Annotated in this window: 108 protein-coding genes and 1 pseudogene (2 of these 109 cut by a window edge); 82 read left to right on the top strand and 27 right to left on the bottom strand. The window is 55.0% G+C overall.

Annotated elements, in window-relative coordinates; all coding sequences use genetic code 11:
- From K2F33_RS29825 to K2F33_RS29810, 4 genes are all read left to right on the top strand, one after another.
- Positions 1 to 1,408, top strand: the 3' portion of a protein-coding gene (locus K2F33_RS29825) for a spore germination protein (protein ID WP_306433646.1). Its footprint begins 197 nt before the window's first position; only the last 1,408 of its 1,605 coding nucleotides appear in the window; the start codon falls outside the window, past its left edge; its stop codon occupies positions 1,406 to 1,408.
- Positions 1,409 to 1,423: 15 nt separating this feature from the next.
- Positions 1,424 to 2,641 (top strand): Ger(x)C family spore germination protein, encoded by a 1,218-nt coding sequence (locus K2F33_RS29820; protein ID WP_076168598.1) that lies wholly within the window; start codon positions 1,424 to 1,426, stop codon positions 2,639 to 2,641.
- Between the two features lie 51 nt (positions 2,642 to 2,692).
- Complete coding sequence (locus K2F33_RS29815; protein ID WP_263880328.1) at positions 2,693 to 3,784, top strand: GerAB/ArcD/ProY family transporter; 1,092 nt, start codon at positions 2,693 to 2,695, stop codon at positions 3,782 to 3,784.
- Positions 3,785 to 3,867: 83 nt separating this feature from the next.
- Positions 3,868 to 5,145 carry an erythromycin esterase family protein gene (locus K2F33_RS29810; RefSeq protein WP_263880327.1) on the top strand — a complete coding sequence of 426 codons (1,278 nt, stop codon included), beginning with the start codon at positions 3,868 to 3,870 and terminating at the stop codon, positions 5,143 to 5,145.
- A gap of 62 nt (positions 5,146 to 5,207) precedes the next feature.
- Here K2F33_RS29810 and K2F33_RS29805 read toward each other — a convergent pair whose 3' ends face one another.
- Positions 5,208 to 5,621, bottom strand: a complete 414-nt coding sequence (locus K2F33_RS29805; RefSeq protein ID WP_076168596.1) for a nuclear transport factor 2-like protein — start codon at positions 5,619 to 5,621, stop codon at positions 5,208 to 5,210.
- 394 nt (positions 5,622 to 6,015) lie between these two features.
- Here K2F33_RS29805 and K2F33_RS29800 point away from each other — a divergent pair, with 394 nt between their 5' ends.
- From K2F33_RS29800 to K2F33_RS29775, 6 genes are all read left to right on the top strand, one after another.
- Entirely contained in the window at positions 6,016 to 6,843 is an 828-nt protein-coding gene (locus tag K2F33_RS29800; protein ID WP_076168594.1) for an alpha/beta fold hydrolase, read from the top strand.
- A 151-nt stretch (positions 6,844 to 6,994) separates the two neighbouring features.
- The gene (locus K2F33_RS29795; RefSeq protein WP_076168592.1) at positions 6,995 to 7,429 is read left to right on the top strand and encodes a YciI family protein; all 435 of its coding nucleotides are present in this window, start codon (positions 6,995 to 6,997) and stop codon (positions 7,427 to 7,429) included.
- Positions 7,426 to 8,688 (top strand): RNA polymerase sigma factor, encoded by a 1,263-nt coding sequence (locus tag K2F33_RS29790; protein ID WP_076168590.1) that lies wholly within the window; start codon positions 7,426 to 7,428, stop codon positions 8,686 to 8,688. Before K2F33_RS29795 ends, K2F33_RS29790 begins: the two co-directional genes overlap by 4 nt.
- Before the next feature lie 119 nt (positions 8,689 to 8,807).
- Positions 8,808 to 9,254: a YciI family protein gene (locus K2F33_RS29785; RefSeq protein ID WP_076168588.1), complete on the top strand. Its 447-nt coding sequence runs from the start codon at positions 8,808 to 8,810 to the stop codon at positions 9,252 to 9,254.
- Between the two features lie 37 nt (positions 9,255 to 9,291).
- Complete coding sequence (locus tag K2F33_RS29780) at positions 9,292 to 9,633, top strand: DUF1801 domain-containing protein (RefSeq protein WP_076168586.1); 342 nt, start codon at positions 9,292 to 9,294, stop codon at positions 9,631 to 9,633.
- 139 nt (positions 9,634 to 9,772) lie between these two features.
- Complete coding sequence (locus tag K2F33_RS29775) at positions 9,773 to 11,428, top strand: LTA synthase family protein (protein ID WP_263880326.1); 1,656 nt, start codon at positions 9,773 to 9,775, stop codon at positions 11,426 to 11,428.
- A 112-nt stretch (positions 11,429 to 11,540) separates the two neighbouring features.
- Here the strand turns inward: K2F33_RS29775 and K2F33_RS29770 are convergent, their stop codons facing one another.
- From K2F33_RS29770 to K2F33_RS29760, 3 genes are all read right to left on the bottom strand, one after another.
- Positions 11,541 to 12,095 (bottom strand): DUF2231 domain-containing protein, encoded by a 555-nt coding sequence (locus tag K2F33_RS29770; protein WP_263880325.1) that lies wholly within the window; start codon positions 12,093 to 12,095, stop codon positions 11,541 to 11,543.
- Between the two features lie 103 nt (positions 12,096 to 12,198).
- Positions 12,199 to 13,035: a M56 family metallopeptidase gene (locus K2F33_RS29765; protein ID WP_212983137.1), complete on the bottom strand. Its 837-nt coding sequence runs from the start codon at positions 13,033 to 13,035 to the stop codon at positions 12,199 to 12,201.
- Positions 13,036 to 13,038: 3 nt separating this feature from the next.
- Positions 13,039 to 13,455 carry a BlaI/MecI/CopY family transcriptional regulator gene (locus tag K2F33_RS29760; protein ID WP_089546433.1) on the bottom strand — a complete coding sequence of 139 codons (417 nt, stop codon included), beginning with the start codon at positions 13,453 to 13,455 and terminating at the stop codon, positions 13,039 to 13,041.
- Between the two features lie 217 nt (positions 13,456 to 13,672).
- On the opposite strand from K2F33_RS29760, the gene K2F33_RS29755 reads away from it, so the two are divergent.
- Together K2F33_RS29755 and K2F33_RS29750 are read left to right on the top strand one after the other, a co-directional pair.
- Complete coding sequence (locus tag K2F33_RS29755) at positions 13,673 to 14,311, top strand: deoxynucleoside kinase (protein WP_212983138.1); 639 nt, start codon at positions 13,673 to 13,675, stop codon at positions 14,309 to 14,311.
- Positions 14,298 to 14,951 (top strand): deoxynucleoside kinase, encoded by a 654-nt coding sequence (locus K2F33_RS29750; RefSeq protein WP_076168573.1) that lies wholly within the window; start codon positions 14,298 to 14,300, stop codon positions 14,949 to 14,951. The genes K2F33_RS29755 and K2F33_RS29750 overlap by 14 nt, the downstream gene beginning before the upstream one ends.
- A gap of 87 nt (positions 14,952 to 15,038) precedes the next feature.
- Here K2F33_RS29750 and K2F33_RS29745 read toward each other — a convergent pair whose 3' ends face one another.
- Positions 15,039 to 15,536 (bottom strand): RDD family protein, encoded by a 498-nt coding sequence (locus K2F33_RS29745; RefSeq protein ID WP_212983139.1) that lies wholly within the window; start codon positions 15,534 to 15,536, stop codon positions 15,039 to 15,041.
- Positions 15,537 to 15,779: 243 nt separating this feature from the next.
- On the opposite strand from K2F33_RS29745, the gene K2F33_RS29740 reads away from it, so the two are divergent.
- The 14 genes from K2F33_RS29740 (at position 15,780) to K2F33_RS29675 (ending at position 32,952) form a co-directional block, all read left to right on the top strand.
- Positions 15,780 to 16,880, top strand: coding sequence for an amidohydrolase/deacetylase family metallohydrolase (locus K2F33_RS29740; RefSeq protein WP_212983140.1), 1,101 nt, complete (start codon positions 15,780 to 15,782; stop codon positions 16,878 to 16,880).
- Positions 16,858 to 17,961, top strand: a complete 1,104-nt coding sequence (locus K2F33_RS29735) for a DgaE family pyridoxal phosphate-dependent ammonia lyase (protein WP_076168566.1) — start codon at positions 16,858 to 16,860, stop codon at positions 17,959 to 17,961. Before K2F33_RS29740 ends, K2F33_RS29735 begins: the two co-directional genes overlap by 23 nt.
- 1 nt (position 17,962) lies before the next feature.
- Entirely contained in the window at positions 17,963 to 18,718 is a 756-nt protein-coding gene (gene dagF / locus K2F33_RS29730; RefSeq protein ID WP_212983141.1) for a 2-dehydro-3-deoxy-phosphogluconate aldolase, read from the top strand.
- The gene (locus K2F33_RS29725) at positions 18,711 to 19,727 is read left to right on the top strand and encodes a sugar kinase (protein WP_212983142.1); all 1,017 of its coding nucleotides are present in this window, start codon (positions 18,711 to 18,713) and stop codon (positions 19,725 to 19,727) included. The genes dagF and K2F33_RS29725 overlap by 8 nt, the downstream gene beginning before the upstream one ends.
- A gap of 10 nt (positions 19,728 to 19,737) precedes the next feature.
- On the top strand, positions 19,738 to 20,451 hold the full coding sequence (locus tag K2F33_RS29720; RefSeq protein ID WP_076168559.1) for a GntR family transcriptional regulator: 714 nt from the start codon (positions 19,738 to 19,740) through the stop codon (positions 20,449 to 20,451).
- 184 nt (positions 20,452 to 20,635) lie between these two features.
- Positions 20,636 to 21,673, top strand: a complete 1,038-nt coding sequence (locus tag K2F33_RS29715) for a LacI family DNA-binding transcriptional regulator (RefSeq protein ID WP_089546440.1) — start codon at positions 20,636 to 20,638, stop codon at positions 21,671 to 21,673.
- Between the two features lie 569 nt (positions 21,674 to 22,242).
- Positions 22,243 to 23,202, top strand: a complete 960-nt coding sequence (locus K2F33_RS29710; RefSeq protein ID WP_076168555.1) for an ABC transporter permease — start codon at positions 22,243 to 22,245, stop codon at positions 23,200 to 23,202.
- A 14-nt stretch (positions 23,203 to 23,216) separates the two neighbouring features.
- Entirely contained in the window at positions 23,217 to 24,101 is an 885-nt protein-coding gene (locus K2F33_RS29705) for a carbohydrate ABC transporter permease (protein ID WP_076168553.1), read from the top strand.
- A 61-nt stretch (positions 24,102 to 24,162) separates the two neighbouring features.
- Complete coding sequence (locus K2F33_RS29700) at positions 24,163 to 25,791, top strand: extracellular solute-binding protein (RefSeq protein ID WP_263880324.1); 1,629 nt, start codon at positions 24,163 to 24,165, stop codon at positions 25,789 to 25,791.
- 70 nt (positions 25,792 to 25,861) lie between these two features.
- Positions 25,862 to 27,142 carry a Gfo/Idh/MocA family protein gene (locus tag K2F33_RS29695; protein WP_076168548.1) on the top strand — a complete coding sequence of 427 codons (1,281 nt, stop codon included), beginning with the start codon at positions 25,862 to 25,864 and terminating at the stop codon, positions 27,140 to 27,142.
- Positions 27,143 to 27,443: 301 nt separating this feature from the next.
- Complete coding sequence (locus K2F33_RS29690; protein ID WP_105443752.1) at positions 27,444 to 28,637, top strand: glycine C-acetyltransferase; 1,194 nt, start codon at positions 27,444 to 27,446, stop codon at positions 28,635 to 28,637.
- A gap of 33 nt (positions 28,638 to 28,670) precedes the next feature.
- Entirely contained in the window at positions 28,671 to 29,630 is a 960-nt protein-coding gene (locus K2F33_RS29685; RefSeq protein ID WP_089546446.1) for an L-threonine 3-dehydrogenase, read from the top strand.
- A gap of 268 nt (positions 29,631 to 29,898) precedes the next feature.
- Positions 29,899 to 31,698 carry a S9 family peptidase gene (locus tag K2F33_RS29680; protein WP_263880323.1) on the top strand — a complete coding sequence of 600 codons (1,800 nt, stop codon included), beginning with the start codon at positions 29,899 to 29,901 and terminating at the stop codon, positions 31,696 to 31,698.
- 90 nt (positions 31,699 to 31,788) lie between these two features.
- Entirely contained in the window at positions 31,789 to 32,952 is a 1,164-nt protein-coding gene (locus K2F33_RS29675; RefSeq protein WP_263880322.1) for a DUF2264 domain-containing protein, read from the top strand.
- Positions 32,953 to 33,004: 52 nt separating this feature from the next.
- On the opposite strand, the gene K2F33_RS29670 is transcribed toward K2F33_RS29675, so the two are convergent.
- The 3 genes and pseudogenes from K2F33_RS29670 to K2F33_RS29660 form a co-directional block, all read right to left on the bottom strand.
- Positions 33,005 to 33,925, bottom strand: coding sequence for a cation diffusion facilitator family transporter (locus tag K2F33_RS29670; protein WP_076169574.1), 921 nt, complete (start codon positions 33,923 to 33,925; stop codon positions 33,005 to 33,007).
- A gap of 365 nt (positions 33,926 to 34,290) precedes the next feature.
- Positions 34,291 to 34,938: a metal-dependent hydrolase gene (locus tag K2F33_RS29665; RefSeq protein WP_076168532.1), complete on the bottom strand. Its 648-nt coding sequence runs from the start codon at positions 34,936 to 34,938 to the stop codon at positions 34,291 to 34,293.
- Positions 34,939 to 35,114: 176 nt separating this feature from the next.
- Positions 35,115 to 35,318, bottom strand: a pseudogene (locus K2F33_RS29660) (helix-turn-helix domain-containing protein); the annotation flags it as partial.
- Between the two features lie 331 nt (positions 35,319 to 35,649).
- Between K2F33_RS29660 and K2F33_RS29655 the strand changes: the two are divergent.
- From K2F33_RS29655 to rfbA, 17 genes are all read left to right on the top strand, one after another.
- Entirely contained in the window at positions 35,650 to 36,390 is a 741-nt protein-coding gene (locus tag K2F33_RS29655) for a tyrosine-protein phosphatase (RefSeq protein WP_076168530.1), read from the top strand.
- A 39-nt stretch (positions 36,391 to 36,429) separates the two neighbouring features.
- Positions 36,430 to 37,179 (top strand): YveK family protein, encoded by a 750-nt coding sequence (locus tag K2F33_RS29650; protein WP_186320112.1) that lies wholly within the window; start codon positions 36,430 to 36,432, stop codon positions 37,177 to 37,179.
- Positions 37,160 to 37,846 carry a CpsD/CapB family tyrosine-protein kinase gene (locus K2F33_RS29645; protein WP_263880321.1) on the top strand — a complete coding sequence of 229 codons (687 nt, stop codon included), beginning with the start codon at positions 37,160 to 37,162 and terminating at the stop codon, positions 37,844 to 37,846. Before K2F33_RS29650 ends, K2F33_RS29645 begins: the two co-directional genes overlap by 20 nt.
- A gap of 295 nt (positions 37,847 to 38,141) precedes the next feature.
- A complete protein-coding gene (gene galU / locus K2F33_RS29640; RefSeq protein WP_263880320.1) occupies positions 38,142 to 39,038 on the top strand; it encodes a UTP--glucose-1-phosphate uridylyltransferase GalU in 897 nt (298 codons plus the stop codon).
- A gap of 81 nt (positions 39,039 to 39,119) precedes the next feature.
- Positions 39,120 to 40,391, top strand: a complete 1,272-nt coding sequence (gene wecC, locus K2F33_RS29635) for a UDP-N-acetyl-D-mannosamine dehydrogenase (RefSeq protein WP_145022160.1) — start codon at positions 39,120 to 39,122, stop codon at positions 40,389 to 40,391.
- Complete coding sequence (locus tag K2F33_RS29630; protein WP_263880319.1) at positions 40,391 to 42,394, top strand: heparinase II/III family protein; 2,004 nt, start codon at positions 40,391 to 40,393, stop codon at positions 42,392 to 42,394. The genes wecC and K2F33_RS29630 overlap by 1 nt, the downstream gene beginning before the upstream one ends.
- 70 nt (positions 42,395 to 42,464) lie before the next feature.
- Entirely contained in the window at positions 42,465 to 43,583 is a 1,119-nt protein-coding gene (locus K2F33_RS29625; protein WP_263880318.1) for a glycosyltransferase, read from the top strand.
- A complete protein-coding gene (locus K2F33_RS29620) occupies positions 43,573 to 45,057 on the top strand; it encodes a lipopolysaccharide biosynthesis protein (RefSeq protein ID WP_076168511.1) in 1,485 nt (494 codons plus the stop codon). The genes K2F33_RS29625 and K2F33_RS29620 overlap by 11 nt, the downstream gene beginning before the upstream one ends.
- Positions 45,054 to 46,184, top strand: coding sequence for a GNAT family N-acetyltransferase (locus tag K2F33_RS29615; RefSeq protein ID WP_263880317.1), 1,131 nt, complete (start codon positions 45,054 to 45,056; stop codon positions 46,182 to 46,184). Before K2F33_RS29620 ends, K2F33_RS29615 begins: the two co-directional genes overlap by 4 nt.
- 51 nt (positions 46,185 to 46,235) lie before the next feature.
- Positions 46,236 to 47,357, top strand: a complete 1,122-nt coding sequence (locus tag K2F33_RS29610) for a GNAT family N-acetyltransferase (protein ID WP_076168505.1) — start codon at positions 46,236 to 46,238, stop codon at positions 47,355 to 47,357.
- A 39-nt stretch (positions 47,358 to 47,396) separates the two neighbouring features.
- Positions 47,397 to 48,617 (top strand): hypothetical protein, encoded by a 1,221-nt coding sequence (locus K2F33_RS29605; protein WP_263880316.1) that lies wholly within the window; start codon positions 47,397 to 47,399, stop codon positions 48,615 to 48,617.
- Entirely contained in the window at positions 48,614 to 49,876 is a 1,263-nt protein-coding gene (locus K2F33_RS29600) for a glycosyltransferase family protein (protein ID WP_263880315.1), read from the top strand. Before K2F33_RS29605 ends, K2F33_RS29600 begins: the two co-directional genes overlap by 4 nt.
- A gap of 1 nt (position 49,877) precedes the next feature.
- Complete coding sequence (locus K2F33_RS29595; RefSeq protein ID WP_263880314.1) at positions 49,878 to 51,098, top strand: hypothetical protein; 1,221 nt, start codon at positions 49,878 to 49,880, stop codon at positions 51,096 to 51,098.
- Complete coding sequence (locus tag K2F33_RS29590; protein WP_263880313.1) at positions 51,095 to 52,504, top strand: glycosyltransferase; 1,410 nt, start codon at positions 51,095 to 51,097, stop codon at positions 52,502 to 52,504. The genes K2F33_RS29595 and K2F33_RS29590 overlap by 4 nt, the downstream gene beginning before the upstream one ends.
- Positions 52,501 to 53,730 (top strand): beta 1-4 rhamnosyltransferase Cps2T, encoded by a 1,230-nt coding sequence (gene cps2T, locus K2F33_RS29585; RefSeq protein WP_263880312.1) that lies wholly within the window; start codon positions 52,501 to 52,503, stop codon positions 53,728 to 53,730. The genes K2F33_RS29590 and cps2T overlap by 4 nt, the downstream gene beginning before the upstream one ends.
- A 160-nt stretch (positions 53,731 to 53,890) precedes the next feature.
- The gene (locus tag K2F33_RS29580; RefSeq protein WP_263880311.1) at positions 53,891 to 56,074 is read left to right on the top strand and encodes a right-handed parallel beta-helix repeat-containing protein; all 2,184 of its coding nucleotides are present in this window, start codon (positions 53,891 to 53,893) and stop codon (positions 56,072 to 56,074) included.
- 59 nt (positions 56,075 to 56,133) lie between these two features.
- The gene (gene rfbA / locus K2F33_RS29575) at positions 56,134 to 57,021 is read left to right on the top strand and encodes a glucose-1-phosphate thymidylyltransferase RfbA (protein ID WP_263880310.1); all 888 of its coding nucleotides are present in this window, start codon (positions 56,134 to 56,136) and stop codon (positions 57,019 to 57,021) included.
- Between the two features lie 104 nt (positions 57,022 to 57,125).
- On the opposite strand, the gene K2F33_RS29570 is transcribed toward rfbA, so the two are convergent.
- From K2F33_RS29570 to K2F33_RS29560, 3 genes are all read right to left on the bottom strand, one after another.
- Positions 57,126 to 58,136 (bottom strand): ABC transporter ATP-binding protein, encoded by a 1,011-nt coding sequence (locus K2F33_RS29570; RefSeq protein WP_263882479.1) that lies wholly within the window; start codon positions 58,134 to 58,136, stop codon positions 57,126 to 57,128.
- Between the two features lie 88 nt (positions 58,137 to 58,224).
- Positions 58,225 to 59,025, bottom strand: a complete 801-nt coding sequence (locus K2F33_RS29565; protein WP_263880309.1) for an ABC transporter permease — start codon at positions 59,023 to 59,025, stop codon at positions 58,225 to 58,227.
- Positions 59,022 to 59,798 (bottom strand): ABC transporter permease, encoded by a 777-nt coding sequence (locus K2F33_RS29560; RefSeq protein ID WP_263880308.1) that lies wholly within the window; start codon positions 59,796 to 59,798, stop codon positions 59,022 to 59,024. The genes K2F33_RS29565 and K2F33_RS29560 overlap by 4 nt, the downstream gene beginning before the upstream one ends.
- Before the next feature lie 344 nt (positions 59,799 to 60,142).
- Between K2F33_RS29560 and K2F33_RS29555 the strand changes: the two genes are divergently transcribed.
- Positions 60,143 to 61,402 (top strand): MFS transporter, encoded by a 1,260-nt coding sequence (locus K2F33_RS29555; RefSeq protein WP_263880307.1) that lies wholly within the window; start codon positions 60,143 to 60,145, stop codon positions 61,400 to 61,402.
- Between the two features lie 415 nt (positions 61,403 to 61,817).
- Complete coding sequence (locus K2F33_RS29550; protein WP_263880306.1) at positions 61,818 to 63,242, top strand: NAD-dependent succinate-semialdehyde dehydrogenase; 1,425 nt, start codon at positions 61,818 to 61,820, stop codon at positions 63,240 to 63,242.
- Between the two features lie 152 nt (positions 63,243 to 63,394).
- Here the strand turns inward: K2F33_RS29550 and K2F33_RS29545 are convergent, their stop codons facing one another.
- The 4 genes from K2F33_RS29545 to K2F33_RS29530 form a co-directional block, all read right to left on the bottom strand.
- Positions 63,395 to 64,579 carry a foldase protein PrsA gene (locus K2F33_RS29545; protein ID WP_251674419.1) on the bottom strand — a complete coding sequence of 395 codons (1,185 nt, stop codon included), beginning with the start codon at positions 64,577 to 64,579 and terminating at the stop codon, positions 63,395 to 63,397.
- 221 nt (positions 64,580 to 64,800) lie between these two features.
- On the bottom strand, positions 64,801 to 65,811 hold the full coding sequence (gene spoVAD / locus K2F33_RS29540) for a stage V sporulation protein AD (RefSeq protein ID WP_076168471.1): 1,011 nt from the start codon (positions 65,809 to 65,811) through the stop codon (positions 64,801 to 64,803).
- Positions 65,812 to 65,819: 8 nt separating this feature from the next.
- Positions 65,820 to 66,302, bottom strand: coding sequence for a stage V sporulation protein AC (gene spoVAC, locus K2F33_RS29535; protein ID WP_076168467.1), 483 nt, complete (start codon positions 66,300 to 66,302; stop codon positions 65,820 to 65,822).
- Positions 66,303 to 66,314: 12 nt separating this feature from the next.
- Entirely contained in the window at positions 66,315 to 67,175 is an 861-nt protein-coding gene (locus K2F33_RS29530) for a DUF421 domain-containing protein (protein ID WP_076168465.1), read from the bottom strand.
- A gap of 145 nt (positions 67,176 to 67,320) precedes the next feature.
- Here K2F33_RS29530 and K2F33_RS29525 point away from each other — a divergent pair, with 145 nt between their 5' ends.
- The 3 genes from K2F33_RS29525 to K2F33_RS29515 all read left to right on the top strand — a co-directional run bounded on the left by K2F33_RS29525 (position 67,321) and on the right by K2F33_RS29515 (position 69,580).
- On the top strand, positions 67,321 to 67,527 hold the full coding sequence (locus K2F33_RS29525) for a DUF1657 domain-containing protein (protein ID WP_076168463.1): 207 nt from the start codon (positions 67,321 to 67,323) through the stop codon (positions 67,525 to 67,527).
- Positions 67,528 to 67,739: 212 nt separating this feature from the next.
- Positions 67,740 to 68,381 carry a phosphatase PAP2 family protein gene (locus tag K2F33_RS29520; protein ID WP_076168460.1) on the top strand — a complete coding sequence of 214 codons (642 nt, stop codon included), beginning with the start codon at positions 67,740 to 67,742 and terminating at the stop codon, positions 68,379 to 68,381.
- A gap of 116 nt (positions 68,382 to 68,497) precedes the next feature.
- Entirely contained in the window at positions 68,498 to 69,580 is a 1,083-nt protein-coding gene (locus K2F33_RS29515; protein WP_076169571.1) for an AI-2E family transporter, read from the top strand.
- A 39-nt stretch (positions 69,581 to 69,619) separates the two neighbouring features.
- Here the strand turns inward: K2F33_RS29515 and K2F33_RS29510 are convergent, their stop codons facing one another.
- A complete protein-coding gene (locus tag K2F33_RS29510) occupies positions 69,620 to 70,132 on the bottom strand; it encodes a hypothetical protein (RefSeq protein ID WP_263880305.1) in 513 nt (170 codons plus the stop codon).
- Positions 70,133 to 70,377: 245 nt separating this feature from the next.
- On the opposite strand from K2F33_RS29510, the gene K2F33_RS29505 reads away from it, so the two are divergent.
- Positions 70,378 to 71,433 carry an aromatic acid exporter family protein gene (locus K2F33_RS29505; protein ID WP_076168456.1) on the top strand — a complete coding sequence of 352 codons (1,056 nt, stop codon included), beginning with the start codon at positions 70,378 to 70,380 and terminating at the stop codon, positions 71,431 to 71,433.
- A 60-nt stretch (positions 71,434 to 71,493) separates the two neighbouring features.
- On the opposite strand, the gene K2F33_RS29500 is transcribed toward K2F33_RS29505, so the two are convergent.
- From K2F33_RS29500 to K2F33_RS29490, 3 genes are read right to left on the bottom strand one after another with little or no spacing between them, the layout of a single operon-like run.
- Complete coding sequence (locus K2F33_RS29500; RefSeq protein ID WP_263880304.1) at positions 71,494 to 72,603, bottom strand: sensor histidine kinase; 1,110 nt, start codon at positions 72,601 to 72,603, stop codon at positions 71,494 to 71,496.
- Entirely contained in the window at positions 72,596 to 73,285 is a 690-nt protein-coding gene (locus K2F33_RS29495; RefSeq protein ID WP_263880303.1) for a response regulator transcription factor, read from the bottom strand. Before K2F33_RS29495 ends, K2F33_RS29500 begins: the two co-directional genes overlap by 8 nt.
- Before the next feature lie 24 nt (positions 73,286 to 73,309).
- Positions 73,310 to 74,254 carry a D-alanyl-D-alanine carboxypeptidase family protein gene (locus K2F33_RS29490; RefSeq protein WP_076168448.1) on the bottom strand — a complete coding sequence of 315 codons (945 nt, stop codon included), beginning with the start codon at positions 74,252 to 74,254 and terminating at the stop codon, positions 73,310 to 73,312.
- 208 nt (positions 74,255 to 74,462) lie between these two features.
- On the opposite strand from K2F33_RS29490, the gene K2F33_RS29485 reads away from it, so the two are divergent.
- Positions 74,463 to 76,283 (top strand): adenine deaminase, encoded by a 1,821-nt coding sequence (locus tag K2F33_RS29485; RefSeq protein ID WP_212983159.1) that lies wholly within the window; start codon positions 74,463 to 74,465, stop codon positions 76,281 to 76,283.
- 365 nt (positions 76,284 to 76,648) lie between these two features.
- Positions 76,649 to 79,000: an RNA polymerase recycling motor HelD gene (gene helD, locus K2F33_RS29480; protein WP_263880302.1), complete on the top strand. Its 2,352-nt coding sequence runs from the start codon at positions 76,649 to 76,651 to the stop codon at positions 78,998 to 79,000.
- 40 nt (positions 79,001 to 79,040) lie between these two features.
- Here helD and K2F33_RS29475 read toward each other — a convergent pair whose 3' ends face one another.
- The gene (locus tag K2F33_RS29475) at positions 79,041 to 79,955 is read right to left on the bottom strand and encodes an AraC family transcriptional regulator (protein WP_263880301.1); all 915 of its coding nucleotides are present in this window, start codon (positions 79,953 to 79,955) and stop codon (positions 79,041 to 79,043) included.
- Positions 79,956 to 80,075: 120 nt separating this feature from the next.
- Here K2F33_RS29475 and yicI point away from each other — a divergent pair, with 120 nt between their 5' ends.
- From yicI to K2F33_RS29440, 7 genes are all read left to right on the top strand, one after another.
- Positions 80,076 to 82,397 carry an alpha-xylosidase gene (yicI, locus tag K2F33_RS29470; protein WP_263880300.1) on the top strand — a complete coding sequence of 774 codons (2,322 nt, stop codon included), beginning with the start codon at positions 80,076 to 80,078 and terminating at the stop codon, positions 82,395 to 82,397.
- A gap of 203 nt (positions 82,398 to 82,600) precedes the next feature.
- Positions 82,601 to 83,884 (top strand): bacillibactin exporter BcbE, encoded by a 1,284-nt coding sequence (locus tag K2F33_RS29465; protein ID WP_263880299.1) that lies wholly within the window; start codon positions 82,601 to 82,603, stop codon positions 83,882 to 83,884.
- A gap of 212 nt (positions 83,885 to 84,096) precedes the next feature.
- Complete coding sequence (locus K2F33_RS29460) at positions 84,097 to 86,166, top strand: bifunctional aldolase/short-chain dehydrogenase (RefSeq protein WP_263880298.1); 2,070 nt, start codon at positions 84,097 to 84,099, stop codon at positions 86,164 to 86,166.
- A 183-nt stretch (positions 86,167 to 86,349) separates the two neighbouring features.
- Positions 86,350 to 87,099 (top strand): (Fe-S)-binding protein, encoded by a 750-nt coding sequence (locus K2F33_RS29455; protein WP_076168430.1) that lies wholly within the window; start codon positions 86,350 to 86,352, stop codon positions 87,097 to 87,099.
- Complete coding sequence (locus K2F33_RS29450; RefSeq protein ID WP_152402108.1) at positions 87,077 to 88,582, top strand: LutB/LldF family L-lactate oxidation iron-sulfur protein; 1,506 nt, start codon at positions 87,077 to 87,079, stop codon at positions 88,580 to 88,582. Before K2F33_RS29455 ends, K2F33_RS29450 begins: the two co-directional genes overlap by 23 nt.
- Positions 88,579 to 89,310, top strand: coding sequence for a LutC/YkgG family protein (locus K2F33_RS29445; protein WP_263880297.1), 732 nt, complete (start codon positions 88,579 to 88,581; stop codon positions 89,308 to 89,310). The genes K2F33_RS29450 and K2F33_RS29445 overlap by 4 nt, the downstream gene beginning before the upstream one ends.
- Before the next feature lie 105 nt (positions 89,311 to 89,415).
- A complete protein-coding gene (locus K2F33_RS29440; protein WP_251674443.1) occupies positions 89,416 to 90,198 on the top strand; it encodes a DeoR/GlpR family DNA-binding transcription regulator in 783 nt (260 codons plus the stop codon).
- A gap of 207 nt (positions 90,199 to 90,405) precedes the next feature.
- Here the strand turns inward: K2F33_RS29440 and fsa are convergent, their stop codons facing one another.
- Positions 90,406 to 91,080: a fructose-6-phosphate aldolase gene (gene fsa, locus K2F33_RS29435; RefSeq protein WP_076168422.1), complete on the bottom strand. Its 675-nt coding sequence runs from the start codon at positions 91,078 to 91,080 to the stop codon at positions 90,406 to 90,408.
- Between the two features lie 166 nt (positions 91,081 to 91,246).
- Here fsa and K2F33_RS29430 point away from each other — a divergent pair, with 166 nt between their 5' ends.
- Positions 91,247 to 91,894 carry a CBS domain-containing protein gene (locus tag K2F33_RS29430; RefSeq protein WP_263882478.1) on the top strand — a complete coding sequence of 216 codons (648 nt, stop codon included), beginning with the start codon at positions 91,247 to 91,249 and terminating at the stop codon, positions 91,892 to 91,894.
- A gap of 99 nt (positions 91,895 to 91,993) precedes the next feature.
- Here the strand turns inward: K2F33_RS29430 and K2F33_RS29425 are convergent, their stop codons facing one another.
- Entirely contained in the window at positions 91,994 to 93,871 is a 1,878-nt protein-coding gene (locus tag K2F33_RS29425; RefSeq protein ID WP_263880296.1) for an LTA synthase family protein, read from the bottom strand.
- A 115-nt stretch (positions 93,872 to 93,986) separates the two neighbouring features.
- Positions 93,987 to 94,589: a TetR/AcrR family transcriptional regulator gene (locus K2F33_RS29420; RefSeq protein WP_263880295.1), complete on the bottom strand. Its 603-nt coding sequence runs from the start codon at positions 94,587 to 94,589 to the stop codon at positions 93,987 to 93,989.
- Between the two features lie 219 nt (positions 94,590 to 94,808).
- Between K2F33_RS29420 and K2F33_RS29415 the strand changes: the two genes are divergently transcribed.
- The 11 genes from K2F33_RS29415 (at position 94,809) to K2F33_RS29365 (ending at position 103,962) form a co-directional block, all read left to right on the top strand.
- Positions 94,809 to 95,696, top strand: coding sequence for an ABC transporter ATP-binding protein (locus K2F33_RS29415; protein WP_263880294.1), 888 nt, complete (start codon positions 94,809 to 94,811; stop codon positions 95,694 to 95,696).
- Entirely contained in the window at positions 95,693 to 96,505 is an 813-nt protein-coding gene (locus tag K2F33_RS29410; RefSeq protein WP_076168412.1) for an ABC transporter permease subunit, read from the top strand. Before K2F33_RS29415 ends, K2F33_RS29410 begins: the two co-directional genes overlap by 4 nt.
- A gap of 60 nt (positions 96,506 to 96,565) precedes the next feature.
- Positions 96,566 to 97,312 carry a nucleotidyltransferase family protein gene (locus K2F33_RS29405; RefSeq protein WP_263880293.1) on the top strand — a complete coding sequence of 249 codons (747 nt, stop codon included), beginning with the start codon at positions 96,566 to 96,568 and terminating at the stop codon, positions 97,310 to 97,312.
- A gap of 55 nt (positions 97,313 to 97,367) precedes the next feature.
- Complete coding sequence (locus K2F33_RS29400) at positions 97,368 to 98,114, top strand: GNAT family N-acetyltransferase (RefSeq protein ID WP_263880292.1); 747 nt, start codon at positions 97,368 to 97,370, stop codon at positions 98,112 to 98,114.
- Between the two features lie 105 nt (positions 98,115 to 98,219).
- Positions 98,220 to 98,693, top strand: coding sequence for a DinB family protein (locus tag K2F33_RS29395; protein WP_263880291.1), 474 nt, complete (start codon positions 98,220 to 98,222; stop codon positions 98,691 to 98,693).
- A 248-nt stretch (positions 98,694 to 98,941) separates the two neighbouring features.
- Positions 98,942 to 99,892, top strand: coding sequence for a GNAT family N-acetyltransferase (locus K2F33_RS29390; protein ID WP_263880290.1), 951 nt, complete (start codon positions 98,942 to 98,944; stop codon positions 99,890 to 99,892).
- Between the two features lie 334 nt (positions 99,893 to 100,226).
- A complete protein-coding gene (locus tag K2F33_RS29385; RefSeq protein ID WP_076169570.1) occupies positions 100,227 to 101,144 on the top strand; it encodes an EamA family transporter in 918 nt (305 codons plus the stop codon).
- 225 nt (positions 101,145 to 101,369) lie between these two features.
- Positions 101,370 to 101,894 (top strand): GNAT family N-acetyltransferase, encoded by a 525-nt coding sequence (locus K2F33_RS29380; protein WP_089546495.1) that lies wholly within the window; start codon positions 101,370 to 101,372, stop codon positions 101,892 to 101,894.
- Positions 101,895 to 101,921: 27 nt separating this feature from the next.
- A complete protein-coding gene (locus tag K2F33_RS29375) occupies positions 101,922 to 102,359 on the top strand; it encodes a hypothetical protein (RefSeq protein WP_263880289.1) in 438 nt (145 codons plus the stop codon).
- On the top strand, positions 102,352 to 103,032 hold the full coding sequence (locus K2F33_RS29370) for an HAD family hydrolase (RefSeq protein WP_263880288.1): 681 nt from the start codon (positions 102,352 to 102,354) through the stop codon (positions 103,030 to 103,032). Before K2F33_RS29375 ends, K2F33_RS29370 begins: the two co-directional genes overlap by 8 nt.
- Positions 103,033 to 103,059: 27 nt before the next feature.
- Positions 103,060 to 103,962: a GNAT family N-acetyltransferase gene (locus K2F33_RS29365; protein WP_263880287.1), complete on the top strand. Its 903-nt coding sequence runs from the start codon at positions 103,060 to 103,062 to the stop codon at positions 103,960 to 103,962.
- Here the strand turns inward: K2F33_RS29365 and K2F33_RS29360 are convergent, their stop codons facing one another.
- Positions 103,963 to 104,160 (bottom strand): hypothetical protein, encoded by a 198-nt coding sequence (locus K2F33_RS29360; protein ID WP_076168395.1) that lies wholly within the window; start codon positions 104,158 to 104,160, stop codon positions 103,963 to 103,965.
- A 112-nt stretch (positions 104,161 to 104,272) separates the two neighbouring features.
- Here K2F33_RS29360 and rpiA point away from each other — a divergent pair, with 112 nt between their 5' ends.
- Genes rpiA through K2F33_RS29340 form a run of 4 tightly spaced genes read left to right on the top strand, consistent with a single transcriptional unit; the run spans position 104,273 to position 106,151 of the window.
- Positions 104,273 to 104,953, top strand: a complete 681-nt coding sequence (gene rpiA, locus K2F33_RS29355) for a ribose-5-phosphate isomerase RpiA (RefSeq protein WP_263880286.1) — start codon at positions 104,273 to 104,275, stop codon at positions 104,951 to 104,953.
- A 14-nt stretch (positions 104,954 to 104,967) separates the two neighbouring features.
- A complete protein-coding gene (locus K2F33_RS29350; RefSeq protein ID WP_263880285.1) occupies positions 104,968 to 105,432 on the top strand; it encodes a VanZ family protein in 465 nt (154 codons plus the stop codon).
- Positions 105,433 to 105,489: 57 nt separating this feature from the next.
- Positions 105,490 to 105,957: a MarR family winged helix-turn-helix transcriptional regulator gene (locus tag K2F33_RS29345; RefSeq protein ID WP_263880284.1), complete on the top strand. Its 468-nt coding sequence runs from the start codon at positions 105,490 to 105,492 to the stop codon at positions 105,955 to 105,957.
- Complete coding sequence (locus K2F33_RS29340) at positions 105,954 to 106,151, top strand: YwbE family protein (protein ID WP_076168389.1); 198 nt, start codon at positions 105,954 to 105,956, stop codon at positions 106,149 to 106,151. Before K2F33_RS29345 ends, K2F33_RS29340 begins: the two co-directional genes overlap by 4 nt.
- Before the next feature lie 121 nt (positions 106,152 to 106,272).
- Here the strand turns inward: K2F33_RS29340 and K2F33_RS29335 are convergent, their stop codons facing one another.
- Together K2F33_RS29335 and K2F33_RS29330 are read right to left on the bottom strand one after the other, a co-directional pair.
- Positions 106,273 to 106,572, bottom strand: a complete 300-nt coding sequence (locus tag K2F33_RS29335) for a hypothetical protein (RefSeq protein WP_105443693.1) — start codon at positions 106,570 to 106,572, stop codon at positions 106,273 to 106,275.
- 101 nt (positions 106,573 to 106,673) lie between these two features.
- Positions 106,674 to 107,522, bottom strand: coding sequence for a helix-turn-helix transcriptional regulator (locus K2F33_RS29330; RefSeq protein WP_076168387.1), 849 nt, complete (start codon positions 107,520 to 107,522; stop codon positions 106,674 to 106,676).
- 223 nt (positions 107,523 to 107,745) lie between these two features.
- On the opposite strand from K2F33_RS29330, the gene fabF reads away from it, so the two are divergent.
- The 8 genes from fabF (at position 107,746) to K2F33_RS29290 (ending at position 115,126) form a co-directional block, all read left to right on the top strand.
- The gene (gene fabF / locus K2F33_RS29325; RefSeq protein ID WP_263880283.1) at positions 107,746 to 108,984 is read left to right on the top strand and encodes a beta-ketoacyl-ACP synthase II; all 1,239 of its coding nucleotides are present in this window, start codon (positions 107,746 to 107,748) and stop codon (positions 108,982 to 108,984) included.
- Between the two features lie 130 nt (positions 108,985 to 109,114).
- Positions 109,115 to 109,561 carry a zinc ribbon domain-containing protein gene (locus K2F33_RS29320; RefSeq protein ID WP_263880282.1) on the top strand — a complete coding sequence of 149 codons (447 nt, stop codon included), beginning with the start codon at positions 109,115 to 109,117 and terminating at the stop codon, positions 109,559 to 109,561.
- 105 nt (positions 109,562 to 109,666) lie between these two features.
- On the top strand, positions 109,667 to 110,383 hold the full coding sequence (locus K2F33_RS29315; RefSeq protein WP_212969103.1) for a class I SAM-dependent methyltransferase: 717 nt from the start codon (positions 109,667 to 109,669) through the stop codon (positions 110,381 to 110,383).
- A gap of 304 nt (positions 110,384 to 110,687) precedes the next feature.
- Entirely contained in the window at positions 110,688 to 111,116 is a 429-nt protein-coding gene (locus K2F33_RS29310; RefSeq protein ID WP_089546505.1) for a GNAT family N-acetyltransferase, read from the top strand.
- A gap of 180 nt (positions 111,117 to 111,296) precedes the next feature.
- Positions 111,297 to 111,806, top strand: coding sequence for a sigma-70 family RNA polymerase sigma factor (locus K2F33_RS29305; RefSeq protein WP_089550125.1), 510 nt, complete (start codon positions 111,297 to 111,299; stop codon positions 111,804 to 111,806).
- Positions 111,778 to 112,128, top strand: coding sequence for a hypothetical protein (locus tag K2F33_RS29300; RefSeq protein WP_263880281.1), 351 nt, complete (start codon positions 111,778 to 111,780; stop codon positions 112,126 to 112,128). The genes K2F33_RS29305 and K2F33_RS29300 overlap by 29 nt, the downstream gene beginning before the upstream one ends.
- A gap of 112 nt (positions 112,129 to 112,240) precedes the next feature.
- Positions 112,241 to 114,370: a carboxypeptidase-like regulatory domain-containing protein gene (locus K2F33_RS29295; RefSeq protein ID WP_263880280.1), complete on the top strand. Its 2,130-nt coding sequence runs from the start codon at positions 112,241 to 112,243 to the stop codon at positions 114,368 to 114,370.
- Positions 114,371 to 114,490: 120 nt separating this feature from the next.
- A complete protein-coding gene (locus K2F33_RS29290; RefSeq protein ID WP_263880279.1) occupies positions 114,491 to 115,126 on the top strand; it encodes a GDSL-type esterase/lipase family protein in 636 nt (211 codons plus the stop codon).
- Between the two features lie 65 nt (positions 115,127 to 115,191).
- On the opposite strand, the gene K2F33_RS29285 is transcribed toward K2F33_RS29290, so the two are convergent.
- Positions 115,192 to 115,343, bottom strand: partial view of a tetratricopeptide repeat protein gene (locus K2F33_RS29285; protein WP_116231291.1) — the end only. Its footprint extends 517 nt past the window's final position; the window shows 152 of its 669 coding nt (coding positions 518-669); its start codon lies off the right edge, out of view; it ends in the stop codon at positions 115,192 to 115,194.

Genomic DNA, 115,343 nt, shown 5'->3' with positions numbered 1-115,343 from the left:
AGTCATCGTCAGCTTTATCGACGGCCTGGTAGATCCGCTGCTCCTTTCCAAATTGCTGGAAAACCTGAATCGCTTGAAGTTGGATAATTTGCTTCGGGCGGACAAGGCATCTGCCGATTGGCTCAAAAACCAGCTGGCCATAGGGAATGTTCGGGTCATCTGCACGCAGGAAGATTTAATCCATTCGGTCCTGGACGGTAGGGCCGTTATTGTCGTTCAAGGCATGCGGGAAGCCTTCGCCGTATATATCGATGGAGGTTCCCGGCGATCAGTAGAGGAGCCTTCTTCCCAGACGGTGATCCGGGGCCCGAAAGAAGGGTTTACGGAAAATATCACGACCAATATCGCCCTGCTCCGGCGAAAAATCAAATCCCCGCATTTGACCATTGAATCGCATGTCATCGGAACCTATACGCGCACCAACGTATCCATCGCCTATATCGAAGGGATCGCAAACCCGGAGGTCGTCAAGGAAATGACATCGCGGATCCAAAGTATTGAAATCGACGGGATTCTGGAGAGCGGGTACATTGAGGAAATGATACAGGACGGCGTTCAGTCGCCATTCCCAACCATATATAATACCGAGCGGCCCGACACGGTCGCAGGCGGGCTGCTGGAGGGACTGGTCGCCGTCTTTGTGGACGGCACGCCTTTTGTTTTAGTGGCTCCCGTCACTTTTTACCGTTTCCTGACCTCCAGCGAAGATTATTATCAACGATTCGATATTTCTTCCTTTCTTCGCATTGTCCGGATGATCTCGTTTTTCACCGCCCTGCTTCTCCCATCGATTTTTATTTCCTTAACCACCTTCCATCAGGAACTGCTTCCCATGCCGCTTTTGATTTCATTGGCCGCACAGCGGGAAATTACGCCGCTGCCGACGCTGGTCGAAGCGCTGCTGATGGAGCTGACCTTTGAAGTCATTCGTGAAGCAGGCGTCCGGATGCCGAGAGCGATCGGCCCGGCCATTTCTATCGTCGGCGCATTAGTGCTCGGTCAGGCCGCGGTCCAGGCGGGACTGGTATCGGCAGCCGTCGTGATTGTCGTCTCCTTTACAGCGATTTCCAATTTTGCACTTCCGGCGATTAACTTTGCTTCGTCCGTCCGCCTTCTCCGATTTGTCCTGATGATATTTTCCGGAAGCTTCGGGCTGGTCGGTGTGCTTGGGGTATTGATTCCGCTGATGGCGCATCTGGCCTCACTCGAATCGTTTGGCGTACCTTATCTCATGCCGTCATCGCCTTTTAACAAAACGAACCAAAAGGACCAGATGATTCGGGCGCCCTGGTGGAAGCTGCGCACGCGTCCAATAGGCATCGGGGACCAGAACCGGATGCGCCAGCCGAAAGACAAGAAGTCGTTCGCAGAACGTGAGGTCGGGCGCCCGAGGGATCCATTGGCCTAGGAAGGGGGGATGGGGATGAGAAGACGGATTGCCTGCTTGGTGCTGATGGCTTGCCTGTTGCTTACAACAGGCTGCTGGAATCGGGCTGAGCTGAACGACCTGAGAATTACGGTAGCCGGCGGCATCGACCGAGTAGGGGACAAATGGGAAATCAGCTATCAGACGATCATCCCGTCCTCCATGGCCTCCGGGACGGGCGGCTCGGCCGGGATGAGCTCACAGCCGGCCATTTATGTGTTTTCCATGGTTTCCGATACTATTTTCGGGGCCCGAATGAAGAGTAATTTGGAAGCCTCCCGGAAGCTGTATGTCGCACACGCCAAAGTGATTGTGGTCGGCAGGGAAGCGGCAGAGCGGGGGCTCGGCGAGCTGGTTGATTTGTTTCTGCGCAATTCGGAATCCCGTGAAACCGTAGAGCTGCTGCTCACCGACGGAACGGCGAAGGATCTGTTGAAGAAAATGGTTCCTCCTGAAAAGCTGCCGGGTGCAAGCTACAGCGATATTATGGGGAAAGAGTCAAGATTCATATCGATTTTTCCGAAAAAAACGATCTTTGATCTGGCGCTCAGCCTGCATTCGGATGCCAAAAGTATCGGTATACCGGTAGCTACATTTGTGGGTGAGGACACGGAGGAGAATAAGGAGAAGCTGCATTCGCTCGATGTCCTAAAAGAAACCTCACCTCCGCTTTCCTTGAGGCTGACCCGCCTTGGCGTATTCAGCGGGGACCGATTGACCGGATATCTGAGCGGCAGAGAAAGCATGGGGCTGTCGTGGCTGACCGATCAAGTGAAGGGGACCGAGTTATCTTTTCCTTGTCCCCAAGCGAAAAACAAGCATAATTCGATCATCATCACCTCTGCGAAAACGAAGCTCAGGCCCGTCCATGCCGGCACGCACTATACGATGCTGGTTAACGTCAAACTGAATGGGAATTTAATGGAATCCACGTGCAGCAAGGACTTGTCCAAACCGGAGGTCATCCGTGAAATGGAGAAGAGTATCGAAGCGGAAGTCCGTGATCAGATGTCTACCGGTTGGGATGCCGTGCGTCAGATGGGAATTGACGTGACCGGTTACGCCGACATCATTCACCGCAGTTTTCCCAAAGAGTGGAGGAAGATGCAGGCCACATGGCCGGAACAATTTAAACGCATGGATATTCAGGTCCAGGTCAAGGCAACGATCCGCCGGCCGGGACTTATCCAGAAGACGATACAACTGATGAAGTAATAGTTGTCTCCGGGCAGCCCAAGAGAACTGAGTACGATGAAGGAGTATCCTATGATCCGAACGACCCGTGCTTCTGAAATTGCCATATCGTTATCACTGTTTGAAGTAGGAAGCACTACCCTGTTCCTGTTAGGGGGAGAGGCGAAGCAGGACGCCTGGATCGCCATGCTTCTTGGCGCCGGAGCAGGGCTGATGCTGCTTCTGGTTTATTTGCTGATGTACCGCCTGGATGCGGAAAGGGATCTGTTCGAGATGTGCCGGCATTACTTGGGCAGCATATTCGGCTGGATTGCTGCGTTTGCGCTTACCGCTTATTTTGCTTATGAAGCCTCCCGGAATTTTCGCGATATCGGCGAATTGGCCGTTCAAACGATGCTGAACCGGACACCGATGTCGATCATTATTTTCATTTCGGTGCTTATCGGGTCGTACATCACCTATCTTGGGCCACGGGCGGCTTTCAGACTGAGCGTGATTTATGCCTATGTCATGGCGTTCGGATATGTATTGATCTTAGTCATGGTCCCTTTGACGGGGCTGCTGCACACTAAATTCATGTTTCCTGTCCTGGAGAACGGATTCGCTCCAGTGTGGCGGGCGGCCATGCCTAACATCGTATCGTTTCCTTTCGGGCAAACCGTCCTGTTTCTGGTTTATTTTAAATATGCTCAGAGGGGCAAACATCTCGGCAGGCTCACCATCGTATCCTTTCTGGCTACAGCTGTTTTTTTGACCGTTCTAAACCAGCTGGTTATTCTCGTTCTCGGGCCCGAGATTGCCACCATCGGCACGTATCCGCTGTTTATGGTCGTACAGATGATGGAGGTGGCCAACGTGATTGAGAGAGCCGACGCGCTGTTTGTCCTGCTCTTGTTCATGGGCATCGGCATGAAGGCTAATTTCTTACTGATTGGGGCAGGCATCGGCCTTCAGCGCCTCACCGGAATCCGCTACAAGCTGTGGATCATCCCGCTGGGATTGACCGTATTTGGCCTCACGTATTTATCACCCACGTTTACGGAATATTTCAGGGCAGGTCTCAAGCTGACCGTAGAGCAGCTGATGCCGATTACGCAGCTGGTGATTCCCGGGATCCTGGTCATTGCGATGCTGATTGGCAAAAAGAAGCGAAAGCCGGCCTAGGCGAAGATTTCATTGGGATATGCACATAATCCCGCTGCGGAGGTGGAGACCCTATCCGTATCTGTCCTAAAGGGGGATGAAATATGGAACAACTGCTGCAATCGGAATCTTCAGCCCGGCGAATCCGCCGCGAGGCCATGCCTTACCACAGCCCGGAAGATTTAAACCGGGTGGTCGAAGCCGCCAAGGATGCGAGGTTAGTATTGCTCGGCGAGGCTTCGCATGGGACGTCCGAATTTTATACGACCCGCGCCGAAATAACGAAAAGGCTGATCGCAAGCAAGGCGATCCGGTTTATAGCTGTGGAAGGGGACTGGCCTTCCTGCTACGAAGTCAACAAGTACGTCAAGGATTTGGAGGATAACGAAGCCAAATCGGCGGCAGAGGCGCTGCGGGCATTTCACAGATGGCCGTCCTGGATGTGGGCCAACCGGGAAATGGAAGCGTTCATCGAATGGCTCAGAAGCTATAACTTGGGGCGGCCCGCCGGGGAACGGATCGGCTTTTACGGCCTCGACGTATACAGCCTGTGGGAATCCATGCAGCATATCGTCGATTATTTGAAGCAAACGGAGTCGCCTCTCCTGGATACGGCGCTGCAGGCGTTCGGCTGCTTTGAGCCTTATGGGGACGACTCACAGTCCTATGGCATTTCCGCCGGACTGATCGGGGAAAGCTGTGAGGAGGAGATCGTGGCGCTGCTGCATGAAATGCAGCGCACCAGGCTCGGCCATCCGCAGAGCGAAGCGGAGCTGAACGCCATGATGAACACGATGGCAGCCGCCGACGCGGAGCACTATTACCGGACCATGGTCCGCGGAGGACCCGATTCCTGGAACGTCCGGGACCGTCATATGGTTCGGGCGCTCCGGCAGCTGCTCGATTATCACGGGCCGGATGCCCAGGCTGTGCTGTGGGAGCATAATACCCATATCGGGGACGCCCGCGCAACGGACATGGCGGCTGACGGCATGGTCAACGTCGGTCAGCTCGTCCGCGAATATTACCGACCGGCCCAGACGTTCAGCGTCGGCTTCGGCACCCATCACGGGCATGTGCTGGCAGGCTCGGCCTGGGGTGCCCCCGTGGAGGTCATGGAAGTTCCGGCCGCCATCCGGGGCAGTTGGGAAGACCTGCTGGCCCGTGCAGGCGGAGGCGAGAACATGCTATTGCTGTTCGACGCCGATGCCCAGCCGGAGCTGCGGGAAGTATTCGGTCACCGGGCGATCGGCGTCGTCTATGACCCCGGGTATGAGCTTGGGAATTACGTTCCCTCGCGTATGCCGATGCGTTACGATGCGTTCGTCTTTATCCATGAAACCCATGCGTTAGAACCGCTGGCACTGCCGCAGATGGTTTGAAGGTTCATAGTTAAATGAATAAAAGCCGCCTGAGAGGATAAAGGCGGCTTATTTATCGTTTGTTATTTTGAAATATCGATGATATAAGAAGTAATTTCCTTAATTTTTGTTTTGTTTAAACTGCTGTTGAAACGATAAATATTACAGAAAGCGTAGCTCATATTATTTTCGAGGTTGAGTATGCCATTTAAAGAACCGGAATATCCGTGCGTGATGATATTGCTAATGATTAACTCCGTTGGCGTTTTGTCCATCAGCTTTCTGAGCATTTCGAAAACCTGATCCTTACCTTGCAATGTATTATGGCCGACAATATTCCATTGGATATCTTCTATCGTCTTCTCATTAATAAAGTCAATATCGTTGCAAACAAAGGCAGCATTAAACGCTCTGAGGAACTCTTTTTTGGGTGCGTTTCCGCAATCTTCTGCACAAATCATTTTCACCTGTTCGTACCGGGTATTGTCCTCTGCCATGTTCACTTCCCCCCTCATTCAGTTTCTATGATTTTGTTATTCGACATCGAATTTTCATCCTCCTTGTTGTTTAAGGAACCAAACCACACCAGATCGTTTTGCAAATATGGATCAAAAAAGCGGCTCAAGGGATTTTCCCGGCGGCCGCTTTAGCGTGCACAAAAAAAGATTCCCCAAGGTTCTAGGAATCGGCAGCACTCCGAAAACAGGGAGGAAATCGGGCATACGCTGCCGAAAACAATTAGGCGTCCAAGAACCAACAGATGTATGATTACATCCGGAAAGGGAAGGAAGCACTGAACAGCTTGTTGAAAACTTTTTTTTGAAGATATGTCGATCCGGGTTTCGTCCATTCGTCGTCTATATAGAAACCATGAAAAAGGAGATTATTCTCATGCACACTGTCCTTTCAAAAGACGGAACCAAGATCGCTTACGACCGGAGCGGGAGGGGGCCTGCGCTCATCCTGGTGGCGGGGGCGTTCAGTTACCGCAAATTTCCGGCGCAGGTCCAGCTGGCCCAGCTGCTGTCCAGCCAGTTTACCGTATATAACTACGACCGCCGCGGGCGGGGAGACAGCGGGGATTCCCAGCCCTACGCCGTGGAACGCGAGATCGAGGATTTGGAAGCGGTCATCGAAGCGGCCGGAGGCTCCGCGTATGTCTGGGGGCTGTCCTCGGGAGCCGTATTGGCCCTTGAGGCAGCCGCCCGAGGGGCGGCCATCACGAAGCTTGCCCTCCACGAACCGCCGCTTGTGGTCGATGCCTCGGACCGGAAGCCGCCGCAGGACTTTATGCCGCAGGTGACGGAGCTGATCCGCAGCGGGCGGCGCGCCGAAGCGATTAAATATTTTATGACCAAAGGGATGGGAGCCCCCGGGTTCGTCGTCAGCATGATGCGAATGATGCCGAAGGTGTGGGCGAACCTGATGGCGGTGGCCCACACGCTGCCCTATGATGCCGCGCTGCTTGACGGTTATTGGGACGGTAAACCGCTGCCTGTTGAACAGTGGAGCCGCGTGACGATGCCGACGCTTGTTCTGGAAGGGCCGGATAGTCCGATCTCCCTCCGCCATGCCGCCGGTGCGCTGGCTCAAGGACTGCCGAACGCCGTTCTGCTGAGTAAGAAGGGGCTCGGCCATACGAAAAAGCTGGACGCTCCGAAAATTGCGGCGGAACTGTCCGCATTTTTTGCAGACAAGGCGCAGGCATCCGGCATGTAAAGGCATGACTGAACGATCCAGACCAAAAGAAATAAAAAATTTTTAAAAATGAAGCGCTGATGTCGATTTCAGTCTCTCCCGTTCGTCGAAATGATAGAAGCTGAATCAGGGAAGACGGCGGCTTCATCCCAATCCAAGGAGGAATAAAAATATGAGATTTATGATGATCGTCAAAGCGACAACCGATTCTGAAGCGGGAGTTCTGCCAAGTCCGGAGTTACTTGAAGCCATGCAGCGTTATAACGAAGAACTGGCCAGAGCCGGTGTCATGCTCGGAGGCGATGGCCTGTTTCCTAGCTCCAGTGCGATCCGTATCTCCTACCCGGAACCCGGCGGCAAACCGAAAGTGGTCGACGGGCCGTTCACCGAAGCCAAAGAGATGATCGCTGGGTATACTTTGATTGAAGTCAAATCGAGGGAGGAAGCGATCGAGTGGGCGCTGCGGATGCCGGATCCCCACGGATACGGCCAGGGTCAAATTGAGCTGAGACAGGTGTTTGAAATGGAGGACCTGACGGATAATCCGGAAGCCATCGCCAAGGACAACGCGCTCCGGCAGCAGCTGGAGGAGCAACGAAAAGCGTGACTTCATCACAAACGCACCGGACCATTGACGCCATTTGGCGGATTGAATCCCCGAAGCTGATCGCCGGCCTGACGCGAATGGTCCGGGATGTGGGCCTGGCCGAGGATTTGGCCCAGGACGCCCTGGTGATCGCCCTCCAGCGGTGGCCGGAAAGCGGCATCCCCGACAATCCCGGCGCCTGGCTGATGACGGCGGCCAAGCGGAAGGCCATCGATCTGCTGCGCAGAAACAAGCTCCGGGATGAGAAATACGCGGAGATGGCGCAGATAACAGAATTGTATACTGAAGATGACCTGGAGCGGAATATGGACGGGGAGATCGGCGACGATCTCCTCCGTCTGATCTTTATGACCTGCCATCCGGTGCTGTCTCGGGATGCCAGGGTCGCGCTGACGCTTCGCCTGTTATGCGGCCTGACCACGGATGAAATCGCCCGTTCCTTTCTGACGGCAGAATCGACCATCGCCCAGCGGATCGTCCGCGCCAAACGAACCTTAAGCAGCCGCAAGGTTCCTTTTGAGGTTCCGGCAGGAGAGGAGCTGCAGGAGCGCTTGAGCGCCGTACTTGAGGTCATCTACCTGATGTTTAATGAAGGATACTCGGCGACGACCGGAGACCACTGGCTCCGCCCGCTGCTCTGCCAGGAAGCGCTGCGGCTTGGACGCGTTCTGGCCGAGATTGCCCCGGAGGAACCGGAGGTTCACGGATTGGTGGCTTTGATGGAAATCCAGTCCTCCCGTTTCAAGACCCGGGTCAGCGCTTCCGGCGAGCCGGTGCTGCTGATGGACCAGAATCGGGCGCAGTGGGACAGGCTGCTTATCCGCCGTGGGCTGGCGGCGCTGGAGCGGTGCCGGAAGCTGGGCCGCCCGCTCGGTCCTTACGCGCTTCAGGCGGCGATATCCGCCTGTCATGCGCAGGCGCCCGCTGCAGCGGACACGGATTGGGCCCGAATCGCTGCCCTCTACGAGGCGCTGTCCAGGGTGGCGCCCTCCCCGATCGTCGAGCTGAACCGGGCGGTGGCCATTTCGATGGCCTTCGGTCCGGCATTCGGTCTGCAGCTCGTCGATGAGCTGATGCACGAACCCGCCCTGAAAGAGTATCACCTGCTCCCGAGCGTCCGCGGCGACCTTCTGGTCAAGCTCGGAAGGATGGACGAAGCCCGCTCCGAATTCGAACGGGCGGCCGCCATGACCCGCAACAGCCGTGAGCAGCAGCTGCTCTTGAAGCGGGCCGCGGAGTGCGGCGGTTCACCAAATTAATTATTTTGCTGCTGTATGTCGATGAAGGACGTTCCCATTCGTCGTTATAGCAGGTGGAAGAATAAGAAGGGCAGGAAATCGTGGCCTTTAGTCTTCCTCCAACAAGGAGGGAAACGTTCATGAGATTTATGTTGATTGTCAGGGCTAACGGGTTGTCGGAAGCCGGTATTTTACACACGCGCCGGTTCGAGGAAGGGATGGCCGAATATCGCAAGGCGTTGGCACAGGCAGGCAAGCTCCTTGCTGCCGAGGAGCTCCAGCCCAGTTCAAGCGGGGTCCGAATCCGGCTTACCGGCCGTGACGGAATTCCGGAGGTCTGCCCCGGTCCATTCCCTGTGGATCATCGGCTCATCGCGGGATACGTAGTCATCGAGTCGGCAACGGCGGACGAGGCGGTGGAATGGGCTATGAAGATGCCGGTACCCGAAGGCTGTGAGGGCAGCGAAGTAGATGTCCGCGAGCTCAGGGAATGGGCACAGGAAGACCGAAATCCAAGGGTGTTGGCCCTGGAAGCGGACCTGCAGGAGCAGGTCCGTATGCTGGATCAGATGCAGAAATTTTCATAAGCAACCCATTCATCGTTGACAAAGGAGCGAATCATAAATGAATCAGGAAGTCGTCGATTATATTGAGGCGTTGAAAGAACCGTGGCAAAACGAGCTGTCCACCCGTCTGCGTGAAGTGGTCCATCAGGCCCTGCCGGACGTGAGCGAGCGCATCCAGTACAAGAAACCCCATTTTTTGAAAAACGGAAAATACGCTGCCGTCATCTCCGCCTCGAAGGATGCGGTCAGCTTTACGATCTTTAATGCGGACGGGCTGGACCTTCCGGAAGGCATGTTTGAGGGACCGGCGGAAAGAAAAACGATGAAGCTGCGCAAAGGGGACTCGTTTGATGCCGGCCAGCTGTCGGCTTGGCTCAGCCAGGCTGCCGAAACGCTGTAAATGTTATCTTTAGACCCGACGCGATATGGAAATCCAAACCCTTGAATGCCAAGGGTTTTTTTGCTTTTTTTCGCAGAACCGGGAATCATTCGGGCAGGATGGGACACCCTATAACAGGTCCAGGATTGACCGCCATATTATGCTTCTTGGAGTGGTTAAAGAGCTGATGAACCGATTCAAGTCTCGTTATGCCCGTTATATTGCCGCCGCCCTGTCGACTGCATTGATTGCAGGCGCGGTCCTGCTCTACCGGAACCTTCCGGCCAAGCTGCAGCCCGAAACCAAGCCGCATTCGTTGACAAAAAAAGAGGTTAAGCCCCAGCGCGAAAAAACGATTCCCGAAAAACTTGAAGAGCTCGACCGGACTTATCCGTTTGGGGAGCCTCCCGAGGGCAGTGCCAGAACCTATTGGGGGGCCGGAAAGGGCAAAAATCTCATTGTCGTTCAGCTGGAATCCTTTCAAAATTTTGTGCTGAATGCATCGGTTCAGGGGCATCAGGTAGCGCCGGTAATGAAACAGTTGTCCAAAGAAAGCTTGTATTTTCCATACATATTCCAGCAAATCGGAGTAGGCAATACGTCAGACGCCGAGTTTGCCGCCAGCACGTCGATCTACCCCATCGGGTTTTCAGCCATGTCTACTACGTATGCCGACCGAAAGCTGCCGAGCCTTGCCAAGCTGTTGGGCAGGAATAATTACGTTACGGCGACGTTTCATGTCAATGACGTGACCTTCTGGAACCGGGACCAAATGTATCCGGCGCTGGGGTTTCACGCGTATTATGACAAGCCCTATTTCAGCAAGGTCAAATTCAGCCGGTTCGGGGCGTCGGATGAGGAATTGTTCCGGGTCGGTATCCGTAAAATGAAAACGATGCGAAAGCTGGACAAGCGGTTCTACGCCCAATTCGTTACCGTGACGAGCCATTCTCCCTATAAAATCAAAGAAGCCGACAAGCGTCTTCACCTTCCTGACGACTTCGCCGATGGGCGCCTCGGGGACTACTTGACGGCCGTCAACTATACCGATTATGCCTTGGGAACCTTTATCGACAAGCTGAAAAGATCGGGGCTCTGGGATACCAGCGTAGTCGTGATCTATGGAGACCATTTCGGCCTTCATAAAAGGTATCATCGCCCCGCCACCGTCAGCAAAGCGCTCGGCATTCCGTACCATAAGCACATCAGCACGTACAACGTGCCGCTGATCATCCACCTGCCCGGCCAGCGCGAAGGCAAGAGGATCGAGCGGATCGGAGGGCAGATCGATATTTTGCCCACAGTGGCCAATGTGATGGGCATTGATTTGAAACAGGAGAAATTTACCGCATTCGGCCACGATTTGGCCAACGTCGGTCACAATATTGTCGGATCGCGGTATTACATGCCGGCCGGCTCCTTTTTTAATGACGACATCGTGTTTGTCGCTGGAAAAAACGGATTTGAGGACGGAAAGGCATACGATCTCCGTACGATGCTGCCGGTACAGAACGTCGAGCGGTATCGACCGGACTTTGAATTTATTCAAAAGCGGATGGGGCTGTCGGACCGGTACGTGAAGCGTCTGCCCGCCAGACCCGGCGTCAAGCTGGAATCCCAGTCGAAGCAGGAGCCTGCGGGGGCCAAAGCGCCGCCTAAAGCGGAAACCGGGCCGGGAGCAAAGCCGGGTGAAAAGCAGGCGGGGAATGATGGGCCAGCCGGCCTCCGTGCCAAGCCGAGTTCAAACGGAAAAGCGGGGAAGGACGGAAGTAAAGAGCGCATCAAGCAGCCTGCAGCGGATCATCCGGCACGGTGAGCGGAACATTCAACGGCATGGATCGTCATACCAAAAAACAGCGGCTCCACCGGATACACCGGGGACCGCTGTTTTGCCGTTAAGGGGAGTGCAGCCTGGTGGAAATAGGAAATTACTCCGCCGAATCTGATCCGGAAGCGCCGGCGCTTCCGTCTGCCGGCGGCTGGCCGCCCTGGTCCCCGGGCACACCCTGCCCGCCCGGCATCCCGGCTGAGGCGCCTTGGCCTTGACCGCCGCCCATCTGTCCTTGAGGGAACTGCCCGGGCTCGAACGGACGGTGCACCATCTCTCCCCCGAGATGAGCGGTATACATCACCAGGACGACGGCTGCGAGGGTCGCCACGAGGTACAGCGGGTTTCTGCCGACGTCCCGCTTCTTCCAGAGCCCAATCGCTCCGCGGACGATGCATAGCGCGATCGCCAAATACATCGTATAGACGCCGTACATGGCATGAGTTTCTACGTTCGGATTGCGCATCATTTTCGGTCCGGTCAATACCGCAGCGACCGTGCTGACCGTGCCGATGATGAGGCAGATGAGGGCTGCGGAATGCCACTCCCGTTTTTTCCAGATCAGAGCAGCCAGATCAAACAGCAGGCTGAACAGCAGGAGCACGATCGGAAAATGCGTAATGATAAAATGCTTGTTATCCCATAAATAATTCATCACCATTTCTCCTCCACTTCAATTAACACTACATAACGTAGTTTTAAGTTTCCGAAAAAACGCCGCTGCCTGATATGAAACGGCAAGGCGTTGTTTTACCGCATTATCCAATGCCAAATACGACGAATCCGAATGCGATCAGAGAGACGATGCAGGGGATAAGCGGCGGACGCAGCGGCGGCTTAAAGTGCGGATCCACCAGCAGCTTCAAGCGCAGATTGATCGCGTTGTCGGCAAACGACGCGCTGCTCGGTACCAGCGTGGCGGATGTCCCCCGCTTCAGCATCACGAGCAGGGCACTGCCCAGATCGGCGACGCTTCCGGTGGCGCGAACGGCCTGACGGTCGGCCATCAGCTCGATCAGCATTTTGTATTTGCCGATCAGCCAGCGGTAGATCGGTATGTACCAGAACGTGGTGCCGACCAGCGTCAGCAGAAAAATTTTAAGCGGATGCCTCTCGCTCAAATGGTACTTCTCGTGAGCCATGACGGCCGCGAGTTCGCTCTCGCTCAGCTCGCATATGAGGCCTGTCGACAGGACGATGCGGGGCCGCAGCAGTCCCACCGTCATGGCGACCTGATCCGGATGATCGATCACAGTTAAAGCTTGGGGACCAAGTCCGTGCTCTTCGCCGATCGCCTGCGATAAGTCGGGATCCAGGCAGCGGTGCAGAAGCTTCCTCCAGCGGAACGAAGCGATGCCTTCCCGGAGCCAGACGGCAAGCGACAGCAGGAGTGAGGTAAGCAGCAAAAACAGCATGACATTGATCCGGACCGGGAACCCGATGAATCGCAAAAATTCAATGCAGACATTAAAGAGGTTCGCCGGCATACGGACATGGAAAATGAACTGAACCACAAACAGCGTCATCTGCACGTAGACCAAGCCGGCCGTCAGCATGACAAAGGCGAGCATCCCTTTCGATCGCTTTTCCCACATGGCTTACCGATCCTTTTTCCATTGTTTGATTTGCTTCTCCAGCTGGTCGAGCAGGTCGGGGTCCACCTGTTCCATCGCATCGATCATATGGGCGACGGCCCGGGAACCGAACTCCTTAACCAGATCGTAGGACAGCTCTTTCGATTGTTCCTCCAGAAACTGCTCCTTCGTCAGAACGGGGCTGTACACGTAAGATTTCCCCTGAAGCTTCTTCTGCAGAATCCCCTTGTCAACAAGCCGGTTCATGACCGTCATGATCGTGTTGAAGCTCATGGGCTTGTCTTCGCTGATCTTGGCGTTCACTTCCTTGATGGTCACCGCCTCCAGGCGGCTCCAGATCACGTCCATGACCTTGGCTTCAAGCGGGCCGAAGAATCGCTCCAATCCCCGTCCTTGATAATTGAACTTGTTCATCTTCATACAGTGCACTCCCTTTACACTACAAATTATAGTGTTATGTCGGCATGCCCGTCAACCAGGACCGGAGCACTGGCTTTCCTGGCCTTCAGCGCCTGCATAACCTGCGCAGCTAAAGGATATGATTTCAAGAAAAGTTCTTCTAGCAAACGGACGATGCTGTGATACAATAGGTAAGTCGTTTTTTTTGGCATACCGTAGGGAGGGAGTCACACCATTCATGAAACAGGTGCCGTTTATCGCCGTAGAAGGGCCCATTGGAGCGGGGAAAACCACGCTGGCTGCGATGCTGGCTAACAGACTGGGCTTTCCGGTGGTGAAGGAAATTGTGGAGGAAAATCCGTTCATCGAGTCATTTTACGAGAATATGGAGGACTGGAGCTTTCAGCTCGAAATGTTCTTTCTGTGCAGCCGGTACAAGCAGCTCACCCATACGGTGAACGGCTATATCGGCAAGGGACAGCCGGTTATCTCCGATTATCATATGTATAAAAATTTAATTTTCAGCGAAAGAACGCTGCACGGCGTCGAGCGGGAGAAGTACCGGCAAATCTATCAGGTGCTGACCGGCGATCTGCCGAAGCCGAACGTCATTATCTATATCCGGGCCAGCCTGGATACGCTGCTGCAACGGATCGCCCGGCGGGGCCGCCCTTTTGAAGAAGGAATGGATCCCGCCTATCTCAAGCAGCTGATCGAGGACTATGATGCCGCGATGGGCAAGCTCAGTGACGGCACAGACGGCGCATCGACGGTACTGCTGACGATTAATGGGGACGAAGTTGATTTCGTCAAGAATGAGGAACAATTTGAAACGATATCCTCGCAAATAAAGGAGCTTGTGTATGAATCCATATAATATCCCGGATAATGCGGTCATTACGGTGGCGGGCACGGTGGGTGTCGGCAAATCGACGCTGACGGCGGCGCTGGCCGGTTCGCTCGGCTTTAAAACCTCGCTTGAGCAGGTGGACGACAATCCGTACCTGGAGAAGTTCTACCACGATTTTGAGCGCTGGAGCTTCCATCTTCAAATCTATTTCCTGGCCGAGCGGTTTAAAGAGCAGAAGCGCATGTTCGAACTCGGCGGTGGCTTTGTCCAGGACCGTTCCATCTATGAGGATACCGGGATTTTCGCCAAAATGCATGCGGATAAAGGGACGATGTCGGAAACGGACTTCCGTACATATACCAGCCTCTTCGAGGCGATGGTAATGACGCCTTATTTTCCGCATCCGGACGTCCTGATCTATATCGAAGGGAGCCTGCCGTCCATTCTGTCCCGAATCCGGGAACGCGGCCGCGAGATGGAAATCCAGACAGACGTGTCTTATTGGGAAGAAATGCATGAACGATATACGGTTTGGATTAACGGATTTCATGCCTGCCCGGTGCTGCGCCTGAACATCGAGGATTATGATGTGCACGACGAGCGGTCCATGTCCGACATTTTGACGCAAGTGGGCCGAACGATTGCAGGCACGCCGGCAAAATTATAGTTATAAAGGAAGACGGATCATGCCAGTGGGCGTGGTCCGTTTTTTAGATTATAAATGATCAGCGGAGCTGTCCAGCTCTGTCAACGGTTAACGGACGAAAGTGCCGGCAGGAATATCATGAAGCGCGCGCTTTCCCCGGTTAAGCAGCAGGAACACGATATACAGCAGAATCATCCCGTTCGGAATCAGAACCAATGCGGGATACGGCGGCTCCGGGACGTTCCACCATGGGTCCGGAACCAGGACGATCAGATGGGTCAGCTCCCACGGCAGCAGCTTGAGGCAGGTCCGGCCGGCGGCCTGGATAAAGGAAATACGCTCTCCGTCCCGGCGGGTCACCGAGAGCCGCAGCAGCTTTTTGCCTAACGTCGCGCCGAAAAAATACTCCGACACGATAAAATACAGCCACACGGGGAAGGACATCGTGGCAAGCACCCAGCATTCGATTTGATAGCCCTTGACCAGCCTGTCAAACGGGAATCCTCCGGTCAGATGATAGGCCGCCAGCTGAAGACCGACGAGCACAAGCGCAAGCATGATAAAATCCAGCCCGTAGGCGGTAAGTCTTACCAAGGTCAGCTTCATGGCCGTTTCCCCTTTCCGTATCGTACGGAGTTGATGATGGTGGTTCTGCTTCTTCCAATGTACGTCGAACGCGGTTTGTCTAATCCTATTATCTATGACGGCGGGCTGCGGATCTACAACCTTTCATTCTGATTTTTTTGGATAACGCTGCTTCCTTGAAACATTATAACGTTATATTTACTTACGGGTAGTTCCGTGCTATCTTAAACATTATAACGTTATAATAAAAAGACAGGTGATGACATGGAGCAAACGACCGTACTCCGCCAAGTGAAGCTTGTGAGCGGAGAAGAAATCGACATCGTCATAACCAAGGGCATCATCGCCGGCATTACGGCTGCCGGCGAGGGGAAGGGCGACGCCGTATGGGACGGCCGGGGCACTTACGTGTCGAGCGGCTGGATCGATATGCACGTCCATGCCTTTCCCGAATTTGACCCTTACGGCGATGACATTGACGAAATCGGCGTCAAGCAGGGCGTCACGACGATCGTCGACGCGGGAAGCTGCGGGGCCGACCGGATTGCCGATCTGGCCGCCAGCGGACGTGCAGCCAAGACGAATCTGCTCGCCTTCATGAACATTTCGCGGATCGGCTTGCAACGGGTGGATGAGCTGTCCCGGCTGGAATGGATCGACCGCGGCAAAGCGATCGAGGCGGCGCAGACGTATCCGGAGCTGATCGTCGGGCTGAAGGCGCGCATCAGCCGGAGCGTCGTCAAGGAGAGCGGGCTCGAGCCGCTGCGCCTTGCCCGGGGTTTGTCGGACGATACCGGCCTGCCGCTGATGGTGCATATCGGTTCGGCGCCGCCGGATATCCGGGACGTGATTCCCCTTCTGGAGAAGGGCGACATCATCACCCACTATTTAAACGGCAAGAGCAACAATCTGTTTGATGCAGACGGCCGTCCGCTGAAAGTGCTCACCGATGCCGTGCGGCGCGGCGTCCATCTGGACGTTGGGCATGGGACGGCAAGCTTTTCCTTCCGGGTGGCTGAAGACGCGAAACGGCACGGCATTCATCCGGATACGATCAGTACGGATATTTACCGGGGCAACCGGCTGAACGGTCCCGTGTACAGCTTAGCAAATGTACTTTCCAAGTTCCTCAGCCTGGGGTATTCTCTAGAGGAAACGATCAGCAGAGTCACGGTCCGTGCTGCGCAGTGGCTTGGCAGACCCGAGCTCGGGCGGATACAGGTCGGGGATGCGGCGAATTTGAGCCTCTTTACGGTGTGCGGCGAATCCGCGCAGCTTGTAGATTCCGAGGGTGTGCACAGAACGGCTGAGCAAGTCATTACTACCAAAGGAGTGGTCATTCATGGGGAATTCATTGTTTTCTAAGTATGGGCTCAAGCGGGTCATCAATGCCAGCGGACGGATGAGCATTCTCGGCGTTTCCGCGCCGACGGACACGGTCATGGAAGCGATGAAGCAGGGCGGACAGAGCTATGTGGAAATCGCCGACCTGGTGGATAAGGCGGGCGATTACATTGCCGGAGTTCTCGGCTCGGAGGCGGCGGTCATCGTCAACTCGGCGTCCAGCGGCATCGCCTTGTCGGTGGCCGGTATCGTTACGCAGGGAAACCGCCGCCGGAGCGAACAGCTGCATAAAGAGCCGATCGCGAAAAACGAAATTATTATTCTTAAAGGTCATAACGTGCAGTACGGCGCTCCGGTGGAAACGATGGTCTACCTCGGCGGCGGCAAGCTGGTCGAGGTTGGATATGCCAATGAGGGGCGCACGGAGCATATCGAAGACGCTGTGACGGACAAGACGGCTGCCATTTTGTACGTAAAATCGCATCATGCCGTACAAAAGAACATGATCTCCGTTGAAGAAGCGTGGGAAGCCGCCAAGCGGGCAGGCGTACCGCTGATCGTCGACGCTGCGGCGGAAGAAGACCTCCAGAAGTACGTGAAGTGCTCGGATCTGGCCATATACAGCGGCTCCAAGGCGATCGAAGGACCGACCTCCGGCATTGTGGCGGGCAAACGGGAATATATCGAGTGGGTGAAGGTCCAGCTGCATGGTATCGGACGAAGCATGAAGGTGGGCAAGGAAACGTCGTTCGGCCTGCTGCAGGCGCTGGACGAATATATGGTCAAAGTCGATCGGAGCGAGGAGGAAAAGGCATCGCTGCAGGCGCTGATGCCGCTGAACGACATTCCCGGGGTCCGGGTAACGATCGTGCAGGATGAGGCCGGCCGGGCCATTTACCGGGCGCGGGTGCAGATCGATCCGCAGCAGGCGGGAACGACCGCCAAGGATGTGAACGACGGCTTGAGACAGGGCGCCATTGCGATATATACCCGGGATTACGGCGTAAGACAGGGGTATTTTGACATCGATCCAAGGCCGTTGATGGGCGATGACATGACGGTGATTGAATCGCGAATCCGTGAATTGACAGGAGGAAAATAAAATGTCCCACATTGAGAATAGATGGTATAAGGGCCGCGTCGCCCTGAACGTGCTGGCGAAGGATATCGCGAACGCCAAGGAGATTTTTGAAGCGGCCGAAGGCCATGTGCTTGTCGGCGTCCTGTCGAAGGACTACGCCAGCGTGGAAGAAGCTGTGGCGGCGATGAAGCAGTACGGCGAGGCGATCGACGAGGCGGTGTCGATCGGGCTTGGGGCCGGGGACAACCGCCAGGCCGCAGTGGTGGCGGAAATCGCCAAGCATTACCCCGGAAGCCACATCAATCAGGTTTTCCCGGCGGTCGGCGCGACCCGGGCGAACCTCGGGGCGAAGGACAGCTGGATCAACAGCCTTGTATCGCCATGCGGCCGTCCGGGCTATGTTAACATTTCGACCGGCCCATTCAGCGCGGCGCAGTCCGATCCTGCCATCATTCCTGTAGCGGCAGCGATTGCGCTGGTGCGCGATATGGGCGGGAATGCGCTCAAGTATTTCCCGATGCAGGGGCTTTCGCGCGAGGATGAGTACCGTGAAGTCGTGAAGGCATGTGCTGCTGAAGGCTTTGCCCTGGAGCCGACCGGCGGCATCGACATGGACAATTTCGAAGCGATTCTCCGCATTGCGCTGGAAGGCGGCGTGCCGCAGGTCATTCCGCATGTGTATTCTTCCATCATCGACAAAGATACGGGCAATACCAACATCATGCACGTCCGGACGCTGACCGGAATCATGAAGAAGCTGGCGGACGATTATGCCTAAGCGCATCGCGGCTTTCGGGGAAGTGATGATGCGCCTGACGGTTCCGGGGGTTGAACTGCTGTCCCAGTCCGGGACGCTGCATTACACGTTCTCCGGCACCGGAGTCAACGTGGCTTCCGCACTGTCACGCATGGGCCACGAAGGGATGCTCGTGACCCGCCTGCCGGACAATCCGCTGGGCGATGCGGCGGCAGCTTATCTCCGTAAGCTCGGCATCGACCTCTCCTTTGCCGGCCGCGGCGGAAAGTACCTCGGGATGTACTTTCTCGAGAACGGCTTCGGCGTCCGCCCGAGCCGGGTCACATATACGAACCGGCTGGAGAGCAGCTTTAACACCGCTCCGGAGGGAACGTACGACTTCACCGGCATTGCGGGCCGGGTGGACGCCGTTCACTTCTGCGGGATCGCCCTGGCTATGAACGACGGGGTGCGCGCCCATATGAAGGCGCTCGCCCGGGCGGTGAAACAGCAGGGCGGCACGGTCATATTTGACTGCAACTACCGTCCATCCCTGTGGGGGGAAGACGGATATGACCGGGCAAGGCCGCATTATGAAGAGATGCTCCGCCTGGCGGACGTCGTCCTGATGAACGAGCGGGACGCCATGCTGACGCTTGGCTTCCGTACGGAGAAGGAAACCCGCCGGGAGCAGCTGGAAGAGCTGATTCCGCTTGCCGCGCGGACGTTCGGCATCCGCACGGTTGCCGGGACCCACCGCTTCGTGAACGGCGACAATTCCCATTCGCTGCAAGGATTTATGTTCACCAGCGGACAATTTGCGTATTCGGACCTGCTGACGTTCGCCGTCTATGATAGAATAGGGGCAGGAGATGCTTTTGCCAGCGGAATCATCCATGGCGAGCTGGAAGGCCTGCCGCCGAAGACGACGGTGCGTTATGCGGCGGCCGCCGGCATGCTGGCCCATACGGTGGCGGGCGATACGCCGATGTCCACCGCGCAGGACATTCTCAAGGCGATGACGGCATCCGCAGGTGACGTAGAAAGGTAGTGGAGCTGCTGTGAGCTTATCCCGCAAAGATAGGCCGTTGTACATACAAATCAAGCATATTTTGAAGGAACGGATTTTGCACGGCGTGTACCCCAAAGGCGAAAATATCCCTTCGGAGCCGCAGCTGGAGAAGGAATTTGCGGTCAGCAAAATTACGATCCGGGCCGCCGTTTCGGAGCTGGTCAGCGAGGGCTTTCTGGAGAAGGGCAGCGGCCGGGGAACGAAGGTGATCCGCAATACCTCGGTATCCAAGCTGGCCAAGTGGAAGCATTTCACGGAAGTGCTGGTGGAGGAAGGGCATCAGATCCGGAAGCTGTGGCTTCAGGTCAAGCGCGTGACCAATGACGAATCGTCGGAAGCTTGGCGGCTGCTGGGAGAGACCAGCCTGCTGCTGGAACGGGTGTATTTCCTGGATGACCGGCCGTACATTTATTACACGCATTATGTGACCCCGGATGCCGGCGAGGTGGATATGGACGATCTAAACGCTATGTCCCTGTACGAATGGCTCGAAGGGCGGGATATTCCCCTCGGCAATTTGCGGGATGAGTTTACGGTGGCCGTCCCGCCGGAACATGTGCAGAAGACGCTCGGCCTGGACGGGGGTACCCCGGTCCTCAAAAGGTTGCGTTACTCCTATGACGAGCTGGGCCAGGTGATCGAATACAGCATCGGTTACTATCATACCGGCCTTCAAAATTATGTGGTCACCTACGACAGATAGCGGCATTACGGGCTGTTCTCGAAGCGGATTCATCCGTTTTTCGGAACAGCTTTTTTGCATTTGGTTCATTTTTGGGGGAGCCATCACCGCGTAGAATTTTGACGCCACGCATTTGCAGGTTTATGATATGATCAGTTTGCAGTTGTAAAATTTGGAGCCAAAATTTGCAGAGGAGGGACTTGGATTGGCGAAGCTAAAAGATATTGCCGAACGGGTGGGCGTGTCCATTTCCACCGTATCCCGGGCGATCAGCAATGACACCAGCCGGCCGGTCAGTGAGGAAACGAAGCAGAAGATCCGGGAAGCGGCCCAAGAGCTGGGGTACAAATGGCACGGATCGCAGAAAGGCGCGCCCCAGCAGGTTGTCGAGACCAAGCGGATCGCCTGTATCGTTCCCCAGCATCTGATGGACGATCATCCGTATTTCTCCAAGGTGCTGGCCGGTTTCCATGAAAAGATGGAAGAGATGGGACAGCCGCCGGCGATGGTCCGCACATCGGAGGAAATGTCAGATGCCGAGAGGCTGAAGCAGATGCTGAGGGAAACCGGGGCGCAGGGCGTCGTGGCCATCAGCTGGTATGACGAGGAGCTGTTCGGGCTGATTCAGAAGGAAGGGATCGCCATCCTGGGTGTGAGCCTGAACGACGATAGACTGTCGGTGCCTGTCGTGGACTGCGACCGGATCTTCTCCTCACGGGCGGCCGTGCGCCACTTGATCGAACAGGGACATACGCGGATCGGATTTGTTGGTGGTCCTGCCTATTCCAGGCAGATGGAGAGCGAGGAGCGTTTTGTCGGGTATAAATTCGCCATGCTGGAGGAGGGACTTGCCCTGCGCCAGGACTGGCTGATCAATACGGACTGGAACGTGGACCGCAGCTACAGCGGGGTGAGCGATTTGCTGAGCCGGCTTCCGAAAGCGGAATGGCCGACGGCGATCTTCTGCGCCAGCGACATGCTGGCGATCCCGGCGATGCGGGCCGTTGTGGAGCGTGAAGGCCGGATCCCGCAGGATATCGCTATCGTAGGCATGGACAATATTGATGTCGCCCAATATACAACGCCTCCGTTAACTTCAGTTTCGGTGCCCAAGCACGAAATCGGCCGGGTTGCCGCCAAATCGATTGTCGACTATTTGGACGGGCACTATCCGGCAGGGACCAAGATTTTGCTGTCCTGTTCATTGATCGTCAGAGAGTCGTCCAGTTATAGCAGAAAATGACTTTTTATGTTCGATAATGTTACATAATAATAACGCGTTTTTGTGAGCAGCATCGGCTGGGAGCAGGTTCCGGCGGATGCTTTTTTGCATTTTTAAGCAAAATTTGAGCGGTTTTGAAACCAAAACAATCCAAAATAATGTTTGACATCCCCAAAAAGCTATATTATGATGAGGAAAAATTAAACAACGTTTGGATTGATTTTCATCCTTTTGGAGTGATCGATATCCAAATTTTCCGCGAACCATATGCTATATGATTGCGTTTTCATTTACTTTAAATAAAGGAATTATGAAAATGAGGTCATTCCTCCCTTTAACGATAACTCCCCGGGATATCCCGGTTTTGTCCTATAGATGATTGTTTATATCCAAAATTAATCCAAATAAAATCCGAATTTTTATCCAAAAATAATCCAAACCACTCTATTCCAGTAAGCGACACATCTCCAAACTCAGTTCCCATTGTTGTTATGTCATTTTATATTACATATAAACGGGGCCGTTTGTTTGCGATCCCCAGTCATGACAGGGTTTGCGCTTATCCTATCCTTCATTCGAGGTGATGTCGTATGGCTGACATTCAAGTACAACCCGCCGTGCAGGCGGCAGCCGGCAAAAAACGCAAGGCGTTGAAGTGGAACCGGATCTACCGGAACTGGCAGCTCTATTTGCTGATTTCCCCGGTGATCGCTTATTACATCCTGTTCCAATACGTTCCGATGTACGGCATCCAAATCGCCTTCAAGGACTTTATTGCGACCAAAGGCATTTGGGGCAGCCCATGGGTCGGTTTTGACCACTTTGAGCGTTTCTTTCACAGCTACTTTTTCTGGCGGCTGATGAAAAATACGCTGGGCATCGGCCTGTACAGCCTGGCCGTCGGTTTTCCGATCCCGATCATCCTCGCTCTCCTGATGAACGAGGTAAGGGCCGAGAAATTCAAAAAATTCGTACAGACCGTTACCTACGCGCCGCATTTCCTGTCTACCGTCGTCGTCGTCGGCATGATGATGATTTTTCTGTCGCCGCGCTACGGGATGGTCAACCATGCCATTCAGCTGTTCGGGGGCCAGCCGATCAATTTCATGACCGAGCCCGCCTGGTTCAAATCGCTGTATGTGCTCTCCGACGTATGGCAGACGATGGGCTGGAGCTCGATCATTTATTTGGCCGCCCTGGCCGGGATTGACAACCAGCTGCATGAAGCGGCCCGCGTCGATGGCGCCACCCGGCTCCAGCGGATCTGGCATATCAACATCCCCGGCATTATGCCGACGATCGTCATCCTGCTCATTTTGAACATCGGCAGCATCATGGGCGTCGGGTTTGAGAAGGTGCTGCTGATGCAGAACAATCTGAATCTGGAGTCCTCCGACATCATCGCCACCTATGTGTACCGCAGCGGGATCCAGAATGCCGAATACAGCTTTTCCGCCGCGATCGGTTTGTTCAATTCGGTCATCAACTTCGTGCTGCTGGTCGTCGTGAATCAGATTTCCCGGCGCATCAGCGAGACAAGTCTATGGTAGGGGAGGCATGAGGCATGCTTATCGAATCCAAGGGAGACCGCATTTTTAACGTCATCAACTACGTCGTTCTGATCCTGGTTACGCTGGTGGTGCTGTACCCGCTCGTGTTTGTGCTCAGCGCTTCGTTCAGCGACCCGCAGACGGTGCTGCGCGGCGAAATGCTGCTGTGGCCCAAGGGCATCAACCTGAACTCATACGAGAAAATTTTCCAGAACAAGGACATCATCAGCGGCTTTACCAACACGCTTATTTACACGACGCTGGGGACGGCGATCAATCTCGTCATGACGATTTTGGCGGCCTATCCGTTGTCCCGCCGAGACTTTGTGGGACGAAACGGCATTATGGCGCTGCTGGTGTTCACGATGTTTTTCAGCGGCGGCCTGATCCCTACATACCTGCTGATCAAAAACCTCGGCATGCTGAACACCCTCTGGGTCATGATCATTCCGAACGCCGTCTCCATTTGGAACATCATCATTATGCGGACCTTCTTCCAGCAGTCCATCCCGCATGAGCTGCAGGAGGCGGCGACGATCGACGGCTGCTCCAACATTCAGATTCTGACGCGCATTATACTGCCGCTCTCGATGCCGATCATCGCGGTTACGATCTTGTTTTATGCGGTTGGCCATTGGAACGCGTTTTTTAACGCGCTGCTCTACCTGACGGACAAGGACAAGTTCCCGCTGCAGCTGGTGCTCCGCGAAATTTTGATCCAGGGGCAGACGAACGACATGGTCAAAATGTCGACCGAATCGGCGATCAAGCAGCAGCGCGAGGTGGAAGGCATCAAATACGCCGTGCTGGTGGTGGCCAACATTCCGGTGCTCGTGCTGTACCCTTTTTTGCAGCGTTATTTTGTCAAAGGCGTCATGATCGGAGCCATCAAAGGATAATTCCTTGCATGGATAAATGATGGAATCGTGGTTGGAATCAGAACAAAGGGAGGAATCTTGGATGAAGCTGAAGCAATGGGGGAGTCTGCTGCTGACCTGCGTGCTGACGGTATCGCTGGTGGCGGGCTGCAGCTCGGGGGACAAGGAAGGCGGCGCAGCTGCGGAATCGAAGGGCGGGGGATCGGCCGGGGGACAGGTTAATGAGACCGGGATGCCGATCGTAACCGACAAGCTGACGGTGACCGCTTTTGCCGGCAAGTTTTTCGCCAATGCCGACTGGAACAACATCAAGCTGTGGCAGGAATACGAGAAAATGACCAACATTCACGTCCAGTGGGACACGGTCCAGAAGGATAATCTGGCGGAGAAGCGCAATCTGCTGCTGGCCGGCGGCGATTACCCGGAAATGTTCTACGCTTCCGCGTTTCCCCGGGCCGACCTGCTCAAATACGGCAAACAGGGCGCATTTCTTCCGCTGAACGACCTGATCGACAAATATGCGCCCAACTTTAAAGCGCTGATGGAGAAGTACCCGATCATCGAAAAAGGCATCACGATGCCGGACGGCAACATTTACGGTCTGCCGACGCTGTACGATCCGGAATTCAATTCCGTGCTGTACGGGACGCCATGGGTGAAAAGCGAGTGGCTCACCAAGCTGGGCTTGAAGGAGCCGCAGACGCTGGATGAGTTTTATAACATGCTGAAGGCGTTTAAGGAGAATGATCCGAACGGTAACGGACAGAAGGACGAAATCGCATGGGGTGCGGTCGGAGCGGCTGGCCTGGTCAACTACCTGCGCGGCTCTTTCGGCCTGAACAACCACGGAACGTCAAATATTTATGTCGATACCGATCCAGACAGCGGCAAAGTCCGATTTATCCCGACCGATCCGCGCTACAAAGAGCTGCTGCAGTACGTCAATAAGCTCTACAAGGACGGCCTGCTGGAACAGGACATCATGTCGGTCAAGAGCACCGAAGTCGATGCGAAAGGGATGGAAGGGCTGATCGGGGTAGTGGATAACGTTGACCCGGTGGCGATTTACAACCAGAAGGGCTATGTCGGGCTGCCGGTGCTTAAAGGGCCGCATGGCGACCAAATGTTCAGCGCGACCGGATCGCCGCTCGGCAACATCGGGATGTTTGTACTGACCGATAAAGCGAAAAATCCGGAGGCGTTGATGCGCTGGATGGACTATTTTTACGGCGACGAAGGCATCAAGATGTTCTTCATGGGCTGGAAAGATGAGACCTATAAAGAAAACTCGGACGGCAGCGTGGATTACGTAGACGACATCAAAAACAACCCGAACGGCCTGAATCTGGACCAGGCGGTGGGGCAGTACCTGATTTGGCCAGGCGGTTATTATCCCGGCTTCGTCACTCAGAAGTACTTCAAAGGAGCCGAAGGACTGCCGACGTCCGTGGACAATGCCAAAAAAGCGGAGTCACATGTCGTTCCGCAGGATCAAATCTGGCCGCCGTTCAACTTCACTGCTGAGGAGCAGGCCGACCTGACGGGCATCCAGACGGATATTACGACCTATGTCGACGAAATGCGCGACAAATTCATATCCGGCAACGCCTCCTTTGACGAGTGGGATGCGTACGTGTCCACGCTGCAAAAAATGGGCCTGGACCGCTACATCGCCATCTATCAGTCGGCGGCGGACCGTTATTCCAAATAATTGCAATGTATAGGTTGAACCCAGTTCAATTGTTCAACTTATATAGAGACTTCAAAGGAGCGAACAAGATATGACGCAACTGAAAGCGATTCTGATCGGCGCTGGCGCCCGCGGAGCCGGAGGTTATGCCCCATACGCGCTGGACTATCCGCATGAGCTGGAATTCGTGGCCGTGGCCGAGGCGGACCCGGTGCGGCGGCTCCGTTTTGCCGAGAAGCACGGCATTGAGCCGGAGCAGTGCTACGAATCCTGGGAGCCGCTGCTCGCCGCGGAGCGGATGGCGGACATCGCCGTCATCTGCACGCAGGACCGGATGCATTACGGCCCCACCATGCAGGCATTGAGGCAAAAGTATCATGTCCTGCTGGAAAAGCCGATGTCCCCGGATCCCGGCGAATGCCTGGACATGGAGCAGGCGGCCAGGGATCATGACCGGCTGCTGACGATCTGCCATGTACTGCGGTACACGCCGTTCTGGAGCACGATCAAGCGGGTGATCGACAGCGGGGCGATCGGCGAAATCGCGTCGATCCAGCTGAACGAGAACGTGGGCTACTGGCATATCGCCCACAGCTTCGTCCGCGGCAACTGGAATCACTCGGACAAGGCAAGCCCGATGATTCTGGCCAAATCCTGCCACGACATGGATGTGCTGTCCTGGCTTATGGATAAGCAATGCATGCGGGTGAGCTCGTACGGCTCGCTGATGCACTTCCATGAAGGCCGTGCGCCGGAAGGCTCGGCGGACCGCTGCCTGGACTGTGCCGTCGAGCCGGACTGCCCGTATTCGGCGCCGAGGTTCTACCTCAGCGACCAATACAAAGGCTGGGCTGGACATTTCACGCCGGAGCTGACGAAGGCGAGCATCATCCAGGGCCTGCGCGAGACGGACTACGGCCGCTGCGTCTACCGCAGCGACAACAACGTCGTTGACCACCAGGTGGTCAACATGGAATTTGAAGGCGGAGCTACGGCGATGTTCAGCATGTGCGGCTTTACCTTTGAGCAGGAGCGCCGGATTCAGATCATGGGCACGCGCGGCGAGCTTCGCGGCGAGGAAGGAAAGGTCACCGTCTTCGATTTTCTGACCCATCAGCAGACGGAAATCGCCATCCCGTCCCAGGCGAGCGGCCACGGCGGCGGGGACAGCGGCATCGTCCGCAGCTTCCTCAAGGAAGTCCGCGGCTACAACGGCCAGGAAAGCCTGACGTCGGCAAGCGCATCGGTGCGCAGCCATCTGATGGCGTTTGCGGCAGAGGAATCGCGGCTTCATCAAGGAAAATCAATCGATTTGAATGAATTTGCAAAAGCATGGACGACCAGGAAGCAAACGGCCGAGCAGCCGAAATAGGGCGATGAAGCAAGCGGGCGGAAACAAGACGTCGCTGTCCTGTTTGCCAGTGGAACGGCACGCCCAGAAAACAACTAAACTCCGAATGCCTCGGGTTTAGTTGTTTTTCATTTCCGCTGTTCATCAGCCCGGAAGGTGCTGTGCCCTGAAAAAAATCCAAAATATTTTTGTCCTCGGTGGATGTACAAATCGAATAAAAGGTGATACATTAAAAATTAAATAAATCCTTTAATGACAAGGGATATAACGGATTTTAAATGTCTACTGTGAGAGGACATATGTATATTGAGGAGGGATTGATATGGCAAGTCAGGCGTTGGACTTGTTTCTAAGCACGAACATTGAGGATCTGAAAGCCAAGGGATTGTATAACGTGATTGATACGGTGCAGGGACCGAACGGCCCGGTGATCCAAATTGACGGAAAGTCCTTGATTAACCTTTCCTCCAACAACTACCTGGGTCTCGCCACCGATTCCCGGCTGGTCGACGCGGCGGTGCAGGCAGCCAAGACGCACGGTGCGGGTGCCGGCGCTGTCAGAACGATCAACGGAACGCTGGATTTGCATAACCAGCTGGAGGAGAAGCTGGCCGGGTTCAAGCACACGGAAGCCGTCATCGTGTACCAATCGGGCTTTAACTGCAACATGGCCGCCATTTCTGCGGTAATGGACGCAAACGACGCCATCTTGTCCGATGAGCTGAACCACGCTTCCATTATCGACGGCTGCCGCCTGTCGAAGGCGAAAGTGATCCGCTACAAGCATTCGGACATGGAAGATCTGAGAAGCCAGGCGAAAGCAGCCAAGGAATCCGGCTTGTACAACAAAATTATGGTGATCACGGACGGCGTGTTCTCGATGGACGGCGATATCGCCAAGCTGCCGGAAATCGTAAAGATTGCCGAGGAATTCGACCTCATTACGTATGTTGACGATGCTCACGGCTCCGGCGTTTTGGGCGAAGGAGCGGGAACCGTCAAGCATTTCGGCCTGTCCGACCGGATCGATTTTCAAATCGGTACGTTATCGAAAGCGATTGGCGTTGTAGGAGGCTATGTCGCCGGTTCGAAGCAGCTGATCGAGTGGCTGAAGCTGAGAAGCCGTCCGTTCCTGTTCTCGACCTCCCAGCCTCCGGCGGTCATTGCAGCCTGCATCGCGGCGGTGGACATTCTGATGAACGACAAGGAGCTCATCGACAAGCTGTGGGAGAACGGCCGTTTTCTCAAAGACGGTCTGCGCGCGCTCGGTTATGACATCGGGCACAGCGAAACGCCGATCACCCCTTGCATCATCGGGGACGAAGTGAAGACGCAGCAGTTCAGCAAGCGGCTGATTGAGGAAGGCGTCTATGCAAAATCAATCGTATTCCCTACGGTGCCGAAGGGAACGGGCCGGATTCGCAACATGCCGACAGCCGCTCATACGAAGGAAATGCTGGAGCAGGTCATCGGTGTATACGAAAAGGTCGGCAAAGAAATGAACCTGATCGGGTAAATTTTTAGTGAATTTTCCAAGGAGGAATGACGCGTGAAAAGGATTCTGGTGACAGGGGCGCTTGGGCAAATCGGCTCCGAGCTGGTTGCCAAGCTGCGTGAAATATACGGCAACGACGCGGTCGTTGCGACAGATCTGCGTTCATCCGCCCACGAAATTACCCGGACGGGTCCTTTCGAGCTGCTGGACGTAACCAATGACAAGGCGATGCACGAAATTGCCAAGCGATATCAGGTCGATACGATCATTCATTTGGCGGCGCTGCTGTCGGCAACAGCCGAGGAGAAGCCGCTCCTGGCCTGGAATCTGAACATGGGCGGGCTGATGAATGCGCTGGAGGTGGCCAGAGAGCTGAAATGCCAGTTCTTTACGCCAAGCTCCATCGGGGCGTTCGGGCCGTCGACGCCGAAGGACAACACGCCGCAGGACACGATTCAGCGCCCCAACACGATGTACGGCGTGAACAAGGTGTCCGGTGAGCTGCTGTGCGATTACTATTTCCATAAATATGGGCTCGATACGCGGGGCCTCCGTTTTCCCGGGCTGATTTCCTATGTGACGCCTCCCGGCGGAGGGACGACGGATTATGCGGTGGAGATTTATTATGCGGCCGTCACTCAAGGCAAGTACACGTCTTATATCGCCAAGGGCACCAACATGGATATGATGTACATGCCGGACGCCCTGACCGCCATCATTGATCTGATGGAAGCCGACTCGTCGCGGCTGACGCACCGCAATTCCTTTAACGTGACGGCTATGAGCGTAGATCCCGAAGCGATCGCCGCGGCGATCCGCAAAGAAATCCCAGGCTTCACGCTGGACTACGATGTCGATCCGAAGCGGCAGGCGATTGCAGACAGCTGGCCGCACTCCATCGACGCTTCGGCGGCGAAGGCTGAATGGGGATTCCGGGCGCGTTACGACCTGGATGCCATGACAAAGGATATGCTGGGCCATCTTGGCGGGAGACAACTGCTCCGTAAAGCATGATTCGACGGATACGAACATTTAATGAAGCTGGAAAACTGTAACGGGAAAAAGCTGTACGCTCAAGGAAGGAATGCAATGGGATGCATGGGCCTTGGGAGTGCGGCTTTTTTGGTTTTTTGGCGGAAAAAAAGTAGGGATGATCGCCCTTCCGCAGGCCGTTTTTTCGATATAATGGGTAAGAAAGCGTACAGGCGCAGCCAACACGAAGCTTCACTGCAGTTGCAAGTATATAAGCGCCTAATCACACCTAATCAAAGGAGGCGAAGGCATGATATCATTTCCAAAACCGGATGTGGAGCAGTTTTTTCAGAGCTATGTCATCAGCAGCTTCGGAGTGAGCGCCGACGAGTCGAGGCTTGTGTTCAGCGCCAGCCTGAGCGGGAAATTCAATGTGTGGGCCATGGATTTGAAAGGGGATACATCGTATCCTTACCCGCTGACGTACAACGATCAAATGGCCAGCTTCGTTAAGCCAGACCCGGAGGGAAGGCATCTGCTGACGGCGTTTGACCGCGACGGCGACGAAAACTACCAATTCCATGCGCTGAAGTGGAACGGCGGACAGCCGCTGCCGCTGTTTCCTGAGAGTTTACCGGATGAAAAGCATTACTTTGTCCATCTGTCCGAAGATGGCAACCGCCTGTATTACAGCACCTCCCGGGATAACCCGATGTTTCTGAATTCCCGAGTGTACCGACTGGATACGGGAGAGGACCGGCTGCTTCTGCAGGGCGAAGAAACGACGACCAGTCTTACGGCCGTCAGCCCGGATGAGCAGACCTTCGCATACACCAAGAGCTACGCCAATACATACAACGTCAGTTATTTACGCCGGGTAGGGGACAAGGCGGATCAGTGCCTGACGCCGGATCCCGGGCGGGTCCATAATGCCGGTGAGGTTCATTTTCTAAATGATGGGGAGGTGGTCTTTGCCACCGACTATGATGCGGAATTTGCTTATTTGGCTTCCTTCGATCTGGCAACCGGCACGTTTGAACAACGGCTGCACATCGAGCGGGAAAGTGTGGAGCTGATCCGTCTGCACCGGGAATCGCGGACGGCGTATCTGGTGACGGACCGCGGGGTCGAGGACCGGCTGTACGCGTATGCGCTGGACACCGGCGAGCTGACGCCGATTCCGCTGCCCGCCGATATCGTGCACCAGCTGACCGTAACCCGGTCAGGGAACCTGTACGTGCTTGCGCGAGGCGCTGTCAAGCCGCTGAATGTGTACCGTTACGCGGACGGACAGTGGACGATGCTGACGAAAAACGTGCTGACGGGACTGACCGAGGAGGATTTGTCCGCGCCCGAAGTGGTGTCCTATTCCTCTTTTGACGGGATGAAGATCGAGGCGCTCTTGTACCGGGCGAAGGCGGATACGGCCAACGGGTATACGGTATTCTGGCCGCACGGCGGGCCGCAGGCCGCGGAGCGCAAGCAGTTCCGGTCGATGTTCCAATATATTATCGCGCAGGGCTACAACATTTTCTGCCCGAACTTCCGCGGCAGCACAGGCTATGGCAGCTCATTTGTGAAGCTGGTGGAGCAGGACTGGGGCGAAGGGCCGCGCAAGGACTGCCTGGCAGGGATGGAGTGGCTGTTCGAGCAAGGCATTTCCTCAAGGGATAAGCTGTTCGTGGTCGGCGGCAGCTACGGCGGATATATGACCCTGCTCTTGGCCGGTCGCAATCCCGAGTATTTCCGGGCGGCCGTGGATATTTTCGGCGTAAGCAATCTGTTTACGTTCTACCATTCCGTGCCGGACCACTGGAAGTCGATCATGGAGCGCTGGCTCGGCGATCCGGAACGCGACCGCGAACGGTTCGTCAAGGATTCGCCGATAACGTATCTGGATCAGATGGTCAACCCGATGCTGATCATTCAAGGGGCCAACGATCCGCGGGTGGTCAAGGCGGAGTCCGACCAGATCGTGGAAGCGCTGCAGGCCAAGGGCCGCGACGTTGAGTATATTGTGTTCGAGGACGAGGGTCATGGCATGACCAAAAAGGCCAACGAAAAAATCGCATACACCCGCATGGTGGAGTTCATGAACCGCTGCCAGTAACGAGTGGAGGGGGCTTATGTAAGCCTGCGCGAATGCGGCGATTTCATTCAACTTAGGGCCGGCCGTGAAGCCGGGAGAGGAGACAGAGGAATGTCGGAACGAACAGAACATGCTGGCAGGGAAGAGCGGCTGTATTGGCTTCATCATTTGGAACGCTGGGCGCGTCCGGTGCTGGCGCGGCTTGCGGAGGGAAGGCTGCGCGCAGAGATGCCGGTGGAGAGCAGCGGGGATGGCCGAGAGGCTTACACCCATCTGGAGGCCTTTGGCCGCCTGCTGGACGGCATCGCCCCTTGGCTCGGAGCCGAGGGTGGAAGCGCGGAGGAGCAGCGGCTGCGCACAGAGCTGCTGGGGCTGACGCATCAAGCGCTGGAGCAGGCCAGCGACCCGGCCTCCCCGGACGTGCTGAATTTTGGCGAAGGGCATCAGCCCATCGTGGACACGGCCTTCCTGTGCCAAGCTTTTCTCCGTGCGCCCCATGTTTTATGGGATCCGTTAACGGACGAGCAAAAGCAGAGATGGCTATCCACCTGGAAGCTGACCCGCACGCGCAAGCCGTTCTTCAACAACTGGCTGCTGTTCTCGGCGGTCATCGAGACGGCTCTGGCCCGGTTTGGCGACCGGGACTGGGATCCGATGCGGATCGATTACGCCTTGAAGCAGCTGGAACAGTGGTACGCCGGTGACGGAGTGTACGGCGACGGGCCGGCGTACCACGCCGACTACTACAACAGCTTTGTCATCCACCCGATGCTGCTGGACGTGCTGGATCACGCCGGCGCGCTGCAGCCGGACTGGGAGGCGCACAAGGGACTTGCGCTCGTCCGGGCGCAGCGTTACGCGGAGCAGCTGGAGCGCATGATCGCCCCGGACGGCAGCTTTCCGGTGGTCGGCCGGTCCATCAGCTACCGGACGGGCGCCTTCCATCTGCTGGCCCAATTGGCCTGGCAGCAGCGACTGCCGGAAGGGCTGGACGCGGCGCAGGTGCGCGGCGCGCTGACGGCCGTTATGAAGCGCTGCTTCGAGCCGGCCGGAACGTACGACGCCGAAGGCTGGCTGCGCATTGGCCTCAGCGGTCATCAGCCGGAGCTGGGCGAGGGTTACATTTCTACGGGCAGCTTGTATCTATGCGCGACCGTCCTGCTGCCTCTCGCGCTGCCGGAGAACGATCCGTTCTGGCAGGGCGAAGCCGAGTGGACGTCCAAGCGGATTTGGAGCGGCGGGCATGGCCGAATCGACCATGCGCTTGGACATTAAGCACGGGATCACGGAACTGTGGGTGTCACAAACCAAGAGGCTGTCCCCCAGGCTACTTCGGCCTGGCGGGGACAGCCTCTTGTCCGTCATCGTACCATGGGTTCAGGTGCACCATGACGTCGGCCACCTGCTTCATGCGCTCCATGATCGTTTTTTTCACTTCCCGGCTGACGTCATGCCCTTCCTGTACGGTGAGATGGTTGGGAACGCTGACCTTGACGTCGACGATGATGGCGTTGCCGAGCTCCCGGGCTCGAATGCTGTCGACGCGTTTCACGTTGGGAACGGAGTAGATGATCGAGCTCAGCATGGCGAGCTGCTCGTTCGTGATGTTTTTGTCCATCAGAATGTCGACGGACTCCCGTCCCATTTTGTACCCGAGCCGGATCACCAGGTACGATACGATAATCCCGGCCACCGGGTCGCCGTATTCCGTATAGGGGATATGATAGGCTTCGCCAATCAGCGAAATGCCGATCCCGATGGACGCGGCTGCGGAAGCGTAGACGTCCGCGATATGGTCGTAGGCCGTGGCGATCAGGCTGCGGCTGTTCTCGGCCTTGCCGATCCGGATGCAGTACATGTACAGGATCTGCTTCCAGATCAGGGAAACCAGCGCGGCCGCAAGCGCGATCCAGCTGGCTTCAGCTGGAGGAACGAACAGCGATTCGATTGATTTATACACCATCAGCAGCGCCGCCATGACGAGAATGATCGCCACGATGCCCGATGCGATCGCTTCGGCTTTCCCATGCCCGTAGGGATGATCTTCATCCGCCGGCTTGCGGGATACCATGGCCGAGGTAAGTGCCGCGATCGTCGCCACGACATCGCCTGCATTATGAATCCCGTCGGCTACGAGAACCTTACTGCCGAATAACAGCCCGACGATGATTTTGAGAAGGGTCAGCAAGACGTTGCTGATGAGGCTGACCCATACCGCCAATATTGATTTGCTGGCCACGGACTCCAGTCTCCTCGCTCCATTCTTAGGTTTATTTCTTTTTATATAACCAAAAATAAACATTTCTTATTACGCCAAAACATGCCTCGCGGACAAAGATAACCCCCGCATGACACGACAATATCGCGCCTCGGGAGTCCTCCGAGTTAAAAGTATTCGGAAAAAGGTGGAATCGTATACATCATATTCCCACTTTCCGGTTCAAGCGACAGAACAAAAGCCTCCCGTGACATTTGTCTTCCCCGCAAAAAATGAGGTGCAGGAGGCTGACAAAGAACAGGAGGCTTATGCCGGTTATGAGGCCTAAATTGACGGTGCTTGGTTGATGAAACAGAAGCTTTCCGGTACAAGGCTGGATCGTCTAACTGCGGAGGCTATTTAAACGGAAGTTTAAAGGATTTCCTGTAGAGCGGATACAGCCACTTCACACCGCTTGGTGTCATCGAATCGGCGATCAGATGGGACAAGTACCCGGCGGTGGATACGAGCATGATCCCTTCCAGATTGAGGTATGCCTCCAGTCCGGAACTGATCCATGCCCAGAGCCAAACCGCCCAGACGGTATGGGTCATGCCGCGGTGTTTGAGCCAAGGGGCGATACCCACAAATGCACCCAGTCCGGACATCCAGACCATGGCGTTATGTATTCCGGCGTAAATCAATATGCAGCCAATCAGGCTGACGAGCACGTTACGAATCATGCCGTCTTTAATGATCAGTCCGAGCAGAAACAGGACGAGCGCCAAGATGGAATATTCGAGATAAAAGCTCCCCTTAGCGATATACAGGTACCCCAGGACGATCACGAGCAGCAGCCCGGACCAGTACAGCCATTCTCTGAGCCATTTCGAGAACCGGCCGAGGGTAGAACTGAGCATGCTGGGGCCGTCGAGGTCTGCGCTGAGCGCTGATAAGGCGGAAACCGCGATGTACATCGCTGCATGCTTCAGCGTAAACGGATAATGGGCTGCGGCGGCAGCACCGATCACTACGCCTATAGCGAGATGTGTCGAACCCTTCATTTCTCCTCCTCTGACTGACATCAGGATGATTGCAGGCAAACATATGTTTGCTATTGTATTATACACGTTTTGGTGTCACGTGTATATGCCTGTCAGAGAGGATAGGACTAAAGTTCGTGTAACCATCAGGTCCGTTAATCAGCCGGATTGGCTGTATCCGAATTTTCGTCCGCCGCGGCTGCCTCTGTCCGTCCAAGCAAATAATCTATGGAGACTTGAAAATAATCAGCCAGTTTCGACAGCGTATCAAAATCCGGTTTCCTGCGGTTCTTCTCATAGTGGGACAAGGCCGCCCGGCTGATCCCAAGGGTTATGGACAATGCCTCTTGAGTCAATTTCCTCTGCTCCCTAAGCTCTGATATTCGGTTGCCGTAATTCATTTCTTTCCCCCCTTGGATACCCGGGTATGCGTGAGCAATTGGACCTGCTAAATAACGCTTGACATGATACAAAATGTATCGTAAATTAACAGTGTCGTCAATAGTGCAAGCTGTTTTTGAACCGATTTACCCAAAAAAACAGGTTCATTCTCCTCTTGGAAAGTCAATCTTTATTCATAGATTAAGCCAATATCAGGAATAAAGACGCAATTCGTCACCATCGGTTACACCAGGAAGCCGGAACCAGTGCATATTCTGTCGAGCTTCCGTATTTAATGATACATAATGTTTCATTGATTTTCAAAAATCAAAGGGATGGATGCTGATACGTATGATCGATACACACTGCCATATCCTGCCGGCTGTGGACGACGGGCCGAAAACGATCGATGGAGCACTTCGCTTGGCTGCGGCTGCAGTGGAAGAAGGGATTACGACGATCATCGCCACCCCGCACCACCGAGAGAGACATTATTTGAACTCCGCCAAAAAAATCAACCGCCGCGTGAAGCTGTTTAACGCCAGGCTCAAACGCGCCGGGATCCCCCTGAAGGTGCTCCCTGGACAGGAGTACCACCTTACCGAACGTTATCCCACCGAATTCCGGCGCGGCCGGATCCAGACGCTTGCCGGCAGCCGCTATTTACTCGTAGAGCTTCCCTCCCGCAAGGTACCCGGGTATTTTACAGATTTTCTTGCCTTCATGAAGCGGGCCGATCTTCGGGTCGTCATTGCCCATCCGGAACGGAATTTGGGGATTATCGATCAGCCCGATCAAGTGGCGGGATGGATTCGGGACTTCGGCGTCCTGCTGCAGGTAACGACCCAATCTCTTGCCGGATTTTTTGGGGAATCGGTACAGAGCACAGCTGCTTACTTGTGCAAACACCGGTTGGTCCATTTGATAGGAACGGATGCGCACAACACGGTCCGGCGGAAATTTTACGCACAGGAAGGGCTTGGCATCATCGACAAGCTGTGTGGAGCAGGCTTTCGGAGGAGCCTGGAGGAACATGCGGTGCAGCTCATCAGCGGAAAGGAGATCGGAACGTTTCATCAGCCCACCGTCTAGAGCGGAGGCAACCATTCGATGAAATTGGGGGGAAGGATTATGGAATTCAAGCTGCTGCTGCAAATGTTAAGAAAGCGTCTTTGGCTGATCGTATTGGTGGTCGTTTTGTGCTCGGCCGGCACCGGTGCCTACAGCATCTATGTCATGAAGCCGGTTTATGAAGCAAGCAGCACGATGATCGTCAATAAGTCCAATTTGGACAGCGAGGGAAAACCGACGCTCGATATTAATGAAATCAATTCTAACATTATGCTGATCAACTCCTATAAGGTCATTATCAGCTCCGCTTCCATCATGGAGAAGGTCGTCGCCCAGTACCCGGGTCTGCATGAGACCGCGCAGGACTTGATGGACCGGGTCGAAGTCGTGACGACCCAAAACTCGCAAATCATCGAATTGAAAATCCGCGATGCCTCCTACCAGCATGCCAAAGAGATCGTAAACGCCGTATCGCTCGTGTTCAAGCATGAAATCCCCCAAATCATGAAAGTGGACAATATTTCGATTCTGGACAGCACCTTGTCAACGAGTGCTCCCGACCCGGTCAGCCCGAATGTTGTCCTTAACATCGCCATCGCTTTTGCCGCATCGTTCATGATCATCGTTGGCGTAGTACTGTTTATCGAGTACTTGGATGACACGATCAAGTCCGATGAGGACGTCGAGCGGTATCTTGAGCTCACAACCCTGGGCGCGATCCGGAAAATGAAAAAGCGGGACTTGCGAACGCGGGCGACTGCCCGATCCAAACAACAGGCAGGTGAAAAGTATGCGTCAGTCAGCCAATAGAAACAAGCTGATCATGAACGTCAACCGCAGGTCGTCGATCTCGGAAGGGTACCGCAACATTCGGACCAACATCCAGTTTTCCGGCTGGAATCAAAAGCTGCAGGTACTTGCCGTGACCTCGACCCAGGCGGGGGAAGGGAAATCGACGACGATCAGTAATCTGGCGGTGGCCTATGCCCAGGAAGGAAAAAACGTGCTGCTGATCGACGCCGATCTGAGGCACCCGTCGCTGCAGAGCATTTTTAACGTGTCGAACCGGCTTGGACTCTCGAATCTTCTCGCCGAACAATGCGCGTTCGGTGATGTCGTACAGACGACCGTGGTGGAGAACCTGTCGCTGGTCACCGCCGGACCGGTTCCTCCGAATCCGACGGAGCTGTTATCTTCGGACCGGCTGCAGGAAGTGATCGACGGCTGGAAGCCCGTATACGACATCATCCTCATCGACACATCACCGGTGATGGCTGTTGCCGACGGCTTGATCGTCTCCTCCGTGTGCGACGGGGTGATCCTCGTCGTTCTATCGGGCAAGGTCAAGCGGGAGTACATTCAGAAAACGAAAGAGAAGCTGGAGCTGGCGAAGGCAACGATTCTCGGCGTCGTTCTGAATCAGAAAAAATACAGCAAGTCCGAGGCGAACCAGTATCGTTATTACGGCCATCAATAGTCTCGCGGGTATCAAGGAAACCACGTGTTAATGAAGCATGTCTTTACAGGTCATGTCTACTGTACCTTTATCACGGGTAGGCACTCGATCATGCTGTGGGTATTCGGATACCTTAGACGTTTATCGTCGAGAGTGTGATGTGAGGTCGGGTTCAATGCCCGAGTAACGCTCATGCTTCGGATGGAAGCATGAGCTATGCTGCCTGCAGGCGGTATAGCTCATCCTTTCATCCTGATAAACAGAAGAAAACATAAAACCGAAGGATACAACATTATGAAGTTGGGGGTTTATTCAAGTGAAAAAAGTGAAAAAGGCCATTATCCCGGCTGCCGGACTCGGTACCCGTTTCCTGCCGGCAACCAAAGCGATGCCCAAAGAAATGCTGCCTATCGTCGACAAGCCGACCATTCAATACATTGTAGAGGAAGCGATCGAGGCGGGAATCGAGGATATCATTATAGTCACCGGAAAGGGAAAACGGTCGATTGAGGATCATTTCGATTACTCCTTCGAGCTGGAGCTCAGCCTGCTGGAAAAAGGGAAGCTGGACGTGCTTGAGATGGTTCGGCGTTCGTCAGCCGTAGAGATCCATTATATTCGTCAAAAGGAAGCCAAAGGCCTCGGTCATGCCATATGGTGCGCGCGGAATTTTATCGGTGACGAGCCCTTCGCCGTGCTTCTCGGTGATGACATCGTCCGCGCGGAAGCGCCCTGCATCGGACAGCTCGTCCGCCAGTACGAAAAGCACGGCTGCTCTGTCGTCGGCGTCGGGCAGGTCCCTTCCGAGCACACCTCGCGGTACGGCATCATCGACCCGAGTGCGATTCACGACACGGACAAACGGACCTTTGAGCTGCGGAAAGTGGTGGAAAAGCCCGCTCCGGGAGAGGCGCCGTCGAATTTGGCCATTATGGGCCGTTATGTGCTCACTCCGGAAATATTCAGCCTGCTGGAACACCAGGAAGCCGGGTATGGCGGAGAGATCCAGCTTACAGATGCCATCCAGCAGCTGATCGTCAAGCATCGCTGTCTTGCCTATGAATTCGAAGGGGAGCGCTTCGACGTCGGCGAGAAGCTCGGGTACATTCTGACCACCATTCAGTTTGCGCTTCGCAAGGGAGAACTTCGGACGCCACTTTTAAGGGAACTGGACCGGATTCTGCAAATCGAGAACGTGGAACCGAAGATTTGACCGGGATCAGCGTGCCTGATCAGCCGTATGAGCGGTGAAAGAAAGGTCATTACCATTTGAAATGAAGGCAGGGGCGGACTTATGGTCAAAAAAATTTGCGTCGTGGGGCTGGGTTATATCGGACTGCCGACAGCCAGTCTGCTTGCGATTAAAGGCTTTGAAGTGCATGGCGTGGACACGAACCGTCATGCGGTCGAGCTGATTAACCAGGGCGAGGTTCATATTGTGGAACCGGATTTGGACATTATGGTCAAGGCGGCCGTCCAGAGCGGACAGCTGCATGTCTCGGAAGAACCGGAGGAGGCCGATGTATTTATTCTGGCTGTTCCAACTCCTTTCGAGGAGAACCAGAAGCCGGATTTGTCTTACGTCAGACAGGCGGCTGCTTCCGTGGCTCCTTTCCTCCGGCCGGGCAACATCGTTATCCTGGAATCTACGAGTCCGGTGGGGACGACCGAGATGGTTGCGCGCTCGATTTTGGACGCCCGGACGGACCTGACCGTGTCCGGATCACCGCAGCAGGCCGCCCGGCGGATCTATGTCGCCCATTGCCCCGAGAGGGTGATGCCCGGGCAAATCCTCCGCGAGCTCGTGGAAAACGACCGGATTATCGGGGGGATCGATATCGAGTCCACCCAGCGAACCGTGGCCTTTTACAAGCAGTTCGTCAGCGGGAAAATCCTGGAAACCAACGCCAAAACGGCGGAGATGGCCAAGCTGACCGAAAATTCCTTCCGCGATGTCAACATCGCTTTTGCGAACGAGCTGTCTCTCATCTGTGACCAGCTGGATATCAACGTGTGGGAATTGATCCGGCTGGCAAACCACCATCCCAGGGTAAACATTCTTCAGCCGGGACCGGGCGTGGGAGGACACTGCATCGCGGTCGATCCATGGTTTCTCGTCCATGCGGCGCCGGAACAGGCCAAGCTGATTCATACCGCCAGAATCGTTAACGACTATAAGCCCGGATACGTGGTGAATAAGGTGACGGAGCGGGCCAAACGGTTGAAGTCGCCCGTCATTGCCTGCCTGGGACTTTCTTTTAAGGCGAACATCGACGACTTGAGAGAAAGCCCGGCGCTTGCAATCGTGGAGCATTTGGCGAAGGCCCGGATCGGGGACATTTATGCTGTGGAGCCGCATATCCAGCTTCTGCCGGCCTCGCTTGCGGAAGCCGGGGTTCAGCTGCTTGAAACGGTGGAGGCGGTCCGCAAGGCGGATATCGTGCTGCTGCTCGTGAATCACGACGCTTTCTCCCATATGGACCGCAACCTGCTTCAGGAAAAAATCGTGATCGATACAAGGGGCTTCTTCAGCGAATCGCCCCGGGAACGGGTCGGTGTGCATTGATGTCCACGCTGATGATGAAAGTGAAAAAGCTGCGCAGGATGCCGCTGCATGCGGCGGCGGCCAAGGTCGCGGAAAAAGCGCTTGATGAAACGCGCACCGCCTATCTCAGCATCCGGCACAGGCTGGCTCCGGCCGTGCTGAAGCCGAGCCTGTTCAGCGGATTCCGAAGCCGCGGCCGCTTCCTGTTCGATCCGCAGGATAAGGAGCGGTATGCAGAATTGCTGCGCAAAGGGGGCGCCGATACAGAGATTATCCGGCAGGCGGACCGGATTTGCGTCCACGAGTTCGATCTGCTGGGATCGGGTCCCGTGACCCTTGGAGAGCGGCTTCCTTGGCATGAAGACTTCAAGACTGGATTCCGCTGGGAGCCCCGGTATTATAAACGAATCCGAACGGTCGATCTATCGAACCGGGCTGACGTGAAGGTTCCCTGGGAGCTTTCGCGTTTTCAGCATGTCTTTACGCTGGGGAAAGCTTATTGGCTGACAGGCAGAGAGGCGTATGCGCTAGAATTTCAAGCCCAGCTGGATGACTGGATCCAGGAGAATCCACCCGAAATGTCGGTAAACTGGACCTGCGCGATGGATGTGGCGATTCGTGCTGTCAACTGGATTGCGGGCATCTATTTTTTCCGGGACAGCCCTTCGCTGTCCGAAGCGTTCTGGGACCGGCTTCATGCGTCGCTGTACAGGCACGGCGGTTTTATTATGGATAATTTGGAAAACACGGGCGAGCATACCGGAAACCACTATTTGTCCAATCTCGCCGGACTGATCGGATTGGGCCTTTATTTTGGGGATATAGAGGTGCGCGGCAAAGGAATAAGCGGCTCAAGCCCCAAGGAGTGGCTCGCTTACGGCATCCGGGAAACCGAGCGGGAAATGTTCGTGCAGGTGAACGCGGACGGATCGAACTATGAGGCTTCCACTTCCTATCACAGGCTCGTCGCCGAGCTGTTTATCCTGTCTTCGGTCTGGTGCCGCAGCAACGGGATTGAATTCACGCCGGATTACATGAAGCGGCTCGAGAAGATGTACGAGTTCATGTTGGACCTCATGAAGCAGGATGGGCGAACGCCGGTCGTCGGCGACGCGGACGACGGACGCGTGATGATCGCGTCCGGTTACGGCCGGTGGGCGCCGGCGGATTGCCGCCATATGCTGGCCGTCGCCGGCGAGCTGTTTGACCGCGACGATTTCCGCAGGGCCGGACGACTGCACCGTGAGGAAGCGATGTGGATTGCCGGGCTGCCCACGCTCCGGCCTTATGCAGCGCCTGAAAGAGCGCCCTCTAGCCGGCCTAGCGCAGCGTATCCGGACGGCGGGTATTATGTGCTGCGCAGCAGCCTGGCGTACTGCCTGGTGCGCTGCGGGGAGCTGTCTTTCCGCGGCCATGGGGCCCACAGCCATAACGACCAGCTGAGCTTTGAGCTTCAGGTGTCCGGCCAGGACATCTTTGTCGATCCGGGTGCTTATATTTACTCCGCCGATTACCGGCTGCGCAACCTGTTCCGCAGTACGGGCATGCATAACACCGTTCAAGTGGGCGGGCATGAGCAAAACGATTTTGATGAACACGAGCTGTTTCTGATGCGGGAGCAGACATTCGCGCGCTGTGATGCGTTCAGGGAAGGCTTTTTCGCAGGCAGTCATTCAGGTTATGTCGGCAAGTGCGGCGTCATCCATCGGCGCGTGTTTGATTTTCATGAGGGGGAACTGACGCTGTCCGACCGTCTGGATCCGGTGTCACCAGGAGCGGAAGAGATCCGGGAATTTACGGCTTCATTCATGCTGGCACCGGGTGCCGCTGCAGCCCAAACGGATGGCATCGTCCTCATACGCCAAGCCGGAGTAACGATACATATGAGTTTTGAGGGGGCGTCCGCCATCCAGCTGGAAGATTCCTGGGTTTCGGAACGATATGGCGTGCGGCGCGCAAGCCGGTTAATCCGGGTTCGAAGCAGTCATCCGGAAGGGCTTAGCACCCGCATCCGTTGGAAATAAAATCGCAGCAGATGCACATGTTGACTTCGTAATCAAACGCAGCAGCTCAAGTGAACGAGGTGATCCTTCCATGAAAATTGTATTCATCGGTCCGCTTCCGCCTCCGCGCGGCGGCGTATCCGTCCATCTCAGCCGTCTGTCCGCCGTCATGGAGCAGCAGGGCATCGATTATGAGATATATAACGAAGCCAAAGGCGCGGCCCGCAGCCCGCACGTCCATCCTTTGAACCGATACCGGCGGTTTCTATTCAAGATCCCTTTTCTGAAGGGGGACATTCTTCATTTCCATACGATCGACCCACGGCTACGCAGTCTGCTTGGGCTGTATAAGCGGCTTGGCCAAAAAATCATCCTCACGGTTCACGGCGTCAATCTGGAGGATCAGATCCGGCATGCCGGTCCGCTGAGGCGGCGGATTCTTCTGCGCAGCCTGAAAAGCATCGACCTGATCATATGCGTCAATGAGGACACGACCCGGTTCTTGCGCGAACTGGGATTTCGTCATGACCGGGTCGTAACGATCCCGGCATATATTCACCCGCCGGAACGAGCAGAGGAGGCCAGGGCCATCCCTGCCGAGGTGTACACGTTTTTGGAAGAAGCGGATTTTGCGATTTGTGCGAACGGCTATGTGCGGTTTTACCGCGGTGAGGATTTGTACGGCTTCGATTTGTTGATCCAACTGATGAAGGAACTGCGCGGACGCGGCAGGCGGATCCGGCTGCTGATTGCGGTCATGGGAGTTTCCGCACAAACCGGGGAGGAACGAAGCCACTACATGAGGCTTGGGCGGGAGCTCGACGCGCACGGCCTCAGCGGCGATGTCATGTTCTATGAAGTGGACGATACGGAGTTCTATCCGATTCTGAAGAAGAGCCACTTATTCATCCGGCCGACGAACACGGACGGTTACGGCATGTCCATTGCGGAGTCGCTGCACGGTCGCATTCCTTGCGCGGCGAGCGACGTATGCAGGCGGCCGGAGGGGACAGTCGTGTTCCGCTCCCGGGACTTGCCGGACCTTACCGCCAAAGTAAGCGACATCATGGACCGCTATCCGCATTACAAGGATCAGCTGCAGAACCTTCAAGTCGGGGACTACGCGGCGGAGCTCATCCAGGTGTATTCCAGCATCGCAGGAAAGGAATCGCCGAGTGGCAAGCCGGCTGTGGAGGTCTATGGAAAATAAAAAAATTCTCTCCAACGGCGTCGCCTATTTCTGCTCCTCTCTGATGACCCAAATGGTGAACCTGATCCTCATCCCGCTGTACACCCGCAACTTAAGCCAGCAGCAGTACGGACAATATGACATCATTCTCAGCATTCAGCAGCTGCTGGCGCTCGGGATTACGCTGGGCGTATATTCGGGTATGGTCCGGTTTTACCATGAATACGACAACAAGCTGGAGCTGAGAAATACGGCGGTGAATTTTTCCCTGCTGTGGGGGCTGGCATTTATCCTCGTGACATGGGCCGTAAATCCCTGGATCTATCCCCATGTGTTCGTTCAGCTCTCGGACTCCACCCATCTGTTTATTCCCTATGTCGTGATGAGCTCGGTGCTGGCCTGTCATAACTTGATCTATACCAGCTACTACACGATGCAGTTTAAGGCGCTGCTCGCCAGCAGCATCCAAATCGCAACTGTGGTGTTCACGCTGGTCTACGCGCTGTACTTTTTTCTGGTGCTGAAGATGGGGGTTCTCGGTATTTTGCAGGCCCAGCTCTTCGGCCACTTGACGGTATTCGTCCTGCTTTTTCTCATTCATATCCGGCAGTACCGTTTCAGGCTGAGTATCCGGAAGCTGCGGATGATGCTCGGCTACGGCACGGGTTTGATGATCGGCGACGTCTCCGCATGGGTTCTGTCCCTCAGCGACCGATTTCTGATCAAGGGCTTTCTGAACCTGTCTTCGGTAGCGGTGTATTCCATCGGTTACAAAATCGGCATGCTGATCAATCCGGTGTTCATCAACCCGTTCATGTCCGTATTCACGCCGTTCAAATACGCCATGTACAAGGAAACGGCCGGACCGGAGCAGATCCGTAAAATGTTCAGGCTGTACAACTTCGTAGGCTGGCTGTGCGTGCTCGGGCTCTCGCTGTTTGCCAACATTGCCACGCAGCTGGTCGCCACCGAGGCATACCGGGATGCGAACTACATTATCCCGATCGTGGCGATTTCTTATTTTTTGGCGGGTGCGGCGGATTTCTATGCGCTGGGGCTCCATATCGCCAGAAAAATGAAGCTGTACTCGATCATTATCATTACAGCCGCCCTGATCAACGTCGGCTGCAACCTGGCGCTTATTCCGCTTCTTGGGCTGTACGGATCGGCCATATCCACCGTGATCGCTTATATGGCCTCGAATTATTTGTTTTACCGGTTTGGCACCAAGTATTATTCGATTGGGCTCGGCCTGCTGTTTCCGTACAAGTACTTGTCCGTTACCCTGCCGATTTACGGCATTTATTTCGTCTTGATGCAGGTCATCCATTCCGTGCTGCTGGAGATTCTGTTTAATGGAATTCTCTGCTGCGGGTTCGTTTATTTATGCCTGCTGTGCAAGCTGGTGACCCGGGCGGAGCTGGGCGGGATGATCCGGCAGGTGCTCAAGCAGAAGTCCAATATGTCCATGAAAGGAGTCCAATCCGAGCTATGAATACCCGAATTGTGACCGATATGGAGGGGTTTCAAAGCCTTCAGGAAGACTGGGAGCGGTTGGAGCTTCAGGATCCGGATGCGACCTATTACAGTACGTTTCAGTTCAATTATTTTTGGTGGAAAACCCACTCCAAGGACCCGGGCAAACGGCTTTTTATCGTGTGCTGCCTCCTGGACAACAGGGTTGTGGGGATCGCACCGCTCATGATCCGCCGTGACCGGAGCAAGCTGTTCAGCTGCAGCACGCTTTGCTTTATCGGTCAGGGGGATTATTTCACCTTTTTGCTCGAAAGGGGGAGCGGAAGCGAGATCAAAATTCTGAAGGAGCTGTTCGGCGCTTTTCACGCCCATGACAGCCTCTGGGACAAATTCGAGCTGACCCATCTGACGCAGGAATCGCAGCTGCTCCACTACCTGCTTCGCCATGAGCAGTATAACGAACATGTGCAGTACCTCACTTCCTGTCCGGTGATCCCGATCAGGGAGCATGAAACCTACGAGCGGCTGAGCCAAACAAAGGATTTTATCAAAATGAAAAAGACGCGGGATAAGCTCCGCAAACAGGTGAACTACCGGTTCAAGGTCGTCACCGGTGAGCAGAACGCGGAAATCTACGACCGGGTAGCCCGGGTTCACCGGCTGCTGAAGGAGTACCTGCAGACCGAAAAAGGCAGGACCGAAAGGCGGAGCCTGTTTGAAAACGAGTACACGGACGAGTTTCTCAGGCGTCTTTTCCGCAATAACGAGCAGGTGGTCGTCTTTATGCTTGAGGATGAAAGCGGGGAGATCATCAACTACAGCATTTGCTATCTTTACAAGGATGTTCTGTACGATTGGAATTCGGGTTACGCCCCCGAATATTCGACTTTCCACGGCCTAGCCAACGTGCTCATGATCGAAACGCTGGAGCATTTGTTCAAGGAGAAGCTCGGCAAGCGGCTCGACTGCGGGGCGGGCAGCTATGCCTGGAAGTTTAAATGGACCAGCCGGTTCAACGTAAATTATACGTTCAAGATGTGGAATCTGCTGAAAGCCAGGGGCCGGTTGTACCGGTTTTTGTCCGGATTCAAAACGATGCTTCAGACCGCCTTCATTATGACCGGAATGATCGAAATCATGCTGTAATGTCTATCGGCAGCCAAGCTGACTCAAGGATAAAGGAGTTTAACTGGAACCATGAGTATAAAAATTGTTACCGATACCGATGGATTCCTTAGCATTCAAGAGGATTGGGAGCGCTTGCAGGAGCTGGACGACGAATTGACCTACTACAGCACCTTTCAATATAACTACGCATGGTGGCTGACCTTTGGAGAGGACCGGAACAACAAGCTGTTCATTATTTGCTGCAGCCGGGACAACGAAATGGTCGGCATCGCTCCGCTTGTCATCCGTACGGTGGATAAAAAAATTGTGAAATGCCATGTGCTCGGCTTTATGGGGAAGGGCGATTATTTCAATTTCATCCTCCATTCCCAGAAGGGCAGTCCGGTTGCGATTATCAAGGAAATTTTCAAAGCCATCGAGGACCATTCCGACCTGTGGGACAAAATCGAATTGACGCACCTTGCAACCGACACGTCGCTGCTTCACTTTTTACTGCGCCATGACAGGTACAATCCGAGCATCAAGTACCTCACCTCCTGTCCGAGCATCCGGATCGGCGGATGGGATACCGCAGCCGGGTGGGATACGAGCGGAATCAATGTCAAGGCGAAAAAGAAGCTGAGAAAGCTCCAGCAGGAGACCGATTATCAGTTCAAAATGGTGGACTGCCGGCAAAGCGGTGATATTTATGACCGGATCTCCAATGTTCACAAGCAGGAGAAGGCATATCTGCACGAGCAGAGGGGAAGGATCGACCGCAGAAGCCTGTTTGAAGACCAAAAGAATGAGGAGTTTTACAAGCGGGTATTTATGAACAACGACCAGGTCATTGCGTCCTTCCTCGAGCTTAAGGATTCGAACGTGATGATCGCCTACCAGCTGTTTTTTCTGCACAGGGGAAAGCTGTACGGCTGGAATACCGGGTATTCCCCCGATTATGCGAAATACGGCGTCTTTGATGTGCTGATGCTGGAAACGATACGCCGGCTGATCGAGCAGGGGCAGGTGACGGACATCGATCTGGGCGCCGGTTCGTACCCGTGGAAGTTCCGGTGGACCAATCAATTTACCGTCATGTATTCGCTGCAAATGTGGAACAATGACCGCCTTCACACGAGGCTGTACCGAATGCTGGTAAAGGGGAAGGGAATCTTGAAGTACCTGAACCGGAAAACCGCTGTGCATTCCTGATGCAGCAGGGTGAAGGAAAGGGATAAGGGGAAAATCGTCATGCACTTGGAGAAATGCAAATGGTTTAACGGCGCCGATTCGCCTGTTTTCTTTATGATCGATGATCTGGCCAATACGTGGGTGGACGTCAACCATAACGGAATTCCCGATCTGGAGGAGGATTGGGGATACTGCAAAAATGGAGAAAACTCATCCTTCCGGTACTTGAATGAGCAAATCCTGCGGCATTTTCCGCAGGTCAAGGTCACCTTCTTTGTTCCGGTAGGGGTCCGGGCCGGTATGTCCGATCATCCGGTGTGCAGGCAAACCTCACGCCCGATCAACGCCGACGAGGAGAGCAGGGCTTTCTTCCGCGGCATTCACCGGCACCCGGGCTATGAACTCGCCTATCATGGTACGACCCATGGCCGGACGGGACCAAATCCGGAGGATTTTGTACAGGAATGGGAGCTGTTCGAAAGCGCCGAAGAAGCATTGGAACGTACCTTGGAAGGGATATCGGTCTATGCCGATGCCGTCGGCGAAAGGCCGAAAGGCGGCAAATACTGCGGGTACGCCGGCAACGATTGCTCGGATGAAAGCATTGATCGGGCGGGGTTCATTTGGTGGTGCAGATACTGGAACCGGGGGGCGGGAGACCCTGCGATGAAACGGATCAGCGGCGGGGATCCAGATCCGCTCACCAACTACGATATTAAACGCTTTGGCGTAGGCGGCGTCATCGACATTCCCTCGACGGTGGACGGAGGGCTGCTGAATGGGATTTACCGGCCGGAAGCTTCCTTGAAGGGGATGGCCAAACGGTTCTTAAAGACACCGCTTCGCCGCTGGAAGCTCCGTGAGCTGGATTATTTGCTGGAGAACAGGCTGGTCATCGGGATTCAGGAGCATATTTCCCCCGCGCGCGACGACGGGAAGAGGCAGTCCCCCAACATTTTTGACGACTGCGGCAGCCTGCAGGCGATCTTTCGTTATTTGGAGGGGAAAAACGTATGGTACTGCACCGGGTCGGAGCTTGCCGATTACGTGAACCTCCGGGATCACGTGCAGGTCGTGACTTATCCAGGTGAGGAAAGGATGTTTACCCTCGAACACGAATCCAGATACGGAAACGGCGGCATTCTCTCGCTGAAGCTGGACCCGTCCAATCCTGCAAGCATCCTGCTGCCCGACGGCACGGCAGTCCGGGTAACAGCCGGGATTGCGAACCTACCGGTCATGAAAGGGGAATATTTCATTCGGGAAGGTGAAATCAGATGAAGCAGACGATGATCGTCATCTCGGATTATATCGAAGGCGCGCCGGTGGTCGCATCGGTCCGGTATGCCGGATTGATGAAGCATTTTATGGAACAATACCGCCTGATCGTCGTGAACGACCGGAAATGCGGTCCGGCGCCGAGCCGGTTTGCCGCTGTCAATTACAAATACGATACGCCCAGCAGTACCTTTACGCAGACGATGGTTGGCGGGGAGCCTTCCGGCCGGGGAATCAAGCAGCTTATTGAAGGTGCGCTCAGAAACAAATGGACGATCACGGCATGGAGGAACTATAAATACAGCTCCTATGCTTTCAGGCGCATGAACATCCGCCTCTTCCGCGAGCTGGACGCATGCCTGGAGCAGAACGAGGTATCAGCCGTATTTTTGACGATACCGGATGTGTACGGACTGTACATCATTGACCACATCAAACGCAAAGCGCCGGGCATTCCGGTAGTGATCGAGATCAGGGACATCATCAACCATAACATCGGGGAGGGTCAGCCCCGTCAGGCCTACCGCAGTGCGGAAAGGATGATCCCCCGGCTGGCCGACGCAATTGTGGCCGTGTCCCAGGGGATCCGGCAGCATTATGAACTTGAGCAGGAACGGCCGTCTATACGGCTGATCCGCAACGGATACGACGAGGAACCGTTCCAAAACTGCGTATATCAACGTATTTCCGACAATGTTCGCGAGCTGACCATGGCTCATATTGGCTCCATCTATAAAGGACGTAATATACATGCATTGATCGAGGGGCTGCAGCTGTTTCACGAGAGGACCGGCATACGGATCAAGCTGAAAGTTGCGGGGCTGCTTGACCAGCAGGCGGCCAGGGATTTATCCAATGTGAACATGACAGGTGACGGGGTTACGGTGGAGATCGTAGGAAGCGTCAGGCATGAGGCGGCGGCGTCTCTGCTGAAAGAAGCGGACGTAGCGGTCATTCTTACGCATACCAAGGGCAGCGATTATGCCATCCCGGGCAAAACCTTTGAATATATCGGGGCGTGCAAACCGATCCTGGCCGTTACATCCGACCGGGAGCTGGTGGAATTGGTCCACGGCCGGTACGGCATCTGCGCGGGCCATCACCGGGACTCCGTGGCCGATGGTTTGGCGGACTTGATCGCCAAGGAGTTCGATTTCTCCGGCCGGTTAGCCTTTTCCCGTACGAACCAGGCGGAGCAGCTTCTGGCCATGATCGGGGAGCACATTCGTGGAGCGACGCAAAAAAGAGTAAAGAGGGTATAAAATGGCGCTGATTTTATCGTGTTCCTACGTGCTGCATGAACTGCTGTCCGCCAATTTGGACCTGTTGTACTTTCTCAGCCTTGTCCTGATTTTCGCGGATATCTATAAAAACAAACGGCTGACGGTCAAAGCACTGGGTTACATCTACCTTGTCGTCCTGTATGCGCTGCTGCAGATCGTGCTGAACGACCAGATCGAGATTCCAAGACTGGTGATTAACGTCGCGAAAATCTTTCTGAACGTCTTTTTATTCATACAAATCAAGGAATCGAACATTCCATTACCGGTATGGAGAAAAATGGCCGTCTATTCCTCCCTGCTTCATGTATTCCTTCTTGCCGTCAGCCTGGCGTTTAAAACGGAATGGCTGTGGAGATTGGATGAAACGGTCAATATTTATCAAAAAACGAGGCTGTCGCTCCTGTACTTCGAACCGAGCGAAGCCTCTTTTCATGCCGCCTTGCTGGTCCTGCTGCTCGTTTTCTTTGCCCTGCGGGAGAAATCAGGGTCCAGGAATCTTCTCCACTTTGCGCTGATCGGCGCGAATCTGGTCATCGTGGTGCTTTCGGCCGGCATGGGAGGCATGTTCAGCCTGTCGCTGGCCTGTGTCGTGATGTACTTATTTTATTTGAAGGAAAACCTCAGCACGGTCCGGGTGCTCGGGCTGATTGCCCTGATCTTTCTGGCGGTTCTTAGTGTGCTGACGGTCGTGAACAGCAATAACAGCTTCTATCTCCGCTTTAACGATATCGTGAACGGAAATGACGGGTCGGTCGTCTACCGGTTTAACGTCAGCTATCGCGTCATGAAACAGATGCTGATGGACACTCATTATTTCGGCATCGGTTTCGGCAACCTGAACACGGACACGATCCATAACGCCTATGCCGGCTTCGGGCTGGTGGATGTCATCTCCAACTCCTTCATGTACTCCATGGCCGAGGGTGGATGGCTGATGCTCCTTCTCCTCGCAGTCTTCTTCCTGTCATTGATCCTTCCGGTTCGTCCGGAAGAAAAAATATTGAAATACGCGCTTCTCTTCTTTATTGTCAGCTACCAAATCGCCGGCGGATATTTTACGAACCCGGTCAATTGGATTGTGTATGGCATCATAGCCAATCCCTATTTGCTTCGGCACAGCCGCAGCCCAAATCCTGTTCCCGCTGAGAATCTGCCCGCCGCAGGCGTTCAGAGCACGGGGACCTTGGAGTTGAAGTCATGAAACTGCTGCATGTCACCCTCGGATTGCCCCCATACCGAACAGGCGGACTGACGAAATACAGCGTCGATCTCATGCTGTCCCAGCTGCAGCAGGGGCATGAAGTCAGCTTGCTGTATCCGGGGCGTTATACTTGGTCCGGAAAAATGAAAACAAAGCCAAACCCTCCGTATGAGGGCATCAGCGTATACGAGATCCTCAATCCGCTTCCGGTTCCCCTTCTGGGAGGGATCGGCCGCCCACCCGCATTCTCCCGAGCCGGGGATCCGGAGGTATTCCTTGAGCTGCTCCGGGAAGTACAGCCGGATCTGATCCATTTTCACACTTTGATGGGAATCCATAAAGAACTCTTGGAGGCGGCCAAAGCGCTGGGAATCCGGACGGTATATACGTCGCACGATTACTTCGGCATCTGCCCCAAGGTTAACCTCCTGAATGCGGCAGGAGACCACTGCGACGATTTTGACCAGGGAAAGAGCTGCATTTCCTGCAACCAGCATGCGTATTCGCCGCACATGATCTACATGATGCAGTCCTACAGCTACAGGCGCTTGAAAAACAGCCGGATTTTGCAAAAGGCCCGCAGGGCCGTGAAAAAACGAACTTCAAGCACTTCCAGCACTTCCAGCCATATGCCTAGGAAAGCGGGGGATTCCAAGCCTATGATTCATCCGGAACGAGCCAACGAATACAAAGAGCTCAGAAGCTATTACTTGGAAATGTATCAAATGATCGACGAATTTCATTTCAACAGCCAGGTGGCCAAGGAGATTTTTACGGCTTACCTGAACGTGAAAGGAAAAGTCCTGTCCATCCGCCACCGGCATATGGCCGACCGGAGAGTCTTAAAATCATTTCCTTCCGCGGATAAACCCCTGCGCATCGCTTATTTGGGTCCGGTTGACCGCTATAAAGGATTTTTCCTGCTGCAGGAGGCGCTGGATCAACTGCCGGATACCCACTCAGGCCATTGGCATCTTCACGTTTACGGAAATGACGGCATTCCGGCATCGGCACCAACTGCCGAACACTGCACCTTTCATGGCCGCTACGAACCGGATGAGCTTGCCGGTATTTTCGCGGAAACCGATCTGCTGATCGTCCCCAGCATATGGAAGGAAACGTTCGGTTTCGTCGGGCTGGAAGGGCTGTCGCACGGGGTACCGGTGCTGGTCTCCAGACAGGCGGGCGTGAAGGATATGATCGCAGACGGAGTCAACGGATGGATTTTTGAGCCTGATCCCGCGGATCTGGCGCACCGTCTTTCACACCTGCTGGCAAATCGGCATTTGCTGGCCGCGGCGAACCGCAGCATCGTGAACAGCGAACTGGACTTGTCCATGCAGCGTCATGCCCAGGATATCTATGAATGGTATCTTCAAATCGGAGAAGAGGTCGTGGTCAAATGAAGCACGTGTTTATCGTTGGCTCGAAAGGAATACCGGCGAAGTACGGCGGGTTTGAGACCTTCGTCGACCAGCTGACCGGAAGAAAGACCGACGGGGATACAACGTATCATGTCGCCTGCCTGTCCGACCGCAAAGCAGAGGAATTTATGTATCAGGATGCGCGCTGCTTTCCGGTGCACACACCGAAGATGGGGAGCGCAAGGGCGGTCGTCTACGATGTGCTCAGCCTGCTGGAGTGCCTGAAATATATCAAAACCCATCGGCTTGAGAACAGCATCGTTTATGTATTGGCCTGCCGGATCGGCCCTGTTTTTTATATTCTAAAAAGGCAGCTCGAAAAGCTGGGGGTTGCAGTGTTCGTCAATCCTGACGGTCATGAATGGAAACGGGGAAAATGGAGCGCACCCGTCAAACGCTACTGGAAGTGGTCCGAGCGGCTGATGGTAAAGCACGCGGACCTTCTCGTTTGCGATTCCCGCGGGATCGAGCAGTACATTCATGACATGTACGCCCGGTATGAGCCGAATACCACCTTTATCGCCTACGGGGCGGACGTGACGCCGTCGCCGCTGGACGATGAGGATCATCGGTTTACGGATTGGATGGACCGGTTCGGATTGTCCAAATACGGATATTATTTGGTCATCGGCCGCTTCGTTCCGGAGAACAACTATGAATTGATAATCCGCGAGTTTATGATGTCGGGCACCGCCAAGGACCTGGTCATTGTAACGGGGGCACAGCAGCAGCCGTTTTATGACGAGCTGCGGCTAAGAACGGGTTTCGATTCGGATCCGCGGATCAAATTTGTAGGAACTGTCTACGAGCAGCCGCTTTTGAAGAAAATCCGGGAGCAGGCATACGGATACTGCCATGGTCATGAAGTGGGCGGAACGAACCCGTCCCTGTTGGAATCGCTGGCATCGACGAGGCTGAACCTTTTGTTTGACGTCGTATTCAACCGGGAAGTCGGCGGGGAGAGCTGTCACTATTTTTCGAATGAATCCGGCGCCTTGAGCAGGCTGATTGATGAGGCTGAATCGTGGAGTCACGAAGAGCTGGAGGAGCTTGGGGAACGGGCGAAGCACCGGATCCGGAACTTATATTCGTGGGATCATATCGTGCAATCCTACGAAACGCTGTTTCAAGGGAACGATTATGTGCGGGCGAAGCAGGCGGGCGGAAGCCGGCTGGCGCGCACCAAAGGGACGACAACACCTTTGTGAAGTAAACGGGGCCCATTCGTCAGGGTACAGCACTTGGCTAAATGGAACCTGCTGCAGGTAAAATAGGCAAGCGGCCCTAGGGAAATGTCCAAAGCTAAGCAAGTCTGCCCCGAATACAATAGCATTGGACTTGACATTCGTTGATGGGGAGGTTTTGCCTATGGGTCGTCTTTTCGATAGGCATCGGCATAAGAAGGGGATAGGGCAGGGGGGAAACAGGGGCCGCGCCAAGCCGGGGAAGAAAATTGCTTCCATATCGGCGGCTGAAGCGACCGGCGGGAATCTTCCGCTGAACTCGGTGGGGACGTCCAATCTGGTGGATGGGGCCGTGGTGACGACCAAAATCGCCGAACATTCGGTCACTGCCGACAAGCTCGGTTTAACCTGGTTGAGCGTCCCTGCCGCTGCAGGCTTCGCTGATGCCCTGAGCCGGTTGAAAGCCCAAGGGGGTGGCGTGCTCGTAGTCCCCCCGGGAGATTATCCGATCCCGGCCGATACGGTGGTGGACCCCAGCATTACCCTTCGCTTGATGAACGGGGCCCGGCTGAACATCGCACAAGGAAAAGTGCTGACCATTAACGGCGGCGTGGAGGCCGGATTGTACCCCATCTTTACAGGTTCAGGCATCGTGAAAGGGGCGCTGGCCGAATATTATCCGCAGTGGTTCGGGGCGGCTGCCGACGGGAACGCGGACGATTCAGCCGGCATTCAGGCCGCCGTCAACGCAGCGGACGGTTCGGGGGCGACCGTGGTACTCCCTGCAGGAACGTACAAGGTCAATGAAATCAAGCTTCAGAACCATATGATGCTGAGAGGAGAGAAGGGCGCTGTTCTGGAGCCGTATACTGCAGGTCAGGATGCAAAACTGACGGCTTCTGGCGTAACCGATTTCGAGGTGGCCGATCTTGAGGGTCGCATCAGCTTGAACATCCTATCCAGTTCGGATTTCGTCATCCGGAACCTCCGGGTTCGTCAAAATGTGGAGGGATGGCATATCTACCAGTCCGAAGACGGACAGCTTATGGATAACCGCATCGTGGAGTCCGCCAATAAGGACGAACGATTCATATACCTTAACGATTGTACCCGTATGCTCGTTCAGGGCAACCAGATCCGAAATCAGACCTTGTTCAACGGCGCAGATCCGAACAGCAATACGGGAATCAATATTTCCTCCTCCAGCTACTGCCAAATCGTCAATAACTATGTGGAAAACTGCGGCGGTCAGGGCATCTGCTTCGACACCAATACAGGGATTGCGGACGCTGAGTCCCGGGCCTGCTTCAGCAACATTGCCGCAGGCAATATCGTGATCGGAAACGGGCAGGAAGGGATTACGGCGTTTGCTTCCAAACAATACGAAACCTATGATATAACGGTCGTAAACAATATTTGTATCAATAACCGGTATAACGGGATCGAATTTTGGGGCGTCAGGCAGGGTGTGATCGAGGGGAACAGCATCAGCGCGCCCGCGATGAAGGAGTACAGCTTCGGGGCGATCAACATTTTCGCGACGAAGGACGTCATCATCGACGGCAATTCGATCGAGAATGTGCCTACCTCCGGGATTGCACTGGTCAACGGACCGAAATATGCGGAGTCCCGGTGCCAGAATATCATCATCACGAGCAACCGGATCTTGAACTGGAACAACCTTGACCTGAGCCCCGCGACCAATCATGACCAGATCTGCGGGATTAATTTGTTCAATGCCGACTGCTGCCTGATTCAAGGGAATCTGCTGATGGACACGAGACCCGGCCGAAAAAATATCGTAAAAGCCATTTCTGTAGTGGAAGGCCGCCATCTGATCCGGGGCAATATCAATCCCCAAAATTTATTGATTGACGACCATGTGGAAGCCGATTTGGCCTGGGCCGGGCACCAAATTGCCGAACGGACCCCTTTCGTACGGTTTTCGTCCTTGCCGGGCGACGTCAATAACGGTGTCATGACAGGGGTGGACCCCGGAACTGTATGGTATAACCACAGTAAGCGGGCATTGTTTTATAAAGGATACGATAAAACGATGCTGACCCCGCTGGTTGTGGATGAGAAGAGCACCTCCGGGTTCCCGTCCGGAGACTATGCACCGGGATTTTTCAGCTATCAGACCCAAACGGGAAGGCTGTTCTACCGCGGTAAACCGAATAATTCCAACGGTAAGTACGCGGAGGTTGTGCTGAAGGATAAGTTCATCAATTTGAAAAGAAGCACCGAAGTGTCGAAAACCCCGGTCGAAGGCGACACGTACTACGATACCGTTCGGAAAAAGCCGGTCTATTATGACGGCGCAAATTGGAGAGATTTCAGCGGTAACATCGTTAGTGTGAACCCATAATCAAGGGATGTCCTGTGGTGTGCAGATCATATGATGGTAGAGAGAGGGGTTGTTCGCAAGTGAAAGGCATCATTTTGGCAGGGGGCAGCGGCACCAGGCTGTATCCGCTCACCAGAATCATTTCCAAGCAGCTGCTGCCGATTTATGACAAACCGATGATATATTACCCGTTGTCCGTTCTTATGCTTGCGGGAATCCGGGATATTCTGATCATATCGACGCCGCAGGACACTCCCCGGTTTGAAGAGCTGTTCGGCACAGGTGAGCAGCTCGGAATCCGGCTGTCTTATGCGGTGCAGGAACATCCGAACGGGCTTGCGGAGTCGTTCATCATCGGCGAGGAATTCATCGGCGGGGACAGCGTGGCTTTGATTCTGGGAGATAATTTGTTCCACGGCCATGGACTGACGGAAATGCTGCAGACGGCGGTTCAGCGCGAGCAGGGTGCCACGATCTTCGGCTACCATGTACAGGATCCCGGCCGATTCGGCGTGGTGGAGTTCGATGCAGACGGGCGGGCCGTTTCCATTCAAGAGAAGCCGGCAGAGCCGAGGTCCAATTACGCGGTAACCGGACTGTACTTTTATGACCGGAACGTTGTGGATTACGCCAAGCAAATCGTACCTTCGGACAGGGGAGAGCTGGAAATTACCGATATTAACCGGATGTATCTGGAGCGTGGACAGCTGCGTGTGGAAATATTGGGCCGCGGGTTTTCGTGGTTTGATTCGGGAACGCATGAGTCGCTGCTGGAGGCTTCCCAATATATTGAGACGATTGAGAAGAGGCAAAGTCTGAAGGTGGCCTGCCTTGAGGAAATTTCCTATTCCAAAGGATACATCAACCGGGAGCAGCTGACTCTGCTTGCCGAGCGGATGAACAAAAATGCATACGGGGCCTATCTCATGCAGCTTGCCGCCGGTAACGTCCAAGCCATCTATCAGTGATGGTTGGGCTGGATACATACCAAAAGCCGGCACCTCTGCGGCAGAGGGCCGGCTGTGAATAGGGAGCAGGCCCAGCAGCTCAGCTTTGCTGTTTCCCTGCTTCCTCAGTAAACTTTATGGATCACATCCTCGAACGCCGGCTCTTCCGTATGGATGTCGGCTGCTTCGCCCCATGCGGACATCTCGCGCAGAATGTCCACCGCACGGATCTGCTGGCGGTTCGCTTCAACCCGGACGTAATCGGGTCCGGTCTCGACGATGCGGAACGCTTCCCCGGTGGGGAGGCGAACTTCCAGCGGGAGCTGGAGGCCCTCTCCTGGCGGTAGCGGGATGGACCAAGCTCCAGCGAAAGTTACCCGGATCGTCGTCGGAAGACCGATTTTCTCCCGAAGTTCATCAATCGTCCCGTCATAGCTGAGCTGCCCGTGGTTGATCACCATGACGCGCTCGCAGAGCTGCTCGATGTCGTCCATGTCATGGGTGGTCAGCAGGATCGTCTTGCCGAACTCGGTATTCAGCGTCTTCAGAAAATCGCGGATGCTGCGCTTGGCGGTGACATCGAGGCCGATCGTCGGCTCATCCATGAACAGGACGTCCGGATCATGCAGCATCGAGGCTGCGATGTCGGCCCGCATCCGCTGTCCTAGGGACAGCTTGCGCACCGGCGTCGTCCAAAATTCCCCCAGGCCGAGCAGCTCGGACAGCTGTCCGAGACGCAGGTCCCGCTCCTTGTCCCCAACTTTGTACATATGGGCCAATATTTCGTATGAGTCTTTGACAGGCAGATCCCACCACAGCTGGCTTCGCTGCCCGAAGACGACGCCAAGGCGGCTGACGACGCGTCGCCTGTGCCGATGCGGATCGACCCCGGCGATGCGGACTTCCCCGGATGACGGATGGAGAATGCCGGTCAGCATTTTGATCGTCGTCGATTTGCCCGCACCGTTCGGCCCGATATAGCCGATAAAATCCCCCTGGTTGATCGTAAAGCTGATATCTTTAACCGCTTCCTTGACGCGGTATTCCCGTGTAAACAAGGTGCGGATGCCCGCGAAACTCCCCTCCTTGATCACAGGCGTTTTAAACTGCTTGTGCAGCCCCCTGGCTTCAATCATCGGCTGGGGCCGGTCCTGATCCGCCGACCGTTCCAACTCCGTTCGTACGGCTGGTTCTGTCATGATTCCCATATCGATCTTCTCCTTTCTAGCTTCCGGTACTTTGGTAACGGGACATGCCGAATGTCCACAATTTCATGCTGGCGAAGAGGCAGACTGCCGCCACCAGGACGATGCCAAGCAGGACCCAGGCGCCCAGCTCCCCGCGCAGAATAAACAGCGAAGGTACATAATTGACAAAACCGACGGGAATGACGACGAGCAGGATGGACCGGAGCCAGACAGGATACAAGACCAGCGGGTAACGGACCGCGGTCTGGGAGGCGTCCTCCGTCAGCGTCTGCAGCTCGTTGATTCGGGTCAGCCAGAACCCGGCAGTAGCGGTGGCGAGACCGATGGAGAACAGGATGGCTGCTCCCGTAAGGATCACCAGAAACGTGAAGGGAACCGCAATCCAGGTAATTTGCCCGGCCTGCATCATCCCGTGCAGCGCCCAGGTCAGAATAAACCCGCCCTGAAGCAGTTCCCCCGGCATCATCCGGAAGTTTTGTGACATCAGGGCAAGCAGAACAGGGACCGGCCGGGTCAGGAGCTGATCCAGGTCGCCTGACGTCAGGTAGTTCTCGAGATGATGAACATCATTGGCAAAGCTGCGGTACAGCGCCTTGGACAGTGTCATGACGGCAAACAGGTAGCCGACTTCATAGAGCGACCAGCCTTTCACCGCGCCGAACTTGTTCAGCACGATGGCAATCATGAGAAACTCGGCGATCTGGATCCCGGCGGCCAGAAACGTCCCCAGCAGAAAGTTCATCTTATACTGCATCCCGCTGCGGATACTGGACCGGATCAATACGAAATACAGATGAAGCCAATACCGAATGTTCATCCGCCCTGCACCTCCACCTTGCGGCGAACGACCGCCGTTACGCCAAGACAAGCCAAAGTCATCAGTACGCACCATACGAGAGAGCCCAGCAGCCGGGAGGCATCCTCAAACCCGAGGTAAATCCGGGTCGGTACGTACAGCAGGTAAGGGTAGGGGGAGATCCAGGAAACCGTTTGCAGCCAGCGCGGCAGCCATTCCACCGGAATGAAGAAGCCAGCCAGCAGGTTGATCAGGGCATGGTTCATCCAATACAGCCAGCTGGATTCCGTGGTCCACAAGGCCGTAGCCCCGATGATGTAATTCATGCAGATCGATAAATAGGCGGCCGCGGCCAAACCGGCCAGTGCCAGAAGCAGGGTGGTGACTTGCTGCGGAAGCGACAGGGAGAATACGAGGACGTACAGCAGATAGATCGGAACGGACTTGTACACAAACTGGTACGCGATTTGACCCCATTCCCGGCACATCAAATGAACGAACAGATGAACCGGGCGCATCAGATCCAGCGAGATCTGGCCTGTCCTGACCGATTGGGGAATGCCCAGCCCATTGGTCGTAAATCCCGAAATCCACAGCGACGCCTGGGTAAAAGCGATGTAGCCGATCATCCCGTGCACGCCGTATTCGCCGAGCGGCCTGTCCTGGCCGATGCCGATCCAGATGCAGGCATACAGGTAGCCGAACAGGGCGCTTGCAATGTTGTGCAGCATATGGGCCCCGCGGTACTGCAGGTTGCGCGCATACGCTTTTGAAGCAAGTGAGAAATAAAGCATTACACACCTCCGATAAGTTTTGTGGCGACGAGAACCGTCAACTTCAGTCAAGGCGGGTGAGTGAGAAGGATTTCCATCATACCAAAAATAGGATGGCGCGACAAGGAAAAGTTTTCGGCCGGAGGCGGATACATCCTTGTCTGCTGCCATGCGCATGCAGCGTCATGACATTCCACTATAACGCTTTCTTGCCGTTTTTACCACGTGATTTCCCACAATTATTTTTGTAATCAGAGGCGGTCCGGCGCATATTGACTTGCCCTTCCTTCCGAGTAGAATGGGAGCAAAGACGAAGTGAAAACAACAAAATGATTCGGTTTGAAGGCACCGGAGGAGAGTACCCGATGATATCATTCAAGACGCGGCCGCAGCACCGCCGCAAGACTTCCATGCAGCGCAGAAACCTGAGGGTAGCCAGCCTGGAAGGCATCCCGGCCGTGATGTTTATGACCCTGCTCGGCGGGCAGTTTTTGACCGGTTATCTGCTGTACCTTGGCGCAAGCTCGGGTGAGATTGGATTCGTGCTGGCGATCACGACTTTTGTCAATATCGTCCAAATTTTTGCCGCGTATCTGATCCAGAGGCTGCGCAGCCGGAAGTGGACGCTGGTGCTGTTCGTAGCCGTGCACCGGGTCATTTGGGGGAGCACCGGTCTCGTTCCGTTTATTGTCCCGAAGCCTTACTGGGTGCCCGCGTTTATCGTATTGTACACGGTGGCCTTCATGTTCAATACGCTGGGGGGCATCCTGTGGAACTCGCTTATCAGCGATATGGTCCACCCCAAAGTCAGAGGACGGTACTTCGGCATCCGGAACACGATTCTGAATGCGCTCGGAACGCTGGTGATGTACGGGGGTGGAGTCATCCTCGATCATGAGCCGGGCGGAAAAGGATTTCTGCTGCTCTATATCATCGTCTGGGTCTGCATTGCGGCCAATATCGCCGTGTTCTTCTTCTATCCGGACATTCCGTTTGAGCGGTCCTCGGAGAAGCGTTTTATCCCGATGCTGAAAAAACCGCTGCGCGACGCTTCTTTTCTGAAGGCGACGCTCTTCCTGGCCGGATTCCTGTTTCTGCAAAACCTGGTTGTGCCGCTGTATTCGTACGTCATGCTGGAAATGCTGCACATCAACTACCAGACGCTGTCGCTGCTGAACGTGCTGCAAACGGTGTCCATGATGGCCAGCTTCTATGTGTGGGGTAATCTGAACGTTCGGCACAGCAACCGCAGGCTGCTGTTCTGGACGCTGCCGATCATCGCATTATCCTGCCTATGCTGGGGGCTGCTGTCGGTGCTGCCGATGCTGCCTGTGCTGATTGCGGCACACATGATTTTTGGCATCGGTGTCGGCGGATTCAACCAGCTGGCGTTCAATTTCATGATCGGCGACACGCCTAAGGCGGAGCGTCCGATGTATATGGCGATGTACGCGGCGATTACGGGTGTCGCAGCATTCTTTGGCCCACTGATCGGTGGCAATCTTTACGAGCTCATCGGCCACTGGCCGGAATGGACCCGGATTTATGGCGTGCAGACCGTCGTCGGCCTGAGCATGCTGCTGCTGACGGTCAGTCTCGGCCGGAAGATTCTGCGGAATTCGTGAGGGCTCGAGAAAAAGAGGTCAATGTTCATCCTAATCGCATGCGAATGTTGAGGGTACCTCCCATAAGAAGACGGCAAATTGAGCTTCCGTCTTCTTGAGGGAGGTTTTTTGTTGCTTTTAAGTTATGCGGACGCACGAAGCAGCGGAGAGATCGAATGCACTGCCGGAAAAGCGAAGCGGTCGCCTTTGTCCCCGAATATCCAACATTGAAATAGATTCAAGGATATTCGGGGGCAACAGCGATTGAAGGAAGGATTCGAGCGCGGAGCGTCCTGACAACCGCCAAACGAGGCACCCGGGCAACGATATAGCAAGGCTTCAAGCCCCAAACCAAAGCCGGCTTTTCGCGTGAACCTTCCATTCGGGGGTATAATGAATAAGTAGAGGTGAATTCAGGAGCAGGGAGGAATCATTTATGTTTATCAACCAAATGTATATAAATGGGGCCTGGAAGGATGCCGCGGAGCACCTCGACGTCCTGAACCCGGCCACCGGTGACGTGATCGGCACCGTACCGAACGGCGGAGCGAAAGAGGCTGGCGAAGCCGCGGATGCGGCTTATGAAGCGTTCCCGGCATGGTCCGCGCTGACGGCGGACGAGCGGGGGGCGCTGCTGATGAAATGGCACGGACTGATCGCCGAGCATACGGACGAGCTCGCCCGGATTATGACGACGGAGCAGGGCAAGCCGCTGAAGGAAGCCGCCGGCGAAATCGGCTACGCGAACAGCTTTATTTCCTGGTACGCGGAGGAGGGCAAGCGAGTCTACGGGGAGAGCATACCGGCCTCGTCCGCTTCGCAGCGGATCTGGGTGCAGAAGCAGCCGGTCGGCGTCGTGGCGGCGATCACGCCATGGAACTTCCCGGCGTCGATGATTACCCGCAAGGTTGCGCCGGCGCTGGCCGCCGGCTGCACCGTCGTGATCAAGCCGTCCGAGGAGACGCCGTATACGGCCTTGAAGCTCGCTGAGCTCGCACACCAGGCCGGACTTCCGGCCGGCGTAATCAACGTGGTGACCGGCGAGGCGGCAGCGATCGCCGGCCGCTGGCAGCAGGATGAGCGGGTGCGCAAAATTTCTTTCACCGGCTCGACCGCCGTAGGCAAGGAGCTGATGAAGGGGGCGGCCGAAACCGTCAAGAAGATTTCCTTGGAGCTTGGCGGACATGCCCCGTTTATCGTGACCGCCGCGGCGGATCTTGACAAAGCGGTGGACGGGCTGATCAAGTCCAAGTTCCGCAACGGCGGCCAGACCTGCGTCTGCACCAACCGGGTGTATGTGGATGAGCGGATCGCCGGCGAGTTCACCTGCAAAGCGGCGGAACGGACGGCCGCGCTTCAGGTAGGCAACGGCATGGAGGAAGGCGTGGATATCGGTCCGCTCATCAATGCCAAAGCGGTGGACAAAGTGCTTCGTCAAATTGAGGACGCCAAAACTAAGGGCGGGATCATCGTGACGGGCGGCGAGGCGCTGCAGCATTCCGGCGGACACTTCGTGCAGCCAACCGTGATTGAACAGGCGACCGACGACATGGAATGCATGGTACACGAAACATTCGGACCGCTTGCTCCGATTACGACCTTCCGTACGCTGGAGGAAGCCGTGCAGCGGGCCAACCGCAGTCCTTACGGGCTGGCCGCTTACGTCTTCACGGAGCGGATCCAGGAGGCGCTGTACGCCGCCGAAGCACTCGAATACGGAATCGTCGGCGTAAACGATCCGCTGCCTTCCACGGCGCAGGCTCCGTTTGGCGGGTTTAAGCAGAGCGGACTCGGACGGGAAGGCGGCCATTTCGGCATCGAGGAATACCTCGAGGTCAAATATGTATCGCTCCGGCTCTAACCGGAGGAGCTGCCTAAAACGCTCGGTGCACTGCCCCAACATCCGGGAAAAGCACCAGGGAGAGCTCCGACCAAGATCTCATGCAAGCTACCGATCAAAAACAAAGAAGAAGCCCGAGGTGATGATCCTCGGGCTTCTTCGATAACAAGCTGTTATTTCGTTGTATTTGCCGCTGTATCGGCGGCGCCTGCGCCTGCAGCCGTATCGGTTGCCGCGTTAGCCGAATCGTCCAGCGAGTTGGTGATTTTGGCTTTGGATTTGAGGTCGGCAATCCAGGTCGACGCTTTGGAAGAAATGCCTTGCGTGATCAGCGTTTCCTTGATGTCAGCCTTCTTCTCGTCAAGCGTAGCCGTGTGAGCCGCTTTGCGGTCGGTAACCTTGATGATATGGTAGCCGTTGCTGGACTGCACGATGCCGCTCATTTCGCCCTTTTGCAGCTTGAACGCCGCTTCTTCAAACGGTGCTTCCATCACACCTTTGGCAAAGAAGCCTAGGTCGCCGCCGTTGTCCTTGGAGCCTGGGTCGATCGATTTCTCTTTTGCCAGCGTGGCGAAATCGGCGCCTCCCTTGAGCTGCGTTAGGATGCCTTCGGCTTCTTCCTTCGTCTTCACCAGAATGTGGGAAGCTTTGACTTCTTCCGGTGTGTTGAAGGATGCTTTATTTTCATCAAAATATTTCTTGATATCGTCGTCGGTCACTTTGACTTCCGGTTCGAGCAGCTTGCGGATTTGCACCTGCATGTTCATTTGCTTCTTCAGGTCTTCCACCGACATGCCCGACTGCTGCAGAGCCATCTGGAATTCCTCTTCGCTGCTGAAGCCCTTCTTGATATCGTCCATTTCCTTGGTGACATCGGCATCGGTTACTTTAATGCCTTTTTTGCTGGCTTCCTGGTTGACCAGCTCTTCCGTGATGAGGCTGTCCAGCGTCTGTTTGCCGCCGGCGTCCACCAGTGCGTCATAGAGCTTGTCCTTTTTAATGTCCGTGCCGTTGACCGTCGCTACCGTCGGGTTGCTACCCGAATTAAAAGGAGGCTTGATCAGCACAATGACGAGAATGACGGCAAGCACGAGCGATACGGCCATCCATACCTTGCCAGTTCCGCCGGACCATGCTTTCGGAGCAGGACCGGACGCCGCAGCAGACGCTTTGGGAGCAGGCGTCTTCTCTTTATTCGGCTTCGCCGGCGTCTCGCCGTCGCGTTTCATTTCGCTGAGGACCGGTGCGCCGCTCTCGGAAGGGGCTGCCGGTTTGCTGGTCCGTTCAGATGATTCCCCCGTTGTTTCGGTATTGTTCAGCTCTTCGTTGTTTAACGATTCTCTTTCTTTGTCTGTCATTAAATCTTGTCCTCCTTTAATATATGCAAAACGCTTATGGGTTCACTTTACCAGATTTGCCGTAAATAATCCTTAAGAAGACATAAATTGTGACAGATTTTTTTTAATCCTGTTTTAAGATTCGGCTGTTTGCGGCGGTTTTAATCAGGAAGCAGACGATGTGGCCAAATAAAAGACCGCTCCGGACAGGAATGCCCCGGGAGCGGCCATAGCTATTTGCCTTATTTTTGCCGTTCGATCGATACAGCGTGCGCAATACAAGGAATGCTCTCCTTCTGCTGATAGGAGAGGGGGGAGAGCAGGGCGCCTGTCGCTACGACGAGGATGCGGTTCAGCTCGCCGCGCTGCATCCGGTTCAGCAGGTGGCCGTACGTCACGACCGCCGAGCAGCCGCAGCCGCTGGCCCCGGCCTGAACATTCTGTTTACCGTAATCGTAAATCATCATGCCGCAGTCCGAATAGGTCGTCTGATGAATCGGAATGTTATGTTTCTTCAGCAGATCGTTGGCGATTTGATACCCGACCTTGGACAGGTCGCCGGTAACGATCAGGTCGTAGTAACCCGGCTCGATCTGCAGGTCGCGGAAATGCGCTTCCATTGTGTCTACCGCTGCCGGCGCCATTGCCGCGCCCATATTGAACGGGTCGCTGATGCCCATGTCGACCACACGGCCGATCGTGGCGGAAGTGACATATGGCCCGTCCCCGTCCTGCGACAGGACGACCGCGCCGGCCCCGGTCACCGTAAACTGAGCCGTGGGGGGCTTTTGGGAGCCGTACTCGGTCGGATACCGGAACTGCTTCTCCACGCTGGCATTATGGCTGCACGTTCCGGAGAGCACGTATTTTGCCCCGCCCGAGTTGACGATATAAGAGGCCAGCGCGAGGCTCTCCATCGACGTGGAGCACGCGCCGAACAGGCCGAGATAAGGAATGGCCAGCGTTCTCGCGGAAAAGCTGCTGCTGATAATCTGGTTCATCAGGTCGCCGGCGAGAAAAAACTGGATTTGCCCCTCGGTCAGTCCGGCGTGCTGCACCGCCATTTTGGCCGCTTCCTCCATTAAAGCCTTTTCGGCTTTCTCCCAGCTGTCCTGTCCCAAATACATGTCGCCGTGGATAATATCGAAATCGTCGGCCAGCGGACCCTGACCCTCAAACGGGCCGACGATCGCCGCTTTCGACTTGATGGAAGGCTTGTTCTCGAACACCCAGCTTTGATGGCCTTTCAGCATATGAATCCTTACCCCCCTACAATATTAGGATCAAAAATGATGTAGGCGATGCCGACGCAAAAGGCTGCGACCGAACCGAACACGATGACGGGTCCGGCCACCTTGAAGATGCTGCCGCCGATGCCGAGCACGAGGCCTTCCCGGCGGTACTCGATCGCCGCCGAAGCCATGGCGTTGGCGAAGCCGGTGACCGGGACTGCGGTTCCTGCGCCCGCCCACTGGGCAATTTTGTCATATACCCCCAAGCTGGTGAGAATGACGGAGATGATGATCATGACGCCTACGGTCGGACTCGAGGCCGCCTTTTCCTCAAAGCCCCACCAGTGGATAAACATCTGCTGCACCGCCTGTCCGAGCAGGCAGATCAGGCCGCCGACGAGAAAGGCCCTGTATAAATTTTTGAACGTAAACTTGCTGGGCTCGCGCTTTTTGGCCAATTCCTGGTATTCCTGCTGGACAGGCGTCAGTTTCTTTTTCTTTTTGCTGACCATGATGCTTCACTCCTAACGGGTTAATAATGGCTTGACGTCCGAGATAACCTGCTCCAGCTGGGCCGACACCTGCTCGTACATCGCCTTGTTCTGCTCGTTTTTGGTCGAAAGTCCGTACATCTCCAGGTCCGCCTGGCATTTTTTGAGATCTGCATACAGCATCGCTTTCTGCTGCGGCTCGGGAACCTTGATCTGATCGTCGAAGAGGTCGACGTACAGCTGTCCGTACGCATCCACCTGCCCGATAAAGACGTTGTCCAGCGATACGCCCAGCTTTTCGAGCTCGGTATGGATCCAGCGCCGGTTCAGGCCCCTTGTAGCCAGCGGCTCGTCCATGATTTTGCCGTCCAGAATGACCGTCTGCGGCTCGCTCTCCGGCCCGACCTTGATGCCGAGATGGGTGGGGGTCAGCGGTTGATTTTCTTTTTTCATCAGCACGTTGATCTGTCCGTTCGGCTCCATGATCGCAAACTCGACCTCCGCCGTTTTAAAGGCGTTTTTCCCGCGGAGCTGCTCCATAAGCTCTTCGTTCGTCAGCCGCTCCTTCTTCAGATTGTCCTCCATGATCTTGCCGTCCTTGATCAGCACGGTACTGGTGCTGTCAATGAAATCCCGTGCTTTCTTGCTCTTTAACTGCAAAAATTCAATCATGAGCGAAACGGCTACCCACACGGCGAGGGAAATGACGCCAAGGTACCAGGTGGCTTTCAAATCAAGCGAGATGGAGGCCGCCAGGTCACCGATCGTGATCCCCGTAATGTACTCGAAGAAGGACAGCTGGGAGATTTGTCTTTTGCCCAAGAGACGGGTCAAGGCAAACAGAAAGACCACAGAAGCCAAAGTCCGAACGATAACCTCTATCCAATCCGGCATATCTATAAATTCCTCCATTCCAGATCTTTGCTTTAAACGCGGATAACAAAATTATTTGCAGCATCTTCTCGTTTTATGAATTTTTTGATTTCAGGCAGGTTAGATTATGTTTCGTACTTATCCTGTAAAGGAGGTGAAAGTAACAATGACCGTTGCATCCCAAGTCAAAACGACACTTGCATCCCTGAAAAGCGCCCAAGCCAGCTTGGAGACGTTTGCTCTCAGCACGCAAAACCAGGAAGCTAAAAACCTGTTCTCTCAAGCTGCCCAGCAAACCCAGCAAATCGTGCAGCAGGTGGAAAGCCGGGTACAACAGCTTGAAAACGAGGAGCCTCAATATAAAGGATTCTAATTCTTTAATTGATTCCCCACATCAGGCCATACCGCTCCAGTCCAATAACGTTTTGCCTTAAGCACCGGCTTTGCCGGTGCTTTTTGCTTATGCTACAGCTGGCAAATTCTGCTTCCGGATAAGCGTGACAAAGGCCGGGTCTTCATGGATAATATTAAAGTCATACCGCATGGCAGAAGCGGGGGTTTGTAGAGAGAGGAGTACATATAGATATGAGAGCAAATCAAGGACGGCTGAATAAGCTGTTAGTTATGAGCCTGGTGCTGGGCGTGCTGTTCGTGATCATGATGGTCCTGGTCGGAGCGGACCGGATCGCCTGGTTTGACCAATCGATCATCGATGCAGTTCAGGGGATGGAGAATGAGGGGTTGACCCGGATCATGAAGGGCTTCACCTTTCTTGGGTCATCGCTTGTAGCGACGCTGCTGAGCGTGATCGCGTTCCTGTTTCTGTGGCTGGTTTTGCGGCACCGCAAGGAGCTGCTGATGTTTCTCTTGTCCGTGGGGGGATCGGAAATTTGGAATATCATCATCAAAAATTGGATGCAGCGGCAGCGCCCCACCACGCACCGACTGATCGAAATCAGCGGATTCAGCTTTCCGAGCGGGCACTCGATGGCTGCGTTCGCCCTGTACGGGACGCTGACCTACTTGCTGTGGAGGCATATTCCCGCGCTGGCAGGAAGAATTGCGATGATCGTTATCGGGGTGGCCCTGACGCTGCTGATCGGGATCAGCCGGATCTATCTCGGGGTGCATTATCCGAGCGACGTCTTCGGCGGGTATTTGGCGAGCGCAACGTGGCTGATGCTGTCCATTTATATCTTTGAAAAGTACTGGAAGCCGAGGCCATAGGGGCCAGGAAATGAAAACCGTACATCAGGCGGCAGAAACTTGCATGAAAACGCCTCGCTCGCGTAATATGATTGCATAAAGATCTTTTAAAGGAAAGGGTGTATGGCTTCGGTCCGATGACGTCGCTAAGAGATTTTATTCAACTGCCTGCCGTTAAAAAAGTGATGGTCCTCATTTTGCTCGTGCTGTTTTTGTATGTCTTCCGGAGCATGATGAACCTCATTCTGATTACCTTCATCATTACGTACCTGGTGAACCGGATTCATTCGTCGCTCACCCGGCGGTTTACGAACCGAATGGGAATCAGCAAGAAGATCGCAGTACTAATCATTTATGCCGTCTTTCTTGGAGCCCTGTCGATCGGAACCTATCAATATGCTCCGAAGCTGCTGGGTGAACTGAACGTGCTGATCAACCAGGTTATTTCGTTTTACAGCAAGCCGCTGGAGCTTACCGACAATAAAGTCATGGACTACGTGCTGGAATACATCCATAAGATTGATATTTCGCAGTACGTCAAGCAGGGCTACAACCTGCTGACCGGAACGATCTCCAACATCGGCAAGTTCGGCATCAATTTTGCCATCGCGATCATCATGAGCTTGTTCTTTATGCTGGAGAAAGAGAAAGTGACCCATTTCACGGATAAGTTCAGAAGCAGCAAATTCGCCTACTTTTATGATGAATTAGCTTACTTCGGGAAAAAATTTACGTTTTCTTTCGGAAAAGTGATCGAGGTCCAGTTTTTGATTTCCATTATTAACGCAGCGGCTTCCACGCTGTTTCTGTGGATCCTCGGATTTCCCAACCTGTTCGCCCTCGGGCTGATGATCTTCCTGCTCGGCCTCGTGCCGGTCATGGGGGTGATCGTCTCACTGGTGCCGCTGTGTGCCATCGCGTTCAGCATCGGCGGAGTGATGAAGGTCGTTTACGTCCTGATCATGGTGGCCGTCCTGCACGCGTTCGAGGCGTACGTCATGAATCCGAAGTTTATGTCGGATAAAACGCATCTGCCGATATTTTATACGTTTGCTGTACTGATCATCTCCGAGCACTTCTTCGGGGTGTGGGGGCTTATTCTCGGCGTGCCGGTGTTCATGTTCCTGCTGGATCTGCTCGAGGTGCCGGTCAACGGGCCGAAAGATGAACCCGCTGGAGCCGCCAAGAAGAACAAAAAAATACCGCACAAAAAATCCTAACGGTTGATGTTAGGATTTTATTGTGCGGATATCCTTTCGTTAGATGTGCGAATAGGAACCCGGCTGAGTGCGGTCCGAGTGCGGGCGGTACGTCCGCTCGGTAAACCGCTTCAAGGAAGCGGGCAGCTTCTGCTTGAGCTGATCGGCACGCTCCTGGGTCATTTTGCCGGCTTTGACGGCGGCATCGATTTTGGAGCTTTGGACGGCTGTCATCTTCTTGACGAGCTCGTCGCCGCTCCAGCCTTTTTTCTCCTTGGCGATCTGCTGCAGCGTTTTGCCCTGCTTCCATTCCTTGCTGAGATCCTGGACGCTCATGCCGAGCAGATCCGCAGCGTCTTTAAGCAGAATGTACTTGCGGCCGTGATGTCCATGGCGGATGTGATGGCCGTTCTCCTTCCGGTCCTGATCCGGCGTAGCTATATGGGCAGATGGGGAGTCGTCCGTTTGGGGAGTAACAGGCGCCGGGTCGGCGGCGAAAGCGATTCCGTCGGATCCGGCGAACACGATGCAGGCCAGTGCACCGGCCAGCAGCGCATTTTTGATTGGATTCATGTCAGTTCACCTCTTGGTTGAATTGGGTCAGGCTTTATTTTTCTGTCCTATTATGCGCCTGATTTGGAAAAACATACATGTATATTCAAAGATGCTGGGCCCTCGGGCTGGGCTGTAATATTTGGTTTGGTATCACAAAGGGCTCCACCGGGTAATTAATTCGGGAAGACGATACAATATGTACTATATAGAAAAATGAAAACTATAGTTCAATCTATACATCGATGGAATTAGGAGGGGTGAGCGTGACTTTTGGCGCGAGGATGTTAAAGACGGGAATCGCGGTTACCCTCGCTTTATATATCAGCATCTGGCTTAACTTGTCTTCGCCGGTGATGGCGGCTGTGGCGGCCATCTTTGCCATGCAGCCGTCGATTTACCGCTCATGGCGGTACTTTCTGGACCAGCTCCAGACCAATACACTGGGAGCGGTTCTGGCACTGCTGGCAGGCCAGGTGTTCTCGAACGAGCCGATTGCCGTCGGCCTGGTGTGCATCCTGGTCATCATGATATGCCTTAAGCTGAAGATGGGCGATACGATCGGCCTGACGCTGGTTACGGTCATTGCCGTGATGGAGGCCTCCGGGCAATGGCAGTTTGCGCTAACCCGGTTCTCACTCAGCTTGATCGGCATCGTTTCGGCCTTTTTGATTAATATTCTGCTGTTTCCGCCGAAGCCCAAGCAGCAGTTTATCGGGCAGATCCAAAATACGTTCGACCGGATGTCGCTGCTCATGCGGACGGCCATTTCGGACGAAATCAAGGAAAATGTGTTCCGTGATAAAAAGCGCGAGCTGGAGGATGCCATCAAATCGCTGTCGAGCAAATATCAGCTGTTTGAAGAGGAGCAGAAGAAGATGAAGCGGGCCTCCTTCAGCCAGACCCGGCTGCTGGTCGTCTATAAGCAGATGCTGAATGCTCTGCGGAAAGGGCGCGAAGTGCTGGACGCGGTGGAGGAGCATTATTTCCAGTCGGACCGGGAAGCCGGCACCGACCGGATCTTTGACGAACAGCTGGAGCGGCTGATCAAGTTTCACGAGCACATCCTGCTCAAATTCGAGGAGAAGCTCAAGCCGAACTGCCTGGAGGCTTCACAGCTGGACCAGGAAAACACCGCGTTTATCCAGGGCGTGCTGAGCCTGGCTATCGAGGAGCCCGAAGGCAGGCTGCGCTTATCCATCGTGGGGGCCACGATGTACGATTACGGGTATCAGCTGGAGCGGCTTAACCGATTGGTCGAGCATTATCACAAAACCGATGACGATGAATCCGGATTTTGGGCATCGTGGATTAAAAAATAAAGAAATGCATAAACCCCGGTCATCTGCGGCAGAGAAGCAGTTGACCGGGGTTTTCAGTTGCTAAGCCTTCAGATCGATCAGCGGCAGCTTCACGATAAACGCCGTTTCCGCCGTGTTGCTCGAAGCATTAATCTGTCCGTCATGAAGCTCGATGATGCTCTTGACGATGGCCAGCCCCAAACCGGCGCCGCCGGTGTCCAGGGAACGCGATTTCTCGACGCGGTAGAAGCGTTCGAAAATATAAGGGAGGTCCATCGGCGGGATCGGCGGTCCGTAGTTGATGACCCGGACCTCGGCCTCCTGCTCCGACTTCTTGGCCTCGAGGCGGATCTGCTTCCCGTCATTACCATAGCGCATCGCATTGGTAATGAGGTTCTCAAACGCCTGCATGATCTTGTCGCCATCGGCCTGGATCATCAGCTTCTCCTGCGGCGGCGAGAAGACGATCTCCATGTCCTGGTTGCGCAGCTGGAGCGAAAATTCCGCGGTCAGCTGACCGATCAGCTGCACGAGATCGATAGGGGTGCGGTGCAGCGGAATTTGGCCGAAGCCCATCCGGGTATAGTCAAACAGATCGTTCACGAGCCGATTCATCCGTTTGGATTTTTCATAGGCGATATTGACATAGTACCGCAGCTCCACCTCGTCCTTGTATTTGTCTTCCTCAATCAGCCGGAGATAGCCGATGATCGACGTCAGGGGCGTGCGGAGATCGTGGGAAACGTTGGTGATCAGATCGTTTTTGGCCTGGGTCGCCAGACGCTCCTCCTCCCTGGAGGCTTCCAGCTGGGAGACCAGCGCGTTGATCTGCCCGGCGAGCAGCCCGAGCTCATCCTTGGAGCGAACCGGAATCTGGACATCCGTATTGCCGGAAGACATGCGCTGAACTCCGCGGATGATATTGGTCAAATTCCGGGTCGTGCCCCAGCTTAGAATCATGCAGTAAAAAATGAACAGCATAATGACGACGACGGCCTGCCACACGGAAAACCCAAAAATCCGGTTGACCCGGATGATCGCTTCCACAAAGGGATACAGCGCTTTGAAATGATTGTCGTACACCGCCTGCAGAATCGGCTTGACGATCACCAACGTAGCGAACGTCAGGGCGACGCTGAGGAAAAATAACGTGACGATTTTCCACTGCAGCTTGTTAAATATGCTACGCATCGATTTTATAACCAACTCCCCACATGGTTTGGATCAGCTTGTAGCCCAGTTCTTTCTCCAGTTTGTCCCGGAGGTTGCTGATGTGAACCATGACCGTATTGTTGGAGACGTAATACTTTTCCTTCCAGACCCGCTGAAAAATTTCCTCGGCGCTGAACACTCTTCCCGGATGGGAGGCGAGCAGGTGGAGAATATCGAATTCACGGCCGGTGAGCTGTACGTCGGTCCCGCGGGCGGTCACCTTATGGGAAGACCGGTTGATCTCCACATCGTGAATCCGAAGGGTGGAATCCGTCTGTTCTTTCGGTTCATTATATTGAAAAGAACGCCGGAGGAGCGTTTTGACCCTCACGGTCAGTTCCAGCGGATTAAACGGCTTGATCATGTAATCGTCGGCACCCGTCATCAGGCCGAGAATTTTGTCCATATCCTCGGTCTTGGCGCTGAGCATCAGAATCGGAATGGTTGACTCGTTCTCCCGAACCTGGCGGCACACCTCAAGGCCGTTCAGTTTGGGCATCATCACGTCCAGCACGATGAGGTCGACCGGATGCTCGTTCAGCAGCTGGAGCGCCTCCTCGCCATGATAGGCGCAGATGACGTGAAAACCTTCATTTTGCAAATAAATCGAAATCAGATTGGCGATTTCCTTGTCGTCGTCGACGACCATAATGTTGCGCATGCATAAACCTCCATCAGTGCTTGTCTATAAGTTCGAGACGGAGCGGACCGTTCGGGTCAGCCAGCTGCGGGCAGGATTGTCCGCATGCTCAAAGGCGTAATCGAACATGGCCGCGGCGTCCTGGAACCGGGTCTCGGTGTCGGGCGCTCCCATAACAACGGCAATGACCCGCTTGCCGTCCTTTTCGGTCGTTCCGGTAAAGCAGTACCCGGCCCGCTCCGTATACCCGGTTTTGAAGCCGTCGTTGCCCGGATAGGCGTAAGGCTCGCCGGGGAGCATCGCGTTGGTCGTATGCAGCGTAATTCGCTTCTCGGGGATGCTGACATCGGCCTTCTGCGTAATATTTAAAATTTCGGGGTAGGAATCAATGAGGCACTTTGCCAGTTTGGCCACATCCTGCGCGCTCAGCATCGTCTCTCCCCGCGAAGACGCCGACTTGAACTGCCGCAGATCGCTTGAGGTCAGTCCAGTCGCATTGGCGAAAACGGCTTGGGGGGACAGGCCGATGTCCTTGGCCCTGGCGTTCATCCGTTTGACGAATTCTTTCTCGCTGCCGCCGATATGTTCGGAAATGGCCACCGCCGCATCGTTGGCGGAGTGCACGACCATCGCTTCAAACAGCTGGCGCAGCGTCAGCGTCTCGCCTTCGCGGAGTCCGATCTCGGAACCCGTCACGTTCGCGGCATACCGACTGGCGGTGACAGGCTCATCCCAGGAGCTTCGCCCCTGATGGATGCTGTCCAGCACGAGCAGCTCCGTCATCATTTTGGACATGCTGGCCGGGGGGAGTGATTGAGACCCGTTATGCTCATAATATACCTTTCCGCTCTCCGCATCCATAAGAACGGCTGCCTGCGCCTTGATCGTAATCATAGGAAACCGGATCAGGCTGACGGCCGCGGCCACCGTCAAGCTCGACAGCAGCGCCAGCGCAATCAGTTTTCTTTTTTGCTTTTGCTTTGATTTCATGGCACCATACCTCGTTTATCCGTTTTGAATACCTTTCATTCTTTTACCAGTCTAACCATCAAACTTTAATTGCCCTACAAGAAAATCTTAAGAAATGTAAAGTTTTCGTCCCTGTTCGGATATATAATATGACTAACCTAATGCCGTCCGGCAGCATGGATAAAGTTACAGACATCAATCGAGAGATAGAGAGACTGGAGGGTTTACAATGCACAACAACACTTGGAAAAGACTCCCGATGGCCGACTGTGTCCGGGATTTGGTCGCCACCGCCCGCGGGGACCGCAAAGCAAGCCTCGTCATCCTGAACGTGAGACTGGTCAACGTCTTGTCAGGCGAAATCGTGCCGGAGATGTCCATTGCGGTACAGGGGCCGCGGATCGCTTATGTCGGCAAGGACGTGAGCCATACCATCGGCGAAGGGACCGTTGTCATTGATGCCGGAGGCAAATATGCAGCGCCCGGACTGCTGGACGGACATTGTCATATTGAGAGCACGCAGCTTACGGCAACCGAATTCGCCAGAGCGGTGCTTCCGCTGGGCACGACCGGCGGGTTTTTCGATGCGCATGAAATTTCGAACGTCCTCGGACTGCCGGGCCTTCGCTTCATGCTGGAGGAAGCCAGAACGACACCTCTGGCCGCCTATATGCAGGTCGCATCCTGCGTGCCGTCGACCCACCCCGGGCTGGAAACCACCGGGGCTTACATCGGTCCTGAAGAAGTGGCGGAAGCGCTCAGCTGGGGGCCGGATATGATCGGATTGGGCGAAGTGATGAACTTTCCCGGCGTCGTATACGGCGACGACAAAATGATCGGGGAGATCGAGGCGACGCTGCGGGCCGGGAAATACGCGGACGGCCATTTTACATGGAGTTCCGGGGATTGGAGGCTTCCGGTGTATGCAGCAAGCGGCATTGATGGAGACCATGAATGCGTGAGCGCGGAGGATGTCATCGAGCGCGTCCGGCTCGGCATGTACGCCAAGATGCGGCAGGGCTCGGCCTGGCATGACGTTGCGGCCACCATCAAGGCGCATACCGAAGGCGGCCTGGATACCCGGCGCATGATTCTGGTCACGGACGACCGTAGCTCTGAGTCGCTGATGAACGAAGGGCATATGAATTTTGTCGTCCGCCACGCCATTGCGCAGGGCGTCAAGCCGGTAACGGCCTTCCAGATGGCCACGATCAATACGGCAGAACGGTTCGGAGTGGCCAGGGATATCGGAGCGATCGCTCCCGGGCTCTGCGCGGATATCATTTTGCTGGACGGGAATTTGGCCGACGTGAACGTCACGATGACGATCGCGGCCGGACAGGTTGTGGCGGAGGAAGGCCGCATGACCGCCGAGTGGGAGCCATATGCCATACCGCCAGAGGCGTACGGCACCGTCAAATTGGGGCATCCGATTGAAGAACGGGATTTGGTCATCGCCGCGCCGCAGACGGACGGAACGGTTGAGGTCCGGGCGATTGGGGTCGTGGAGAATCATGTGGAGACGAAGGAAACGTGGGTGAACGTGCCGGTGGATAATTCGGCGCTTCGCGTTACGCCGGAGAGCGGCCTCTGCAAAATGGCGGTATTTGAACGCCACGGTCAAGGTGGAGGCCATGCGCTCGGCATCGTGGCGGGGATCGGCTTTGAAGAACCGGCAGCTATCGCAATGACCGTGGCCCATGACAGCCATAACGTAACGGTCATCGGCAATGATGACCGGCTGATGGCGCAGGCTGGAAACCGCGTGGCCGAGATGCAGGGCGGCGTCGTGATGCTCACGCGCACGGGCCGGACGGAGTTCCCGCTGCCGGTCGGCGGCCTGATGTCCGATCAGCCGTTTGAAACGGTCGCGAGCCAGTCCGAAGCGATCAGCCAGGCGCTGATTCAGTCCGGCTGCCTGCTGAACAACGCGTTCATGACGCTGTCGCTTCTGGCGCTGGTCGTCATTCCGGAGCTGCGGCTGTCGGATAAAGGGCTGGTCCGAATTTCGGCGGATGGCATTGAGATCGTGCCGCTGTTCCGGAGCTAAGCAAGGAATTTGAAGAGGGCGGACAACATCCGAACCGGCGGGCGCCATAAATGGCCCCGCCGGTCTTTTTAGTGGGCAAAGATTGGGTGAAGTAAAAGGAAACGGACGGGCCGTCCGCGAATTATAATAAGATACAGGTTGAGTCACGAAGAAAATCGGGGCGATGCCAGAGCCCTCCTAGAAGGACGAGGTACGCCAAAAAGGGGAGCCGGAGGCTCCCCTTATCCTGCATTGATTTACAATTTAAAAGTTGGTAATATAGAACTTGTGACTCTAAAACGAAACAAATAAAAATAATAATCCTATACGGATTTTATCACATTGGGATGGGTTTGTCAAACATTAAAAAGGGGATGGATATCGGCATGGATTTAAACGATCAGGACTGGCAGCAGGAGCAGGAGCGGGTTACTCAGGTCACCGGCAAAATCGCCCGCCGCAAAAAAGCGCTTGAAGCGGAGGTCGGAACGGTCCGGGAAGATGTCGTGGAGCTGAGAAAGGATTTCTGGGATGAGGTCCGCGTCAACTTCAGCAGCGCCGACGACCTCGGGGAGACCTCGACCAGCTTGCGACAGCAGTCCCAGGTGCTGTCGGAGCGCGAGCGCAGCCATCTGCAGGCTTTTGAATCCTTGAAGAAGCTGCGGCTGCTGGAGAAATCGCCGTATTTCGGCCGGATTGATTTTACGGAAAAGGGACAGAAGCAGACGGAACAGATTTACCTTGGCATCGCTTCGTTCCTGGATGATGACCAGGAGACCTTCCTCGTGTACGACTGGCGGGCTCCCGTCTCCAGCCTGTATTACGACGGTGCGCCCGGGCCGGCTTCCTACCTGACACCTGGCGGCGAAATTGAAGGGACGATGGAGCTGAAGCGTCAGTTCGTCATTAAGGACGGCAGGATCGACGTCATGTTCGACACCGGCGTCACAATCGGCGACGAGCTGCTGCAGCAGGTGCTCAGCCACAGCTCCGACAGCCAGATGAAAAGCATCGTGGCGACGATTCAGAAGGAGCAGAACGCCGTGATCCGGAACGACAAGAGCCGGATGCTGGTCGTGCAGGGGGCGGCCGGGAGCGGCAAGACGTCTGCGGCCCTGCAGCGCGTCGCCTATCTGCTCTATAAATACAGGGAAATTCTGAAGGCCGACCAGGTGCTTCTGTTTTCCCCCAACCCGCTGTTTAACAGCTATGTCTCCACCGTCCTGCCGGAGCTGGGCGAGGAGAACATGATGCAGACGACGTTCCAGGCATACCTGGAACACCGGCTCAGCAAGGAATTCGACCTGGAAGACGTGTTTTCGCAAATGGAGTCGATTCTGAATGCGGAGGAAGGTGAGTGGCTGGAGAATAAAAAGGCGTCGATCGCCTTCAAGGCCTCGCCGGCGTTCCTGAATATCATCCGCAGCTACAAGGATTATCTGGAGCATGACGGCATGATCTTTAAGCCGATCCGCTTCAAGGGGCATCTGATCGTTTCGGCTGAAGCGATGAAAGAGAAATTTTACAGCTATGACCCTGCGGTCCGCCTGGCCAACCGGATCGAGCTGATGCGGGAGTGGCTGCAGAAGGAGCTTGCCGCCTTTGCAAAGCAGGAGCGGAAGGCGGCTTGGGTCGATGACCAGATTGAGCTGCTCAGCGCGGAGGAATACCAAAAGGCGTACACGCATGTCCGCAGAAAGCTTGCGTCCAAGAAAGACACCTTCGACGATCACGAGCGCGAACGGAACCTGCTGGCCAAAATGATCGTCAACGAGTGGCTGAAGCCGGTCCGCAAATGGATCAAGCGCAAGCGGTTTGTCGACGTCAAGGCACTGTACCGTGAGCTGTTCGTCAATGAGGAGCTGTTTGCCCGGGTCAGCGGTACAGGCGATTTGCCGGAGCGGTATCATGAGATCGGCGCCCAGACGGTTCAGGATCTCATGGAAGGAAGGCTGTCCTACGAGGATGCGACGCCATATCTGTACATGCAGGAGCTGATGAAGGGCTTTCAGGTCAACAGCCTGATCCGGCACGTGTTCATCGACGAAGTTCAGGATTATTCTCCGTTCCAGCTGGAATACCTCAAGCGGCTGTTCCCGCGGGCGCGCATGACGGCGCTGGGCGACCTGAACCAGGGAATCTACCCGCACACCGGGGTTCTTGGCGGCAGTCTAGCCTCTCTGCAGGAGCTGTACGGCCCGGAAGAGACGGAGGTCATTTCGCTGACCCGCAGCTACCGTTCGACGTATGAGATCGTGGATTTTACCCGGAGCATGATGCCGGGCGGGGAAGCGATCGTGCCGTTTAACCGGAACGGGGAGAAGCCGCTCGTACGGGTTCAGCAGGACCGGGAAGAGCTTCATGACCGGATCGTCACGGACATTATGGAGCTGAACGCCAAAGGCTATGAGCACACGGCCATCATCTGCAAAACGGCGGAGGAGTCCGAGTCGGTCTACGAAGCGCTGAAGAACCGCCTGCCGCTGAAAAAGATCACGAAAACGACCCCTTCCTTCGCTAACGGGACGCTGGTCATTCCATCCTACTTGGCAAAAGGGGTCGAGTTTGATGCGGTCATCATCTATGACGCGTCGGAAGGCGAATACAGCCGGGAGTCCGAACGGAAGCTGTTCTATACGGCCTGTACCCGGGCGATGCATCAGCTCCATGTATATAGCCTGGGCGAGCCCAGCCGCTTCATCACGGATGTGGCGGAAGATAAATACGTTTTGGCCTAGAGTCAGGCGTGGACCGGTAGTCCGGGCAAATCCGGCGGGTTCACACGGGTTCCGTCAGCACGTAAGCCTGTTCCTCGAACGGCTTGCGGTATTTGGACGGGGTACAGCCTTTATGATGCTTGAAGACGGTAATGAAGTAGCTGAGGTTGTCAAAGCCGACATCCATGGCGACCTCGACGATTTTTTTGTCGGTGTTCTCCAGCAGCTTACATGCCTTGAGCACCCGGTAATGGTTGACGTATTCCACCGGGCTCTTCTGGGTCATCTGTTTGAAAAAGCGGCAGAAATGCCCTTCGCTCATGTTGATCTGTCCCGCCAGCTCTTTGAGCTTAAGCGGCTCGGCGTAATGATCATGTATATAATGAAGCGCGGTCTTCAGCCGCTCCACCTTGTCATGGCTTCCGGTGGGGCGGCTTTTGCTGTTTTCGCCCAGCGGCGCCTGGGCCGACAGCAGGGCGAAGATCCGGAGCAGGTGCGCTTTCGTCGACAGCTCGTAAGCCGGCACTTTGGCTTCGTTTTCGCAGATAATCCGATGCAGCGAGTCCAAAATATCCTTTTCCCATTCCGAGTTTCCGGTGATGTGCTGGCGCGGCCTAAAGCTTTTTTTTATCAAGGGATCGATATATTTCTCCTGAATGATGTCAAAGTCCGGGCTGCTGAGCAGATCGGCGCTGAACACGACCGCTGAAAAGATGCACGGTTCTTGCGAGGTCAGCATCCCGGAGTGAATTTCCCCGCTGTTGACGAATAAGGCTTCGCCTGCGCGGACCTCCACATACGTCATATCGAGCTGAAAGACGGCGCTGCCTTGATGCAGCACGATAAATTCCATTTCGTCATGCCAGTGGCAGTCCAGAATGCTCTGCCCGTTGAGCTGCTCGACTCTGGGGTAGATGCTGACGGGATACAGAGGGTGTCCGTGCACGCGGTTCTCCCTGAGCGTTTCTCGATTCATATGATGTCACTTCCATTCCTAGTAAATATCAATATATTAATATATTTGGTCAAAATAGCGTAAGAAATCTCTTCATTAGATCAATATTATTATAGTATAAACTCTAGGAGGGACGAAACCATGAAATTCACGGACGGTTACTGGTTGATCCGGGAAGGCTATAACGTACAAAACCCTGCGGATATCCGCGATATTACCCATACAAGCGACTCCATGACGGTTTTCGCGGCGACGAAAATCATTGCGACCAAGGGCGACACGCTGAACGGTACGCTGCTCAAGGCCGACTTCAGCTCCCCGATGCCGGATGTGATCCGCGTTAAGCTGTTTCATCATAAAGGAAAAGTAAACAAAGGTCCTGCGTTCGAATTGTTCCCAAGCGATACCGATGTGCAAATTTCGGTGGATGAAGAGACCGCGGTGCTGACCAGCGGCCAGCTGAGCGTGCAGGTCAACCGCAAGCAGGGCTGGAACATCGATTTCAACTATGCCGGCAAGCGGATTACCGGCAGCGGCTGGAGAGCGCCTGCGTATATCCAGGATCCGGATAAAAAAGCATACTACCGCGAGCAGCTTGACCTGGGCGTCGGTGAGTACATTTACGGCCTCGGCGAACGCTTCACCCCGTTTGTAAAGAACGGCCAAGTGGTGGAAATCTGGAACGAGGACGGCGGCACGAGCAGCGAGCAGTCGTACAAGAACATTCCTTTTTACCTGTCGAGCAAAGGCTACGGCGTGTTCGTCAACCATCCGGAAAAGGTATCTTATGAGATTGCTTCTGAAAACGTATCCAGAGTGCAGTTCAGCGTCGAAGGCGAATATCTGGAATACTTCATCATCGGCGGCGCCACGCCGAAGGACGTGCTGGACAACTACACGAAGCTGACGGGCAAGCCTGCGCTTCCGCCGGCCTGGACGTTCGGATTATGGCTGACGACATCCTTTACCACGGATTACGATGAAGCGACCGTCAACCACTTCGTGGACGGCATGGCCGAACGCGATCTGCCGCTCTCCGTCTTCCACTTCGACTGCTTCTGGATGAAGGAATACCAGTGGTGCGACTTTGAGTGGGACAAGGATATGTTCCCGGATCCGGAAGGCATGCTGAGACGGCTGAAAGACAAGGGGCTCAAGATCTGCGCCTGGATCAACCCGTACATCGCGGAAAAATCGTACCTGTTCGATGAAGGCATGGAGAACGGTTACCTGGTGAAAACGCCGGACGGTTCCGTATGGCAGTGGGATTTGTGGCAGGCCGGCATGGGCCTGGTGGACTTCACGAATCCCGATGCGGTGAAATGGTACAAGAGCAAGCTCGAAGTGCTGATCGACCAGGGTGTCGACTGCTTCAAAACCGACTTCGGCGAAAGAATTCCGACCAATGTCGTTTATTTCGACGGATCCGATCCGGTGAAAATGCACAACTACTATACCTTCCTGTACAACAAGGCGGTATTTGAAGTGCTGGAGGACAAGCTGGGTAAAGGGGAAGCCGCTTTGTTCGCCCGTTCGGCCACGGTCGGCGGCCAGCAGTTCCCGGTTCACTGGGGCGGCGACTGCTCCGCGACGTACGAGTCGATGGCGGAGACGGTCCGCGGCGGCCTGTCGCTCGGCCTGTCCGGCTTCGGCTTCTGGAGCCATGACATCAGCGGCTTCGAAAATACGGCTCCGCCGGATATCTACAAGCGCTGGGTGCAGTTCGGCCTGCTCTCGTCCCACAGCCGCCTGCACGGCAGCACATCGTACCGGGTGCCTTGGCTGTTTGACGAAGAGGCGGTCGACGTGGTGCGCAAGTTCACGAAGTTGAAATGCAGCATCATGCCTTACCTCTACAACTCGGCGGTGGAATCCACGGAACGCGGCCTGCCGATGATGAGAGCCATGGTACTGGAGTATCCGCAGGATCCGACCTGCTTCACGCTGGATACGCAGTACATGCTGGGCGATTCGATTCTGGTGGCTCCGATCTTCAATAAAGAAGGCGACGTTCAATACTACCTGCCGGAAGGCAAGTGGACGAACTACCTGACAGGCGAGGTGCTGGAAGGTAACCGGTGGTACAGCGAGAACCACGGATACATGACCCTGCCGATGATGATTAAGCCGAACACCCTCCTTGCGGTGGGTAAAGAAGACAGCAGACCGGACTACGACTATGCCGACGGCGTCTCGCTGCATCTGTTCGAGCTCGGCGACGGCGCTTCGGCGCAGGCCGACATCGTGAATACGCTGGCCGAACAAGAGCTCAGCGTAACCGCATCCCGCAGCGGCAATGTCATCGAAGTGAAGGCCTCCGGGGCCGGCAAGCCTTGGACGCTCGTGCTCCGAGGTATCGGCGGTGTGGCGTCCGTAGATCAGGGCACGGCGGCAAGCGGCGAAGACGGCGCAGTCATTACACCTGCGGCCGGCGCTTCTTCCATCACAATCACATTAAAGTAACGGGCTGCTGAGGCAGCTTAGGGATAGGACCGGACCGCAGATGGCTGCGGTCCGGTTTTTTAGAGATCAGAGCAATAGCCGTGTTTTAAGCCGAATCGAGGAGATGTAATTACCAAGCCTGAACTGGGAGCGCATGCATATCCGTGACTGAAAAGAACCACAATAAAACATGATTTATCATCGAACGTAAAGGTGGTTTTGTCATGGAAGACAAAAAATGGGATCTGGTGGCACTTGCCTCGATACCGCTCATTATGACGCTTGGCAACTCCATGTTAATTCCCATTTTGCCCGAGATATCGCAAAAGCTGCACGTCAGCGCCTTTCAGGTCAGCATGCTGATCACAGTGTTTGGCGTTGTGGCGATCGTGCTGATTCCGATTGCGGGTTATTTATCAGACCGGTTCGGACGCAAAACCGTCATTATCCCCAGCTTGATGATTGCCGCGGCGGGAGGAGCGATATCGGGGGCGGCCGCCTGGTGGACGGACGGAGCCACCGCTTACTGGATCATTCTTGGTGGCAGATTCCTGCAGGGTATCGGTGCAGCGGGCGCTTTCCCGATCGTGCTTCCGCTTGTAGGCGATATGTTTGATGATGAAGACGATGTCAGCAAAAGCTTGGGGATCATCGAAACTTCGAATACGTTCGGCAAAGTGGTCAGTCCGATTCTCGGATCCGCACTGGCTCTGCTGGTTTGGTTTTTGCCTTTTCTCGCGATCCCCGTTCTCTGCATCATTTCGCTGATCATGGTCGCTTTTTTAGTCAAAACGCCTAAGAAGAAAAACGAAAACAAAACGTCAATCAAGGAATTTTTGTCTGACACGAAGGACATTTTGCGTGAAAAAGGGCGCTGGCTGTACGCTATTTTCGCCATTGGCGGGATCAGCATGTTTATTACGTTCGGCGTGCTGTTTTTTTTATCGGAGACGCTGGAAACCAAGTACGGCATGCACGGAATCGTTAAAGGCCTCGTGCTGGCGATTCCGCTCGCAGTGTTGTGTCTGTGCTCGTTTATCGCCGGGAAAGTCATCGGCAAAAACAAAAAGCGTATGAAATGGACCGGCTTTGCAGGCATGGTGCTGCTGACGGCCGGACTCGTTATTGCCGGATTCAGCAGCCAGATTACGTTTCTCCTGATCTTTTTCTCGGTCTGCGGAGCAGGCATCGGCACCACCCTTCCCTGCATGGACGCACTGATCACCGAAGGGATTGAGGAAAAGCAGCGCGGAACGATCACTTCTCTATACAGCAGCATGAGGTATATCGGGGTATCTCTCGGCCCTCCGGTAGTATCCCTGCTCATGAAGAGCACCCACTGGATTCTGTTTGGTACGATGGCTGTCGTAGCGGCGATTGGCGTTCTGCTGAGCCTGCTGGCCGTGAAGCCGAAGGAAAACAGCAGCAAGCCGGAGGATTCGGGCCGCAGCTCCCGAAGCAAGGGGCGGCGCGGAATCGGGTTGAGCCGACGGGTTGGTGCCCGCTGAGGGAGATCTTGGAATACCAAATGAATATGGATGAAGCCTGGCTCAATGAACGCGGCAGGTTCGGAAAATGTTTGTATTTTTCGGATCTGCTGCGTTTTTATTTGTTTTTTGATGAAAAAGGGGTATAAAAACAAAACAATGTCTGCTATAATCAAACCAATACAAATACAAACAAACAAAAACAAAAGAACTTATTGGAGGTTATCCTTATCATGGTACAAAATCGATGGAATTCCGATGAAGCTTCCCGGCAAAAAGCCGGCGTCGACCAGCTGGTGTACCGGTCCAACCTGATCGGCAGCGACCGAAGTGTCTGCAACTGGGGCGGTGGCAACACATCGCTAAAGACGGTGGAGCAGGACTTTCGCGGCCGTGATGTAGAGGTCATGTGGGTAAAAGGGAGCGGTTCGGACCTGGCGACGATGAAAGCGCAGCATTTTACCGGCCTGCGGCTTGAGGATATTCGTCCGCTGATTGAGCGTGATGAAATGTCGGATGAGGAGATGGTGGCTTACCTGTCCCACTGCATGATCGACAGCAAGCATCCGAGAGCGTCGATCGAGACGCTGCTGCATGCATTTCTTCCGTATCCGCACGTCGACCATACCCACCCGGATGCGATTATCAGCTTGTGCTGCGCGGATAACGGCAAAGAAATCGCCCAAGAAATCTACGGCGATACGTTCGTATGGGTGCCGTATATCCGTCCCGGGTTTACGCTGTCCAAAATGATCGCCGAAGGCGTCCGGAACAATCCGAATGCCCAGCTGGTGCTGATGGAGAAGCACGGTCTGGTGACATGGGGCCAGACGTCCGAGGAATCCTACAACCAGACGATCGCCATGATCCAAAAAGCGGAAGCGTATATTGCCGCAAAAGTACAGGAAGAGAAGGTGTTTGGCGGGCAAAAGACGGCGGCGCTGGCGCCTGTGAAGCGCAAAGCCCTTCTGGCCGAAGTGCTGCCTGTGATCCGCGGCGCGGTCAGCGACAGCAAAAAAATGATCGTCACCTACGACGATGCCGAAGACGTGCTGCAATTCGTCAACAGCCGTGATGCGAAGGAGCTCTCCCAGGTGGGAGCGGCTTGCCCGGATCACCTGGTGCATACGAAGCGGGTTCCGCTGTATATCGACTGGGATCCGGCTAACGGCGATGCCGATTCCCTCAAAGCGGCTGTGCGTCAAGGCGTCGAAGCCTATAAGGAAGAGTACAAGGCCTATTTTGAACGGAACAAAAATGAGGGCGATGTTATGTCCGAGGCGGCTCCGCGCGTCATCCTCATTCCGGGGATCGGCATGGTCAACACCGGCAAGAGCCTGGATATGGCGGGGGTCAGCGGCGCTCTGTACCACCGGGCGATCGCGGTGATGAAAGGTTCTACAGCCTTGGGACAATTCGTATCCTTAAGCGAGAACGAATCCTACAACGTGGAATATTGGCCGCTTGAGCTTTACAAGCTGTCCCTGGCTCCGGCGGAAGCGGAGTTCTCCCGCAAGGTCGCCTTTATTACCGGCGGCGCAGGCGGCATCGGCAGCGAAACGGCACGCCGCTTTGTGTCGGAGGGAGCTCATGTCGTCCTGGCCGACCTGAACCTGGAAGGCGCCGAAAAAGTGGCCTCCGAGATCAATGCCAAATACGGCGAAGGCCGGGCCAAGGCTGTCAAGATGGACGTAACCCAGGAGGACATGGTAAGGGACGCATTGGCCGAAACGGCTTTGACCTACGGCGGCGTGGACATCATCGTCAACAATGCCGGGCTTGCCACTTCGAGTCCGTTTGACGAAACTTCCCTGAAGGAATGGAATCTGAACATGAACGTCCTCGGCACGGGCTACTTCCTGGTAGCCAGAGAAGCGTTCAAGCAGATGAAGGAGCAGGGGATCGGCGGCAGCATGGTGTTTGTCGGCTCGAAAAATTCGGTGTATGCCGGCAAGAATGTGACGGCCTACAGCTCCGTCAAGGCGCTGGAAGCCCACCTGGCCCGCTGCATCGCGGCTGAGGGTGGAGAATACGGCATCCGTGTCAACACGATTTTACCGGATGCGATCCTGCAGGGATCGGCCATCTGGAACTCCAACTGGCGGAACGAGCGGGCTGCGGCCTACGGTATCGAGCCGGATCAGCTGGAAGAGCATTACCGGAAGAGAACGACGCTGCTGGTCAACATTTATCCGAAGGACGTGGCCGAAGGGATTGCCTACTTCGCTTCCTCCAAGTCGGAGAAGACGACCGGCTGCATGCTGACGATCGACGGCGGCGTACCGGCCGCATTTACCCGGTAGGCAGTCGGTCTTACAGGGGAATCTGGCGCAGATTGCACGTCTGATAGAAGGGAGCAGGTACCAGCTGAACAGGCATGTTTGGCGGGAGCCGCTCCCTCTCTTGCCATAACACACGGCAGACACCGGCGCTCTGCCGGCGCTCTGCCAGACTTTGAAGGTTAACCGCAAAGGAGGTATTACACCGTGAAGGTTTCGCTATTCATTACCTGCATCAGCGACGCGCTGTTTCCGCCTATCGGCGAAGCGATGGCCCGCCTGCTGGCGCGGTACGGCGTCCGGCTCGATTTTCCGCAGGTGCAGACCTGCTGCGGCCAGCCGGCCTTTAACAGCGGCTATTGGGATGAAGCCAGAGCTTCGGCGCGGACGATTTTGGAAGCGTTTGACGACAGCGATTTTGTGATCGCCCCTTCGGGCTCCTGTACCGGTATGATCCATCATTATTACCCCAAGCTGTTTGAACATGAGCCTCAGCTTCAGGAAAAAGCGCTGGCGCTGAAGGAGAAGACGTACGAGTTCACCCAATTTCTCGTCCAGGTGCTGGGCGTGACGGATGTGGGGGCTGTTTTTCCCCATAGAGTCACTTATCACCCGTCCTGCCACGGCTCCCGGCTGCTCGGCATCAAAGACGAACCGATGCAGCTGATGGCCAGCGTCCAGGGCATGGAGCTGATTCCGCTCCCTTATGCGGAAGACTGCTGCGGCTTCGGCGGAACGTTCGCCATCAAGATGAGCGACATCTCGGGCGCGATGGTCGAAGAGAAAACCCAGCACGTGCTGGAGACGGAGGCCGAGGTGCTGGTCGGGCTGGACATGGGCTGCCTGCTGAACATCGGCGGCAATCTGCATTATCAGGGCAAGCCGGTCCGGGTCATGCATCTGGCGGAACTGCTGTATGAGGGAGTGAAGCACCGTGAGCAAACCGCAGGGGTCTAGCGTAAAGGAGCGGGCGGAGACCGCACTGAAGGACGAATTTCTCGTTAACGCCGTCAAGTTTACGACTGAAAAGTTGAAAAACGGCAAGAAGGCGGCGACGGCGGAACACGGCAACTGGGAGGAATGGAGGGAGCGGGGGCGGCAGATCCGGGCCCATACGATCGCTCACCTCGACTATTATTTGAACGAGTTTGTGAATAATGCCAGAGAGCAGGGCGTGCATGTGCATTTTGCTCCCGAGGCGAAGGACGCCGCCCGAATCGCGGTGGAGATTGCCAAGCACAAGCAGGCCAAGTCGGTCGTCAAGTCCAAATCGATGGTGTCCGAGGAAGTGCATATCAACGAAGCGTTTGAGGACATCGGCATTGAATCGATTGAAAGCGACCTGGGCGAGTACATCATCCAGCTGGCGAATGAACCGCCTTCCCATATCATTATCCCGGCCATACACAAAAACCGGTATCAAATCGCCGAGCTGCTGTCGAAGGAAGCGGGAGAGACGCTGGCACCGGACACGAAAATTTTGGCGGGATTTGCGCGGCGGAAGCTCCGCGACAAGTTTCTGGAAGCCGACATCGGGCTAACCGGGGCCAACTTCGGCATTGCCGAAAGCGGATCGATCGTTATTTTTGAAAACGAGGGCAACGCCCGCATGGTGAGCACGGTGCCGAAAACGCAAATTACGCTGATGGGGATGGAGCGGCTTATTCCGACCTGGGATGACCTCGAAGTGATGGCGACGCTCCTGCCGCGCTCGGCGACCGGCCAGAAGCTGACCGTGTACATGTCGGGCATCACGGGGCCGCGCCGGACGGCGGATGGAGACGGCCCGGAGGAGATGCATATCATCATCGTCGACAACGGCCGCTCGCTGCAGCTTGGGGATCCGGATTTCCAGGAGCTCTTGAACTGCATCCGGTGCGGGGCATGCCTGAACGCCTGCCCGGTGTACCGCCATATCGGGGGGCATTCGTACCCCGGAACGTACAGCGGGCCGATCGGTGCGGTACTGACGCCGGCGCTGAACAAGAATACCGAGGAGTGGCAGGACATCGCTAACGCCTCCAGTCTATGCGGCGCCTGCTATGAAGCCTGTCCGGTCAAAATTCCGCTGCACGACATGCTTGTCTATTTGCGCAACCGGAAGGTCGAGAGGGGTTATACCGCAGCCGGCGAAAAGCTGGCGATGAAAGGCTTCAAGATGCTGATGAAGAGCTCGGGCCGCTTTAAGCAGGCGGTGAAGCTCGGGCAGACGGGCCAAAAGCTGCTGGTCCGGGACGGATATATCCGTTCTCAATTCGGCCCGCTCAAGGGCTGGACGGCGTACCGGCACATTCCGGCGCTGCCTAGCAGATCGTTCCGGGAACGCTGGCCGCAGCTGGACGCCGAGGTTGGGGCCAGCCTCCCGCCGATGCCGGAAGCGATGAAGTCCCGCATGGAGAGCATCGTCGCCGGCCGGAAGGAAAGGGGGATGAAACGATGAGCACATCCGATCCGGCATTTTTGGAGAAAATGGAGCAGCAATCCCGGGAGCAGCAGAAGCGGTTCATCGGCCATATCGCCAGCCGTCTCGGTCGTGGGGGCGCTTCTGAATCCCGCAAGCCGGAGCATCCGTATCGGGGCGCACCGGATTTTTGGAACCGCTACGAGCTGACGCATGAAGAGCGGATCGAGCGCTTTATGGGGAACTGGCGTGCCGCCGGCGGCCATACCGAGCGGGTGGCCGGCTGGGAGGAGCTGTCCGGCGTCGTGACCCGCATCCTGCAGGAGCACGGGGCACAGTCAACGATCCGCCAGGACCTTCCGGAGCTGGCCGGGCTCCGGCTGGAACAGCATTTACCGGAGCTTGCACACCGGGTGTGGAACGGGCAGGATCCGGACGCCTCCCTGGCCGCTGCGGCCTATACGGATGCCGGGATCGCGCTTGTTGATGACGCGGTGGCGTATACCGGCTCGCTCGTGGTCACATCATCGGCGGAGAAGGGACGGTCGGTGTCCCTCCTGCCTAATCTGCTGATCGCCATCGTCCCGGCGGAGCGCATGAAGACGCGGCTCGGCGAGGTTATGGGCCGCCTGTCCCGCAGCGCCGGGGAGGGGCTGCCGGCTGGGGTGCACTTTATCTCGGGACCGAGCCGCTCCTCGGACATCGAGAACGACCTGACCATCGGCGTTCACGGGCCGGGGATCGCCTACGCTTTGATTGTCGGATAATCCGATTCGGGAATGTCCCCGCTCATAAGGGCATGGGGATGACACGTTGTCCGGGAACGGGCAAATCTATATAATGGGTGTACGATAGAACGAAAGAGGGAAGCTATGTTAGTTGCGGAACGTTATGATACCATCGTGCGGCTGGTTAATGAGCGCGGCAGCATCCGGGTATCGGAGCTGAGCGAGCTGTGCGGCGTGACCGAAGAGACGATCCGCCGCGATCTGGACCGGCTGGAGCAGCAGGGCAAGCTGCGGCGGAGCCACGGCGGCGCCGTCAGCGTCAAGGAGACCCAGGCGGAGACCCCGTATTTCGAGCGGGAGGTCATCCATCAGGACGAGAAGAGGCGGATTGCCGAAGAGGCGGTGCGTCGGATCGAGCCGCGGGACCGCATCGCCCTGGATGCCAGCTCGACAGCGTGGTATATGGCTTCGATCCTGCCGGACATTCCTTTGACCGTGGTTACCAATTCCATCAAGGTTGCGCTGGAGCTGTCCTCCAAGGAGAAGATCGAGGTCATATCGACTGGTGGCATGCTGGCAGCCCATTCCTTGTCTTACGTCGGCCCGCTCGCCGAACGCGGCCTGGAATCCTATTATGTGGATAAGGCGTTTATTTCCTGCAAAGGCGTGCACTTGGACCGCGGAATCAGCGAATCCAACGAGCTGCAGGCGATGGTCAAGCACCGGATGATCCGGCAGGCGAAGACGGTGTACATCCTGGCCGACGCGAGCAAAATCGGCGTGCAGGCGTTCACCCATCTGGCCGATTGGGCCGAGGTGGACGTGCTGATCACCGACGGCCATGTTGACGGGAAGGACGCATCGCTGCTCCGGGAGAAATCGATCGAGCTGATCATTGCGGGGCAGACAGATAGCGCTGCAGGATAGTCCGTACCACCGCCCGATCACCAATAGGAGCAGTAAGAACCCTCCCGCAGTGCTGGCTTCCAGCGATTGTGGGAGGGTTTGATTTTGATAAAGAAAAAAGAAGCAGCTGAGATAATGCGGCGAAAATTTCACAAGACTCCTACGTTAAAAGCAGCCCTGCCGGGAAACTCCCAGCCGGGCTGCTTTTATAAGTGTGCTGTTCGAACGTTACTCGCCGGCCTTCGCCTGGCTTTTGGCCGCTTGCGGCACTTTCTCCCAGTCGGCCAGGAAACGCTCGATCCCGCTGTCGGTCAGCGGATGCTTCCACAGAGACGGCAGCAGCGAGCCCGGAATGGTCGCGATGTGGGCGCCGGCGATGGCCGCGTCCTCCACATGCTTGATGTTGCGGATGCTGGCCGCGATGATTTCGGACGTCATGCCGTAGTTTTCGAGGATTTGCTTCAGCTCGCGAATCAGCTTCATGCCCTCGACCCCGATATCGTCCAGGCGTCCGACGAACGGGCTGACGTACGTAGCCCCGGCCTTGGCGGCCATCAGGCCCTGTGCGGCGGAAAAGATCAGCGTCACATTCGTTTTAATGCCCTTTTTGGTCAGCTCATGACATGCATACAAGCCGTCTTCGGTCATCGGCACCTTGATGACGACGTTTGGCGCCCATTCGGCAATCTCGTACGCTTCTTTCAGCATGTCCTCGGCTTTAGTACCGATGACTTCGGCGCTGACCGGGCCGGAGACGATGCTGCAAATCTCCTGAATGACCTCTTTGAAATCCCGGCCTTCTTTGGCGATCAGGGAAGGGTTGGTCGTTACCCCGTCCACCAGTCCCAGGCGGGAGATCCGTTTAATTTCGTCGATGTTGCCCGTATCCAGGAAAAACTTCATATCACTGATTCCTCCTTCGGTTATGAAAAGATATGGCTATCGGTTAAAATAAAATTTATAATAGTGTGTATCATAACTGATTTATGACACAATAATTATTTAAACCATGCTGCCCGTGATATAACAATGAAATTGCAGCTTCAGGTGATTTTTCTCAAAGGAGAGGATTCCCATTCAACTAACTCCGAGACAGCTGGATATCGTGGAACTTGTGCGGGAGCATGCGCCCGTTACAGGCGATCAGATCGCTGAGATGATCGGCCTCAGCCGCCCGACCCTGCGCGCGGACTTGTCCCTGCTCACGATGCTGGGTTTGATCAGCGCCAAGCCGAAGGTGGGGTATTTTCCCGCCGAAACGCCAAGCTCCCAAGGTGAGTTTGAACAAAGATTGCAGCAAATATACGTGAAGGATATATACAGCACTCCTGTGACCATCTCCGAGCATGCGACGGCCTACGATGCCGTAGTGCAGCTGCTGTGTGAGAATACGGGCACGCTGATGGTGACCGGAGAGTCCGGTGAGCTGAAAGGGGTCGTCTCCCGCAAGGACGTGCTGAAGCTGACGATGGGACATGCGGATTTGAGCACGATTCCCGTCGGTCTGGCGATGACCCGCCGGGCGCACATGGCGGCCCTGACGCCCGAGGAGACCGTGCTGGATGCGGCTGACAAGCTGGTGAAGCATCAGGTGAACTGCCTGCCGGTCGTTTCCGGCGAGGGAGACAGCATGATGGTCGGCCGGGTCACCAAAACGGATATTTTGCGCGTATTGATCGGTCTCACGGGTAAAGGCGATTCGCCGGCTCCGAATTAAAGGGTCTCTTGAACACATAACTACAAGACACAACAACTGAAAAAGCCGGCTGCTCCCATCCCGTATGGAATGGAAGCAGCCGGCTTTTGCCATGGGCCGTTACCGTCTTGGAAGCAGCCTTACGTATTCGTCCGACAGCTTCATCAGGTTCAAAATATAGTCGTAATCCTTCCGGTATTTCGAGAAGTCGGCGACAGGCTGCATCGTCTTCAGGGAGATGGCGGTGCCATCCTCAAAGCCTTTGCCCGGCACAAACAAAATGTCATTGTTAAAGAAGGAGCCTGTCGGCAGATAATACCGCATACCGACGACGTTCTTGTCGATGTTAAGCAGGTCGTGGCCAAATGCGGTAAAGTGCTTGTCCTTGAGCGAAATGCCCAGCAGGTTCGCCAGCGTCGGCATGATGTCGAGCTGACCGCCGACCTGGTCGACGACCTTGCCCTGTTTGCCAGGAATATGCATGATCAGCGGGATGTTGAAGCGGGTAATTCGCTGGTCATAGGTGATGCCAAGCGCCTGCTTGATGACCGCCGGATCGTTGTCCTGCGGCTGAAGCCCGAAATGGTCGCCATAAATGACGAGCACGGTGTCGTCCCACATGCCTTTTGCTTTCAGACCGTCGATCAGGGTGCCGATCGCATAGTCGGTGTAATTCACAGCCGTCAGGTAGTCCCCCAACTGGGTTCCCTGGATGGAATCGGGGACCTTGATTTTTTTGCGGTCCTCCGGCACCTTGAACGGAAAATGGCTGGAAGCCGTGACGAACTGGGCGTAAAACGGCTTGCCCTGCTCATGCAGCTCGGACAGCTTGTCCAGACCGACCCGGTACAGCTCCTCATCCGAAGCGCCAAAATCGTTGAAGTGATCGTTTTTGTACGACTTTTTGTCGTAATAATTCGTAAAGTTCAGCGCCGGGTAAAGCTGGTCCCGGTCCCAGAATTTCACGTCGTTAACGTGAAACGTATCGGCCGTGTAACCGAGCTGCCCGAGCAGACGTGGCATGCTCGGGAGCTCCCGGTCGCCGAAGCCGCTCGACATCGCAACGGTGCCGGTCGGGTAGATCGACGTATTGCTCATAAATTCGGCGTCTGACGTATTGCCTTGCCCGATCTGCTGGAAGACATGCGGAAAGTACAGGCCGCCGTCAGCCAGTTGGTTCAGCACGGGGGTCAGTTCCTGGCCGCCCGTCGACAAATGGATCGGGAAGTTCTGGAACGCCTCCATTTGAATGACGATGACGTTTTTGCCTTTGGCAGCTCCAAACATCGCCGGTTTGTCTTGTGCAGTCCCACTTGCGTACGGGTATGACTGCTCGGCCTGGCTGACCTTTTGCACGGTCTCGTCCAGATTGCCGGAGGCGATCATGCTGTTCTCCTCGCTGGCGCGGATCCCGGCAGCGACCTGGTAATCCAGGAAGCCGAGATGCTCCGCCTGCATCAGCTCATTGGTGATGGAGCGGTCCGCATGAATGTACAGCGCCGAGACGATCACGCCGATGACGCCGAGGGCTGCCGGCCAAATTTTACGAAGCCGCGTGCGCAGCGAAATCCGGAGCGGTACCCAGCGGCCGATCAGCCAGAAGAGCGCGACGATCACGACGTCAGCAAAAAATAAATAGTTCTCCGTTTCGATCGTAGACTGAACGCTTTCCTTGATCTGCAGCACCTGCTTCAGCTCGGACAGCGCCGTATAGGTCGGCACCGAATTGAAATGCTGAAAATACAGCGCCGACGCAAACATGAGAATCGAGAAAATGGCGTTAAAAATCCAATAGACCCATCCCTTCGCTTTCGCGGGGGTAATCAGCTCAATGATGCACAGCAGCACCAGCAGCGCAGCGGCGTCGGCGGTGATCCGGCTCCACAGAATATCATGGAAGAAAAAGTACCGGAGGAGCAGCAGCTTGAGCAGCAGGACGACGAAAACGGCGATAAAGGGCGTCTTCGGTCTGGAATAAGTGGAACGGAAGTCGATCATACCTGCTCCTTTCTGTTTCATTACAGTGTTCGTTGGTATTTACAAGTATAGTCATGTTAAACCCGATTTTACATACCGCGAACACTAAATTAACACAAAAAGGGCGCGCTGTTAATCATTTTTGGTATTGCGGACCACAAATGCCATAAAAGAACACATGAATCATATCCTCTGTAAACGCCTCGGGATCCTCACTCTGATTGACCAGATCCAGCATTTTTTCGTACTGCTCCGTCATCATGCCTACATAAAGAAGCACCATTTGGACGGACACTTTCTCTGAAATTTCTCCGCGCTGCTTGCCCTTCTGCACAAAATTGGTGATCAAGGGAATGGCACGTTCCTCATACTGCTGCTGGATAAACCGGTTGATTTCCGGGTCGGCTTCGATCAGCTGCTTGAGCGCGGATGGGGTGAAGGGCAGCTTTAACCGGCTTTTTTGAAAAATAATGTATTCGATTTTTTCCTTCAGCGGCGCATCGCCCGTCAGCACGCGCTCATACTCCTCCATCAGCATGGCGACAAATTCCTTAAACACTTCGCGGAGCAGCGCTTCTTTGCTGCCAAAATAGTTGTAAATGGTGACCTGCGACACTTCCGCCTTGGCTGCGATATCCTTGATGCGGATTTGCCGGGGTTCCCATTCGCCCAGCATTTCCAATACCGTTTGTTTGATCTTTTTCTTAATCTGCACTGCCCGCTTCTCAAATCCATTCATTTCTTACGAACCATCCTAACTATTGTAAAATAGGTCATCGGCTTGATCGAATGAACGAAGAATATCGGTTCTCGCCGGTTCGATCCAATTAATGAAATTATACCACAAAAATATTTCATAAAATGTATTGACGATGGAAAGCGGCAGGCGTATGATCCGATTATGAAATATCGGAACAAGAATATTTCATAAATTTAAATATGCATTGGAGGCGCTGGCATGCTGAGCGTTGAACATGTAACTAAAATTTTTCCGAACGGGAGAGGCATCCGGGACGTGACCTTTTCGGTCCGCCGCGGCGAGGTGTTCGGTTTTCTGGGACCGAATGGAGCCGGCAAATCGACGACGATCCGGCATATCATGGGCTTTTTGAAGCCGGATCAAGGCTCCGTAAAGGTATACGGCTGCGACACGTGGAAGGAACAGGGACGGTTTCAAAAATATATCGGCTACCTTCCCGGCGAAATCGCGTTTATCGAGGGGATGACCGGCAAAGCGTTTCTGGATTTTATGGCAGGCATGCAGGGCGGCGTCGATCCGGCTTGGCGCGACGAGCTCATCCGCCGGCTGCAGTTTGACGTCCGGACGCCGATCCGGAAAATGTCCAAGGGAATGAAGCAGAAGGTCGGGATCGTTGCCGCCTTCATGCACCGGCCGGAGGTCATTATCCTGGATGAGCCGACGTCAGGGCTGGATCCGCTCATGCAAAAAGTGTTCATCGAGCTCGTGCTGGAGGAGAAGGCAAGGGGGACGACCTTCCTGATGTCCTCGCATAATTTTCCGGAAATCGAACGGACCTGCGATAGGGCGGCGATCATCAAGGACGGCGTGATTATTGCGGTCAAGGATATCCATGAGCTGCAGTCGATGCAGCGCAAGCTGTTCGAAGTGACATTTGAGACGGAGCAGGAGCTGGACGATTTCATGAAATGCGGCCTGAAGATCGATTCCCGGGAAGGAAACCGCGTGCGGGTGGCCGTTCAGGGCGACGTGGACCGGTTTATCCGCGAAACCGCCCGCTTTCACGTCCGCAATATCGATGTGTTCACGCAGAACCTGGAGGACATCTTTATGGATTATTACGATCGGGAGGGTCAAACGCCATGAATATGCCGCTATACAGACAAATGCTTGCGATTAATCTCAAAATGTTCATGAATTATGCCGTCGGATCGGCCTTTTATATATTGTTGATGTTTTGGATTTATCCGGGAATCGCCAAAAACAGCAGCAGCTTGAATTCGCTGATCGACGGGATGCCGGAGGGCTTGGGCAAGGCGTTCGGCCTGGAAAACGGCTTCAGCAGCATCGGCGCGTTTATATCCGGTGAGTATTACGGCCTGTTGTATCTGCTGATTCTGTCCATCTTCTGCATTCTCGTATCCACGCAGCTGATCGCCAAGCTTGTCGACCAGGGCTCGATGGCGTACCTGTTGTCGGCGCCCACAACCCGCACGAAGGTAGCCCTGACCCAGGCGGCCGTGCTGCTCTCCGGGCTGGTGCTGATTTGCGCGGTCACGACACTGGCCGGGTTTGCCGGGTACGCCTGGTTTATCGGGGATCTGGGGGATTTCGACGGCACTGGCTTTGTGCTGCTGAATGCAGGCGCCCTGCTGCTGTTCTTCTGCATCGGAGGCATTTCTTACTTGATTTCCGCCTGCTGCAATGACGAGAAGCGGGCGCTGACGCTCTCGGGCGTGATCATCATCGGATTTTTCAGCCTGAACCTGATCGGCAAAATCAGCGGGCAGCTCAGCTGGATGCGGCATATTTCGGTCTTTTCCTTATTTGATCCCGGCGAGATCGTCGGCAAAACGGCGGATTGGCCGGTGTCTATCGCGGTTCTGGCCGGCCTGGGCGCGGTAGCCTTCGCCGCCGGCATGATTATTTTCCGGAAAAGAAGCCTGCCGCTGTAAATCAAGCTATACTAGGGGGAGCAGGTACACCGATTAAGGAGACCGATCAAGGAGGTCACGATGAAAGCACTCATATTGGCGGCTGGCTACGCTACGAGGCTGTACCCGCTGACACGGGATGTGCCCAAAGCCCTGCTCCCCCTCGGGCCCGGCACCATTCTCGACCATATCGTCCGCAAAGTGGAGCGGGTCAGCGGCATTTCGGAAATCGTACTGGTCAGCAACCACAGGTTTGCCTCCGCATTTCGGGGATGGGCTGAGTCGCGCGAATGTAGCGTACCGGTGCGCGTGCTCGACGATGGTTCCACACATGAAGGGAACCGGCTCGGAGCGGTCGGCGACATGGCGTTTGCCGTAAAGGAAATGGGATTGGAAGAAGACCTTCTGGTTATGGCCGGGGACAACGTGTTTACGTTCGATCTGCAGGAGTATGTTGACTTTTATTACAAACGGCAGCGCGACTGCATCCTCGTTCAGCCGATGGAGCGCAAGGAGGACTTGCAGCGGGTCGGCGTCGTCCAGCTTGATGAGGGGGACACCGTCCTGTCTTTCGAGGAAAAGCCGGTGCATCCCCGGACGAATCTCGGCGTGCTCGCCGTGTACATTTACCGCAAAGACACGCTTCCTCTCATTGGCGAATATCTGAATGAAGGGAATCAGCCGGATGCACCGGGATATTTCCCTGAGTGGCTGTGCCAGCGCAAGGAGATGGCCGCATACCGGGCACGGGGAACGAGTTATGACATCGGGACGCCGGAGGCTTACCGAAAGGTGACGGAGAACTATACAGCTCTGTTTGGGAATTGAATATTTATGAGTATACATGTATATTTATTCCAATGATGCTGAAGGAGCGATATACATGTATAAATTTTTGGAGGAAATCACGATCAACACGTGGCCGGCCAAGTATTCCGCTCAGATGAACGGTTGGCTGGTCCGCTATGCGGACGGATACACGAAGCGGGCGAATTCGGTCAGTCCGATTTACCTGAACCCGGGCTGCGATGTGGAAGGCAGCATCGCCGCCGCCGAACGGTTTTACAGGGATGCCGGTCAGCCGGTCATTTTCAAGATGACTCCTTATGTTATGCCGTCCGATCTGGATGAACGTCTCGCCGGGCGGGGATATGTTCAGGTGGACCTATCCAGCGTGCGGATTCTGGATCTTCAGCGAGAAACGGCACCGGCGGCTGACCCCGGGCTTCATGTCGTGTTCCGGGACCGGCTGGATACCGGCTGGCTCGAGCAAATGTCCCTCATGAACGGAATACCGGGCAACGGACAATCGGTCCTGGCGCACACGCTGGCCTCCACTCCGCTCAAGCAGGGATTTTTCCTGTTACAGCAAGGGAGTGAGACGGTAGCCGCCGGACTTGGCGTCATTCAAGAGGGATGGCTGGGCCTGTACGATATCGTGACACATCCTGATTTCCGGGAGCGGGGATTTGGATTCCAGCTGATCCAGCGCATGCTGGCATGGGGCCGGGAGCAGGGCGCGCATTCGTCGTTTCTTCAGGTCGTTCATGCCAATGAGGCGGCATGCCGGTTATACGACAAGCTTGGTTATCGCCATGTTTATTCCTATTGGTACAGAGTGCTTAAATAATGGAATTAGGCGAATGTTTGTTCTTGTCTCAGATGCCATTCCCGGGTATCATAGAGTGGCATGGCCAGCGCCATGACAGATTGACTTGGATTGGGAGAGATGAGGATGAACGACATGCCGGAGAAACTTGCGCCGATGTACGAACTGATCGATGAGGTGAAGGCACTGGCGGATATTCCGGAAGATCAGTGGACGGGAGCGATTGCCGAAGGCAAGTGGTCGCCGCAGGAAATCATCGGGCACATGATGCTGTGGGACAAGCATTTCCTGGAGCACGCGATCCGGCCGATGGCGGCCAAAGAACCGATGGATATGCCAAAGGTGGAGCTTGACGAATTCAACCGGAAAGCGGCCGCGTATGCGCGCAGCCAAGGACGCCAGGAGCTGATCGATCAGACGGTGCACTGGCGGGAGCAGATCATCGGAGAGCTGAAGCGGATACCTGAAGAAGAGTATGCCACCGAATACAGTACCGGAAGCGGCAAGCTGTCCGTAGACGAGTATCTGGCCGATTTTTACTGGCATGACCGCCATCATATGAATCAGATCCACCATTACATAGCAAACGGACACAAATAGGACAGCTCTCCTAACAAGAGGACCGTAACGAGGTAAAAATTACTTCGGGCGGTCTTTTTTTAATCAACCTATATTGGGTAGGAAGGAGAAACGTGATGAGCAGCATCATGAATGAGAAGGTCTAAAAATACAGCATGGGGTAACGTTTAAGCTCCGGGGAATTTCTCCGGGCTGATCTGGCATGAAATCGGATGGCCGGACCGTAGACTAATAGAAAATCTATCTGTCTGAGCCCAAGGAGGTCTGGCATGAACAGAGAGGACCGGCTGGAAGCAAGCCCACATGGGGGAACGCCTGAATCCGTAAGCATTCGCGAAGCCGAGCGGGCAGAATGGGAGTGGTACCTGCGCATATATGATAAACAGATGGCTGCAGGGATCAAGCTGCCGCTTCATACCGATTCATTTCTGCCTGTGGGCTTCATGCCTTATTGGCTGAAAAAAAACGGAAAGGTGATCGGCGGTGCTGCTCTTTCGGGCAGTGCGATCCGGGATTTGTTCACGATTCCTCCCCATCAGGTAGATCACCGATTAATCCTTGCTGTCGTCGAGGCGATCCGGGAGACGGAAGCAGGAGGGGGAACGCGTACGATCCGCGCCTATGAAGTCTTTGCGGATCAGGAAGATGCCTATATGCGGGCAGGCTTTTTCCCGGCACCCCATAGGCATCGCTGGATGCAGCGGCCAACGGCCGAATATGATTCCCACGGAAACGGCGGATCAGCTTTTCAATCCGTAGAAATCCAACATGAGGGCGGAGAACGGAGGCTCGTGCTTGAACGGGAAATCGGATTGTTTTTGTTCAAGCATGCACGGCATGAAGAGGGCAGTAAGCTGGAGGAAGCTTCTTTTGCTGACGTGCTGTCCAAGCTCAGGCTCGTTGCTGCTCATATGACAGAGGAAACAACAACGGCTTCAAGCCTGTTGTATGATACGTCGACCCGCGCATTGATCGGTGTCTGTATCATTGGGATGCTGGCGGGCTGTCCCACGATTCAGGAGCTCACCGTCATGAAGGCTTACAGAGGCCGTGGGCTGGCGACCCAGATGGTGCAAAAAGCGCTGACGATGTTAAAAAAACAGGGGCTGCCGCTGCTGCGGATTCGTGCCATGCATGGACACCCCCATGAGTCCTTGTGCTTTCAACTTGGATTTATGCCTGGTCCTCTGTTTATTTCGACCATGACCATGTATGGTTGAGAAGCCGCAACCAGCGCATCTGGAAGCAAAGCATGGGGAACTGGGAAGGAGCGTCCGGCATATTTTCCAAAACTTGATCGGGCCATCTGCTTTATCCTGCTACCGTAACTCATTGACGCTCACAGCATAATGATTTAGAATTTCTTTTCGAAAGGTTCAGTTCAACATTTCTACATCAAGTTCGTGCAGCATCCGCTTTTAAACTCCGATTCGTTCGCGAGTGGCGAAATTTTAACGAAGACTTCGTAGTGTCATCGGTTTCGTTCGCCCCCTGTCCTAACCGACAGGGGGCTTTTGGTTGTTGCGCGGGTACTGGCATCAGGAGGTTATCCATTTGAACAAGCTCAAATACTCGCTGCTCATACTGATCGGTGCATGCAGCTACGGCGTGCTTTCCTCCATTATGAAGGTCGGCATGAAGGAAGGTTTTACAGTCAGCCAAATGCTTGGCGGCCAATATATTTTCGGTTGGTCATTGCTGCTGGTGCTGATGCTTATTTTTTCCCGGAAAAAGATTGCGCCGAAGCAGTGGCTTGCATTGCTGGCGGTCGGAATTACCATGAGCGGCACGTCGGTCTTTTACGGCAAGGCCGTTGAGCGGCTGCCCGCATCGATTGCCGTTGTGCTGCTGTTCCAGTTCACATGGATCGGCGTATTAATGGAAGCTGCCGCGGATCGTCGCATTCCAAGCCGCAGCAAGATCATTTCGATCGTGATTTTGATCCTGGGGACGCTGCTCGCTGGAGGCGTCATCGGCGAAAGTACCGGACCGCTGGACACTAGAGGCGTCATATACGGTCTGCTGTCCGCTTTTACGTTTGCGCTATATATGTTTGTCAGCGGACGCGTCGGAACGACGGTTCCTGCCTTTAATAAAAGCTTCTTCATGACCACGGGCTCGGGCGTCATCGTATTGTCCGTCTTTTCTCCCGCCTTTTTGTGGGATGGGGCTTTAGTCGCCGGATTATGGAAATACGGTCTGATTCTTGGCATTCTAGGCATCTTGATCCCGGTGCTCTTTTTCGCGATCGGTATGCCGAAGGTGGGATCCGGCACGGGGGCGATCCTGGGAGCTGCCGAATTGCCTGCGGCGGTCGTCGCTTCCGTCCTGCTGGTTCACGAGCATGTGAGCAGTCTGCAGTGGCTCGGGATCGTGCTTATTTTCATCGGCATCGCCATCCCGCAAATCCGCTTTTCAAGGAAGCAAAGCCCGCCGATGTATGAACGACCGGAAAGCGCCGCACATCTTTAGCTTTTTGACGGGCCGCGAGATTAAGCATTACGGTACAGGGTAATGTAAACATGTAGACATCTCTTCTTATTTTAGCCTCGGCGCGTAGCCGCAGGCTGTTTTTTTTGTATAATGGAATCAGTGAGAAGGGGGTTGATTTGCAATTATTCATGCAATGACTGCATTTTCTGTTTAGGGTAATCAAAGAAAGCTTCGATTTCATTAAAAATATGGAGGTCATTTCTTATGATTATCAGACAAATGCATGTGAACGAGGCGGACAAGATCCGCCAAATCGACCGGTCCGAACAGATCGACCGGATTTACAAAATGAACGGCGGGCAGCTTGAAACCGTTCCGATGGGACATGAATGTCCGACCTGGGATGAGGAACACACAGATGAAATGGTCAACCGATTCCGGCATGAGCTGGAACAGGGAGGCACGGCATACGGGGCGTTCGACGGCGAAGTGCTCGCCGGCTTTGGCGTGCTCGGACACCGGTTTAGAGGCCGCAACCAAGACCAGCTGCAGGTGGATCTGATGTATGTCAGCCGGCCATACCGGAGACAAGGGCTGGCTACCCGGATCATGAACGAGCTGAGCCGCGTGGCCAAGGAGCGCGGAGCGAGCTATTTATACATATCCTCGACGGAAACGGAATCGGCGGTCGGCTTCTACCGTGCCAACGGCGGAAACCTCACCGAGGAAGTGGATGAGGAGCTGTATCAGCAGGAGCCGGAAGACATTCATATGCTCAAGAAGCTGTAAGACAGAGGAAATAGAGGTGAACGGGCTGTGTTCGTGTATTTTGCATTCGGAATAGGTATTCTCATCATGATCGGGGCGGGCGTGCTCGCTTGGAAAAATTCCAAAATCATCGCGGAACAGAAGAAGCAGCCTGGCCCCAGACCGATTCACTACACCTATACGGTGCAGGTGACAAGCCGCTTAGATGAAGAGGAGAACAGCCGCTTCACCCCGATTTATCGAATTTCGTATGAGGATTCTCAAGGAACGATGTATGCGTACTTAAGCAGGGTAACCGGTGAAAGGGAGCTGAAGCTGTCCGAAGCAGCCGGCATCATGGAGACTAAGCTGGCGGAGGTGCTCGCGAAGGGCCGGCTCAAGACGGCGTCTCCTGTCATGGAAGCAGTCATCGGCGAAGAGGAGAAGGAGGCTGTCGCCCGTTTGGACCACAAGTTAAATGCGTCAGGGGGGCTGGTCAGTGGATGACTTGACAAAGCGGCCGATTCGGGCGGTGTTGTTTGATTTCGACGGCACGCTGGCGGATACGCTGCCCTTGTCTTTTTACGCGTTTCAGGAAGTATTCCGCAAGTATACCGCGAAGGAGTACAGCAACGAAGAGATCATGGCCTGGTTTGGACCGACAGAGGAAGGCATTATCAGCCAGGTTTTGAAATCTCACGAGTCACTGCCGGAAGCTATTGACGACTACTATCGGATCTACGACGCATATCACGACCGGATGCTCTCGCTTTCGGAAGAAATCCGCGGCATGATGAACCGGCTGCAGGACATGTCCATTCCGATGGGCATCATCACAGGCAAAAGCCGAAGGTCGCTCGACATTTCCTCAGCGAAGCTTGCTATGGGGCCTTATTTCACCGTAGGCTTTGCCGGGGATGAGCTTACCCGTCCCAAGCCGGATCGGGAGGGCCTCGATAGGGCGATGGCCGTGCTCGGAGTAATGCCGGAAGATACGCTGTTTATCGGGGACAGCAACGCCGATATGGCAGCCGGGCGGGCGGCAGGCACCCGGATCGGCGGTGCAATGTGGTTTGAAACGATTCAGAGCAGCAATCTTCTTCCGGCTCCCGATTATCGGTTCACCTCACCGCTTCAAGTGGCGGAGCTGATCGGCAGGTTAAATCAGGGCAAAGGATAAAATCAAGTGGCGAAGGAGGGAAGGCGAATGCACGTCGTTCAATTTCAGGATCCGGAAGCATTTTTGGAGCATACGGAGCCGGTGCTGCTTGAGAATGAACTGCTGAACAATCTTCCGCTTGGCATTCTGTACCGGTTGGTAAGCACGATGAAAGAAGAAGGCGGCATTCCGCGGCATGGGGAGGGAAGCAGCCGACTGTTTCTGGCGACGGTTCAAAGCGGAGAGCAGCCCCTGCTCATACTCATCCAGACGCAGTCGCATCTGATTCTGTACGCAAGCGATGAAGTCGGCGGCCCGGAACAGCTTCGGGCTTGCTGCTGCGAGGCGGTGGACTATATCATCCGTCAGGGAGAGGTATCCCAGATCCCCAGCATTATCGGGTTAACGTCAACCTCTCAAATGTTTGCGGAGGTGTGGCGCGACAAGACCGGCATTTCCTACCATGTCGGAATGAATCAGCGGATATACCGCTGTACGAATGTTAACCCTATTTCTGAAAGCGGAGGACATTTGAGGGAAGCCGGACCTGACGATATACCGCTCATCACGAAATGGGTGCTGGACTTCAGCCGCGAAGCGCTGGAGCCGATCCCGCAGGAGGACGCCGAGCGGATTGCCAGAAGGGGAGTCAGCTTGTCTTCCCTCTATATTTGGGATGATGGGGGACCGGTCTCCATGGTCCAAAAATCGCGCCCGACTCAACGCGGTATCGTGGTCACGCTGGTTTACACGCCTACTGAGCTGCGCGGCAGGGGTTATGCAAGCTCATCCGTAGCCGAACTGACCCGGCGGCTCCTAAGCAGTGATTACGAGTTCACCTGCCTGTACACGGATCTCAGCAATCCGGTGTCCAACCATATTTACATGAATATCGGCTACGAGCCGGCGGCGGATTCCATCGTGTATGTATTCGACCGGACGGGCGAATAGTTACATATGATAGCTGCCTGTGGGTTCGTTTAAGACCCATTCCAGCATGGTCAGCATGTCTTCGATGCGGAGCAGCTGGGCAGACAGCGAAGCGTGGACCGGCGTGTCCGGTTCAGCCGATTCGATGCGGGAGAGCAGCGACTTTTTTTGCATCAGCAGTTCGTTCATTTTGGATTTAACCTGGTTTTCGGTTCTCATTGTTATACCTCCATGTGCAGTTGTTGCGGTACCATGATGATTATACCAGTCTTGAAGGGCAGGTCCATAACCGAATCGGCCCGTCCACTATACCAAGGAGATGATGAGGAAGATGAATCTGAAGAAAATGGCTGCGGAAAAAGCGGTTGAATACGTTGAGGACGGCATGCGTGTCGGTCTGGGGACAGGCTCCACCGCTTACTGGGCGATCAAGAGAATCGGTGAACGCGTCAGGGAAGGGATGACGATACAGGCCGTGGCGACCTCCAAAGCTTCGGAGAAGCTGGCGGCCGAGGAAGGGATTCCGCTGGTGCCTTTTCACCAATTGGACGGGCTGGACCTGACTATTGACGGTGCAGACGAAGTCAATCCGGAACTGAGCCTGATTAAAGGCGGGGGCGGAGCGCTGCTGCGGGAAAAAATCGTTGCCTACCACAGCAAGCAGCTGATCATTATTGCCGATGAGCACAAAGTAGTGAATACGCTGGGCGCATTTCCCCTCCCGGTGGAGATCATCCCGTTTGCGCATGAATGGACGCTGGGATCGCTGGAGAAGCTCGGATGCAGCCCGCAGCTGCGCACCGATAACGACCAGCTGTACGTCACCGACAACGGGAACTATATCGCCGATTGCCGCTTCGGGGAGATTGCCGACCCTGCGAAGCTGCATCAGCAGCTGTTATACATTCCGGGCGTGGTGGACAACGGGTTGTTCATTGGAATGGCGGACCGGGCGGTCATCGCCGGCAGCGACGGAACGGTGAAAATCATGGAGCGTCCGTTAAGTCGGTAGGTCAGTCGCATTTCATGAAACAACCGGTATTGTCCGCTGCATGGCGAAGTTTGCTGACCGTGTTGATCGTCGCTTATACACTTCTTCTCCTCTATTGGATGTTCCTGGGGTTTGGACGGAGCCCGGGTTCATCCTTTCATTATAATGTGATTCCTTTGCGGACGATTCGGCTGTACATTCAGTATGGCTGGACCATGTCCCCGAAAATATGGATCATCAATTTGTTCGGCAATATGGCGGTGTTCGTCCCTTTCGGCCTCCTGCTGCCGCTGCTGATCCGGAAGCTGCAGTCGTGGCTCGTGCTTACGGCCGTCTTCGTTCCGTCCATCCTGGTCGTGGAATGGGCGCAGATGCTGCTGCGGGTCGGCAGCTTTGACGTGGATGACGTGATCCTGAATACGGCGGGCGTGTGGATCGGATGGATGATCTCCAGCATTTGGCGGGAACGGATCGGCATAAAAAGAGGAACAAAGGTTTGACATCATCGCGTCTTTCGATTATCTTAGCATTAAGATAGCGCGTTTGGAGGTTTTTACATGGCTGGTAAAACTAGCAACGATGAATTGTCCCTGGATTTATTTATTGTCCTTGCCCGCGCCTATAATTCAGTAGTTGCCCACTCCATTCGTGATATTCAAAGCCACGGTTTGAATTCAACGGAATTTGGAGTCCTGGATCTGCTGTATCACAAAGGGCCCCAACCACTGCAAAAAATCGGGGAGAAGGTATTGATATCCAGCGGGAACATTACGTACGTGGCGGATAAGCTGCAGAAAAAGAATCTGCTTGTCCGCAAGGCTTCGCCGGACGACAGACGGGTCATATTTGCAGATCTGACGGATGATGGGAGAGCATTCTTCCAGAGTATTTTTCCTCAGCATCAGCAGGTTCTGGTCCGCGCGGTGGAAGATCTGGACAGCGAAGAGAAGATGCAGGCGATTCAGCTTCTGCGCAAGCTCGGATTGTCGGCAGAGCGGAAATTCAAGGAGAGTGGGGCTATATGAACGGACAGCTTCGCGCAAACATCAGGCCCGGACTCGAGGTCGATATCGTACTGAAGCAGGACCAGCGTACAGGCAAAAGAACACGCGGCATCGTGAAGGATATCCTGACCAATTCCGCCCAGCATCCGCACGGCATTAAGGTCAGGCTGACGGACGGGCAGGTCGGCCGGGTGCAGGAAATCATCACGCCTTAAAGTGTTAGGAACGGAACAATTTTGGCAGTCGTGCTGAAGCATGAAAAACAGCCGCTGCCCGCCGGAAGGGCGGGAGCGGCTGTTTTTCTTTTTGTATTGGTGACCGTTATTCCTCGGGCGGTCACAGATGAAACCGTTCAACCTGATCCCACTGCTTTTCTTTGCGCAAAATTTCGCGCTGTTTTGGCCCGATCAGGTCAAAATGGGGAAAAGGAGAACGGTTGTGTATATATTTCGGTGAAAGTCCGTGGCTGACGCACCAGCCGGCGAGCCGGTCCAAATCCGAGCAGCCGACCTTGGTCACCGTCGTCATCCCGGGAAAACGCGGGTCCAGCCAGTAGTGCGTCAAATACGCGATTTCTCCCCGGCTGACCGCCTCCTTCCACCGGTTCAGTTCAATGCGGTTAATTCCAAACGCCATCCTGTATTCATCCCCATCTATTTCGTCATTCGTCTTCGGATATGATTCGTACGTCTTCGCACATTTCCAGTTATTCCGCCTGGCAAATTCCTGCTTGCCGATTAAGCGTCTGCCGTACGCTGCATCAGACGCTTCAGCTTGGTTTCGGTCGGAGATCCGGCGCATGGCGTATAGATGCTGCAGCGCAAATCGCTTCCGCCCTGTACCTGCAGCGACGTTAAATCGAACAGCATCTTTCCGGCTTTGGCATGCCTGAACTCAATCAGTACCTCCGGCGCCGAGCTGACCTGGCTCTGTTTCCACAGCGTCAGGAATTCGGGATCGGTATTCTCCATTTCCCGCAGAAACTGCTCATACCATTCGTCATCGACGTACTGCCCGTAATACGCGCGAAAAATCGACAAAAACCCCATAATAAAATGCTCCCAGTTAACCGCCAGCCTCCGCATCTCTTTGCGGGTAAACAGAAGGCGAATCAGGTTCCGCTCCTCGGGCGGAATCTGGGTAAAGTCGAGAAACACGTGGGCGGCCGCTTCATTCCAGCCGACAATCTGGAAACGCCGGTCGGAGATGATCGTTGGACAGTAGTGGAGCTCGTCCACGATTTTTTGCAGCGCCGGGCTGATCTGCGGGTGCTCCTGCTGAATCGGGGCGGCAGCGGAGCCGCTCTCCAGGGCGAGCGAAAACAAATATTTCCGCTCGTCCGCTGTCAGCCGGAGCGCGGACGCGACGCAGTCGAGCACCGAAGCGGACACTTTGATGTCCCGTCCCTGTTCAAGCCAAGTATACCAGGTGCTGCTGACCCCGGCGAGTTGTGCCACTTCTTCCCGCCGGAGTCCGGGCGTCCGCCGGCGGGTGCCCTGCGGAAGTCCGACCGTTTCCGGCTGCAGCTTGGCCCGCTGGTTTTTCAGAAAAGCGGAAAGCGCATTAAGCCGTGCCTGCTGGTTCATCTGTTCTTGCACCTCTTTCAAAGTTAAGACCCATTTGCAGGTCTAGATTGAGTTCTATTTGCAGATCTGTTTGCACATCCAATGATAAGTTCCATCGTAGGTTCCGCTGCCATCCGGGTGTTTCTTATGATGGTGTTGCTTATACTAGGATAAACTATAACTTGTAATAGGATAAATGCTATGGAAAAATGATATCATAATTTGAGTTTGGGAGGAATACCAGATGGAGAAGGTTGTCGTTACAGGAATGGGGCTTGTTTCACCGTTGGGCAGCACGGTGCCCGGCTTTTGGAATGCCATGATCCGAGGCGAGTCGGGAATATCCCGGATCGATGCGTTTGATACGTCGCACATGAAGGCTTCCGTCGCCGGCATCGTGCGGGACTTTGATGCGGAGGCGAGGTTTGGCCGCAAGGAAGCCCGGCGGATGGACCGTTTCTGCCAGTTTGCGCTGGCGGCGGCCGAGGACGCGCTCAAGGATGCGGAACTGGACATGGACCGCCTGGATAAGGAGCGTACGGGTGTGTACGTCGGCTCCGGTATCGGAGGCATTGGGACATTGATGGAGCAGGGGGACGTTCTTCGTTCGCGGGGACCGGAACGGGTCAGCCCGCTGCTCGTCCCGATGATCATCTCGAATATGGCCGCGGCGACGATCAGCATCCGGTTCGGCTTCACCGGACCTACGATGTCGCCGGTTACGGCATGCTCGATCGGGAATACAAGCATCGGAGAGGCGTTCCGGCTGATCCGCTCGGGCGGTGCGGACGTCATGATTGCAGGCGGCGCGGAAGCGGCCATTTCCGAAATTTCGATGGCGAGCTTCGGCAATGCTACGGCCCTGTCGGCATGGGACGGGGATCCGAAGCTGGCAAGCCGCCCGTTCGATGCTGGCCGCGACGGGTTCGTCATGGGCGAAGGCGCGGGCATCCTGGTGCTGGAGTCGCTATCCCACGCCCGCAGCCGGAACGCCCGCATATATGCGGAGGTAGCCGGATATGGGGCGACCTCGGATGCCTATCATATTGTCGCTTCCCATCCGGAAGGCATCGGAGCCTACAACGCGATGAGGCTTGCCCTTCAGGAAGCCGCCGTCCGTCCGGAGGACATCGATGTGGTCAGCGCTCATGCTACGAGTACGGAGGTCGGTGACAAGTCCGAGACGCAGGCCATCAAGCGCTTGTTCGGCGAGGCGGCTTACCGTGTGCCGGTGACGGCGAACAAATCGATGCTCGGACATATGTTTGGAGCTTCCGGCGGCGCTCAGGCCATCGCTTTGGTACAGATGCTGCTGGAAGGCGTGATACCGCCGACGATCAATCTGCGGGAAGCGGACCCGGATTGCGACCTGGATTATGTTCCGAATACCGCGCGCACCGCTGAAGTCAAAATCGGCATGTCCAATTCCTTCGGTTTTGGCGGTCATAACGCCGTCATCGTTTTGAAGCGATTCGAAGCGTAACGAAGGGCGTATCCCTTTCCCGGGCTTCTCTTTGGCGGCCAATCCCTCGAGTCCCGGTCCTCTGGGCCGCTATGGTATGATGGGGATATCTATCCATAAGTCAGAAACCCATAACTGGAGGGGATGAGAATTGGCCGTCAAAATTTGTCCGAAGTGCGGGGAATCCAATCCGGAGCAGGCGTGGACCTGCGTACGCTGCGGCAGTTCCTTGCAGAATGCCGAAGTGGCCGGAACTCCGGATGCCGACAAAAGGGCGGGCATATCGCTCGGACGCGATGAGAACATCTGCCCTGCATGCGGTGAACAGCTCGAGCCGGGGGCGAGAAAGTGCAAGTTTTGCGGGACGACGATCTATAAGAAGCCCGCTGCACCGATTTATGATGAACCGGATGAAGATCCGTTTAGACCAAGCGCGGTGTCGATCATTTTGCTGATTCTGGCGACGGTGGTGTTTCCTCCGGCCGGTCTCATCATAGGCGGGGTGGCCGTCGTTCTCGGCGATCCGGATAAACGGATCGCCGGGCAGCTGTTGATGGTTCTCGGGCTGATTGTGATTGCGGTGAAGTACTTTTTTTAATGAGTCGCCATCATTTTCTAGAAGAAATTCGGCTGCCAGCCTGGTCGGGGTCTCCTGCCTTGGGTATATCTTAAGTAGAAGCTTGTTAACTTAGGAGGCTGGCCGATGAACAAAGAACATTTTGAAGCAGCAAGGGCTTCGGAAGCGGAGTACCATCAGCGCTTTTACGAAGATAACGATCTGTTTGAACAGGGTACCTGGATGGCTCAGCCGGGACCGGTCGTCATGGAAATGCTGGAGCGGCTGCTCCAGCATCGCGAGGATGCGCAGGTGCTGGATCTCGGCTGCGGCGTCGGCCGCAACACGATTCCGGTCGCCGAGCGGTTGCGCGGAACCCGGAGCCGGGTGGTCGGGGTGGATCTATTGGAGGATGCCGCTGCCAAGCTTAAGGAAAACGCAGTGGAATTCGGTGTACAGGAGCTGGTTGAATCTGAGGCTGCCGATGTGGAGCATTACGCGATCGAGGCGAATGCCTACGATTATATCATTGCGTGCTCGGCACTGGAGCATACGTCATCACGTGACGCCCTGGAACGGGTGCTGGACCGGATGAAGCGCGGGACGCGGACCGGCGGAATCCACTGTATCACCATGAGCACGGACGTAGAGGAAGTTGACCGGGTAACCGGAGAAGTTCGGAAGGGATTAATCGAGACCAATTTGGCGCAGCAGGACGCTATGGCCCTGCTTCAGCAGCATTACCGGGATTGGAACATCCTGATCGAACGGGCGGTACCGCAGAGCATCGAGGAAGTGAAGGATGGGCGCAGCATCGATTTTCGCTGTTCCCTGATTACGTTTGCCGCACAGAAGATCCGATAAAACCGATGTGCGTGCAGCTGCAGCCCTCCTACGCCGCTTAACTGTTTGATCAAGATATGAGATCTATCCAACCTTTGCCCCATGACAGCCAGCGGCTGACGGGGCTTTTTTTTGCTCCAAATACGCTAGGGTTGGAAACGCGATGACATGCGAGACGTCAGGAGGAGTTCTGCTTGCTCCAGGGCCACCCTGCAGATTCGGTCCGGTTGAAATTTACACGCAGACAAGGTACAGTAACGAAACAGAATTCTTTTTGCCATGATAGGGCAGAGCAGTGAATGTGAATTTACAGGAGGCAGAACCTATGCTGTTAAATATCAAAAATTACATACGCAAGCCGGAGACGATGGAGCTCATCTCCTATGCGGTTTTTCCCGATGACCGGTCGATTGAGCAGGCGATCCAGCAGTACGAGGCCAACGACGCCTGGCAGCTGTACGGTTTTGAAGACGGGGAACTTCTAGTCGGGTTGATCGGTTTTGAAAAGATGGATGATACCTTGCTGATCCGCCATATTTCGGTCATTCCGGAAAACCGCGGGCTCGGATACGGAAGGGGCATGATCCTGGAAGTGCTGACGCAGGAAAAGCCCGCCAGGGTCGTAGCGGAGACGGATGAGGAGGCGGTCGACTTTTACCGCAGCATCGGATTTGAGGTGCACAGCCTGGGCGAACTGTTCCCGGGTGTGGAGCGTTTCCGCTGCGTTTACGAAGCCGAAGAGGATGAGGAATAAAACGGCATATCAGATGAAAATAACGAGAGCCGGTTCCGGAAAGGGACCGGTTTTTTGGCGTTTTTCCTTTTTTTGCAACCTGAACGGGTTTGGGTGCATCTTTATAGTAGAGGGGAGGTAGCCGTACTGGACGTAATCGGGAGACTGAAGCAAAAAGATGAGGCGGCACTTCAATGGATTATGCGTCAATTCGGTGACGAGCTGTTGCGAACGGCGTTTCTTCTGCTCCGTGACAGGTATGATGCCGAGGAAGCGGTCCAGGACAGTTTTATTCAAGCCTTTCGGCATATCGAACAGCTTCAGGATGAGAGCAAGCTTAGGAACTGGCTGATCCGCATTGTCGTAAACAGATGCAGAATGAAGCAGCGTGCCTGGTCGTGGAGACGGTTCTTGCCCTCGCCGCGGATGGAGGAAATGATGGGAGGATTTCCTACCCCCGGCCCGGAAGAGAAGCTCCTGACGAAGTGGAGGAACGAGGGTCTGAGCCAAGCCATTCATAGGCTGAAATACATCTACCGCGAAAGCATTACGCTTTACTATTTTAATGAGATGAGCGTGTCCGACATTGCCGGTTACCTACAGCTTAGCGAGAACACCGTCAAGGCTCGATTGGCCCGCGGACGCCAACAATTGCAGCAGATGCTGGAACAGGAGGAGCTTGATGCGAGAAACAGAACAGCTTTTGATTAAACGGACTTTGGAGCAGGAGCTATCCGAAATTCGGTTTACCCAAGCTGCGGAAGTACTGAGAGCAACCCATCCACGGAACTGGAGAGACCGGGTGCGGGCTTTTTTGAACAAAGAACTGGAACTGCCGCTTGTGCCGCTGGGGACAGCCTCATTGTTCTTTCTGGCTGCGTTGTTCGTATACCATTTGGCCGAGCAGCCGAAAACTCATCCTGGCGGGCCACAGCAGCATCTTCGTGAATTGATTGAAGAAGGCGGAAGCTATTATTGGAAAGACGAATATGAGCGGAAGGTGAATAGGCATGAAGGTGACCATCAAAGTTAAGCATTTGATTTTGTCCGCTGCTGTCTTTCTCCTGCTCATAGCTGGATCTCTGGTAGCCCTTTCCCGTCAAAGCCCCCCGTCTCAAAACACTGATCAGGCGGTGGGGAGCAGCTTGAGCAAGCAGGAGGTTTTCAAGCGGATTCGGGAATCGGAGGATGAACAGAAGTGGACATATATTCGCAATTACCTGATCGGCAGGGAGGGAGCCGAGCTAACAAACAGCTACGACATATATGTCGGGCCGGGAACATCGGAATGGAGCTCGGTAACGGATGAGGGACAGGGGCAGCTGCCTCCCATCACGTTGAAGGAAAAATTCCCCTATTTGGAGGCTTATGTAGAATCGGGACCCGCTGATTTTCATTTGGCCGGAGCGGCGTTGCTTCTTTCGTACTATTACGAAGGAGCGGGGCAATGGAAAAAAACGATCGAGCTGCTGGAACGTACCGAAGAACGGCTGCCTGCTTCACAGATGTATGCTGCTCAGAAGTTGAAAATAAGAATGGCCGAGGTCGCGGGAAACCATGGAGACATGGATCTTTTTCGTCAGATCAGCGCCGATTTATCCCGCGAGCTTAAACAAAATCCAGACACTCGCATCGTGGAGAAGTTCAGCTGGCTTCAGACCAGATATCTGGGCGGAAACGAAAGCATTCAGCAATATTTGAAAGCACTAAAAAAATGGGAAGGATCCCCGGTCGATGGAAGCGGGAAACAACCAACGTTGATCTTGGAGCAGCCCACTCTGCTGAAACAGGGATTGCAAAAGCTTGCTGACTCAAGATCGGACCGGCTGCCTGAAGTGTCCGGTACGCTGAAGAGAAGCGACGGTTCACCGATCGCCTATGCTGGCGTTTATTTACGGACGAAGGACAGCGTGCAAGGAAGCCTTCAGTCGGATGAACCTTACCAAACGATGACCAACGGGAAGGGGGAATATACGATCAAAGGGGTGCTTCCAGGAAGCTACCAGCTGTATTTGGGGCTTGAATTGGACCAGATCAGCGGGTGGACTTGGCCTGCGGAATCCGATGAATGGGTTCGTGTTGGACTTCAGGATGTAACCCGGAATGCCGTTTTACAGCCGCTGCTGGAATTGGATTTTCCTGTTAACCAGACGACGGTCCGCGAAGATCGGATCACCTTTGCATGGGAGCCTGTACCGAGGGCCGCTTATTACGATGTATACCTCGGAGTGCAGATTCATTCAGGTTCGTTCAGCCAGCCGGTTATGACGAAGGTTGACACAACCCGAACAACGATAAAGACCGAGGAACTCTATCATCTGCTAAGCGGTATTTCATCCTATTCAGATCAGGACGGGAAGATGATCACGGATCCGCTGTCCCTTCTCGGGTTCTCCAATCCGGAGAACCGCTTTTTCTGGACCGTGAATGCATATGACAAAGATGGCCATCTGCTCACCCGAAGTGACGGGTATCGCGTCGGAAACGACAAAATCGGAAACCTGCCATTCTTTTATCTGAAGGAGAGAGAATTGACACTGGCGGACCGCACGCTCCTGGCAGGGAATCTGGATCAGGCTATGAAACAATATGAGCAGGCATACAAGGACGATCCGGCCGATACGCACAGCCTTCATATGCTGATCGTGATGATCGATGCACAAATATCCGAACACCGATCCAACGGATCGGATTCCTTCGACCGAGAAAACGCCGAAAAACAGCAAGAGACTTATTTGAAGGAAATGGTTCTGCTTCATCCGACCTCCGGATATTTGTCGAGACTGACAGACTATTACTATAAGAAAAAGGATTGGCAGGCCTACAATGCCTATTTCAAACTTTATGAAAAAGTGGCGGCGGGAGATTCATGGGATGTTGATCTGTCGACCCATGCGATGGCCATGATGAGACAGGGGAAGCTGAAGGACGCGGAGGCATTATTGGTTCAATCGATGGAGGATGATCCCTCGCATCGAAGGGTCGGACAGTACCTTTCCCTGATTCTGTACCGGGAATGTTCCTTTAAAACGGCTAGGCAGCTAGCCGGTTCGTACCCTGACCTAGCTTCAAACGAGTCAAACGATTGGGAGCGCATGGTGGAGAGTATGGAAGAAGAGGCAGCTTCCAATGCTGATTATGACAAAGCTATACACAAGTATCTTGGATGGTACCTTCAGGATCAGCAGGAACTGTTGGACGCATGGCTGCGAAAAAGGGATCCATCGTACCTGGCTCTGAGGGCATTTATTCAAGCCCTTCAGAACAGTGAGTGAAATATTCGGGGTCCCTTCTCCCTGAAAATCAAAAATCCCGCGCATGGTCCCGTTTCGCTCCCGGGCCCGGATACATATACTGCAGTAAGCAGCTTATGAGTCAGAAGGGGGGCGAAGGCTTTGGTGTATTCATACACTGCGATAGGGGATTCATTGACCGTCGGTTTTGGAGCCTTGCCGGGAAACGGTTTTGTTCCAGTGTATCGGGGGATGGCGGAGCAGCATGTAAGAGCTTTTGTAGCTTATGAAAATTTTGGTGTAAACGGGTTGACGACGTCAGGCTTGTATGAGCACATCTCCAGAAATGGGGCGATGCGGCAGGCGATTAAGCAGGCGGAGATCATTACGATTTCAATTGGCGGCAACGATCTGATCCGGGCGGCCAAAAGCGCACCGTTCGGCTCGAAGGCTTCCCAGCATTTCAACCAAGCGCTGAGCCAGTGCAAAACGAATGTGTCGGGAATTCTTCGCACGATCAACCAATTAAAAGGCGGGGGCCAGGGCCCTTACATTATTCGCGCCGTAGGCTTGTACAACCCGTACCCGCAGGTTGAAGAGGCGGGTTACTGGGTACAGCAGTATAACCGTTTTTTAAACGGATACGCCGGCGGAAACCTGGGGGTGGCCAACATTTACGGTTCCTTTCAGGGAAGGGAAAGGGAACTGCTGTCGCTTGACCATCTGCATCCCAACGGCAGGGGGTACCGGGTGATTGCGGAACAGCTTAACGCGTTGGGGTACCGGCCTTTGGCCTAAGCAGCCCGGCACAAAAAAACAGACCCGGCAATCGGGTCTGTTTTTTTGCTGCTCCGGCCCCGCACTCACTTGCGAAGCATGCTGAGGACGGCCCACTTTCGTTCCTGGCGCTTTTTGTACTTGGGCAGCGCCCGGTACAGATCGATCGATTCCTGGAACGCCGCTTTGGCATCCTGGATCCGGCCAAGGGATTTGTACATCATCCCGAGCAGGTAGT

This window comes from Paenibacillus sp. PSB04 (assembly GCF_025809195.1).
Taxonomy (GTDB): Bacteria; Bacillota; Bacilli; order Paenibacillales; family Paenibacillaceae; genus Paenibacillus_AQ; species Paenibacillus_AQ favisporus.
The sequence above is the reverse complement of the archived record's forward strand: the minus strand, read 5'-3'. Positions and strand labels throughout refer to the sequence as shown.

Excerpts from the sequence above, each read along its gene's own strand:
- K2F33_RS29610 (WP_076168505.1), top strand. The coding sequence starts at position 46,236 with ATGAGTATAAAAATTGTTACCGATACCGATGGATTCCTTAGCATTCAA.
- K2F33_RS29460 (WP_263880298.1), top strand. The coding sequence starts at position 84,097 with ATGGTACAAAATCGATGGAATTCCGATGAAGCTTCCCGGCAAAAAGCC.
- K2F33_RS29335 (WP_105443693.1), bottom strand. The coding sequence starts at position 106,572 with ATGGCGTTTGGAATTAACCGCATTGAACTGAACCGGTGGAAGGAGGCG.
- K2F33_RS29780 (WP_076168586.1), top strand. The coding sequence starts at position 9,292 with ATGAATCAGGAAGTCGTCGATTATATTGAGGCGTTGAAAGAACCGTGG.
- K2F33_RS29815 (WP_263880328.1), top strand. The coding sequence starts at position 2,693 with ATGATCCGAACGACCCGTGCTTCTGAAATTGCCATATCGTTATCACTG.
- K2F33_RS29745 (WP_212983139.1), bottom strand. The coding sequence starts at position 15,536 with ATGAAGCTGACCTTGGTAAGACTTACCGCCTACGGGCTGGATTTTATC.
- K2F33_RS29515 (WP_076169571.1), top strand. The coding sequence starts at position 68,498 with ATGACGTCGCTAAGAGATTTTATTCAACTGCCTGCCGTTAAAAAAGTG.
- K2F33_RS29350 (WP_263880285.1), top strand. The coding sequence starts at position 104,968 with ATGAAACAACCGGTATTGTCCGCTGCATGGCGAAGTTTGCTGACCGTG.
- K2F33_RS29395 (WP_263880291.1), top strand. The coding sequence starts at position 98,220 with ATGAACGACATGCCGGAGAAACTTGCGCCGATGTACGAACTGATCGAT.
- K2F33_RS29795 (WP_076168592.1), top strand. The coding sequence starts at position 6,995 with ATGAGATTTATGATGATCGTCAAAGCGACAACCGATTCTGAAGCGGGA.
- K2F33_RS29580 (WP_263880311.1), top strand. The coding sequence starts at position 53,891 with ATGGGTCGTCTTTTCGATAGGCATCGGCATAAGAAGGGGATAGGGCAG.
- K2F33_RS29605 (WP_263880316.1), top strand. The coding sequence starts at position 47,397 with ATGCACTTGGAGAAATGCAAATGGTTTAACGGCGCCGATTCGCCTGTT.
- K2F33_RS29775 (WP_263880326.1), top strand. The coding sequence starts at position 9,773 with ATGCTTCTTGGAGTGGTTAAAGAGCTGATGAACCGATTCAAGTCTCGT.
- K2F33_RS29665 (WP_076168532.1), bottom strand. The coding sequence starts at position 34,938 with ATGAAGGGTTCGACACATCTCGCTATAGGCGTAGTGATCGGTGCTGCC.
- K2F33_RS29545 (WP_251674419.1), bottom strand. The coding sequence starts at position 64,579 with ATGACAGACAAAGAAAGAGAATCGTTAAACAACGAAGAGCTGAACAAT.
- K2F33_RS29550 (WP_263880306.1), top strand. The coding sequence starts at position 61,818 with ATGTTTATCAACCAAATGTATATAAATGGGGCCTGGAAGGATGCCGCG.
- K2F33_RS29645 (WP_263880321.1), top strand. The coding sequence starts at position 37,160 with ATGCGTCAGTCAGCCAATAGAAACAAGCTGATCATGAACGTCAACCGC.
- K2F33_RS29405 (WP_263880293.1), top strand. The coding sequence starts at position 96,566 with ATGAAAGCACTCATATTGGCGGCTGGCTACGCTACGAGGCTGTACCCG.
- K2F33_RS29390 (WP_263880290.1), top strand. The coding sequence starts at position 98,942 with ATGAACAGAGAGGACCGGCTGGAAGCAAGCCCACATGGGGGAACGCCT.
- K2F33_RS29560 (WP_263880308.1), bottom strand. The coding sequence starts at position 59,798 with ATGCTTTATTTCTCACTTGCTTCAAAAGCGTATGCGCGCAACCTGCAG.
- K2F33_RS29555 (WP_263880307.1), top strand. The coding sequence starts at position 60,143 with ATGATATCATTCAAGACGCGGCCGCAGCACCGCCGCAAGACTTCCATG.
- K2F33_RS29695 (WP_076168548.1), top strand. The coding sequence starts at position 25,862 with ATGACGCAACTGAAAGCGATTCTGATCGGCGCTGGCGCCCGCGGAGCC.
- K2F33_RS29495 (WP_263880303.1), bottom strand. The coding sequence starts at position 73,285 with ATGCGCAACATTATGGTCGTCGACGACGACAAGGAAATCGCCAATCTG.
- K2F33_RS29805 (WP_076168596.1), bottom strand. The coding sequence starts at position 5,621 with ATGGCAGAGGACAATACCCGGTACGAACAGGTGAAAATGATTTGTGCA.
- K2F33_RS29675 (WP_263880322.1), top strand. The coding sequence starts at position 31,789 with ATGTCGGAACGAACAGAACATGCTGGCAGGGAAGAGCGGCTGTATTGG.
- K2F33_RS29735 (WP_076168566.1), top strand. The coding sequence starts at position 16,858 with ATGGGGAATTCATTGTTTTCTAAGTATGGGCTCAAGCGGGTCATCAAT.
- K2F33_RS29415 (WP_263880294.1), top strand. The coding sequence starts at position 94,809 with ATGCTGAGCGTTGAACATGTAACTAAAATTTTTCCGAACGGGAGAGGC.
- K2F33_RS29565 (WP_263880309.1), bottom strand. The coding sequence starts at position 59,025 with ATGAACATTCGGTATTGGCTTCATCTGTATTTCGTATTGATCCGGTCC.
- K2F33_RS29310 (WP_089546505.1), top strand. The coding sequence starts at position 110,688 with ATGCTGTTAAATATCAAAAATTACATACGCAAGCCGGAGACGATGGAG.
- spoVAC (WP_076168467.1), bottom strand. The coding sequence starts at position 66,302 with ATGGTCAGCAAAAAGAAAAAGAAACTGACGCCTGTCCAGCAGGAATAC.
- K2F33_RS29410 (WP_076168412.1), top strand. The coding sequence starts at position 95,693 with ATGAATATGCCGCTATACAGACAAATGCTTGCGATTAATCTCAAAATG.
- K2F33_RS29705 (WP_076168553.1), top strand. The coding sequence starts at position 23,217 with ATGCTTATCGAATCCAAGGGAGACCGCATTTTTAACGTCATCAACTAC.
- dagF (WP_212983141.1), top strand. The coding sequence starts at position 17,963 with ATGTCCCACATTGAGAATAGATGGTATAAGGGCCGCGTCGCCCTGAAC.
- K2F33_RS29305 (WP_089550125.1), top strand. The coding sequence starts at position 111,297 with ATGCGTCAATTCGGTGACGAGCTGTTGCGAACGGCGTTTCTTCTGCTC.
- K2F33_RS29475 (WP_263880301.1), bottom strand. The coding sequence starts at position 79,955 with ATGAATCGAGAAACGCTCAGGGAGAACCGCGTGCACGGACACCCTCTG.
- helD (WP_263880302.1), top strand. The coding sequence starts at position 76,649 with ATGGATTTAAACGATCAGGACTGGCAGCAGGAGCAGGAGCGGGTTACT.
- K2F33_RS29700 (WP_263880324.1), top strand. The coding sequence starts at position 24,163 with ATGAAGCTGAAGCAATGGGGGAGTCTGCTGCTGACCTGCGTGCTGACG.
- K2F33_RS29630 (WP_263880319.1), top strand. The coding sequence starts at position 40,391 with ATGTCCACGCTGATGATGAAAGTGAAAAAGCTGCGCAGGATGCCGCTG.
- K2F33_RS29340 (WP_076168389.1), top strand. The coding sequence starts at position 105,954 with ATGAACGGACAGCTTCGCGCAAACATCAGGCCCGGACTCGAGGTCGAT.
- K2F33_RS29650 (WP_186320112.1), top strand. The coding sequence starts at position 36,430 with ATGGAATTCAAGCTGCTGCTGCAAATGTTAAGAAAGCGTCTTTGGCTG.
- K2F33_RS29620 (WP_076168511.1), top strand. The coding sequence starts at position 43,573 with ATGGAAAATAAAAAAATTCTCTCCAACGGCGTCGCCTATTTCTGCTCC.
- K2F33_RS29510 (WP_263880305.1), bottom strand. The coding sequence starts at position 70,132 with ATGAATCCAATCAAAAATGCGCTGCTGGCCGGTGCACTGGCCTGCATC.
- K2F33_RS29520 (WP_076168460.1), top strand. The coding sequence starts at position 67,740 with ATGAGAGCAAATCAAGGACGGCTGAATAAGCTGTTAGTTATGAGCCTG.
- wecC (WP_145022160.1), top strand. The coding sequence starts at position 39,120 with ATGGTCAAAAAAATTTGCGTCGTGGGGCTGGGTTATATCGGACTGCCG.
- K2F33_RS29655 (WP_076168530.1), top strand. The coding sequence starts at position 35,650 with ATGATCGATACACACTGCCATATCCTGCCGGCTGTGGACGACGGGCCG.
- K2F33_RS29820 (WP_076168598.1), top strand. The coding sequence starts at position 1,424 with ATGAGAAGACGGATTGCCTGCTTGGTGCTGATGGCTTGCCTGTTGCTT.
- K2F33_RS29440 (WP_251674443.1), top strand. The coding sequence starts at position 89,416 with ATGTTAGTTGCGGAACGTTATGATACCATCGTGCGGCTGGTTAATGAG.
- fsa (WP_076168422.1), bottom strand. The coding sequence starts at position 91,080 with ATGAAGTTTTTCCTGGATACGGGCAACATCGACGAAATTAAACGGATC.
- K2F33_RS29590 (WP_263880313.1), top strand. The coding sequence starts at position 51,095 with ATGAAACTGCTGCATGTCACCCTCGGATTGCCCCCATACCGAACAGGC.
- K2F33_RS29445 (WP_263880297.1), top strand. The coding sequence starts at position 88,579 with ATGAGCACATCCGATCCGGCATTTTTGGAGAAAATGGAGCAGCAATCC.
- K2F33_RS29485 (WP_212983159.1), top strand. The coding sequence starts at position 74,463 with ATGCACAACAACACTTGGAAAAGACTCCCGATGGCCGACTGTGTCCGG.
- cps2T (WP_263880312.1), top strand. The coding sequence starts at position 52,501 with ATGAAGCACGTGTTTATCGTTGGCTCGAAAGGAATACCGGCGAAGTAC.
- K2F33_RS29500 (WP_263880304.1), bottom strand. The coding sequence starts at position 72,603 with ATGCGTAGCATATTTAACAAGCTGCAGTGGAAAATCGTCACGTTATTT.
- K2F33_RS29345 (WP_263880284.1), top strand. The coding sequence starts at position 105,490 with ATGGCTGGTAAAACTAGCAACGATGAATTGTCCCTGGATTTATTTATT.
- K2F33_RS29425 (WP_263880296.1), bottom strand. The coding sequence starts at position 93,871 with ATGATCGACTTCCGTTCCACTTATTCCAGACCGAAGACGCCCTTTATC.
- K2F33_RS29360 (WP_076168395.1), bottom strand. The coding sequence starts at position 104,160 with ATGAGAACCGAAAACCAGGTTAAATCCAAAATGAACGAACTGCTGATG.
- K2F33_RS29600 (WP_263880315.1), top strand. The coding sequence starts at position 48,614 with ATGAAGCAGACGATGATCGTCATCTCGGATTATATCGAAGGCGCGCCG.
- K2F33_RS29625 (WP_263880318.1), top strand. The coding sequence starts at position 42,465 with ATGAAAATTGTATTCATCGGTCCGCTTCCGCCTCCGCGCGGCGGCGTA.
- K2F33_RS29765 (WP_212983137.1), bottom strand. The coding sequence starts at position 13,035 with ATGTGGGAAAAGCGATCGAAAGGGATGCTCGCCTTTGTCATGCTGACG.
- spoVAD (WP_076168471.1), bottom strand. The coding sequence starts at position 65,811 with ATGCTGAAAGGCCATCAAAGCTGGGTGTTCGAGAACAAGCCTTCCATC.
- K2F33_RS29530 (WP_076168465.1), bottom strand. The coding sequence starts at position 67,175 with ATGCCGGATTGGATAGAGGTTATCGTTCGGACTTTGGCTTCTGTGGTC.
- K2F33_RS29710 (WP_076168555.1), top strand. The coding sequence starts at position 22,243 with ATGGCTGACATTCAAGTACAACCCGCCGTGCAGGCGGCAGCCGGCAAA.
- K2F33_RS29800 (WP_076168594.1), top strand. The coding sequence starts at position 6,016 with ATGCACACTGTCCTTTCAAAAGACGGAACCAAGATCGCTTACGACCGG.
- K2F33_RS29490 (WP_076168448.1), bottom strand. The coding sequence starts at position 74,254 with ATGAAATCAAAGCAAAAGCAAAAAAGAAAACTGATTGCGCTGGCGCTG.
- K2F33_RS29755 (WP_212983138.1), top strand. The coding sequence starts at position 13,673 with ATGAAACAGGTGCCGTTTATCGCCGTAGAAGGGCCCATTGGAGCGGGG.
- K2F33_RS29680 (WP_263880323.1), top strand. The coding sequence starts at position 29,899 with ATGATATCATTTCCAAAACCGGATGTGGAGCAGTTTTTTCAGAGCTAT.
- K2F33_RS29770 (WP_263880325.1), bottom strand. The coding sequence starts at position 12,095 with ATGAATTATTTATGGGATAACAAGCATTTTATCATTACGCATTTTCCG.
- K2F33_RS29810 (WP_263880327.1), top strand. The coding sequence starts at position 3,868 with ATGGAACAACTGCTGCAATCGGAATCTTCAGCCCGGCGAATCCGCCGC.
- K2F33_RS29595 (WP_263880314.1), top strand. The coding sequence starts at position 49,878 with ATGGCGCTGATTTTATCGTGTTCCTACGTGCTGCATGAACTGCTGTCC.
- K2F33_RS29750 (WP_076168573.1), top strand. The coding sequence starts at position 14,298 with ATGAATCCATATAATATCCCGGATAATGCGGTCATTACGGTGGCGGGC.
- K2F33_RS29420 (WP_263880295.1), bottom strand. The coding sequence starts at position 94,589 with ATGAATGGATTTGAGAAGCGGGCAGTGCAGATTAAGAAAAAGATCAAA.
- fabF (WP_263880283.1), top strand. The coding sequence starts at position 107,746 with ATGGAGAAGGTTGTCGTTACAGGAATGGGGCTTGTTTCACCGTTGGGC.
- yicI (WP_263880300.1), top strand. The coding sequence starts at position 80,076 with ATGAAATTCACGGACGGTTACTGGTTGATCCGGGAAGGCTATAACGTA.
- K2F33_RS29525 (WP_076168463.1), top strand. The coding sequence starts at position 67,321 with ATGACCGTTGCATCCCAAGTCAAAACGACACTTGCATCCCTGAAAAGC.
- K2F33_RS29725 (WP_212983142.1), top strand. The coding sequence starts at position 18,711 with ATGCCTAAGCGCATCGCGGCTTTCGGGGAAGTGATGATGCGCCTGACG.
- K2F33_RS29690 (WP_105443752.1), top strand. The coding sequence starts at position 27,444 with ATGGCAAGTCAGGCGTTGGACTTGTTTCTAAGCACGAACATTGAGGAT.
- K2F33_RS29380 (WP_089546495.1), top strand. The coding sequence starts at position 101,370 with ATGATTATCAGACAAATGCATGTGAACGAGGCGGACAAGATCCGCCAA.
- rpiA (WP_263880286.1), top strand. The coding sequence starts at position 104,273 with ATGAATCTGAAGAAAATGGCTGCGGAAAAAGCGGTTGAATACGTTGAG.
- K2F33_RS29400 (WP_263880292.1), top strand. The coding sequence starts at position 97,368 with ATGTATAAATTTTTGGAGGAAATCACGATCAACACGTGGCCGGCCAAG.
- K2F33_RS29300 (WP_263880281.1), top strand. The coding sequence starts at position 111,778 with ATGCGAGAAACAGAACAGCTTTTGATTAAACGGACTTTGGAGCAGGAG.
- K2F33_RS29615 (WP_263880317.1), top strand. The coding sequence starts at position 45,054 with ATGAATACCCGAATTGTGACCGATATGGAGGGGTTTCAAAGCCTTCAG.
- K2F33_RS29465 (WP_263880299.1), top strand. The coding sequence starts at position 82,601 with ATGGAAGACAAAAAATGGGATCTGGTGGCACTTGCCTCGATACCGCTC.
- K2F33_RS29315 (WP_212969103.1), top strand. The coding sequence starts at position 109,667 with ATGAACAAAGAACATTTTGAAGCAGCAAGGGCTTCGGAAGCGGAGTAC.
- K2F33_RS29365 (WP_263880287.1), top strand. The coding sequence starts at position 103,060 with ATGCACGTCGTTCAATTTCAGGATCCGGAAGCATTTTTGGAGCATACG.
- K2F33_RS29760 (WP_089546433.1), bottom strand. The coding sequence starts at position 13,455 with ATGAAGATGAACAAGTTCAATTATCAAGGACGGGGATTGGAGCGATTC.
- K2F33_RS29330 (WP_076168387.1), bottom strand. The coding sequence starts at position 107,522 with ATGAACCAGCAGGCACGGCTTAATGCGCTTTCCGCTTTTCTGAAAAAC.
- K2F33_RS29740 (WP_212983140.1), top strand. The coding sequence starts at position 15,780 with ATGGAGCAAACGACCGTACTCCGCCAAGTGAAGCTTGTGAGCGGAGAA.
- K2F33_RS29570 (WP_263882479.1), bottom strand. The coding sequence starts at position 58,136 with ATGATTGAAGCCAGGGGGCTGCACAAGCAGTTTAAAACGCCTGTGATC.
- K2F33_RS29785 (WP_076168588.1), top strand. The coding sequence starts at position 8,808 with ATGAGATTTATGTTGATTGTCAGGGCTAACGGGTTGTCGGAAGCCGGT.